This is a genomic window from Roseibium sp. AWQ4_254 (assembly GCF_056161025.1).
Genome location: NZ_JBSWYH010000004.1, coordinates 1 through 113,787, shown reverse-complemented (window position 1 = coordinate 113,787; position 113,787 = coordinate 1). Strand labels below are relative to the sequence as shown.

The following is a 113,787-nucleotide window of genomic DNA, read 5'->3' as shown; positions in this document are numbered from 1 at the left end:
CTGGACAGCTCCATCTTCCGCGATCAGGAGCTTGCCCGCAGGCTTGCAGACCGTTTTGGCCTGCAGGATGCGGCGGTCATTCCGTCCGCGCCGGGTAGCGCCGATCAGTCGCTGGACCGGGTCGCGCGCATGGTGGCCGATTGGTTGCCCAGCCTGCTGGCGCCGGGAGACCGGTTGGGGGTTGCCTGGGGCGAGACCGTCTACCGGGTTGCGGAGGCGGCCCCGCGTGTGGCGCTTGAGGACCTGACGGTGGTGCAACTGGTCGGCTCCCGGCCCGCTGCTCTCGGTTTTGCCGCCGAAACCTGTTCGGCAACGCTCGCCCGCCGCTATGGCGCCCATTGCATCAATCTTCATGTGCCTCTGGTTCTCTCCGACAGGGACCTGGCCGAACGGCTGAAACAGGAACCGGTGATCCGGGACCAGCTCCAGGCCGTGGCCGGTTGCAACAAGACCCTGTTTGCCTGCGGCACCTGCAGCGCGGACAGCCACGTGGTGCATACGGGGCTTCTGGAGCCCGGGGACATCGGCACCTATGCGCGAAAAGGCGCAACAGGAGTGATCTGCGGCCGCCTGATCGATCAGGACGGTAACGGCCTGGAACGGGAGATCGAAGACCGGATGATCGCGGTGACCCTGGATCAGATGCGCGGCAAGGACATGGGGTTTCTGGTGGGCTCAGGCCCAAACCGGGCCATGCCTATGCTGGCGGCCCTGCGCGGGGGCTATGCGACCCATGTGGCCACCTGTTCCGACACCGCCTCTCACATTCTCAAACTGGTTGACGGCAATGCTTAAGACCCCTTATGCGGATACGCGCGATCTGCGCCAGTCCATCATCGACACCTGCCTTGAAATGAACCGGCGCGGCATCAATCAGGGGACCTCGGGCAATGTCTCGGCCCGGGCCGGAGACAGGATGGTGATCACGCCGTCCGGCGTGCCCTATGACGCCATGACCCCGGATATGCTGGTCTCTCTGCCGCTTGCGGGGGACGGCCCGGCGGAAGGGCCGCTGCCGCCCTCAACAGAATGGCAGTTCCACTTGGCACTGCTGCGGGCAAAACCAGACATGCATGCGGTGGTTCATGCCCATCCGGTCCATTGCACCGCGCTGTCCATCAACCGCATGGAAATCCCCGCCTGCCACTATATGGTCGCGCTTTTTGGCGGCAATTCGGTGCCGCTTGCCGGCTATGCCCTGTTCGGCAGCGATACTCTGGCCGAATGTGTGACGTCGGCCATGCAGGACCGTCACGGCTGCCTGATGGCCAATCACGGCGCCGTTGTGGTCGGCGAGACGCTGGAAAAGGGGCTGTGGCGGCTGGAGGAGATGGAAGTGCTGGCAAAGGCCTATTGCATCAGCCGCACGGTCGGCCAGCCGCATATCCTGTCCGATGCGGAGATCGGCGAGGTGCTTGGGGCCGTGGCCAATTACGGCATAAAATCGGCCTGACCTTCGGCGCCCTCTTGGGTTTCAGTGCCTGCCGGACAGAGCAGGAGCAAAATGCCGCCGGGCGGCCAGGGATCCAAAGCCGGAGACGGCGATCAAGGTGAGGCCCATCAGGGCCAGCCCGTCCGGCCAGTCGCCGAAAACAAAGATGCCGAGCAGCGTGGCGGCGAGCAGCTGGCTGTAAACCAGCGGTGCGACCAGACTGGCATCGGCCATTTTGTTGGCCAGGACCAGCAAATAGTTTCCGGCTGCCGAGCCAAGGGCGCTCACCACCACCAGCGCCCAGAACACACCATCTTGTTCAGGGAGATCAAGGCTGAGGCCAATGGGTGCCAGCAGAAGCGCGCCCAGAAAAAGCTGGGACATGAGCAACAGGCTTGGCCGCATGGTTCCGGCCAGAATTTTGGTCATGAACAGAAAGCAGCCGTAGCAAAGGCCCGCCAGAACCGCGTAGAAAATGCCCGCTGACGAGTCAAATCCAGGCTTGACCACCAATAGGACCCCGGCAAAGCCGAGCGCGAGCAGGCCGGATTGGACCCGGGTGGGCCGTTCGCCCAGAAAGACCGCCGCCAGCAGATAGGAAATGATCGGACCGACAAAAAAAGCTCCGAAGACATTGGCAATCGGCTCCGTCTTCAGGGCGGTCAGGATCGAACAGATCCCGCATATGATAAAGAGCGCCCGCAGGACCACCCGCCAGTCCTGATAGGCGGCCAGTTCATGCCATTTGATCCGGGCCAGGGGCCACAGCACCAGGGCGCCGATCAGAAATCTTGAAAACGCGACAAAAAGAGGCGGCACACCGCTGGAGGTGAGCAGTTTCCCGCAGGTGTCGCCAATGACAATCAGCGTCACGGCAAGAAAAACGGTGCCGGCAATCCGGCAGAGCAACAGGGCAGGCATTGGCGGAAAATTCGTCCGGTCAGGCAGGAAGACCCTGACCGGTAGATCCGAGCGGGCGCGGGTGTGCAAGTCCGGTTTGCGCGCTTTCGGTTCTGAAGGAAGGCGATCTAAGGGCTGGGGGTGTGTGCTACGACCGCGCCTCATAGGCTGAGGGGAGTGGCTGCCGGAATGACGCTATGTATCAGCGGGTTTTGCGGTTCTTTTGAGTATGGGAGATGCCCATAGGATTTCCTGAAGGCTGTTTGGGAGAAGGGTTTTTAACGGCCGGGCGGAATGCAATCGATGCGAAGCGAACCGCGAGAAAAATTAGAAAAGGAAAAAACAACTAGAAAGAGTATAAATTACATATACGTCAAGTGCAGATATATCACCTTCTAGTGCTCCTTTCAGGGAGGCTGTGAAGTGACAAAGGAAGAGCTTGATAGGAAGCGCGGAGACAGGCTGAAGCAGGCAATGCAAGTCCGCGGATACCTTAAGTCAATGGCATTGGCGGTTGAGTTGGACATTTCTCCAGCTGCTATCTCAAAATGGAAACAAGGCCATGCAATGTCGATAGACAATGCATGCAATATCTCAAAAATTCTCGATATTTCAATGGATTGGTTGCTTCTTGGGCGCAATGGACCGGACTGGCTCGAGCCTGGCCACCTGAATGCTCAAGAGCTTGAACTCCTGCAGAGCGTCAGACAGAGACCGGCGCGTGTCACGCGCCTGTTGCTGAACATCCTGGCGGAGATCCCGCAGAAGTAGCGGGCCGAACATTCAGCAAATCAACCATAGGTAAAAACTGGAAAAGAATCAACCAGAACTAAACTGCTTTTATTGGAAATTATATGAAGAATTAGTCAAAATAAAAATGCAATCAGATTAATTGATTTGATGAAAAAATCAATAATATTCTGATTGATGGGAGGTAATAGAGTTGGAGGATATGTAAAATGTCTACGTTACTTACGATAAATGTAAAGAACTTGGAAAGTGCTACTCAGGGCTTCTATTTTTTTCAACAACCTGCAGTTTATACGGGTGGAGGGCAGGTCTACAGCAATAGTCTCTTTTCGCAGAGCCTGGGCAACTACGGCGAAACCGGGTCGATTCTGACCTTCCAGGTGAACATGCAGTATTACGCGGGTATCCAGGAAGCGCACAGCACGCCCCAGGTTGGCCAGTCTTCGGGCTTTTCTTCGGCAAGCCGTGCAATCGATCTCGCACCGGCGGCTGGAACGGCCAACGACTGGACGACTGCGAGTGTGAACCCGTTGGGTCTGACACAGCCAACCTCGGGCACGGGTGTTCAGCCGGGGGCATTCCGTATCACGACACCGACATATTCGCCGCCGGCGATCTACAACGTTGGCTCGGCAGTCCAGGTCAACGGAGGAATTACTCTGTCGAACTTCGTTGTGGCGAATCCAAGCAACAACACGGACTGCCAGCCTATCCTGAAATACTACGTTCAGACCGGCGACTACACGCCTGGAACTGTCATGAACTTCACGGCTTCAAGTGTGAATGCAGCATTGTGTGATTTCACGGGCGGGCACTCGATCATCGACGTCACGCTGAATGCCAACGGCACTTGGTCGACCGTTGTAGTCGCCTAGCCAAGATGGTGCGCCATGAGCGGGCGATGGCTCAAAGAGGCCTGCTCATGGCCGGGCTGCAATAGGTGCTCGCCAATCTCATGCCATCGATTGAAGAGGGGACGGATAGCACAGCACCTCTAACGGCATGACGGGTAAGGGGGAGGTGGTGTCACATGGCCTCGCAATACAAGATCATCATTGAAAACCAGTGGTCCCAGGACACAGACTTTTACGCCTTTCAACAACAAGCGGGATTCCAGAATTCCGGAGGTGGCCTCACGATCTTGTCCAGCTGTGTCGCCTGCGGTCCCTTAGCCCCGCATGCGAGCTCTGGGGCGCAGCTGGTCTTTGAATTTGACCAGCAGACCTATGCCGGCGCGAAAAGCACGATGTTCTCCGTCAATGAGGCAGCTTTCAATGTTCTGATCTCGTTGGCAGACAGCGTTGAGACGGCAATGCAAACCTCGGCAGCTCAGCCGATAGATCTGACCCCCGCCACGGGTCAGAGCAACAACAGCACAACGATGACGGTGAGCCCACTCGGTCTGTCGTCGCCCGCCTTTCAGAGCGGATTGGACACAGGAAGTTTCGGTATCGAAGTTCCTCCCTATACGTCCATGCCGACGCCCGAACTGTATTGCGGTTGCGCTGCGATCAACCAGGACGGCAGCATTATGTTGTCCAGTTTTATCGCTCCAAGACCCAACAGCGTGGTGATGTGCGCTCCTGAGCCGGTCTTCTTCGTAAAGGTGGGAGATTTCGGTGTCGGTCAAAGCATCACATATGACACGTCGAATGCGGCCAGATGCGACTTCACGCAAGGCTTCACCGTCATCAGTGTCACCTACACCCAGAACGGGAGCTTCACGACAGCAGGCAGCTGATCTTGGGAGGGGTGAAGAGCCGAAAGGCACAAACTTCAACACTGCAAAGGAAGGGAAGACGATGAAACATGCACTTTCTAAGGGTTGCATCCGCAAGATGCGCAGAGGCGCTCAGGTCGGTCTTGCTGGCACACTGTTTTCAGGCGCGTTGCTGATGACAGCATATTCGGCCTCGGCACAGTTGGCCTTTTCACCAGATTGCCGGAACTTTCAACAGATTCAGGTGGCTCCGCCCAGCAATGCAATCCTGTTTTCCAAGCACCCGGTTCCGCATCCTAACGGCACTGCAACGGTGTTTGCGATCAATGGACTGCAGAATTATGTGATCCCGAACGGGAACAATTCCTGCATTGTCGCCGCGCCTGCAGCAAATGACAGTTATTGTTTCCAGGCCAGAAACGACAACACGATCGATCAGGTCGGAGCTCAGGCGATCAACAATCCTGGTGGCTTGCCCGCCTGCCAGTGACAAGGTTGCTGCAACAAGAGGAGGACGCAGGGTGCCATATGTGCTGAAGACCTTTGAGAAAGGAACAGTTCTTTCTCAGACCGATGCAGCGCCTCAAGCGACCGGAGGGTTTGAGGAATACGCTCAAGCAGGTTGGGCTCCGGTGGTGCCCAATCTCAATCTGGTCAAGGGAGGCGTGTATCGCCTGGATGATCCGATGCCTGGAGGCGTGAAGCGGAAGATCAAGGTTGTCTCCGTTGGTGTTGGTTTGAATGCCTTCACCTACCAGCGCCAAGGCGTTGCTTGACGCAAGAAATAAAGCATTCCGAGAATGCAAAAAAGCCCGGCATCGCTGCCGGGCTTTTCAAGGTTAGGCGGGTGCCTTGACCGCTTAGTCTTCGGACTGCTGCTTCAGAGCCGCACCCAGAATGTCACCGAGGGAGGCGCCGCTGTCGGAAGAGCCGTACTGTGCGACAGCTTCCTTCTCTTCGGCGATTTCCAGGGCCTTGATCGACACGGTAACCCGGCGGGTCTTCTTGTCGAACTGGGTGATGCGTGCGTCGAACTTGTCGCCAACGGAGTACTTTTCCGGGCGCTGTTCTTCGCGGTCGCGGCTGAGGTCCACACGGCGGATGAAGGCGGTCAGGTCGCTGTCGGCGATCTTCACGTCCAGGCCGCTGTCCTTGACCTCGGTCACTTCACAGGTCACGACGGAGTTCTTGCGCAGCTCGCCGGCTGCACCGCTTTCCATCGGGTCACCGGTGAGCTGTTTGATGCCGAGGGAGATACGCTCCTTGTCGACATCCACATCCAGAACGACGGCCTGAACCATGTCGCCCTTCTTGTACTCCTCGATGACCTGCTCGCCCGGACGGTTCCAGTCGAGATCGGACAGGTGCACCATGCCGTCGACATCGCCGTCGAGGCCGATGAACAGCCCGAATTCGGTCTTGTTCTTGACTTCGCCTTCGACATTGGTGCCGATCGGGAACTGCTCGGCAAATGCATCCCACGGGTTCTGCAGGGTCTGCTTGAGGCCCAGGGAAATGCGGCGCTTGACCGGGTCGACTTCCAGGATCATCACTTCGACTTCCTGAGAAGTGGACACGATCTTGCCCGGATGGACGTTTTTCTTGGTCCAGGACATTTCCGAAACGTGGATCAGGCCTTCGATGCCCGGCTCCAGCTCGACGAATGCACCATAGTCGGTGATGTTGGTCACGCGGCCGTTGAACTTGGCTTCGATCGGGTATTTGGCTTCGATTCCATCCCACGGATCGGTTTCAAGCTGCTTCATGCCGAGGCTGATGCGGTGCGTTTCCTGGTTGACGCGGATGATCTGCACCTTGACGGTCTGGCCGATGGTGAGGACTTCCGACGGATGGTTGATGCGGCGCCACGCAATGTCGGTGACGTGCAGCAGGCCATCGATGCCGCCCAGGTCGACGAACGCACCGTAGTCGGTGATGTTCTTGACCACGCCTTCCACGGTATGACCTTCTTCCAGGCTCTGGACCAGTTCGGAGCGCTGTTCGGCGCGGGTCTCTTCCAGAACAACACGGCGGGACACGACGATGTTGCCGCGGCGCTTGTCCATTTTCAGGATCTGGAACGGCTGCGGCGTGTGCATCAGCGGGGTCACGTCGCGCACCGGGCGGATGTCCACCTGGGAGCGCGGCAGGAAGGCCACGGCACCGTCCAGATCGACGGTGAACCCACCCTTGACCTGGTTGAAGATCTGGCCGTTGACTTTTTCGTTGGCTTCGAAAGCAACTTCCAGGCGGACCCAGCTTTCTTCGCGGCGGGCTTTTTCGCGCGACAGAACGGCTTCGCCAAGCGCGTTTTCAACACGCTCCAGATACACTTCCACTTCGGTGCCAACGCCCATTTCGCCGTCGCGGCCCTTGGCGCCGAATTCCTTCAGCGGCACGCGGCCTTCGACCTTCAGGCCGACGTCGATGACGGCGAGGTCTTTTTCGATGGCAACGACGGTGCCTTTGACGACGGCACCTTCATAAAGGTCGTTCTGGACGAAGGACTCTTCGAGAAGAGCTGCAAAATCCTCGGTAGAGGGATTAAAATCGGTCATTTAGTCTCCTGAGCGCCTGTTGGCGCACCGCCGGCGGGTTGGTGTTGCACTCCGGATTGTCCGTCTCCCGGGATCGCGGTATCCGCTGATCCTGCCGCGTGTCAAAGCGGGCCGGCGGAGGCGGAAGACAGAAAATCCAGTCTCGTCACAGGACGCTGTTTTGGCCGCGCCCTGCCGAAATTTCTTTATCGTTCAAAGAACTGTGCCGTTTACAAGAACCGGCCGTTCATCAGAACCTGCGGCTTTGAGGAGCCGGGCCTGTTCCAGATCAGCGCTGTCAGGATGCACGAAAAGGGGCGCACCTTTTGGTGAACCCCGGCGGTCCGTCACACTTTGGCAGCGCGGGAAATGATATCCACAGCCGCCTGGAACGCGGTCTCTATATCCATTTCCGTCGTATCAAGCAAGACCGCATCGTCGGCTTGTTTCATGGGAGCCACGGTTCTTTGGCTGTCCCGCTCGTCCCGGCGCTTCAGATCGTCCAGAACCGAGGCGTAGGTTGCCTCGGCGCCCTTGGACAGCATCTCGTCCGTGCGCCGGCGTGCCCGCGCCTCTGCCGAGGCGGTGACGAACAGCTTCACGGTGGCATCCGGACAGACCACCGTGCCGATGTCGCGCCCGTCCAGAATGGCTCCAGGCGGGGTGGCCGCAAACCGGCGCTGCAGGGCCACAAGCTCTTCCCGCAAGCCGCCAAGCACGGCAATGCGCGAGGCGGCTTCGCCGATTTCATGGGCGGACAGCACGCCTTTGTCCATATGGGCCAGATCGAGATTTTGCGCAATCTCGATGGCGACCGCCTCATCGCCAAGCGGCAGGCCCTTGGCCAGAAGTGCGGCCGCCACTGCCCGGAAGGTGAGCCCAGTGTCCAGATGGTTCAGGCCGAAATGCCCTGCCAGCCTGCGGGCAAGGGTGCCTTTTCCTGAAGCGGCGGGCCCGTCTATCGCGATGATCATGCAGCCGCACTCGCCTTTGTGCGCAAAGAGGCGCCAAGGCCCTCAAACAGTGGCGTGAAAGTGGGGAAGCTGGTGGCGATCACCGCACCGTCATCTACGGTCACCGGCTTGTGGGCGGCCATGCCCAGCACCAGGAAGGCCATGGCAATGCGGTGATCGAGATGGGTTGTCACCGTGCCGCCGCCAATGGCGTTCGCGCCGCCCGTCACCGTCAGCGTGTCTTCGGTTTCAACGCACGGAATGCCGTTGGCCTCCAGCCCGCGGGCCACGGCGGCAAGTCGGTCGGATTCCTTCACCCGCAATTCCTCAAGGCCGGGCATGAACGTGTCGCCCTCGGCAAAGGCGGCTGCCACTGCCAGAACCGGGTATTCATCGATCATGGAGGGTGCCCGCCCGGCCGGAACGGTGATGCCTTTCAGGCGGCTTGCTTTCACCTTCAGGTCACCGACCTCCTCTCCGCCGGTTTCCCGCCGGTTGACGACTTCAATGTCCCCGCCCATCTCGATCAGTGTGGTGATCAGGCCGGTGCGGTGCTCGTTGAGCAACACATTCTCGATCGTCAGATCCGAGCCTGGCACGATCAGCGCGGCCACAAGCGGGAACCCCGCCGAGGACGGGTCGCCGGGAACATCAATGTCCTGCGGGGTCAGCTCGGGCTGGCCCTGAAGCTTGATCTCCCGTTCACCATCCGCATTGAGGCTCACCGAAATGTCGGCCCCAAAGCCCTTCAGCATCTTTTCCGTGTGATCGCGGGTCGGCACCGGCTCGATCACGGTGGTCTCGCCCGGCGCGTTCAGTCCGGCCAAAAGCACGGCGGATTTCACCTGGGCCGAGGGCATCGGCACCCGGTAGGTGATCGGCAGGGCAGTTTCTGCACCCCGGATGGAGGCAGGCAGCCGGTCGCCATCGCGGGCAATCACCTGGGTGCCCATGTCCCGCAGCGGGTTCAGAACCCGGCCCATCGGCCGTTTGGACAGCGAGGCGTCACCGACAAAGGTGGCAGCGATGTTGTGGCTGCCGAAAATGCCCATGGTCAGGCGGACGCCCGTGCCTGCATTGCCAAAATCAATCACATGCTCGGGCTCCAGCAGGCTGCCCAGGCCGATGCCGTCCACTGTATAGGTGCCGTCCGCATGTTTCTCGATGGTTGCGCCAACGGCGCGCATGGCCTCGGCGGTCGCCAGAACGTCTTCGCTTTCCAAAAGGCCCTGAACGGTCGTGCGGCCAACGGCCAGGGTGCCGAACATCAAGGACCGGTGGGAAATGGATTTGTCCCCCGGCACGCGGATCGTGCCGGTCAGCGGGCCCCCGGCGCTGGCGGTGAGAGGGGAGGGCGCAGAATCGTGTGACATTTTCAATGTCCGCAACTACGGGCCTTTCAGGTCAGGCCCATCAGGGTTTCAAAAGGTGCCACGTCCTATCACGCCGATACGCGCTCGTCATCTCCCCAGTTCGCGCGTCAACGTCTCCGAGGTCCTTAGCGCCTCCGGGCCCCTCAGCGCCGCCCCGGCCACCGTGCCGGTGCCTTTGGGCCGCTCTCGTCGAAGCGATGCCTGATAGGAGGGCTTGTTGACTGAGCATGTATGAGGGCGCGTGCGGTCAGGACCAAGGCGCTCTCCTCTCTCTCGTCTCTTTCCTACGCGCAGGAAACCCGGGAAACGCCGCCGCGCTGCGCATGAACAGGCACTTCGGTAGACTTGGTCCCGATTCTGCGCTCAACTTTGTCCAGAGGGCAATAAAGGGGCGGCCCGGCAGGACCATCCTGCCCCGGCGGCCGATTCGGGGCTTTCCCCTGAGGACAAGAGGGGATTAGGGGCCGTGAGGCTGTTCCCGTGCTTGATCTTTTATCCGCAACGTGCAGAAGAATGGATCAATCGCATGATTTGAATTGAATAGTCTTTGACAGCGGCGGAGCTTGACGCTATGGGGCGCTCCACCTATCAAGTCAGCCAGAAAACAATCAAAGGGTGAGCACAGTGGCAAAACCTGAACTTGGCACAAAGCGGCTGTGCCCCAGCTGCGGCGCAAAATATTACGATCTGAACCGGGATCCGATCACCTGCCCGAAATGCGGCACGGTCTTTGAAACCGTCATGACCTCCCGTGCGGCCAAGGCGGCCAAGGTGGAGGAAACCAAGGATGACGAGGAAGAAGAAGAGGACCTGGCAGCGCCGGAAATCGTGACCCTGGAAGAAGCGGACGCGGAAGCTGAGGGCGGCGATGATGTGCCGGATCTGGAAGGCGACGATGTCGAGATCGACAGCGACGAAAGCGAAGATGACGTCTTCCTCGACGATGAGGACGAAGACGAGGAATCCGTTCCGGGCATCCGCGTGGAAATCGAAGACGACAGCGACCAGTAAGCGCTTGTCCGGAAAGAGGGTTTTCTCTTTTCGGTGTTTTCCACACCAAGCAGACACAATCTTTGAAAAATCTGCTTGATCTTGGGAGGCGGTGTGACTATGTTCCGCCTCCATCAGCCGCCGGACACACGGTCCGGCCGCTCCCAAGAAGATGGGGCCATAGCTCAGCTGGGAGAGCGCTTCGCTGGCAGCGAAGAGGTCAGGGGTTCGATTCCCCTTGGCTCCACCATTCTTCTTCTCCTCTTAAAATCATAATTTTTTCTCTGACCAAAGCAAAGTGTTGGCAGGTCTGGAAGCGGGTTTGTGTTGGATGCAGCACCAGCGGCGGCATTGCGGACAAGACTGCCGTAATACCAGGCGCAGTTGCTCATGACCTCTTTGATGCCCCATGTCCGTTCAACGGCCAGGCGCTTCGTGTGACCCGGTCTTGTCGATCGGGTTAACGAGTCAACGGTGCAACGATGTCCGATGGGCGGAATTGGGTCACCGGAGGCCGCGCTTGGAGGGTCTTCGGACTTTGTCGCACGTCTGCCCGATGACCCGTTTCGACCTGTGACGCGCTCCTGGCCGAAGCCCCTCCAAGCGCGGTCAAATGGATCATGATCAACTGCGCTTGGTGTGAGTTCTGTTTGGAGGAACGCCTGCCAATGCTCGGTATATATGCAGCATTTCTATCCTGTTGACTGATGAACGACACCATTCACCAAGGATCATGGACCGGTTTGCCGATCAAAAGACGATGATCCAGCACGTGGGTGCGCCAAGAGCACTCTCACTTTTGCTCGAAAGATGTTGGATTTGGTATTGGGCATAGCCTCCGGACGCAACGAAGCGCCGGCGAAAGGCGCGGGCGCCGCGCCCATCTAGACAGCCAGCCATACCTAGTTTGCTGATTGCAAGACCGAGGACGAGAAAAACCCGGCAAGGTGGGCTTCCCTTTTGGGTGGAAATGCCGCTATCTGCCGGTCCAGAACGCGCACAGCCTTGTCGGAGCTTCTCCATACCAATGTCCAATCGAACCACGAAATTACAAGATACGTGTGGCTGGACGGCGCTTGCGCCGGGGCTGGCCCCGTACCCATCCCTGGGAGCGGATCTGTCAGCAGATTGTGTTGTCGTCGGTGCCGGGTTTACCGGTCTGGCAGCGGCACGCCGTTTTGCGGAACTGCGGCCTGAGGCACGGATCGTGCTGGTGGACGCAAAGCGTGTTGCCGGCGGTGCCAGTTCGCGCAATTCCGGCTTTGCGGTTGCCAATGAAGGTCCCGGGCACGCCCAGCTTCATACCGAGCATGGGCGCGCCAGCTATTTCACCATGAACCGGATCGACCGGAATGGGGTTGAGGAGCTGCGACGGCTGATTGCAGAGCACGGTATCGAGGCGCAGTGGGAGGATACGCCGTCGATTCATGCAGCGCATGATCCTCGGCATTTCGGGCGTTTGCGCCGCCATGTCGAAGCGTTTCACCAGTTGGGGATCAACGCGCGCCTGTTGGAAGCACCGGAGCTGAAAACGCGATTGGGCACCGGATTTTATGGTCTTGGGGTTGAGACGAGTGGTGGCGCCCTGCTGCAGCCGGCGATGCTGGCGCAAGGGCTTGCTGCTCATCTGCCAGAAACTGTTGAAGTTTATGAAAACACGCAAATATCGTCACTCCGGTATGTGAATGGCGGCTGGGTGTTGGACGCAAACGGGCACAGCTTGCGCACGCCAAAGGTAATTGTCGCGGTGAACGCGTTTTTTCCCAGGTTAGGCTTGAAGCGGTTGCGGGTTTTTCCGCTGGCGCTGACCGCCAGCCTGACCCGGCGGCTGAGCCCGGACGAAGAGAGCGAAATCGGCAGCCCTGCCAGTTGGGGTATCCTCTCGCCGCGATCCCTGGGAGCGACAATGCGGCTGACCCGCGACCGCCGCATTCTGATCCGCAACACGGCAGAATATCTGCCGGGTGGGATCAATGCGTGCCAGTTGGCCACAAGGCGCGGAATACACGGAGTCGGACTGTCCAAACGCTTCGCTTTCCTTGATGAAAGCGCCATTGACTATACATGGAGCGGGGCGATTTGCATAAGCCGCAACGCCAAGCCGGTCTTTGAGGAAACCCGGCCGGGGCTTTACCTGTGCGGCGGCTACAACGCCTCTGGTGTTTCCCGTGGCACGGCCATGGGACGCCTGATTGCGGACTTCGCGCTAGAGCAACAATCGGATCTGCTGAGCGACGCGTTGAAGCTGATCAAGCCCACTTTCATCCCTCCCAGGCCGTTTCTGGATATGGGGGTGAGGCTGCGGGTCTGGGCCGAACGGCGGGCTGCGGCGAGTGAGCGGTGAGGTTGTCTCTTTGGCCAGGCCGGTTTCACGACCGGCCCGGCATATCCGCGCGCCAATGCCCACCTGCTCAAAAACGTGGTCAGGATTTCGAAGCTTCGGGCAATCGCATCAATTCGGCCGTGCAGGCACAGCGCTCCGGGAAACCGTTTGTTCGCTCAACGCAACAATCTTGCGCATGGCGTCGATGAGTGTGGCATCGGGCAGCGTCAGGGCCACAAAAACAGCAAAGAGCGTTGTCTGGGGGCTGGGGAAGCAGAGGATGTTCCCGCCGGTGATGTCCGGTGCCTTGCTGCAACAGGTCTTCACGAGCGCGTCGACAAGACCCGGTTCGCCGCGCCCGTTTGAATACCGGGCGCGGCCGCTGCGCAGAGCTTCAACGCAGGCTTCGGGCAAGTCTGGATCGGTGGCGATGTCCGGCTCACCAAGGTCAGTTCAATAACGGTTTCTCCAGCCGCAGCCTGGGCACGTGCAGCATTGTGGATTGGCCATTTGTCCCCCTCAAAAAAAAGATTTTTCAGGCGTTCAGTGATCGCGGCGTCGTGCATGGATCAACTCCTCTTGTCCGGCAGAGCCAGATGGTGTGTGAGAGTGCTTTGGGGAAGGCCCAGCATCCGCTCGGAGGCTTCCAAGGCAATTTGAGGCAATTGTTCGGTGTTGTAGAGACCGTGCGCCAGTGAGCCCTCTAGCCAAAGCCCATCAATCAGACCATTCAAGGCTATCGATAACTTGCGGCAGTCCTGCGGGCTCGCAGGTCGTTCGTGTTCAACAAGGACCGGGTGGATCAGGGACTGAAGCAAGTCAAGGAAGTCCCGATAACTTTCCCGATGAATGTCCGAATAACCGGGCTCGTTCCGCACCCGCCCAATAAAGGTCGCCCACAAGGAGACTTTTTGCTCCGACAGATTGGGCGGTGAAACATTGGCTTGTATGAACCGGCTCAATGTCATTGCAGGCACCGCCGATGCACGTTCTGCCGCCGCTGCTGCGGTTTGAGCCGCGTCACTGGTCAGTTGCCCGGTCAAATATGTGTAGGCAGCGTGAACCAGATCATCCTTGGACGTATAATAGTGCCGGATCAATCCTGGAGTTATTCCGGCCTTAGCGGCGATTCTGCGTACGGTCGCGCCGCTCAATCCATGTTCTGAGATTACGTTTAGTGTTGCCTCGATCAACGCCTTTCGGCGTGTGTCTTCTGATAGACGTTGAAAACTTTTACGGCTCATTCAAGAGACACTCCGAAAATTGCCCACCGATACTCTGTTCTACAAATGTAGAAATATTAAGCAGTCGCGCCTCATTTAGCGTCAACGCGCAAATGAGAATATGATCGAATGTTGATTCACCTAGATATTTGTTATTCAGTTGTATAACAATGATCAAGAGATCAGTTTGGAACCTATGAAGCGCTGACCAAGTGCTTTGGGGCCTGCAAGACAACGGACAGAGTATGAAAGACAGCCCGGCAATCGAAATTCGGGATTTGCACAAGAGTTTCGGTGATACCGAAGTTCTGAAGGGCGTGTCGCTCAAGGCCTATCCCGGTGATGTCGTTGCGATCATCGGCGGGTCGGGATCCGGCAAGTCGACCATGTTGCGCTGTATCAACATGCTCGAGACGCCGACCTCCGGTGAAATTCTGATCCAGGGTGAAGCTTATAGTATGCGCAGGACACGTCAGAGGGGGCTGGAAACTGCGGACCCCAAACAGGTGCAACGAATCCGGGCCCATCTCGGAATGGTGTTTCAGAATTTCAATCTGTGGCCGCATCGTACGGTTCTGGAAAATGTCATCGAAGTGCCGGTGCATGTTCTCAAGATTCCCCGCAAACAGGCCATTGCCAAGGCAGAAGACTTGCTGGCGCGGGTCGGCTTGGCGGAGAAGCGGGACACCTTTCCGGGGTTCCTGTCCGGCGGACAGCAGCAACGGGCCGCAATTGCCAGAGTGCTCGCGGTCGAACCGCACGCCATGCTGTTTGACGAACCGACGTCAGCCCTGGATCCGGAACTTGTCGGTGAAGTCCTTTCCGTCATCCGGAAACTGGCAGAAGAGAGCCGGACAATGATCCTTGTGACCCATGAAATGGCCTTCGCCCGCGATGTGGCTTCGCATGTCATCTACCTCAAGGATGGCGTGATCGAAGAACAAGGCCCGCCGGAGGAGATCTTTGGCAATCCAAAATCGTCTCATCTTAAACAGTTCATCAGTGTTTTTGCCTGATCAGGCACGTTCCAGAAAAAGCGCCGTGAGGCGTGTGCTTTTTCCGTTCAACCATAGGAGACCCCATGTTCAAGAAACTAGTGCTTGCAGCAATTGCTGCAGTCAGCTTTGTGCTGCCGGCTGCCGCGGACACTTATAAAGTTGGAATTTCCGCGGAACCATATCCGCCTTTCTACAAGCCGGATGCAGATGGCAACTGGACTGGTTGGGAAATCGACTTCATGAAGGAACTCTGCTCACGGCTTGAAGCAGAGTGTGTTGTTACGCCGATTGCATGGGACGGCATTATTCCGGCGCTAAAAACCGGCAAAATCGACATGATCATTGGTTCCATGTCAATCACGCCGGCACGGGCCAAGCAGATCAACTTCTCCGACAAATACTATCAGTCTCCGACCGGCCTGATGACCACCAAAGGCGCCAAGTTTGAGCCGAGCCCGGAAGGTCTGTCGGGCGCAATTATTGGCGCTCAATCTGGCTCTATTCAAGAGGCCTATGTCGAGAAACATTATGCCGAGACCGCAGGTGATGTTCGCATTTATCAGACCTTGGACGAGGAGTTGCAGGACCTTGTCGCGGGACGACTTGATGCGGTTGTCGGGGATTCGCTTGCAATGGAACCCTTTATGCTGTCTGAAGAAGGCAAGGCCTGCTGCGAATACAAGGGAGCCGTGGCTGCGGATACGGCGATCCTTGGAGCGGGAGCCGGCGTTGGCTTGCGCAAGGAAGACACGGCACTTCTTGACCGCGTGAACAAGGCCATTGCGGAGATCCGCAGCGATGGCACCTATGCACGCATCTCCAAACCGTATTTCGCCATTGATATCTACGGCAACTAAAACCGATTGCGGACCGTTTCTCATCAAGCGGTCCGTACTTCATTGAACTTTTCACAGGCCACGGGACGATAAGGCGCAGCGTTTACAATCATGGATATGATCGATTTCAGCCTGTTGGCCTATAATTCGCCCGGGTGGGGCGGCGCATTGCTGGCCGGTTTCTTCACGTCGGTCCAGCTTGCCGCCGGCGGCTATGCGCTCGGCCTCGTCATCGGCACGATTGGGGCTGCCTGCAAGCTTTACGGCGGTCCTGCCTTGAAGGATCTGGCAGAAGTCTACACGACCGTGATCAGGGCGGTTCCCGAACTCGTGCTGATGTTGGTGTTTTACTATGCCGGAACTGATCTCTTGAACCGGCTGGCGCAGTCTTTGGGCTATGAGGGGTTCGATATAAATGGCCTGATGGCCGGGATTTTGGTGATCGGCCTGGTAATGGGCGGCTATGCCACCGAGGTTTTGCGTGGTGCCATCAAAGCCGTGCCGCAGGGGCAAATCGAGGCAGCACACGCCTTCGGTATGCCGCCCTTTCTCGTCTTCCGACGGGTAACGCTGCCGGCCATGACCCCGCATGCCCTTCCCGGACTTGCCAATTTGTGGATGATTGCGACCAAAGACACTGCACTGCTTGCTGTGATCGGCTTTACCGAGCTGACATTGGTCACCCGGCAGGCCGCCGGTGCCACGCGCGCTTACTTCCTGTTCTTTCTGGCGGCGGGCGCGCTCTATCTGATCCTGACCCTGGCCTCGAATGTGGTGTTGCGGTTGGTTGAAAAAAGGGCCCGTCGAGGCCTTGTTCCGGCAGCCTGAGAAACTGGGATGGCACAGATCGAAACGACCGAAAAACTGGTAGTCCCGAGCCTTCCGCTACGCGGTTTTCTTCGTGCTCTGGCCCAGCCTCACCGTATGATCCTGCTGGCTTTCGCGCTGGCCGGGCTCGCTGCCATTGTCTTCCTTATGGACTGGTCCTGGTTGCCGCAGTATCTGCCGAAATTGTGGCAGGGACTTCAGATGACCCTCATAATGCTGACTGCCAGTGTCGTCGTAGGCTTTGTCTTTGCCCTGCCGCTCGGTCTGGCTCAAGTTGCAGGACCTGCGCCTTTGCGTTGGGCGGCCGCCGGATTTTGCACGATTGTCCGCGGTACGCCGCTCCTTCTTCAGATGTGGCTGATCTATTTCGGACTTGGGTCTCTTTTTGCGCAGTTCCCGGAGATCCGTGAGTCCTGGGCGTGGCCGTACCTTCGCCAGGCCTGGCCTTACGGGTTCTTCTCACTGGTGGTGTCCTTCGCCGCCTATGAGGGGGAGGTGATGCGGGGCGCATTCGCAGGTGTTCCCAGAGGTGAGCTGGAGGCGGCGAGAGCCTTTGGAATGTCGCGCTGGCTTGTCTTCCGCCGGGTCTGGTTTCCCCGAGCCGTACACAGGGCACTGCCTACCCTGACAGGTGAGATCATCTTGCAACTGAAATCCACTCCGCTGGTGGCCACCATCACCGTCATGGATCTCTATGCGGTGGTGACGAAAATCCGCCAGGCCACCTATCTCACTTATGAGCCGCTGCTGCTTCTGGTGGCAATCTATCTCTGTTTGAGCGGTGTCCTTGTGGTCTGCATGCGGATGCTCGAAAACAGTGTGCCATCCACGACCCGTTAAGCGGCTTCACACTGGTAGTCTGTCTCCGGTCTGTGAATGCTCCCCCGGAGACAGCCGTGTCTAGTCCTTGTAGTCTGGATGAACGTCTTCCAGCAGGCGGAGATGGGCCGCCCACTCCAGGGCAACATCGTCATCCTCTCCCATGCTGTTGGCATATTGCTGGACGACCTTATCCGCAATCTCATCTGGCACAGCCCTGAGCGGCTGGCCCATGGACAAGGTGGCCACCTGGATCTCACACGCCCGTTCCAGATAGAACATGTTGTTGAACATTTGCGCCGCCGTGCGGCCGGTGGTCAGCAGACCGTGGTTGCGCAAGACCAGCGCCGGTTTGTCGCCCAAACTGGCGACGATTCGCGACCGTTCATCCAGATCCAGCGCAATTCCCTCATAGTCGTGATAGGCGACATTGCCGAAAAATTGAAGAGCGATCTGGTTTAGGGGCAACAGACCGTCTTCCAGGCTTGAAACGGCGACACCAGCGCGCGAATGGGTGTGCATCACCCAAGCTGCCTCATGACTGGCATGGTGTATGGCCGAGTGAATGGTGAAACCGGCCGGATTGACGTTGTGGGGGCTGTTGCAGACCTTGTTGCCGTCCACATCGATTTTGACCAGCGAAGATGCAGTGATTTCCTCCCAGCGGAAGCCATAGGGATTGATCAGGAAATGCCCGTCTTCACCTGGAACCCGCGCCGTGATGTGGGTGTAGATCAGATCCGTGAACTTGAAATGGGCTGCGAGACGGTAACAGGCAGCCAAGTCGCACCGGGTCTGCCATTCGGCCTCAGATATGGAAACAGGAGGGGGTTGAACGGTCATAGTGTCTTCCTTTTTGATGGAACTGTCTTAAAAGCGCGCGCAGTTGATGCTGAGCCCTCGGACCAGGTCCTCCCACAGGGCGCAGGACGTTTCGATAACCTGGGCGGCAACGAAGTCAGGCCTGGTATCGCTGGCAACATGCGGCGTGATCCGCAGCGCCGGTGCTGCCCGGAACGGGAGGTCTTGCGGCGACGGCTCCTCACGGAAGACGGCAAGAGTTGCTCCCGATAAGGCGCTGCGATCAAGTCACCTTCGACCAGATGTTCGCCCCAGCCAATCTGGACGGGCCTGGCGCCGGGGGGCTGGCAGGCGAAAAGATCTTTGTTCAAGATGGTTTCGGTCGACGGAGTAAGAGGCAGGACGTTGATCAGATGATACGCCCCGCCTGCCGCATCGCGCGGGGTGGTCGCCGCAGAAAAAAGGCCGTCTGCAAGTCCAGGGTGGGCAGGATGCGCATCGATCCCCGCGCCGACGGACATGGCCAGTTCGAGATTGGGAGAGCCGGCGAAGGGGTCATCACCGGAAACCCAGCAAATGGCGAAACGCATCGCTTCAAGCCGCTCGATCTCCTCCGTATGTTTCAAGATCACCCCGGCGGAGGCGGCACACAGTACGGCGCCAAAAAGCTCGTCGTGGCCGAGCATACCGCTCAAGTAGACACTGCGGATTGTTTTTGAGTAACTCATCTGAAAAACGCCTCCGGAAGTGATGGTGTTCGCCTGCGGTGAATACTTGTTGCACAATCGTATAATAAATGCCAAATCCCCTGCAGCGGATATGCGATGGTCCTAGGGGGAAACCGCCGTTCAAACCGGTGAGGCCGCCCGCAATGGTCTGTCAGCTGCTGCAGCCAATCGCCAGATACCATCCACTTGAGACATCAGCTATGGAAAAGCCGAACGATATAGGACCCGTCATTGACGCAATCGTTTCAGAAAACGAAGAACGTTTGGTGGCCATCCGGCGTGACATTCACGCCCACCCTGAAATCGGCTTTGACACTGTGCGCACGGCGGGCATTGTCGCCGGTGAGCTGACGGCACTCGGATTGAACGTCAAGACCGGCGTGGGCCGGACCGGCGTTGTGGCGGAGATAGAGGGCGGGCTGCCCGGCCCCTGCCTCATTCTGCGCGCAGATATGGATGCCCTGCCGATCCAAGAGCAGACGGGCTTGCCATTTTCTTCCACCGTCCCCGGGACGATGCATGCCTGTGGCCATGACATTCACACCGCGTCCTTGCTGGGGGCCGCCTCTGTTCTGGTGCAGCTTGCGCCCAAATTGAGCGGCCGGGTGCGGCTGGTCTTCCAGCCAGCGGAAGAAACGCTCGACAGCGGTGCCCGGGCGATGATCGGGGACGGGGCCGCCGATGGGGCGGATATGGCCGTTACATTCCATAATATGCCGAACCTGCCTGCGGGCCACCTCCGGCTGATCCGGGGGGCAAGCACCGCCTCTTGCGACGACTTTAAGGTCACGATCACAGGCAAGTCAGGTCACGCAGCAAAGCCCAACATGGCCCGGGACCCGATCGTATGTGCCGCCTCGGTGATCCTGCAGCTGCAGACAATTGTCTCGCGCTTCGCCGACCCATCCGACTCGCTGGTGTTGACCATCGGCAGCATTCACTCCGGTTCCACCCAGAATATCATTCCAGACAGCTGCGTCTTTGAAGGCACAGTGCGCTGCCGCTCGGTGGCGGCTCGGGACATGGCCGAGGAAGCCCTGACCAAAATTTGTCAGCAGGGCGCTGCGGCCATGGGCCTGTTTGCCGATGTTGAGTATTTCCGAGGCGTTCCGGCGCTGCAAAACGATGACCGGATTGTCGATTCCGCCTTCGCCTCCCTGAGTGAGCATTTCGACGAGCCGCCGCAGGTGGAAATCGGAAAGGATTTTGGGGCAGAAGATTTTGCCCTTTTTTCCGAAAGGCTGCCGTCCCTGCAGCTGCATGTTGGCTCGGGTCAGCCAGGCCGGGACGACAAACTGCACAATTCCGACTATCAGCCGGATGAGCGGGTGATTGCCCAAAGCGCCAAGGCTTTGTCGCGGATCGCGATCGGCTTGTTGAAATAGCAATCCGGCCGCCGGGGAGGCGGTGGATCACGTTTGATGAACAACGAGAAAACAATGAAAACTGTGACTTTGCTCGACGGCGGCATGAGCCGGGAGTTGGAGCGCTGCGGCGCTGTGTTGCGTCAGCCGGAATGGTCGGCGCTTGCCTTGATCGACCGGCCGGAGACCGTAAGGACCGCTCATGAGGCCTTCTTGAAGGCCGGGTCGGACGTGATCACCACCAATACCTACGCGGTGGTGCCCTTCCATCTGGGTGAAGACCGCTTCAAGACCGAAGGGCCGGCGCTTGCCCGTCTGGCGGGCCGATTGGCCCGTGAGGCGGCAGCCAGCAAACCCGGAGCCCGGGTGGCTGGGTCCCTGCCGCCGGCCTGCGGGTCTTATACGCCGGAGAGCTTCGACGCGGCTGCGGCCAAAACCATTTTGGCAACACTGGTCGAGGCGCTGGAGCCGAGTGTGGATTTCTGGCTGGCAGAAACCATGAGCAGCCTGGAAGAAGCGCAGGTGACAGCCTCTGCCGCCGCAAGTTCCAAGCGTCCACTGTGGATCTCCTACACGCTGCGCGACGATGTCACGCCGGAAGAGATGGGCGAGCCGATGCTGCGTTCGCACGAGAGCGTGCGCGATGCCGTCAAGCTTGCCATCGATCTCGGGGCGGAGGCTGTCCTCTTCAATTGCTCCATGCCGGAGGTGATGCTGCAGGCGGTCGAGACGGCTGCCCGGACCATAGCGGATGCGGGCAAGACACTGGCCATCGGCGTCTATGCCAATGCACTGCATTCGCAGGATGAAGACGGGGCAGCGAACGAGGTGATTTCCGTGGTTCGTGACGATCTGCAGCCGGACACATATGGTGCTTGGACCGACCTTTGGGTTGCTGCCGGGGCTTCTCTCATCGGAGGCTGTTGCGGCATAAACTCTGAGCACATCAAAGCTCTAAGCGCCCGCTATGACCGGGAACTGACCCATGTTTAAACCTATCCCCTGCGGGAGTCCCGCAGGAGATTAAGGCGTGATACACATGGCGCAGTTGAGCGTTGTCAGACGCTGGCATTTCGTGATCAGCTTTCGATCTGGGAGGTTTCCCGGTGCGCCGGTATCTCCCGATACTGTTCGAAAGTCTCTGCGCACCGATACCGATACTGATGCACCCACATAACGGTCCAGCAAGCTCGACGCCTTTGCCCACACGGGTTTTTGACAGCTAAGCAAATCGAGAAGCTGCGCGAAGAGCCAGAGCTGTCCCGGTCCAATAGGGTCTTGTTTGGTGAGGTTGCTATTCGCTGTAGGGAGTTCAACCATCTGCAACGCGCCGAACCGGTATCATAGGCTCAGGAGAGTGGCGGCCGGAATTACGCTATGTATTACCCTCCAATCATCTCCTCCAACCGGGCCATCAGCGACAGAACCTTGCCGTCCGCGCCGCGGGCGCCGATGGCCTGGAGGGCAACGGGAAGCCCGGTAGATGTTGTGCCGCAGGGCACCACCCCGGCGGGCTGCTGGGTCAGGTTGATGGGGAAGCTGAAACTGGCCCATTCGGTCCAGCGGCTCAGGCCGGAGCCGGCCGGAACTTCCAGGCCCGCCTCAAAGGCCGGGACCGTGACCGCAGGCGACAGGATGAAGTCATACTCCGCTAGGGCCTCGTCCATGCGCGCGCCAAACTCGGCCCGCGCCACCTGGGCGGCCACAAGGCTTCTGGCGTCGAGTGCCAAGCCTTGCTGCTCGATTTCCGCAAGGCCCGGATCTATCCCGGCCCGGTCTTCGTCCGGATAGGCGGCCAGCCGGGTGGCCGCGCCGGAAAACCAGTGGGCATGGAAAGTTTCAAGAAGGTTGCCGCCCGGCAACTCAAACGGCTCGATCTGCGCGCCCGCAGTTTCCAGGCGTTTCATTTGCTTGTCCACCAGGCCGGCGATCTCCGGGGCCAGCGTGCCGGCCGGAGGGGTGGTCCAGTAGCCGATGCGCAGGTCTTTCAGTGCGGGCGGGCCGAACGCCAGCTCAGGCAGGGCGCCTTCGCCCTGAAACCAGTCGCGCCGGTCCCGCCCGGACATGGCTGAGAGCATTGCAAAGGCATCGGCCGCGCTGCGGCCCATGGGGCCGATATGGGCAACTGTGCCGAAGGCGCTTGCCGGATAGGCGGGCACCCGGCCAAAGGTCGGTTTCAGGCCGGTAATGCCGCAAAAGGCGGCTGGCACCCGGATCGAGCCGCCGCCATCCGTGCCCAGATGAAAGACACCGGCGCCAAGGGCGGCGGCCACCGCGGCCCCGCCGGACGAGCCGCCAGAGGTCATGGCCGGATTGTGCGGGTTGCGGGTGATCCCGAAGGCTCTGCTGTCGGTCAGCGCCTTCCAGCCGAATTCCGGTGTCGTGGTCTGGCCCAGAAAAACCGCGCCCGCAGCCCGCAGCAGCCGGACGCTCGGGGCATCGTCTTCCAGCGGGGTCTCTCGGGTTAACGTGCTGCCATAGCGCACCGTCCATCCGCGCACCCAGACAATGTCCTTAAGGGTCGTCGGGACCCCATCAACCGGCGACAGGGGGGCTCCGGCTGCCCAGCGGGCCTCGGAGGCTTTGGCTGCTTTCAGCGCGCCGTCATGATCAAGAAAGGTGAAGGCGTTCAAGGCCGGGTTGATGGCCTCCGCCCGGGCAAGACAGGCCCGGGTCACTTCGACGGGGGAGAGGGTGCGGTTTCGAAAAGCTTCGGCAAGATCTTGCGCGCTCATGCGGCACAGGGCGTCCGCATCATCAAGGGTCATACGATCAGAGGTCATTGGCAATCGCCCTAGGGGAAGGAGGGATACAGATGGTAGCCAATTTTACCGCTGCGAAAACCCCTAAATCTGTCAAATAGCCGCCGGGACCGACCAAACCGCTGCTCAGGCTGGTCTGACTTGTCAGGCCGGGTCTCGGGACAGGGGCAAGCGCACCCGGATCAAGGACGGCCGGGCGGGATCAGGGCAGACCGAAGCGCTGCCCCCATGGGCTTCGGCGATCTTGCGCACAAGCGGCAGACCAAGGCCATAGCCGTCGGATTTGTGGGTCTCCGGGGAGCGGTAGAAGGGCTGAAAGACATTTTCCCGTTCGCTTGCAGCAATGCCCTCGCCGCTGTCGCTGACCTCAATCTCGATATGATCTGCGGTCTGGCCCAGATGAATGGAGACCGGGGCCTTGCCGTGTTTGAAGGCGTTTTCCAGAAGGTTTCCGATCATGCGGTGCAGCAGGCGCGGGTCACCGGTGAAGTCCGGGGCGCTGCCCGAGAGGCTGCAGCCGTCGAACCGGGCGCATTCTTCGGCGGCCAGTGCCAGCAGATCGACGGTCTCGGTGCGCTCCATGGGCGTCGCTGCATCCAGCCGGCTCATGACCAGGATTTCCTCAATCAGGGCATTCAGCTCCGCAATGTCCTGTTTCAAGGCGGCCCGGCGGGCGTCGGATTGTTCGGCCTGCTCCATTTCCAGCCCCAGCTTTATGCGGGCCAGCGGCGTGCGCAGCTCGTGGGACGCATTGGCCAGCAGCAGCCGGTGGGCGGTGACCAGATTTTCGATCCTGTCGGCCGAGGCATTGAAGGTGCGCGCAAGCTGGGCGACTTCATCCTGGCCTTCCACCTCTACCCGGGCCTTCAGGTCCCCGGCGCCGATGCGTTCCACCCCTTCGCTCAAGGTTTCCAGCCGCCGGGTGAGGCGCCGGGCAATCGGATAAACGCCGACACCGACACAGATCCCGACCAGCGCCAGCGGCACCAGCAGGTTGAGGATCGGAGAGACCGGTGGCTTTTCGAGTGGATCGGCCACCAGCCAGCGGCCATCGGGCAGGGACAGCGCCAGCACCGGGCCGCCCGCTCCGGGAAACCAGCCTGTCTGGCCCGTGCGGTTGTCCGGCGGCATATGCGGGTCGCCATGGACCGCAATCCGTTGGCCGGTTTCGTCGAAAAGCGCCATTGCAATATTCAGTTCACTGCCGAGGGCTACCACCGTCTCGCGCTGCTGTGCCTCAGGGGCTGAGGCCGGGGGCAGGGTGAGGGCGACAAAGCGGCTGACCGTGTCCAGAATGGTCCGGTCCTGCCGCTCCCGGCCGACATATTCCCACAAGAACCCGGAAAGGATCACCACCAGAACCAGGCTGGCGACCAGGGTTGCGTAGATCTGCAGATACAGCCGGCGGGCCACGGTGGAGGCAAAGAGCCGGTGTCTGGAGCCGCTCATGGTCTACTCCTGCGAACGGGCAAAGACATAGCCCGCCCCGCGCACGGTGATCAGCCGGCGCGGCTTGTTGGGATCATCCTCGATCTCGGCGCGTATGCGCGAGACATGCACGTCGATTGATCGGTCGAAAGCGGCCAGTTCCTCGCCTTTCAGGGCGGTCATGATCGTGTCGCGGGACAGTACCCGCCCGGCCCGGCTGGCCATCACTTCCAGCAGCTGGAACTGATGGGCGGTCAGATTGCACACCTTTCCGTCCACCCGTGCCTCCATGGCCGAAACGTCAATTTCCAGCCGTCCGAAGCGCAGGACGGGACTGCCGTTCTGGCTGGGCCCGCGCCGCAGCACTGCTTTCAGGCGCGCAAGCAGTTCACGGGGCTCAAAGGGTTTGGGCAGATAGTCGTCAGCGCCCAGTTCCAGGCCGATGATCCGGTCCATGGGCTCGCCCTTGGCGGTCAGCATCAGGATCGGGGTCCGGTCATCGGCGCGCAAGGTCCGGCAAACCTCCAGCCCGTCCATATCTGGCAGCATCAGGTCCAGCAAGATAGCGTCAAAGGACTGGCGCTTCTGCAAGGCAAGGCCTTCCGCACCACTGGCGGCAATCGTCACGGCAAAGCCGGAGGTGCCCAGATAATCCTGCACCATGGCGGCAAGCCGGACGTCGTCCTCAATCAGAAGAATGTGCTGGGTCATGGTCTTTGATACGTGAACAGAGCCCCCCGGCCGGGGCCGGAGGGCTTTTCTTATGGCGGTTTCCGGGCTTCAGATCAACGGATCTTCCGCCGGGCGCCGGGTGAGGGTCAGCGGCGGGGCATCATCCCGGGGCCTTTGGCGTGAAAGGCCATCAGGCGGGCATCCAGCTGCTTGCGCTGTTCCGGCGTAAGGATCTTGGCGACCGCGACAAGGGCCTTGGTCACCTTTTTGCTGATGTCATCGGCCAGCGCCATTTTTTCCGCCCGCAGGGCCTCAATGGCAAATCCGTCCACCTCATCAGCCAGCAGCAGGGCCTTCAGATCCTTGCCGACCGTGTCAAACTGGCCACGGGTGTCTTTCAGCTCCAGGGCAAGCGGGGTGACGATTGCCAGGATCTGCTTCACCTGTTCAGGCGTCGCGTCGATTTCGATGGCCGCATGACGGACCATCCGGCTCAGCTCGGCGGCAAGATCGGCATCGCTCAGCATGAACAGCATGCCTGGATCACGCGGTCCGCCCGGTCCGGCATGTCCACCGGGGCCTCCAGGAGCTCCAGGGGCGCCGGGTCCACCATGGTCTCCCGGGCCACCGGGGCGCCAGCCAGCCTTGATAAGGCCCGGCAGCACGGTGGTGGCGGCATCAGCCGACATCTGCGACGTCAGATCCTTCAAGCCGGAGGTTTGCGGTGCGCTGCTGGCGCCCATGGCAGAGGTGGCCAGAATACCGGCACTGAGCAGGCCGGCCGCAATCACGCGGCTTGTCCGGACGGTGGGGGTCTTGAAACGGGAATTCTCAAGTTTGTTCAGCATGGGGGGACTCCTGTCTTGAACAAGATGCGAGGCGGGCAGCACCGATGCGCGGCAGATGGCCGGGTTCTCTTTGGCGGGATAGGGCTCAAGAGATCCGGCCGGCAGGGAGCCGCACGGCAGCGCCCGGAGAGCTGACGGTGGAAGGCCGGAAGAGTGGCGCCGCCAGGAAACACCAGGGTGGGGGCGGTCGGTGTTTCCTGGCGGCTCTTCGGGGCACAGTCAGCGCTCCGTTGCCGCAAACAGAAATAGGCCGGGCCAGTTTCTGGTGTTCGTCCGCTCTGTAAAGAAATGTAAAGCTCACCCGGGTTTGGGTCTGAGACCGCGCCTGAGGTGGAATCTGGTGCGGGGTCTTGCGCTGGCCTGGGTCTTGGGGCGCAAAGGGCGGCGATCTATCGGTCACCTAAGCCAATCTTAATCTGTCCCTGTCACAATTGCCCTGTTCCAATCATGTCTTGGGTGCTGGAGTGATGCAAAACGTGCCGGGGGCGGCAGATACCAAACACGCAGACCGCGCCGGTGGGGGCGCCGTGCACCGCGGAGGAGCTGCGGCCCCGGCCTTTGCGTTTCCGGGTGCGGCGTCCGGTCAGGCCCATTTCCAGCTGGCTGTTGTCTGCGTCGCAGTCTTTTGCCTGGCAGCCATTGGCATCCTTTGCGTGCCGCTGGTACTGCCGGTCGGGCCGCTCTATTGGGACACGTTTATCTATTATGACGCGATCGGGCGGATCGAGACCGGCCAGTTGCCCGGGATTGATTTTCTCGCCCCTGCCGGGCCCCTGGAATATTTTCTGGCCTGGCTGGGCTACCGGGTGTTTCCGTCCGCGCATCCGGTCCTGCTGACCCAGTTTCAATGGCTGCCGCTGACGGCTCCGCTGTTGATCGTGATCCTGCGGGATGCGCGCCGCCATGGGCCGGTGGCCGTCTGGGGACTGGTGATCCCCTGGCTGGTCATGAGCGCGCTTCCCTTCAATCCCGGCGGGCCGCACAGTCCGGGGGTGGATGGCTATGGCATCTACAACCGCAATGCGGCGCATCTGATGTTTCTGGCTTCGGCCGCCATCCTGTTTCTGCAGCGCGCCTGGGTGCAGGTGGCGGTGTTCAGCCTGGTTCTGCTGGCCCTTGCCTTTTGCAAGATTACGGCCTTCGTGGCCGTGGGGCCGCTGTTTCTTCTGGGGTTTGCAGCCGGGCGCCTGTCCTGGCGCACAGCGCTGGCCACCACCGTGATCTGCCTGTGGACCACGCTTTGTGTGGAATGGGCCACCGGGCTGGTGAGCGCCTATCTTGGCGATCTTCAGACCCTGCTGTCGCTGAACAGCGAAGGTGAGGGCAAGCGGCTGTTGCGGGCGGTTGAAAACCGGTTCGACGTGGTGTTGGCAACACTCATCCTGTGCTCGCTGCCGCTGGCCCCGCTTGTCAGCCCCCCTAAAGAGGAGGCTGCGTGGATCCGGGCGCCCTTCGACCGGCCCTGGATCTGGATCTCGGTGTCGCTGTTCTGCGGCGTCCTGTTTGAGACGCAAAACACCGGCAGCCATCCCTATGCGGTCATGCTGCCTGCGCTTTTGCTGCTGGCGCTGCTGCCGTTGCGCCCTGAGGCGGGCTGGCGCTGGGCTGCGCTTGTGGCGGTGGCCTTCATTGTGGTGCCGATGACGGCCGACATGATCAGCCGGGCCGCCGGAACGCTTGTGCGGTTGCCAAGTTATGAACGGGTGGATGCGGCCAATCTGGGTGGGCTTGGCCGGGTCTCTGCCAAGCCCCGTTGGCTGGAGCGGGCCGCGCATATGCGCGCGGCCTATAGCGGCCATCCAGGCACTTTTGAGGAACTGGCGGCAGAGGGGGAGCTTCCGGCCCCCGCTCTCTTTGCCGATCCGGACTTCCAGACGCTCTATCTTCAGGAATTGAGCGCTGCCGTGGCTGCGCTTGTCCGGTTGGAGACCGTGGTCGGGCGTCATGCCAAGACGGTCTATCTGCTCGATTTCACCAGTCCTCTGGCCTTCCTCATGGGGCGTGAAGCACCGCGGCATGTCAGCATCGGCGCCGCGCCGGGGCGGACCGTGCCGCCCTTGACGCCCGAAACCGCAGCGGCCCTGGACGCGACCGAGCTGATTCTGGAGCCCAAATGCCCTGCTGAAGCCCAGCAGCTTGCTTTGGCTGAGCATTTCAAACCGGCGCTTACGGGCCGCTCGCGCTATCGTCTGACCCCGTGCTACGATGTGTTGTTGCAGCAGGACAGCGCCTGGGCCCGGTATTTCGACGGGCTGGCGCCGCAGGAGGGCCCGGCGTCTGATAGCAGGACGCCCGCAAAGCCCTGAAAGGCTGCTCCAGCCTTCTTGCGGATCACCATGTCCGCCTGAAAGGCCCGGGTGAAAGAACCTGCACTGGTCTGTTCCGGAAAAATCACAGGACATGCAAATTCAGTTCAATCGGACTTGCCTGCTGCGCTTCCCCTCAGGGATTTCAGCGCAAAAGACATAATGGCTTGAATCTGAAGGAACGCGACACGCACACAGCGGACAGGCACAGCCCGTATGTCCGTGAACTGGCCCTCGTCTTTTCCTGCAAATGCCCGACTGTCATATCAGCGTAATGACACGTCAGTATTTGTCCACCTGCACACGTGTGCAAAAAGACGATACGGCGCTAGTTTTTCCCCTCCCGGAAACGGCGCATGACCAAGACAGGTGAGACTGATGACCACTCTTGTTTCCAAATTGCGCCAGTCCGCTGCGGCGGCCGTTCTGGCGCTCACGGCAGCAGCGGCTGCCGGTGAAGTCCAGGCGAAGGATCTGACCATCACCGTGTGGGCCGGCGGTTCCAATGACAGTGATGTCTACCGTCTGGACGCCATTTCCATGGCGGCCGATCTGCTGGAGCGTGAATACAATATTGCCGGCAAGGACCTTCACATCACGGTCGAAAAGAAACGCGACTTTGCCGATTGGGCGGCCTTCAAACAGGCTGTCACCCTGGCGGCGGAAGCCGGTGACGCGCCGAACATCGTTGTGACCAGCCACCTGGACATTGCCCCCTGGAGCCAGGCCGGCCTGATTGTTCCGGTCGAAGACTATGTCGACATGGATGCCTGGCCGATCAATGATATCTACGACAACCTGATCGAGATCACGTCTTACAATGACGTTGTCTATGGCCTGCCGCAAGATTCCGAAAGCCGCCCGTTCTTCTTCTGGAAAGACACGATGCGCAAGATCGGTTACACCGACGCGGAAATCGACGCGCTGCCGGGCCGGGTCGAATCCGGCGATTACACGCTCCAGAACGTTCTGGAAGATGCCAAGAAAGCCGTCGACATGGAAATTGTCGAAAAGGGCTACGGCTTTTATCCACGCGTGTCCAACGGTCCGGACTACGCCCAGTTCTACCAGTCCTTCGGCGGAGAATTGCAGGACAAGGAAACCGGCAAGCTGCTTCTGGACAAGAAGGCGATGACCGAATTCTACCAGTTCTTCGTGGACGCGGTAGAAGCTGGGGTCACCCGCAAAAACCATCTGGGCACGGAATGGGACCAGTGGTATGCGGAAGTGGCGTCCGGCAAGGCGGCCCTGTGGCATGGCGGCACCTGGCACTATGCCCGCTACACCGGCAAGGAAGGCCTGAAGGACTTCTTCGGCAACATCCAGTTCACCCTGATCCCGGCGGGCAAAAAAGGCGAAGGCCGTGCCAACACGATCACCCATCCGCTTGCCTATCTGCTGACGAAACAGGACGACGAAGAAGCAGTCGAGATCGCTGCCCAGCTGATCAAGATCGCTTCGGAACCGCGCATCAACACCCTGCATGCGATCAAATCCGCGCATCTGGGCATTGCCCATCAGCAGTCCAATATCGAACTTTATGCGAATGACCGATGGGCGGCTGAAGCCACCGAGCGCCTGCTGGTTCATGCCAACGCCCAGCCGAATCACACCGGGTACGGCCAGTTCTCCCAGATCATGTTCAAGGGTCTGGAAACAGCCTGGACCGGCACCAAAACCCCTGAAGAAGCTGTGGCCGAAGTTGAAGCGGAAATGAAAGCCACCCTCGGCGATGAGCTGATTGTCCGCTAAGCGCTGATCCGCTGCGCCGGCTTTTGAACCGGTCTGGCGCAGCGGCCTCAAGGCCTGGCCGTGAAGGTTCCTCAGCGACGGGGAGCGGACACTAAGCCGGGCTTTGGGCTGCACTCCGGGTGGCGGTTTTCTCCCTTTCCCGCCGCCCGGGCCTTTTTCCTGGGCCTCTTAGGTTATTTCCGGAGTTGTTTGATGCGGCGCACATATTTGCTGGGCCTCGGCTTTCTGACGCCTGCCTTTCTGATCATCCTGTTCCTGTTTCTGGCTCCTGTCCTGCTGACCGTGTTGTTTGCCTTCACCAACATGAGCACCGCAACGGGCATCATGGGCGGGGCCTATGAGATCAACGCAGCCTCCTTACGCCGCCTGACCGATGCGGGCGCGCACAAAGCCTTTGTCGAGGCGCTCGGCACACAATCCTACACGGTCGATAGCACCGGGATCTCCGAGGTCGCCGCTGTCTATGGCGAAGACTTTGCCAGCGAGATCGGCGCGCGGCTGCAGGGAGAGCACTTTCAAAGCCGCCGGGACCTGGAACGGGCCCTGCGCAAGCTGAAAACCCGGCCGCGCTCGACACGGGATCTCAAGAAAGCCGCTGATCTTTTCAAACGCTCCGTGATCAACACCCGTTATGAGACCGCTGACGGGCTGTTGTCTGCCGCCCGGCAGAATGGCGTGCAGATGACGGCGGAGGAGGCACAGCTGCTCACCCGCACTGTCTATACCGGCTGGACCTGGACTTCCGGCAATTTCAAGCTGATGGCACAGATCCCCTATATCTGGCGGGTGGCGGGCAACACGCTGCTTTACGTGGTGCTGACCCTGGCGGTCGCGGTCGGCCTGGGGCTGTTTCTGGCCATCACCACCTTCTACCTGCCCTCAGCCTCTGCCACCACGTTCCGGGCGATCTGGTTCCTGCCGCGCATTCTGCCCAATGTCATCTTTGTTCTGATGTGGAAATGGCTGGCCTGGGACACCGGGTTCCTGTCGTCGTTCCTGGCGAATTTCGGGGTGCCGCCGCGCAACTGGATGCTGGATACGGGGGTGAATGCCTGGGTGTTCATCGTCTTGATCAACGGGTTTGTCGGCGCCTCGCTGGGCATGATCCTGTTCGGCAGCGCCATCAAGGCCATCCCGCAGTCCATGCTCCATGCCAGCGAAGTGGACGGCGCCTCGCGCTGGCAGCAGGTGCGTTATATCATCCTGCCGCAACTGCGCTGGCCGGTCATGTTCATCTGCGCCTACACCACGCTCTCGCTTCTGACCAGTTTCGAATACATCCTCCTGGCCACCGATGGCGGGCCGGGCGGGGCAACGGAAGTCTGGGCGCTGATGGCGTTCCACACCGCACTCGACAACTATGCAGGCAATCTCCAATACGGGCTCGGCTCGGCCATGGCCCTCGTGCTGGTGGCTGTCGGGGTGCTGGCATCGCTAGCCTATCTGCGGGTGTTCAATTTCAACGATCTCGTGGCCAAACCACGGATCGAACAGTGAGGGAGAGCGCCATGTCGTCTGTAAATTTCCGCTCCTGGCCCCTGTTTCTGCTGCTGGCCGTGCTGTCGATGCCGCTGGTGACCATGTATGTCTATCTCTTCGTCGACACGGTGACCGACAGCACGGCCGGGTCGCTCATTCCGGACCGGTTCACGCTCCGGCACTGGCGCTTCCTGTGGGAAGAGCCGGAGACAGGCCGCGTCAGCATCTGGGCGGTTACGCTCAACACGTTCATCTTTGCCACCAGCACCATGGTGGTGAATGTGACCGCCTCGGTGACCTGCGGCTATGCCCTGTCGCGGCTGAACCTGCCGTTCAAGCGGTTCTTTCTCGGCAGCATCCTGACCCTGCATGCCTTCCCGACCATCACCCTGATCATCTCGATCTTTCTGATCTTGCAGATGATCGGCCTCTACAACACGCTGATCGGGGTCATTCTGGTCAAGACCGCCCTGGAACTGCCGCTCGGCATCTGGATCATGAAAGGGTTCTTTGACACGGTGCCCTGGGAGATCGAGATGGCCGGCCTTCAGGATGGGGCGAGCCGGTTCACCGTTTTCTGGAAACTGGTTCTGCCCCAGGTTCAGCCCGGGATTGCCGCGCTCGGCGTGTTCATCTTCCTGTCCGCGTGGAGTGAGTTCATCATTCCGCAGGTGCTGGCCCCCAGCGGCAGCGCACAGGTGCTGTCCACCTATCTCTCCAACCTGATCTTTGATGACGTGAAGCCGGACTTCAACATGTTCAAGTCCGTGGGTGTGTTCTACGCCCTGCCGGTCATCGTCATCTATCTGATCTTCAACAAGCAACTCATGAACATCTATGGCGGAGGCACGAAGGGCTGATGCGGATCTCAATCGAAAACTTCACCAAGACCTTTGGTGAGACGACCGTGATCGAGAACATGTCCCTGGACATTGCCAGCGGTGAAATGCTGGCGCTTCTCGGCCCGTCCGGCTGCGGCAAGTCGACAACCCTGTTTGCGGTCTGCGGCATTCACCGCATGGATGGCGGACGTCTTCTGTTCGGCGGGGAGGATGTCACGGCGGTGTCCTCGCAGAACCGCAATGTCGGGGTCGTGTTCCAGAATTACGCGCTGTACCCGCACATGAATGTCTATCAGAACATCGCCTTCCCCTTGAAAGTGCGCAAGGAGAGCAAGGCAGAGATCGACCGAAAGGTGCAGGAGATTGCCGGTCTGGTCCATATCGGCGAGCTTCTGGAGCGCCGTCCGGTGCAGCTGTCGGGCGGCCAGCAGCAGCGGGTTGCCCTGGCACGGGCGCTGGTGCGCAAGCCCGACATTCTGCTTCTGGACGAGCCGCTGGCCAATCTGGATGCAAAACTGCGGCTGGAAATGCGCTCCGAAATCCGGCGCATTCAGCAGCAGACCGGTATCACTGCCATTCTGGTAACCCATGATCAGGTGGAAGCCATGTCCATGTGCGACCGGATCGCGATCATGGACAAGGGGCAGATCGTTCAATTGTCGGCCCCAAAAGAGATGTATGAAGACCCCAAGTCGGATTTTGTCGCCGGGTTCCTGGGCAATCCTCCCATTGCATTTCTGGAGGGCCTGGCCGGGGAGGGGGGCTTCCGGCTCGCCAAGTCCGACATCACTCTGCCCGTTCCCTCCGGCATTGCCGTTCCAGCGGCCGGTGCGGCCATGCGCCTTGGCATCCGGCCGGAATTTTTCCAGCCCGGCCATGCGCTGAAAGTTCCCGGCCGGATCAGTTTTGTCGAGACACAGGGCCGTGAGGAGCTTTACGACGTCACGCTGGAAAATGGCTCTGTACTGCGCTCCATCCAGCCGCAGGGTGGCGGGTTCCAGCTTGGGCAGGAGGTCAGCTGGGGCATCTCCCTGGACCGCATCCTCGCCTTCGGCCCGGATGGCAACCGGTTGTGACGGTGCGCTGATGGCTGCTTTCCTGCCGGACAAGAACTGGGTGCGCGCGCATACGGGCCTCCCCTTGGCCATCGCTCATCGCGGGGCCAGCGCCTATGCGTTCGATAACACCTTGCGGGCATTTCAAGTTGCCCATGAGCTGGGCGCTGACATGTGGGAGGTGGATATCCGCCTGACCCGCGACGGTGTGCCAGTGGCTTTTCACGATGCGAATCTGAACATGGGCGCTGGGAACATTCACCCGCTTTCAGAGATCTCTTCACAAGAACTGTTTGCCGTCACCGCAGCCGCAGGCCGTCCGGCACCCGCCTTTGAAGAGGTGGCGCGGCTGGCCGCAGCACTTGGAACCGGCATCTATCTGGATGCCAAGGAGGGGGACGCGGCAGCGCTTGCAATCGAGATCCTGAAGGCACAGCGGATCGGCAAAGTGATTGCCGGTGCCAACACGCCGGAGGATTGCAAAAGCCTCAAGGCGGCTGGGTGCCCCTATCCGGTATCCCTGCTGGCGGGATGCGGCCAGGATCCGTTTCCACTGGCGCAGGCCTGCGGAGCCGAGATTGTTCACCCGTGCTGGGAAAAGGCCTCAGCGCGCCCGGACCGCCTGCTGGACGCGGCTTTTTTCCGCCAAGCTGAGGTCTTGGGCCTGCCGGTGGTGACCTGGCATGAGGAACGGGCAGAGGTGCTGAGCGAACTGGTGCGGATGCCTTTGCTTGGCATTTGCTCTGACCAGCCGGAAATGATTGCTCGATACCGGTATGAGGACGCAGCCCTGCCGGAGATGGTCTGCCATCGCGGCGCCTGCCGGATCGCACCGGAAAACACGCTGGCCAGCGCACGGGCCGCCTGGGACGCGGGCTTTGCCTATGTGGAAATCGACGTGCGCGAGACCGCTGACGGGCATCTGGTGGTTCATCATGATGCGCAGCTGGAGCGCACGACCTCAGGTGGGGGGGCGCTTGGCAAGCAGACGCTGGCCGCCCTCAAACATCTGGACGCCGGACACAGCTTTGACGCGTTTTTTGCCGGCGAAGGCCTGCCTGAGCTGGGTGAGGTTCTCGCCCTGGCCGTTGAAAAAAGCGGCAAGCTTTATGTGGAGCTGAAACAGGCGGACCCGGTCAGGACGGCACACACAGTGCTGAACCGGCTGCCAAGCGACAGTGTTTTCTTCTGGTCGTTCGATCAAACTCTTTTACGGGACATCCGGGCGGCCATTCCAGAGGCGCGGCTGATGGTCCGGCCTGAGGACTATGGCTCTTTGGAGGCCTGCCTGATGGCGTTTGACGCAGATATTGTGGAATTCAATGCATCGAACGCGGGGGAGGAGGCTATTGCGGCTGTGCGGGCGGCGGGCCGTCAGGTTATGATCGCCTATATGGGGGACGCGCCAGACGTGATTTTGAAACTTGCCGGGCTGCAGCCGGATCTATTCAACGTGAATGCGCCGTTTCTTGTCCGCAGGCTGAGCGCGCAAGCGTCAGAACGGCCGTCCAGCCATGCCTGATCAAGGACCGTCGAAAAAGCAGGTCAATTCCTTTGATGTCGCCCGGCTTGCGGGGGTCTCCCGCTCCGCCGTGTCGCGCACCTTTACCGATGGCGCCAGCGTGTCGGCGGAAACCCGGGAGAAGGTGATAAAGGCCGCCCGGCAACTGGGCTACCGGGTGAACGTGCTGGCCCGCTCCCTGCACAAGCAGAAATCGGATCTTGTCGGTCTTGTGGCTGCTGATCTCGACAATCCGTTCCGGGCCGAGCAGGTGGACCTTCTCTCCCACGGGCTTCTGGAGCTTGGGTTCCGGCCCATTCTGCTAAGGGGCGATCCGGAGGCCGATGTGGCTGATCTGATCGGCTCGCTGCTGCAATACAGCGTCGCGGGGGTGATCGTCACCTCAGACACACCACCGGAGGAGATATGCCGGGAATGCCTTGAAAACGGGGTGCCTCTGGTGGTGGTCAACAAGCGCGACCCGGGCGCGCCGGTTGACCGGGTGGTCACTGACTTTGAGGCCGGTGGGCGCCTCGCGTTTGAGCATCTTGTCTCTCGGGGCTGCCGCAAACTGGCGGTCGTGACCCCGGAGCGTTCGTCCTATTCCATCAAGGGCCGGGCGCGGGCATTTGAACGGGCGGCCCTGGATGAAGGCATTCCTGTCCGCTACATCGCCCGAGGCACCCAGTCCTATGACGGCGGGCTGGAGGCAGCCGCTTTTGTCGGCGCACTGAAAGATGAGATCGACGGGCTTTTCTGCACCGCCGACTATCTGGGCCTAGGGGTCCTGGACGGCCTGCGCTACGAGTTCGGCATCAAGGTTCCTGACGACATGCAGGTCATGGGCTATGACGATATCGTGCAGGCTTCCTGGAAATCCTATGACCTGACCACGATCCTGCAAAGCCGCCAAGATCTGTGCGACATCACCCTGGCCCTTCTGATGCACCGCCTGCAAAATCCGGATCTGCCGCAACAGGTGGAAACCTGCGATGTATCCCTGATCCAGCGTGGCACGACCCGGGCAGCGCCAGAGCCGGTGTGACGCCAGCCGGAACGCGATGGGCTCGGGCCAGAGGCCTTCGCAAGCTACCGCTTCGGGGCGATCAGATGGCGAACTTTTTGGGGGCCCTCCCCGGTGTGGAAAGTGTGCAGGTTGCCCTGCAAATCCGCATCTGTCCGGGTGACCCGGTCATGCTGGCGCAAATGGTCGAGCCAGCTGGAGACGATGAAACATTCCGTCCAGAGGTCTTCTTCTTCGCCGTCTTGAAAGATGTGCCAGTCCACGGCGCCGTCCCGCCGCCTCTGTCCGGAAAAGGCCCTGAGTGCAGCCAGAAAACTCCTGGTGTCTTCGGGCTTGACCCGGTACTCGATCAGGATCATGACCGGTCCCCGGTCCGGTTCCAGTTCCCCGCTGATCTGGGGGGCTGGCCAATGGGCGGACGGGGCAAGGTCAAGGGTGCCCACGGAGGTTAAGGGAACTTGCCGCACCAGGGCAAGGAAACCGAGAAGCAGGGCGGCGGCGGCAATCAGAGCGGTGGGGATGGAGGCGAAAGACGCAACTTGCCCCCAGATCACACTTCCCAGGCTCATGGAGCCGAAAAAGACAGTCAGATAGATCGACAATCCCCGGGCGCGCACCCATTCGGGCAGCGAGGCCTGGGCCGAGACATTCAGGCTCGACAGCACCGCGATCCAGGAAAATCCGGCCAGCAGGGACACAGCGTAAGCGGCAAGCTCTGACGGAACCAGCGCGAAGACCAGAAGCGCCAGAGCGGTTCCCGATGTTCCGGCGGCCACCGTGTTGTTTGCCCCTAGCTGCTTTCGAAGCTTTGGCAGAAGCAGGGCGCCCAGAACCGCACCGGCCCCGACAAAGCCAAGCAGCAGTCCGTAAAGGCCGGGGCCGCCTTGAAGCAGGTTCTTGGCCATCAGTGGCAGCATCGCCCAATAGGCGCTGGCAAAGAGAAAAAAGGCAACGGCCCGCACAAGCGTTGCCTTCAGGGCAGGACTGTGAAGAGCGTAACGCAGCCCGGTCTGAATAGCGCTGAAAACAGGTTCCGGCGGCAGGTGCCGGGTGGTCTCCCGATCCTGTTTCCAGAAGATGAGCGCTGCCAGAATACCGATGAAACTGATCGCATTCAGCGCAAAGGGGGCAGCAAGCCCGACGGCGGTGATCAGCACTCCGGCCAGGGCCGGGCCGATGGCGCGGCTGATATTGATGCCCATGGAATTGAGGGCCACGGCTGCTGCAAGGTCCTTTTTCGGAACCAGGCTCGGCACGATCGCCTGCCATGCGGGCGCGGCAAAGGCTGCTCCGGTACCGAGCAGAAAGGTAAAGATCAAAAGCAGTTCGATGCTTTCCTGCCCGCTGGCCACAAGAATGGCGAACAGACCCGCCAGGACACCCATGAGAAGATTGACAATGAGCAGCAGTTTCCGCCGGTCAACACTGTCGGCCACCGCGCCCGCAAGGAGCGCAAACAGAAACACAGGCAGGGTTGTTGCCGCCTGAACCAGCGACACCATCACCGGGCTGGGAGACAGGGTTGTCATCAGCCAGCCCGCTCCGACATCATGCATCCAGGTGCCGACGTTGGAGACGACTGTGGCGGTCCAGAGCAGGGCAAAGGGAAGGGACTGGAACGGTGCCCAGGCGCCGCCACCCTGCGTCCCGGACTTTGAGGCCTTCGTATCCTGGGTGGGCTCGTCAGAGGGTGCCGTCGTCATGGGGTCTGGTCCTTTCAGGAAGCCGTTAATCAACGCGATCTGAAGTTCGTCTCATTTTCCAGCATGTTCAGAACGAATTTCAGTTTCATGAGGATGACTAGCAAGCCTATGTTTCTAATGTGATTTCCGGAACGGAAACACGCTACGGCGTGCGCTGCGCGAATGAGGCGGATTTCAATTCCACCACACTAGGCGTTTGTGATGTCTTGGGCCGGTCTGTCCTCCCGCCGGGGCGTTTTTGTTACGGCAAAGCTTTTGCCGTGAAGGCACTGGGCGGCGGCTTCCCGGCTGGTCATCCTGTCCTTGATCCAGGTAACGGCCGTCTCGCCCGCCAGCATGCCAAGAAGACCCAAAAGAGCGATCACCGGCGGGGCCGGGGAGCGGGTGCCAAGCAGCGCATAGAGAACGCCGACACCAAGGCCGATCCCCAGAGACACGAGATAGGGAGTTGCAGTCATGTTGTTCTCCTGAAAGGACCGGTTGTGTTCTAGCGGAAGCGACCCTGCTCGCCCGGTGCGCCGGGTGCGCCGAAAAACGGCAAGGGCGACCAGTCGGGCAACTCGGCAAGCGGTGCGGGGGCAAGTTCGGCAAAGCTGCCCTTGGCATGAACGATTGCGCCACCGGACAGGGTCAAATCGGATGAAATATCGGCAATCTCATGCTCTTGGACCGTGAAATAATCCCGGTCCAGCACCGCGAGATCAGCGAATTGGCCAGGGGTGATCTGGCCCTTGAGGCCTTCTTCCCGGCTGAACCAGGCGCCGTTGGCTGTCCAGTGCCGCAAGGCCTCTTCCCGGCTCAGCCTGTTCTCAGCGGCCCAGATGACATCGCCGCCCCGCCCCCTGCCGGAGACGGCCCAGTGGATTGCCAGCCAGGGATTATAGCACGACACACGGGTCGCATCGGTTCCGGCGGCAAGAGGAACCCCGGAGGCCATCATTTTGCGCACCGGCATCACCTGCCTGAGGGCTGCTTCGCCATAACGGTTCTTGTAGGCAGTCGCCTGAAAGGCGATGCGGTTCTGATACGAAATGCCCCCGCCGAGCCGGGCGACCCATTCCATTGTCTTTTCCGAAATCGTTTCGCCGTGGTCGAAAATCCAGTTGAGCGCGTCGAGCCCCTTGTCGCGGCCAACCTCCTCCAGAACCGTCAACAGGCGGTGTGCGCTTTCTTCATAGGTGCAGTGAAAACGGATCGGCCAGCGGTTCTCCAGGAGGAATTCCAGCACCGGTCTGAGGTCGCCTTCCATGCGTTTGGGCAGTTCGGGCCTTGGATAGGAGAAATCCTCAAAATCATAGGCGGAGGCCACGAGCATTTCCCCGGCGCCGACGCATTTCAGATAGGCGTTGCCCTGATCAGGTTTCACCATGTCGTGCCAGCGCTTGAAGTCATCAAGTTCCAGGGTTGGCCGTTGTGCGAAGAGCTGATAGCCGATGCGCACGGTCTGTTCGCCGCGCCGGTTCAATTCGGAAATCACGCCGTAATCATCCGGGTAGTTCAGAAAACCACCGGCACAATCCAGCGCTGAGGTCAGTCCGAGCGCGTTGAGGGCCCGGAAGTAGTGTTTTGTGGACAGGATCTGCTGCTCAAACTCAAGTTTCGGAGCCATGTCGAGCAAGGCGTAAAGCGGCTGTGCATTCGGGCGGGCCAGGGCAAGGCCTGTGGGCACGCCATTGCTGTCCCGTTCCAGGCGCCCGGAAACGAAAGGCTCATAATAGTGGCTGTCGATTCCAAGGGCCCGCAGGGCGGCCTTGTTCAGCCAGGCCCGGTCATAAAGATGCAGAACATAAACCGGAACGTCCGGTGCGGCCGCATTGATCTCTTCAAGGGTCGGCAGCCGTCTCTCCGCGAACTGGTCAGCGGACCAGCCGCCGACGACCCGGATCCACTGGCCCGCCGGTGTGCGCTGAGCCTGGGCCCTCAGCATGGCCAGACCATCTGCAAGCGAGGGGACACTGTCCCAACGCAGCTCCATGGCGAAATTGTTTCCCTGCCGGATGATATGCGTGTGGCTGTCGATCAGGCCCGGGATCACCCGCTTGCCCTGCAGGTCGATCATCCTGGTGCCGGGGCCCTGAAACCGCAGCAGGTCTGCGGCCGCGCCAACATCCAGGATCCTGCCGTCCCTGATGGCAATGGCATCCGCTTCCGGGCGGGCCGGGTCAAAGGTTGTGACCTTTCCGTTGGTCAGGATCATGTCTGCATGGGTCACGTCAGCGAAAGTCATGGGAAAGGCTCTCCGGAGTTGCGCCGAAAGGGGGGACCCGGTCCAGGTGACCGGGTCGTTTCAAGGGGTCAGCTGTTGCGGGTGTCGCCGAAGGTGATCACCGGGGACCAGTCGGGACTGACCGGAGGCACGTGGCGCAGGTCATGATGGGCCAGTTCTCCACGGGCAAAGACGACCTTGCCGTCCACCGCAGTCAGGGCGGAGGTAATGCGGGCGATTTCCGCGTCGGTGACGGCGAAATAGTCCCGGTCCAGAATGGCGAAATCCGCCAGCTGGCCTTCGGCGATCGCACCCTTGCGGCCTCTGTCGCCGGTGAACCAGGCCGATCCGGTTGTCCAAGTGCGCAAAGCCTCTTCACGGGTGAGCAGATTGGCATCGTCATACATGCGCATGCCGCCGCGTGAGAGCCCGGTGGCCATCCACTGGATCGAGTACCAGGGATTATAGGAGGTCACACGTGTGGCATCGGTGCCGCCGCCCATGGGCACGCCGAGATCCATGATGAAACGGAAATCCGGTGTTGTCTTGAGCTTCTCCGCTCCATAATTGCGCACGAAGTCTTCCGCCTGGAACTGAAGGCGGTTTTGCAGGGCGATGCCGCCGCCAAGCTCCGCAATGCGTTCCAGATTGCGCTTGGAAAACGTTTCGACATGGTCGACGAACCAGCCATCGACGAGCCCGGCGCCCTTGGCGACATCCTCGTAGACTTTCAAGAGCCGGTCGCCGGTCTCGTCATAGGTGATGTGCTGGCGGAAGGCCCAGCCCTTTTCGCCCAGAAGGGTCATGATCTTGTGCTGGATCTCTTCCGCATCCCGGTCAATCTCTGGACGGGGGTCACCGAAAATCTCATAATCATAGGACGCCCAGGTCAGGTTCTCGCCTGCTCCGACAAGTTTCAGCATGTCGTCGCCGGTTCCAGGCGTGAACGTGTCTGTCCATGCGGTGTAATCGTCGAGTTCGCGTCCCTTCACCTGTGGGAAGGTGTGATAGCCGATCCGGGTGGTCAGCAGGCCCTCGCGGTGCATGTGATTGATGACCTTGTAAGGGTCGGCCTCGGGAAACTCCATACCGCCACCGCCCGCGTCCGACACGGACGTGATGCCGAGCGAATTCAGTTCGTCCATATACTGCATGGAGGAGTTGATCTGGTCCCTGATCGACAGTTTTGGCGCCTGGCTAAGGGTCTTGTACATCAATAGGCCGGACGGAGCAGCCAGCAGGCGGCCGGTTGGCACGCCACCGGCGTCCTTCTCGATCAGGCCGCCCGGATAGGTTGGGTGGTCCGCCTTGTCATAGTTGAAATACGAGACCGCCCGGCTATTGAGCAGCGTCATCTTGTAGAGATAGTGGATCAGCACAGGGTGATTGGGGGCGACGCTGTCAAGTTCGGCCCGGGTCGGCAGACGCTTTTCCTTGAACTGGAATTCGGAAAACCCTCCGGCCACACGGATGAACTGCCCTTCGGGGGTGCGGCCGGCCTGAAGGCGCAGAAGGTGCAGCGCCTCTTCAAGACTGTCGGCTGCATCCCAGCGGACTTCCAGATTGTAGTTTACCCCGCCCCGGATCGAATGGGCGTGGCTGTCGATCAGACCTGGAATGACCCGCTTGCCGTTCGCCCGGATGACCTGGGTAAAGGGACCGATCAGCGGGGTCACGTCCGCCTCGCTTCCAATGGCGATGAAACGGCCGCCGCGGGCGGCAAGTGCGCTGGCCTCCGGCCGGGCCGGATCCATGGTTGTGATGCGGCCGTTCAGAACCACCAGATCCGCATGGGCCGCAGAGGCCTGCGCCAGAGCCGGGGACACGGAACTTGAAGCCAGAAGCGCCGAGGCGCCCTGAAGAAACTGTCGGCGGTGAAGAGGCATGAGAGATCTCCTGCCGCACAAGGCGGCGGTGTGTGTTCAGCCGTTGCTGGAAAAGGAAAAGGCCCGGTCACCTGCGCGTTCGGATCAGGCGCAGGTGACGGTAAGCGGACAGGGCTTTAGGCGGCAGCACTTGTCTGCGCTGCCGGAACCGGGTCAAGCCGTTCGCCATGGGCAACCCGCTCGGGCGCCTTGTGAACCATGGTGTAGGCATAATCGACGCCCATGCCATAGGCGCCCGAATGCTCGCGGACAATGTCCATCACTGCGTCATAGGTCTCCTTGTGCGCCCAGTCACGCTGGAGCTCCAGAAGCACCTGCTGCCATGTGACGGGCACGACACCAGCCTGGATCATGCGCTGCATGGCCATGTCGTGGGCGCTTTGGGAAGTGCCGCCGGACGCGTCTTCGACCATGAAGATTTCGTATCCGCCTTCGCGCATGGCATCGAGCGAGAACATCAGATTGCAGACTTCGGTCCAAAGGCCGGACACGATCACCTTCTTGCGGCCGTTCTTGGCCAATGCATCGCGGACTTTCTGGTCGTCCCAGGAGTTCATTGAGGTGCGCTCCAGAAGCGGGGCCTCCGGGAAAACAGACAGCAGTTCCGGATAGGTGTGGCCGGAAAAGCCTTCGGTCTCCACGGTCGTGAGGGTGACTGGCAGGCCGAATACCTTGGCGGACTTGGCCAGAGCCACCGCATTGTTTTTCAACGCCTGCCGGTCGATGGACTGAACGCCGAAGGCCATTTGCGGCTGGTGGTCGATAAAGATCACTTGTGCGTTTTGCGGGGTCAGCAGCTCAAGTTTGGTCGACATAAATTCTCTCCATACTGTCTTTCAGGAACAGGTCTTGCGGTTCGGACAGGACAGGAGATGGGGACCGTTGAACTGGATTTATTTCATCATTCGTGCATATGTTTTATACGAACTTGCGGAGTGCTGAAACGCTGAGAAACGCAGCGTTAGAAGAGACGAAACAATGGGCCGACACGCCTTTCAAACTGAACCGGAACATTGCCTGGTCTACAGAAGGATCCGGAGCGACGACGCGGTTCCGCAAATCTTCGGGATCGAGCAGCGCTGGAATATGCCAGCGGTCCGGCACAGGGGCAGCCTGGGGGCTGGCACCCGCTTTGACGGTGTGAACCACTATATTCTGACCTATCACATCGGCGGGGCGAAGGCGCGCCGTCTTGACATGAATGCAGGTGCCGAGATTGCCAGCGAAGGCGCCCTGTCCCTGCAAAAGCCGAACAGTGCGGGTGTTTTTGCATCTGCCGGGGTGATCGACTATGCCCACTTCTATTTTACCCAGGGTCTCCTGTGCGAGATTTCGGAGGAATTGGGAGAGGATCAGCTTGCGGAGCCGGAGGATTTCTTCGCACTGTTTGATGCGGCCGCAGGCAGTGACGCCGCCGCCTATATTCAGCGTGCGGCCGACCGCAGAGATCCGCCAAGCTCAATCGAAATGGATAGCAGAGCCTATCTTCTCGGGCTCGGCATCTTGCGCGCCGTCCGCGCAAAATCGGGTCATGTCGCGCATCTGAGCCGGGTCAAACCAGGCTGTACGATGAAACCGGTTCTGGAGCTTATCGAAGACCGAATAAGTGCGCCCCTGAGACTGACGGACCTGGCCGAGACCCTTGACATGAGCCCGTTTCATTTCACCCGGGTGTTCAAGGCAGAACTAGGTCTTTCGCCATCTAAATATCTTGTGAAGCGGCGGGTCGAGCGCGCCCGTGACCTGATCCGTCAAACCTCCCTGGCACTTGCTGAAGTGGCCTTCCGCACAGGCTTTTCCAGCCAGGCCCATATGACCAGCCGCATGAAAGCGGAACTCGGTGTCACTCCAGGCGAAGTGCGCAAGGCGGATTAGAGCATCGTGCAGACTTATCGCACGATGCTCTCAGAACGGCCAGCCGCTCGTGTGGTGGAATGGAAATGCGCCTCATGTGTGCAGCCTGCGCCTTGGCGGATTTCAATCCCGAGAACCACACCAGAAACAGAGGCTTGCTAGTCGGCCGTTTGGCCGTTGAAGAGGATATGGACCTTCATCGCATTGCCCTTGTCGCTGGCAAAGTCGAAGGCTTCCACCGCCTGTTCCAGGGGAAAGGCGGGGCTGATGATCGGGGCAACGGAGAGGCTGCGCGTGTCGATGGCGTCAACGGCGGCTGCGAACTCCTCGTGGAAGCGGTGGGTGCCGCGCAGGTTGATTTCCTTGCTGACGATGAGGTTGAGCGGCACGGGAATGTCTCCGGCAACCCCCACGGCCACCATGGTGCCACGTGGCCGCAGGCACAAAAGCGCGTCACGGATGGCGGCCGGGGCGGCCGAACATTCAAACACCACGTCAAACTGGCCCTTATCCGCCTTGTCGCGTTCCAGTCCTTCCGGGTCCGTGCTGAGGTTCACGGTCTCGTCCGCCCCCATCTGGCGGGCAACTGCAAGGGGCTTGTCTTTCAGGTCGGTCGCAACAATCCGGCCCGCCTCCGCTTGCCTGGCCACAGCCACACACAGAGCGCCGATGGGACCAGCGCCGGTGACGAGCACACGCAGGCCCTTCAGGTTCGGGGCCTGATTCCGGGCGTGCAGGCAGACGGCAAGCGGTTCTGAACAGGCCGCCTCGCGCACTGAAACCTTGTTGTGAAACGCAAAGACCTGCGTTTCCGGCACCACCAGCCGTTCCCGGAAGAGGCCCTGCTCATGGGGCAGGCGGTAGGCAGAGCCCATGAAGCGCATGGACTGGCAATGCACCTCTTCCCCGCGTTGGCAGAAGCTGCAGGTGCCACAGGGCTGGCTGGGATTGACGGCGACCAGCGCGCCTTCCTGCACCCTGGTGACCCCGTCGCCAACGGCCACCACCCGTCCGGCGGCCTCATGGCCCATGGCGATTGGCTCGCGCACCCGGATCGGTCCGAAGCCGCCATCATGATAATAGTGCAAATCCGATCCGCAGATCCCGCCGGCCAGGATTTCGATCTTGACCTCGCCCGGGCCGGTACCCGGCTCGTCACGGGTTTCCAGGCGCAGGTCATGGGCGGCGTGCAGCACGCAGGCGCGAACAGTCATGTCAGGTCCTATTGAAAGAGGAGACCCGGCAACCAGGTGGCCAGTCCCGGAATGAAGGACACCAGCAGAAGGACAATCAGGTTGCTGAGAAGGAAGGGGAAAATGGCCCGCACCACCGGCGTCAGCGGCAGGCCGGCAATGCCGGAACAGACGAACAGGCAAACGCCGACCGGTGGGGTCGTCAGGCCGATCATCAGGTTCAAGACAGCAAAGGTGGCAAAATGCAGGGGCTCAATGCCAACCGCCTGGGCCAGTGACAGCAGCGGCACGAACAGGATGATCAGGGCGGCGATGGTTTCCATGAACATGCCGACAAAGAGCAGCAGCACATTGATGATCAGGATGACTAGAATACGGTTGTCTGTTATGGACAGAACCGCATCGGCAATCGCCTGGGGGATACGTTCGGAGACCAGAATCCAGCCGAACACGTTGGCCAGACCAACCAGGGTCAGGATGGAGGCGGCGGAAATGGCGCTGTCGACGATGATTTTCGGCACCTGTTTCAGCGGCAGCTCGCGATAGACAAAGGCGCCGACCACAAAGGCGTAGACACTGGCGACAACAGCGGTTTCCGTTGGCGTGGCAATGCCGCTGAGCAGGCCGTAAATGATCAGGCCGGTCATAGCCAGGGCCCAGAAAGCGCTGGTGAAGGCGCGCATGAGTTCGCCCGTTCCCCGCCAGGGCTCCCGGGGGAAATTGCGGCGGCGGGCAATCACATAGCAGGTGATCATCATGGCAAGGCCCATCAGAAGGCCCGGAATGGCCCCGGCCATGAACATCTGGCCGACGGAAATGCCGCTCAGCGCTCCGACAATGATCATGGGCACGCTGGGTGGGATGATGGGGCCAACCGTGGAGGAGGCCGCTGTGACGGCAGCGGAAAAGTCCGCCGGATACCCGGCCTTTTTCATGCCGGGGATCATCACGCCGCCAATGGAGGCCGCATCGGCCACTGCAGTTCCGGTGATGCCGCCAAACAGCATGGAGGCGCCGATATTGGTCAGGCCCAGCCCGCCGCGGATCCAGCCGACCAGCGCATTGGCAAAGCGGATGATGCGCTCCGTGATGCCGCCATTGTTCATCAGGTTCCCGGCCAGGATGAAGCCTGGAATGCTCAACAGCACGAAGACGTCAATTCCGGCATAGACTTTCTGGGGGATGACCACCAGTGGAATCCCGGACAGAAGAAGATAGCTGAGTGAGGACAGGCCAAGGGCAATTGCAACGGGAACGCCCAGAATAAGCGCGCCAATGAAGACGGCAAACAGTACCAAGACGTCCATGGTCAGCCCTTTGTATCGTCGGAGTGGGAAAGGCCGGAGCCCAGGGGGGCGGGGCTGAACGCCGCAAGCGCTGCCCGCAAGAGGGCAAAGACCAGAAGCAGGGCGAACAGCAGAAACACGCTGAAATGCACAAAGTCCATTTGAACGGCCATGGCCGGGGATTTCTGCAACTGGCCGATCGCGACAAATTTCCAGGCACCGGGGAGGAGCAGCGCGGCCAGTCCAGCGGTTGCCAGAGACGCGATGACTGTCAGGACGCGTGGCCAGGGGGCGGGCAGGCGGTCGCAGACAATGTCCACGTTCACCAGATCCCCCGTCATCAGGGCAAGGCCTGCCCCAAGCGCGGTCATGTAGATCAGGGCAAAGCGGGTCAGTTCTTCAGTCCAGACCGGGGAATTGCCGAAGGTGCGTCCCAGAACCTGGGTCAGAACCGCAGCGATCAGGATGAGGAAGGCGAGAAAGACACCTGCGCGGCACAGTCTGTCGAGACCATGGCTAAGTTTCTGGGCGGCATTCATGTGAGTGTCCGGAAAAAAGGCCTGCCACACGGACTGTGCCGGCGGCAGGCCAGGGGAGGATCTTATTTCTGGCTGTCGAAGAGTTGTTCCACGATGGGCTTGATCTCGTCATTCACATTGGCCAGAACCGCATCCTTGGCAGCTGCGGCATAGGCTGCACCGTCAACCTCCACGAATGTCATGCCCTTTCCTTCCAGATACGCCCGGTCTTCGGCCAGGCTGGCCTCCAGTAGACCGCGCTCATAGGCTTGGGCCCGCTTGGCGGCTTCCAGAACGCTGGCCTGATCGTCTTCGCTCAGCGACTGCCAGGTGGCTTCGGCAATCGTCAGATAGATCCAGGACCGCACATGCTGGGTCAGGTTCACATGGGACTGCACCTCGTTGAAATTCGCGGAGCGGATCAGCGCCAGCGGATTTTCCTGGGCATCAATGGTGCCGTTCTGCAGGCTGGTGAACACTTCCGAAAAGGCCATCGGGGTCGGGGCCGCGCCAAGCGACTTCCACACATCCACAAAGAGCGGCACATTCGGCACCCGCAGCTTCAGCCCTTCCAGCTGATCCGGCGCGGTGATCGCCCGGTTGGAAGTCAGGTTGCGGGGCCCGCGGGCAAAATAGGCAATCGGGCGGATCCGGGCCTTTTCGATGATCTGGGCTTCGATCTGGTCGCCGATCTCACCGCCGGCCACTTCGTCCATGTGTTCGGTGGAGGAATAGGCGTAAGGGACGGCGAGCAGGGCGGCCATCGGCGCCCAGTTCTGCAGGCTTTCCCCTGTGATTGTCATGTCGACGGTGCCAAGCTGCATGCCGTTGATCAGATCGATTTCCTTGCCGAGGGATTCGTTCGGATAGATCTCGACCGCGATGCGCCCATCGGTCAGGGCCGACAGCTCCTCACCGAATTTGACGGCGGCCTTGTGCCAGGCATTCTGTTCATTGGCCAGGTGGCCCAGCTTCAGGGTTGTCTCCTGCGCGGCTGCCGCGCCCATCGCAAAATGCGTGGCGAAACAGGCGGCCAGAAGTGTCTTCAATCCATATGCCATAGTTGTCACTCCCTAGGGTTTTGATGAGGCTTCCGCCGACAGATCCTCGCTGCGGTCGAAATACCCCCGGTTCTTCTGAATAATCTGCGGCAGAGTCTTGAGGATCTCGTTCAGGTGTCCGCGCATGGCCCCGGACGCCTTGTCCGGGTTTGCCGCTTCGATCTGGTCGATGATCGCGATGTGCTGCTCGATCAGCGTGTCAATCGGGAACAGCTCGAAGCTCAGGAACCGGACGCGGTCCATCTGGCTTTTCAGCCCTTCCACAAACTGAAACGCAACCTCCTTGCCCGCCGCCTCCGCAAGGGTGCGGTGGAAACGTTCATCCTCGTTGATGAACTCGGGAGGCGAGGCCTTGATCCTGATCTGGTTCTGCAATTGCTGGCGCAATTCGCGCACCAGGGCCGGATCCGGATCTACTGCAAGCAGCCGGACGATATCCGCCTCGACCGCTTCGCGCACGAATCGCGATTGCAGAACGGTCGGATAGTCGATCCGGGTGACCAGCGTGCTGCGCTGGGGCCGGATGAGTATCAGGCCTTCCTCCGCAAGTTTGATGAAGGCTTCGCGAACTGGTTGCCGGCTGATGCCGTAGCTCTTGGCGATCTCTGCCTCGGACAGCTTGCTGCCCGGTGGGAGGTTGTTCTTGACAATACGGTCGCGCAGCAAACGCCGCAGTTGCGGTGCGATTGCGGCCGTTTCATCAAGACCGGTTTCAGTTACGACATCGTTTTGCACGAGCTGTCCTCCCAGGATCGTTATCTGCGCAACTGCCATACTAGTCAACAAAAATTTGACAAGCGCTCTGCAACCCTTCAAAGACTGTTCGAAAGACCGGTGCAACAGGTAGACACCGGACGGCAGACTTGGAGGAACGTCAGGTGCATGAGACTTGGAGGTGGTTCGGCCCGTCGGACCTTGTGGGACTAAGCGATGTGGCCCAGGCCGGGGCAAAGGGCGTTGTGACAGCCCTGCACCACGTGGCCCCTGGTGACGTCTGGATGCCTGAGGAGATCGCGGCCCGTCAGGAGCTTATACGCGCCGGCTCCGGGCATTTGCTGACGCCTCTGACTTGGGATGTGGCGGAAAGCCTGCCTGTCTCGGAAGACATCAAGCGCCAGACCGGGGCCTGGAAGGACCACGTTGCGGCTTATAGGGCCAGCCTGTCCAATCTGGCGGCGGCCGGGATCAAGGTCATCTGCTACAATTTCATGCCGCTGCTCGACTGGACCCGCACCGATCTTGCCTATCAGGTGCCGACCGGGGCCACCTGCATGCGCTTCGATCTGATCGATTTTGCCATGTTCGATCTCTTCATCCTGAAGCGGTCCGGCGCGGAAGCAGACTTTCCCGAAGACGTGGTTGAGGCGGCCCGCAGGCGTTTCGCCGAGACGGATGACGCGTTCAAGAGGGCGCTGGTCGACAATATCATCTGCGGTCTGCCGGGCGGCAATGACCGGCTGACCCTGGACGATATCCGCCGGCACCTGGACGCCTATCAGCCCTTTGGCGAGGAAGCCTTACGCCGCCATCAGGCCGATTTTCTGGAACAGGTGGCCCCCCATGCGCAGTCTTTGGGCCTGCGCTTGTGCTGCCATCCGGATGATCCGCCCTACCGCCTGCTGGGGTTGCCGCGCATCATGTCGACAGAGGCGGACTACGCCCGTCTGGTGAAGGCCGTCGATCTTTCAGCCAATGGCATCACGCTCTGCTCCGGGTCTCTTGGCGCGCGGGCCGACAATGATCTGCCCGGCATGATGCGCCGGTTAGGCTCTCACGTGCATTTCCTGCATTTGCGCAATGTGGCGCGGGAGCATGATCAGCTCTTCGGTTCGTTCCATGAATCGGAACATCTGGACGGTGGCGTCGATATGGCTGCACTGATTGCAGCGGTGCTGGACGAGGAACAGGACCGCAAGGCGGCCGGGCGCGCGGACTGGTCCATTCCGTTCCGTCCGGATCATGGTCAAGACATTCTGGATGATCTGAAGCGCAAGGCGCAGCCGGGCTATCCGGCCATTGGCCGCCTGAAAGGGCTTGCGGAATTGCGCGGGGTGATCGCCGGACTGACCCATTCCAGACAGGTTGCCGGCGCTTGACCGGGGCATGGCCGCCGGGTCTTTTCCGGCCGGTGGGGCCTGTCTTTCTGTGCCGGACACAGCGTGAAAATAGGGCAGTCAGTTACCGCGATCAAATGGCTTGATAAACTTGAGAAAATAATTCAGGTTGCGCGCACACCAAAAGATTGTATCTATCTTGATCATCGACATCTGGAGCTGCGTATGTATCTGGCAATGAACCGGTTTTCCATATTGAAAGGCCATGAGGAAGAGTTTGAGGCAGTCTGGCGCGAGCGGGAGACCCGCCTTGCCGAAATGCCGGGCTTTCAGACCTTCCATCTGTTGAAGGGCCCGGTTGACGAGGAAACCGGCACCACCCTTTACGCCACCCACACCGTTTGGAGCGGTCAGGGTGATTTCGTCAACTGGACCAATTCTGAACAGTTTCACGATGCCCATAAGAATGCGGGCAATAACGGCCATATGTATGCCGGTCATCCCCGCTTTGAAGGGTTTCAATCCGTCCTGACGGCGTGAGGCAAATCCGGACCGGATTTGCAAAGGCAGCGCGTTACTGCGCTGCCTTTTTGGTCAGGGCTTTCAAGGCACCGGTCATTTTGGCAATGCTCGGATGGTCGGCCGCCAGCCCATGGACTGCCGCCAGATCCGCCGGATCATGATAGACGAGCACTGTGCCGTCCACCGTCTCGATGACCGCCACGCGGATCGGCAAATCAAGCCCTGCCTCGGGCGCATCGCGGATGACCGGTGTTCCTAGGTTCGGATTTCCGAACATGATCAGCTCATTGGCCGGGATCTCCATGCCGATGCTCTTGCCGCCGCCCGCATGGTCGACCCGGGCAAACACTTTGGCCCCGGCCGCCTCAACGGCGGCGACAAGATTGTCGGCGGTCTCGGACACCGAATGCGGACTGGATACCCGCACGGGGTCGGCCTGTGTGGCCGTAACGGCGGTGAGAGACAGGACGAGGGGGGCTGCCAAGGCAGTTAGCGGGACAAGACGCAACATAAGATCCTCCAGGCAATTAAGAAAGAAGGACCGCAGTCTCCTGTGCGGCAGCCAGCAATGCCAATCACAGTTTGCGGAGCGGCTGGATTTGGACAAAGTCCGGCAGATGGTGGTCACCCGATTGCTCCGGCAATGTTGCGACTGCCTTGCATCTAAATGCTAGTGCGGGATGCGTCTGCTGCGGTCCCTTCGTCTTGGTGAAGGCCGGGCCCATATCCTGCCTGCCGCGACGATCAGGCTTGCCCCGAGGGCCAGCAGGCAAAGCAGCACTTTGGTGACCGGCTCCATTGTTCCCTCGATCAACAAGGCGTGGGCCACGGTTCCGGCCACACAAACAAGCGCCAGCCCCAGATGCGCCCTGCGCCACAGGCGAGGGGACAGTTTTAGCTTCCGCCGGACTGCGGCCAGAAGCGCAGCGCCAAACACCGCCCACATGGCGACAACACCCCACGCGGAAAAAGGGGTTGGGGAGCGGAACAAAAGCGCGTCGAGCACGTCCGGCGGGCTGGTGATCCAAAGCCCGGCCACATGCAGGACAACCGCCACAATCAGCAGCATACCGCCCCAGCGGTGCAGCCGCCGCCCGCGTGTACCAGCCAGGCCTGGCAAGGCGCCGGTGGCCAGAAGCGGCTGCATAAAGAGCAGTGCGAGGGCGGCAATCCCGGCAAATCCTGCGGCGATATAGACCGGTTCGCGCCAGGCCAAGAGCGGACTGAGCCCGGCCGCCAGCGTTGGCATGGCCAAGGCCGCTGCAACCAGAACCCAGATGAGGACAGCTCGTATTGGCAGCACTTTGAAGGTCAGGCGGGCAGCAAGACAAAGTGGGCTTCCAGGCGCTTGTCCCTGGCGCTTGACATGACCGGCCTCAGGAACACGGTTTCAAAGTCGCCACTGTCATAGGCCAGATGTCCGTGAGGCTGGCCGAAGGCAGGCACGATCTGCGGCATCTCGAGACGGAACACCCCGTTTTCGTCGGTCAGAGTTGCCCCATGGCTGTGCGGATCCCGCTCGTGCCCTTCTGTTGTATGGGCCCAGATCTGGATGCGCTGGCCAGCCAGTGGCGCGCCGTCTCCAGCCCGGCGGACCGTGCCGGACATCCAGAAGCCCCCGCCTCCGATCCGGTCCACAAGCGGGGCACCGGGCCGGTAATTGTTGGAGCCGCCCCGCATGGAGCGGGTCGGGGCCAGGCCCTGTGCGCTTGCAGGTACAAGCAGCCCCGAAGAACCGGCTGCGAGAGCTGCCCCACAGGCCGCAAGAAGGGTTCGCCGGGTGAAAGGGGCACGCGTCATATCGCTGTCTCCTGTCCTGCAATCGGAGCCGGGTCAAGGAGCCGGGGGATCTTGAGGGCGGATCGCCCAGCTTTCAGATGCAGAGTATAGGGCACTTGGTGGCAATTCCGAGAGGGTGCTGCATGTGATTGACAAGACATGGCTCACGCTTGCGTGAGAAAAAGGGGAGAGGCATGAGAGGTGTCAGCCTGCATCCAGATGCGGCTTGGAGGTGTGCTTCGCTTCGTCGAAAAAATTGAAAAACAGATTGTAGAAAGAAATGTGAGAACTCGTTGCATGCCATTTTTTTGGAATAATGCACATCGATCTTGGTTTGTTTTGATTTTGTTGCAAGCTGATGCCATGTCCGTTGGGTGGAAATAGGTCTCCGGAGGCCGCACTTGGTGGGGCTTCGGACATTGCCGCACGTTTGCACCAAGATTCCCGTCATAAGTGCGATCCAGCGATGTCAGCGGGCAAAGCAGATCCGGTCAAATCGTGCAGACTTATCGCCCGATGTTCTAGCGTATGGCCGAGACCCGAGGAGCTGTCGAGGGGTCCGTAACGGTCATTGCTGAAGCCGCTCCGCATGGATCGGGTTGGGTTTCTTTAGGGCATGTTGCCCTTCGCAGCTGGAGTGCGGGATTTGGTTTCAAGGGTTGAAAAGCTTAAAAAGATGAATTTACGCAAGTGAAAATCGCTGATCCACCGAAAGGAATAGAAAAACCTATCAACTTTATGTTGTTGTAAACATTGTAAAAATTACTATATAAGTAGAAATGCGATTTTTTTATTTTTTGAATTAAATATTTTGTAATTGGAATCTGTTGTCATAGGGTCAAAATTAGCGATGAGGATCACGAAATATGTCTTTCGCGCGTTGGCCTTTGGCTTGGAAAATCTGCACCCCTGTTTTCGTCATTACTGTCTTCACAATCGCGTTGGCAGGCCTTTCTCTAAGCTCGCTCAAAAGTGCGATGTTGAAAGAACGTCTGGTGAAAATCGAAGACATTTCAAACACGGCAAAGATGATTGCCGTGAGCTATTATGAAATGGAACAGGCCGGTACGCTGACCCGCCAGGAAGCGCAAAGCCGCGCGGTCAAGGCCATTTCCGCCATGCGCTATGAGAATGGCGAAAACTATGTCTTCGTCTTCAACAACGAGTCCATCACCGTGTCCCACGCCAAGGCGAGCCTGATCGGGAAGGACCTGTCCGGTCTGAAGGATGCAAATGGTGTTCAGATCATTCCCGAGCTGGTTAAACTTGCCAAAGCCGGCGGCGGCAATCTGCAGTATTTGTGGCCACGCCCGGGAGACGACACTCCGATCCAAAAATGGGGCTATGCGACCGGCTTTGCACCTTGGCAATGGATGATCGGCACAGGCGTTTATATCGATGATCTTGAGGCAGCCTATTGGAGCCAGGCGGTCATGATCATTGCCCTGACCGTGATCGGGGCTCTTGTGGCCGGGTCGATCGCGTTTTTGGCAATCTCTAGCCTGGTTAAACCTCTCAAAGCCCTGACCTTGAATATGAGCCGTCTGGCGGATGGCGAGGCCGATATCCGGATTGACGATGCCGACCGGGGAGATGAGATCGGCCAGATGGCGGCAGCGATGGAGGTCTTTGTCAAGAATGAGCACAAGCGCCGCGCTTTGGAAGAGCGGCAGGCGGAGAGTCAGGAAGAGGCCGCCCGCAAAGGTGCCGAAATCCAGCAACTCAGCAGCGAGTTCGACCGCCAGATTATGGACATGATGGGCATCATTGATGCGTCGGTGCAGAACCTGCAGGCCTCTTCTGCGGACATGACCGGGGTGGCAGCGCAGACCACGGAGCAGAGCGGTCTGGTCTCCAGCGCCTCATCCCAGGCGGCCAGCAATGTGGAGATGGTCGCAGCGGCTGCTGAAGAATTGTCGGCCTCTGTCAGCGAGATCCGCCGTCAGGTTCAGAGCTCCAGCGACATTGCGGCCAAGGCCTCAGGCGAGGCGGAAGCCACCAATGAGCGCATGAACGGATTGTCCGAAGCCGCAACCCGCATCGGTGAAGTGGTGACGCTGATCCAGGCAATTGCCGAACAGACCAACCTGCTGGCTCTCAATGCCACAATCGAGGCTGCCAGGGCAGGTGAGGCCGGCAAGGGCTTCGCGGTTGTGGCGGCTGAAGTCAAGGACCTGGCGACCCAGACCTCCAAGGCAACGGAAGAGATCTCAAGCCAGATCAGCGCAATTCAGGAAGAGACCAGCCACGCGGCCAGTGCAATTTCCTCGGTGACGGAAATCATCAACAACATGAACGAGATTGCGTCGTCCATTGCTTCATCGGTGGAAGAGCAGGGCGCGGCAACTCAGGAGATCGCGGCCAATGCAACGGAAGCTTCGCGCAGCACGGTGGACGTGACCACCAATATTGAAAGCGTGGCAACAGCTGCTGAAAACACCCGTGATACGGCGGAAAAGGTTGATGCTTCCGCGCGCCAGCTGGAAGATAACGCCGCCATGCTGCGCGATCAGGTTGGCGCGTTCCTCGGCGAAGTCCGCGCCCGGTCTGCCGCCTGACCAAGGCACAGCAAACCAGGACAATTTGAAGAGACCCGCCCGGACTTGGGCGGGTCTTTCCGTTTCATAGGCTGTTTTTTCTGCGCGGACGGAGGGGCTTTTTTCTCCGCGAATTCTGAGTAGGGGGTGTCCCAAAATTGGGTAGACACACTCATGGCCTTAGAAAGGAGCCGTGCCTAGTCTGACTGACAGTCCGTTTTGGATGGGAGTGGCCTGTCAGCAACGGGGTTTGAGACCGGAAAGTACCGGTTCTGACGGCTGGGCTCCGTTGCCGCTGTTTCAAACTCTGTGACACGCCCGCGCTGCCCTGGTTCAGGAGCGTGGCCAAGTTTCTGGCCACAGAGCCCCTTGAACACAGGCCGAATGTGTTTGGGAGCTATTTATGACGAAATTTCTGTTTTCAGCCCTCGCCGTTTTTACCTTGGGCGCTCCGTCCCTTGCCCAGGCTGCTCCTGTGGATGCGGTCAGCTTTCTTCAGATGGATTACAGGTTTGTTTCGGTTGCCACGGACCCGGTGCCGGGGCCTCTGGTGGTTGGCGCCTCTCCGGCAGGGATGTCCGTTAGCACCGGCGGGCCGGCCTTCAACATCTCCATCGGCAGCCAGATTGAGGACCCGGGCGCGGTCACCGCGATCGATCAGAACACGGTTCAGGTCGGCTGTGCCTCCTGCGAGCCGCTGGTCCCCTTTGTCAGCACCCGCCGTTTGCGGGTCAACCGTGCTGATCCAACCGAATTTGCAGATGCCCAGGCCAACATTGAAAACACCATTTCGCAGGATCAGGGTGCCGACGTGACCAGTTTTGCCATTGGACAGCAGCAGACGGACCGCGACGGGCTGGCCCAGCTGCGGATCACGTCCTCCCCGGCGGCTGCAGAGGCCGGGTCGACTTACGGTATCTCGCGTGTGACAACGTATGAAAACACCAGTGATGCGCAACTGGCGCTTCAGTTTGTGACCGAGATCGACGTGGACCTTCTGGCCCGGTATTCCGGGGAGGACGGGTTTGCCCGGGCCAGCACAACGCAAAGCGTCCTTTTTTCCGGCGTGTCCGATGGCAATCTGACAACCGTCGTCACCGAAGATACCTCCCAGGTGACGGAGATCGGCGACGGGGCCTCCGTGACAGCGGATACGTTTCATTCCGGTTCCGGCATCATGGGACTGCTGTTCTCCGCCAGTGCCACTGCCCTTGGGGATGGTGGTTTCACCGAGGCCAGCTTCAGCCTCTTCCACCGGGTTGTTTTCCTGCTGTTCATCGACCCCGGTCAGGCCGTTCAAATGGAAACCGCGTTTTCCCAGGCCAATTTTGTCGAATATGCGCCGGGTCCGGTGTCCGAGATTCCCTTGCCCGCCGGTGCGCTGCTGCTGTGCAGCGGCCTGGCCCTGCTCACAGGCCGCCGTGCCTTTCAGGTGTTGCTGATCCATACCAAGCACGGTTGATCATGCGCTATCTGACCGCACTCGGAGGGACTTCGGACGTTGTCGCACGCCTGGCCCGATACCCCGCATTGGCCTGCGATGCGCTCCTGGCCGAAGCCCCTCAAAGCGCGGTTAGTTAGGTCAGGATCAATTGCGCTTGATATTAGAGCGAAGAGGCGGGGCGCAAGGTCCATAGGGTATCTCCTTAATGAAAGTCACGGCTTGGAAACAGCCGCTTGGCCTGCTCGCGCGGGTGCATGGCCCTTGGCCGGGGGGCAGAAGATTTCAGGTGGTGCGGCACTTCGTCGGCCTTGGGGGACATCTGGCCCAGAACCTCATCATTGGGGTGGCCCAAAAGGGCAAGGTCCCGGGAGCGGTCCTCGATATGGTCGGCGATGAGATGAACGACCATGCCCTCGCGCTCCAGGCGCCCGGTGACTTTCAACAGCCGCCCGCCAATCACGGCCGCGCGGTAGCGTTCATAAAGCTTCGGCCAGACAACCACATTGCTGACCCCGGTCTCGTCTTCAAGGGTCAGGAAGATGACCCCTGAGGCGGTGCCCGGGCGCTGGCGGGTGATGACGAGCCCGGCCACGCTGACGCGCCGTGCCTGGGCGGGCGTCAGCCGGGACAGCCGGTCATGGGGGGTGAGGCCGGGAAGGTGCGGGCGCAGCAGTTCCATCGGATGGGCGCGCAGGGTCAGGCGGGTGGCAAGATAATCCTCCACCACTTCCTGGCCCAGATGCATGGCGGGCAAAAGCACATCCGGCTCAAAGATGGCTTCACCGTCAATCGGGTCGTTGAAGAGCGGCAGCGGTTTTGGGCTGCGGATCGTCTTGACCTGCCACAGGGCGTCCCGGCGGCTGAGACCCATGCCGGCAAAGGCATCTGCCTCGGCCAGCCGTTCCAGGGTCGCAGGCGCCACGCCGGTTCTGAGCCACAGGGTTTCCGGGTCCGGATAGCCGTTGCCGCGGGCGGCCACGAGCCAGTCGGCATCCTCCTCCTTCAGGCCCTTGATCTGGCGGAACCCGAGCCGCAGGGCCAGTGCGCCGTCGCTGCGCCGCTCCAAGGTGCAATCCCACTGACTGGTGTTGACGCAGACCGGGCGGACCTCCACCTGGTGCTCGCGGGCATCGCGCACGATCTGGGCCGGGGCGTAAAAGCCCATCGGCTGGGCATTGAGCAGGGCGCAGGCAAACTCGGCCGGGAAGTGGCATTTCAGATAGGCCGAGACATAGGCCAGCATGGCAAAGGCTGCCGCATGGCTTTCCGGAAAGCCGTATTCGCCAAAGCCCTCGATCTGGCTGAAACAGCTTTCGGCAAAGCTCTGTTCATAGCCGCGCGCAGTCATGCCGGAGATGAATTTCTCGCGCAGCTGGCCGATGGTGCCCATGCGCCGGAAGGTGGCCATGGAGCGGCGCAGCTTGTCTGCCTCCGACGGGGTGAACCCGGCGGCGACAACGGCGATCTGCATGGCCTGTTCCTGAAACAGCGGCACGCCGAGGGTCTTGCCAAGTACGTCCTCCAGATCCTTTGAGGGAAAGGAGACCGGCTCCTTGCCCTGGCGGCGGTTGATATAGGGATGGACCATGCCGCCCTGGATCGGGCCGGGGCGCACGATGGCAACTTCAATGACGAGATCGTAAAATTCACGCGGGCGCATGCGCGGCAGAAAGTTCATCTGCGCCCGGCTTTCCACCTGAAAGACGCCGATGGCATCGGCCCGGCACAGCATGTCATAGGTGGGCGTGTCCTGCTGGGGCACGCTGGCAAGGGTCAGTTGCTTGCCGTGGTGGGTTTCGATCAGGCCGAAACATTTGCGCAGGCAGGTCAGCATGCCGAGACTGAGCATGTCGACCTTCAAGATGCCGAGCGCGTCGATATCATCCTTGTCCCATTCGATCACCGTGCGGTTTTCCATGGCCGCATTCTCGATCGGGCACAGGGCATCCAGCCGGCCTTGCGTGATCACGAAGCCGCCCACATGCTGGCTGAGATGGCGCGGGAAGCCGATGATCTCCCGGATCAGCTCGATGGTCTGGGCGACCCTCGGATGGGCAAGGTCCAGCCCCAGTTCCTTCATCCGGGCCTCTTCCGGCCCGCTGTTGGAACTGCCCCAGATCTGGCCGGACAAGGCGGCGGTCATATCCCCGCTCAGCCCCATCACCTTGCCGACCTCGCGGATGGCGGCGCGGCTGCGGAAATGGATCACCGTGGCGCAGAGCCCGGCCCGGTGGCGGCCGTATTTGCCATAGACATACTGGATCACCTCTTCGCGCCGTTCATGTTCGAAATCCACATCGATATCGGGCGGCTCGCCCCGGTGCTCGGAAATGAAGCGCTCGGACACCATAGTGATGGTTTCAGGCCCCACATCGGTGATGCCGAGTGCATAGCAGATGATGGAATTGGCGGCCGAGCCGCGCCCCTGGCACAGGATGTTGCGGCTGCGGGCAAAGCGGATGATGTCGTGAACGGTCAGGAAATAGGCGGCGAAGGCGAGTTTGCGGATTAGCGTCAGCTCTTTCTGGGCCAGCTGCTGGGCGTGAACAGGCACCCCGGCCGGATAGCGCCGTTCAAGACCCTCGAAGGTCAACCGCTCCAGACGCTCCTGGGGCGGTTCCCCGCTGGTGATTTCGTCCGGATATTCATAGGACAGTTCAGACAGGTCGAAACTGCAACGGGTTGCAATCTCGGCCGTACGCCGGAGGGCGGCCGGATGGTCGCGGTAGAGGCGGGCCATGTCGTTGGCCGGTTTCAGCCGCCGTTCGCCATTGGGCAGGGCGCGGGTGCCGATCCCGTCAATGGTGCAGCCTTCCCGCAGGCAGGTCAAAACATCGGCCAGCCGCCGCCGTCCGCCCTGGTGCATCAGCACATCGCCGACCGCGACCATGGGGGTGGCCAGTATATGGGCGGTTCTGGCGCAGGTCCGGAACCAGGCCTGGTCGGTGCCGTCATAACGCGGCGCAGCCCCTAGAAAGACATGGCCGGGGGCCTCCTGGCGGAGGGTGTGGATATGATATTTAGCCGTCTTACAAATTCCGTCCCGGGTGGAGGAGACCTGGGGCAGGGCGATGAAGATCAGGCCGTTGCAGAAATTCAAAAGGTCTTCGAAGGCCAGATCGCAGCCGCCCTTTTCCGCCCGCCGCTTGCCAAGGGTCAGCAGCTGGCTGAGGCGCTCATAGGCGGGTCTGTCCGTCGGCAGGGCGATGAAGTCAACCGGACTGTCGGTCAGCACCAGCCGGGTGCCGGTGATCAGCCGGGGCAGCTTCAGGGCAGGTGGCGCGGGCAGGGGCTGTGCTGGGCCGTCCGGTTGCCGGGAGGACGGATCGATCCGCATGTGAGAGCGTACGCACACGCCGCCGTCCCGGGCGGCCCGCTTGAGTTCCTTCAGGGCGGAATAGGCCCTGACAACCCCGGCAAGGGAATTCCAGTCGGTGATCGCAATGGCCGCCAGTCCAAGCGTGGCGGCCCGGGTTACCAGTTCTTCGGGATGGGAGGCGCCGCGCAGAAAGGTGAAATTGGAGGTCACGCACAGTTCCGCATAGGGCGGGCTGTCCCAATGCTGCCCGTCCGGAAACACATGGGAGGTCATTGGCGCGTCTCCCGTGTCCCTTCAGAGTGTGTACTGATCAAGGCCGGGCGAGTTGTCGAAAGATGTCCCTCCTCCGCCGCCCCGGCCTTGCGCAGGTGCCTGATCCTGAGCAGGCGGCATGGCGGTCCCGGCTCAAGGCCGGGACGGCGCAGAGGGAGAGGCAAGCCAAGGCGGCACATGGGGAAAGAGGAGCCGGGATGGCGAAAGGGGAGTGCGGGGCCGGGACGGCGCAGAGCGGCGGCGGTAAGGAATGGAGGGAGCCGCATCAGCCGAACTCCCCTTGCACGTACCAGCCCGGGGTCTGGGGGGTGTGGAACAGCCACAGGCGCGGGCCCTGGCCCGTGGCGATACGCCAATAGTCGCGCAGACCCCGGGCCCAGCTGCCGTCCTGGTCCCACCAGGACGGGCTGATCCGTTCGGGGCCTTCGGCGGTCTGTGTGGTCAGGGTGCGGCCGCGCCAGCGGAACCGGCCGGGCGGGGTCGCGCCGTGGCCGGTGATCGGCTCGGGCGGGAACAGGCGCAAGGGGCGCGGGCGGCGGACGGGCCAGGCGGCCACCGGCGGGCAACTGGCCGCCGGGGCCAGCTTGAAGCTGCGTTCGGGAATATGGCTGTCCACGGGCACGAAGCGCTGAATGTTCTCCAGCCCGATCCGGCTGCCCAGCTGGGTGATGAGATCGGACAGGCTGTCCTTTTCAAGCGCCTGGGAGGGAGTGAGCTGCCGGGGGGCAAGCGGTTCCACATGGGTGGCTTCCAGGCGGATCAGGTCAATGCCATAACCGGCATCGACATTGCTCACCCCGCGCTCGAACAGGGCCAGGATCCGGGCTGGATCGCGCATCGGTCCGGCCAGGCGCAAGTCCACCGCCAGGGTTTCCTGATCTACCCGGCGGAAGGCGAGTTTCAGGTTACGGGCGCCTTTCTGGGCCGTGTCCAGCCGGGTGCACAGATGAGTCACCAGCCGCTGTGTCCCGGCCATGACATCCTCCAGAAGGCCGACCGGCTCGGGCAGGGTCATGCGCACGGCAAAAGGCCGGTCTTCCTGGAGCGGGGAAATCTGTTCGGGCAAGGTGCCGAGTGCCTGATCCAGGCGGCGCAGCACCTCGCCGTCATAGCGGCGGGCAATGGTGGCCCGGGGCAGGTTGTAAAGCGCGGAAATGGTGGCAATGCCGAGACGCTCCAGGCTGGTCGTGGTCTGGTCAGGCAGGCGCAGGGCTGTCAGCGGCAGCGGGCCTATCCGCTCCAGAATCCCGCCGGGCGGGGCAATGCCTTCAGCAAACCGGGCCAGCGCCCAGGCTGCGCCCGGGGTCGAGGCCAGACCGGTGCGGGCGGTGAGCCCGGCCCGGGCCAGACGGGCGCGCATGTCGTCCAGAAGAGGGGCTTCGCCGCCCAGAAGGTGAGCCGAGCCGGTGATGTCCAGAAAGAGGCCGTCCTGACGGTCGAGGCCGACCCAGGGGCAGTAGCGCAGGGCCCACCGGGCCAGCAGGCGCATAAAGCGCTGGTCGGCGGCCGGGTCGGCAGGGCGGGTCACCAGAGCGGGGCAGAAACTGCGTGCATGCACCAGGCTCATGCCCCGGCTGAGACCGGACGCCGCCGCCCGCGGGCAGAGATCGTGAATCCGGTCCGAATTGCGGTCATGAAGGGTCAGGGCAAAGGGTGCGTCAACGGGCGCAGCGCGCAGGGACCGCTCAGCCGCCAGCCTCGGAAACCACAATGACACGACGCGCCGCTGCATCCCAACGGACCACCCATTCCGATAATGTTCCTATTTTGTTCTTTATAAGCGACCAGCGCCAATGAGTCGAGTCATGGTCATTTTGCTGAGGCAGTCCCGGCTGTTGCCTTAAGGGGCTGTGCGGGGAGAGGCGCGCGCCCGGCGCTGAGTTTGGCCCCGGCACATTGGTGCAGAGCCACCGGGTTTCGGCGGCGTTGCTGCCCGCGCCCTCCGGGATCAGCAGCAGGGCGGTGGTGCCGCCAGCCTCTGCGGCCAGTTGAAGGCGCCGCCCTTCGGTCAGGCCGATGGGGGCGGTCAGCTCACCGGCCACGAGCCCGGCAGCGCCGGAGCGCAGGGCCGTTTCCATGCTGGCCAGCACCGCCTGCTGGCTGCCGGTCCGGGTGATCAGCAATTTGCCCGGGTCGCAATAGGCGGAAAGCCCTTCCGGGTTGAGCACGGGCAGCCTGGCCTCGCACACCCAGACCACCGGGCCGTCCGCCTGGCCGGCGGCCATGGCGGCAAAGGCCAGCCCGCCATCGCCGCACACTTCATGGGCACGGGCCGGTTTCAACGGATAGACGGTGGCAAAAGGCAGGGACATGAATTGGGGAAACGCAGTTTATCAAATGTCATCATTGTTGGGCGGGCGAAGCGCCCGGAGGCAGCATAGCGGCAACGGCCGTAAGGTCAAAGGCTGGGATGACGCAGAGGGTTCAAGACCTTGAGAGAATTGGGGGGAGGTGACGGAACCTGAATAAAGTCATCGGGTTAGCGGTGGGGCTTGCGGCGGGCGAGCGAAGTGTCACTGAATTTTCATATGAACGACGCCGAAGCTACATGTGAGCCACCTAATGTTACCCGGCTTGTGGGGCGGCCCGGGAAGCGATCTCTGGCGCAGCGCACAGGAATGCAGGGGCCTCAAGAAGGGCCTTTTTGCCGGAAAAGCGCAGAAATCTGCGCCGGTTCGCCGCAATCCGGCCGTCAGAGGTAAAATAAATTCTTTCCCGTTTGCGGGCGTGGCTGAGGCGTGTTTAAATGTTCATATGAGCGTCATATAACGTTCATATGAAAACAATACGAAATGCAGGCGTTATCGTTTCGGGTGCCGGGCAAGCCATTTCGGCGCCAGAAAAAACCAACTGCTGACCTGGGCATCAGCCCTTCGAGATGGGAGCAAATTGAATATGGCTTATCGTAAGACTGTTGCCGGCCTTGTTGCTGCGGCCGCCCTGCTGGGCACTTCCTCCGCTTCTTATGCGGCCACCGACATCACCTGGTGGCACGCCATGGGCGGCAAGCTCGGCGAAGTCGTCAACCAGATCTCCACTGACTACAACGCTTCTCAGGATACTTGTAACCTGACCCCGGTCTACAAAGGCGGCTACGAAGACACGCTGACTGCTGGCATCGCCGCTTTCCGTGCTGGCGAACAGCCGAACATCATCCAGGTTTTTGACGCAGGCGCTGCCACCATCATCGGCGCGAAAGGCGCTGTTGTGCCGGTTCAGGACCTTTTGAAAGACAATGGCGTTGACTTCAACATCGAAGACTACATCGCCGGTGTCCGCTACTTCTACGCCGATAGCGACGGCAAGATGATCGGCATGCCGTTCAACTCGTCTGCCCCGATCCTCTACATCAACGAAGATGCGATGAAGAAGGCCGGCGTCGAAGCTCCGAAGACCTATGAAGACTTCGAAGCCATCGCTCCGAAGCTGAAAGAAGCCGGCTATGTGCCGCTCGTTCAGTCGCACCTGCCGTGGGAATTCGTGGAGAACTTCAAGTCCCGCCACGACCTGCAATTCGCCACCAACAACAACGGCTATGACGGCGCCAAGGGCACCGAGCTGGTCTTCGGCGATCCGATCAAAAACCATTTCACAGCCGTCAAGAAATGGCTCGACGAAGGCTATTTCGGCTATTATGGCACCGGCTGGTCCGACAACCAGCAGCCTTTCAACGAAGGCAAGGTGGCTCTGTGGATCGGTTCTTCCGGGTCCTTCGGCGGCATTGCTGCAACGGTCGACTTCCCGTTCTCCGCAACCTTCCTGCCTTACTGGGATTCCGTTGAAGGTGCCGGCACGGCCAGCTTCATCGGTGGTGCGGCCCTGTTCGCCATGTCCGGCAAGCCGGCTGAAGAAAACGCCTGCGTGGCCTCTTTCTTCAAGTATCTGACCTCTCCGGAAGTCCAGTACACCTGGCACAAGGAAACCGGCTATGTGCCGATCACGAAGGCAGCTTATGAACTGGCCAAGAAGGACGGCCACTACGAGCGCACTCCGGCTGCCGAAGTCGGCATCAAACAGCTGATGCTGCCGGGTGGTGAGTGGACCAAAGGCTACCGCATGGGCTTCTACGTCCAGATCCGCGACGTCATGAACCGTGAACTGGGCAAGGTCCTGGCCGGTGAAGAATCCGTCGACGACGCGTTTGCGACCATCAAGTCCGATGGTGACAAGCTGCTTGAGCGGTTCGCGAAAACCGTCGGAAACTGATTTTCCGAAACCATGAAAATGATGAGGGCGTCCCCGGGCGCCCTCATGTCCTGCGAGGCGGCGGACGTTCGGGCAACCGGGCCGGGCCGCGAAGTCCGTTTGCGGTGGCGCAATGAAAAAAGTTCAATTCAATACACCGGCGATCCCCTACCTGCTGCTGTTCCCGCAGCTGGCCATTGTCGCCGTGTTCTTTCTCTGGCCTGCCGCCGAAGCGGTGCGGTCCTCCTTTTATCTGGAAGACCCGTTCGGATTCGGGGCGACTTTTGTCGGGTTCGACAATTTCGTCGATACGGTCACATCGACCGATTACAGCCGGGTGGTCGGATTCACCGCCGTCTTCACGTCTCTGGTCACCTTCTTCTCCCTGGCCATCGCCCTCCTGCTGGCAGTGAAGGCGGACAAGGTCCTGCACGGGGCTTCCACCTACAAGACCCTGCTGATGTGGGTCTATGCGGTGGCCCCGCCGGTGGCCGGCCTGATCGGCATTTTGCTGTTCGACCAGCATGTGGGCCCGATCGTCCAATTCGTCGCCATGTTCGGTTGGGACATGAAGATCGGGGTGAACTATTTTGACACCTCCTTTGCCATGGTCACCACGGCGGTCTGGAAGCAGATCCCGGTGAACTTCATCTTCTTCCTGTCCGGCCTTCAGGGCATTTCCAAATCCGTTCAGGAAGCGGCCAGCATCGACTGCCGCTCCGGCTTCCGCCGCTTCTGGACGGTCACTTTCCCGCTGCTGGCGCCGACCGGTTTCTTCCTGCTGATCATCAACATCACCTACGCCTTCTTCGACACGTTCGGCATCATTGACGTGATCCTGAAGACCGAGCCCGGCAACAATCCGGTGACCCTGGTCTACAAGGTTTATCTGGACGGCTTCCGGGGCAACGACCTTGGCGGGTCCTCGGCCCAGTCGGTCCTGCTGATGATCTTCGTCTTCATCCTCACAATCATCCAGTTCCGCTTGATCGAGCGGCGCGTTCACTACACCTAGGAGACGGGATATGAAACGATTGCAGATCGGCGATCATCTGATCCTGCTGGCCGGTGTCTTCTTCATGGTCTTTCCCGTGGTTCTGGCCTTCCTGACCTCCACCCACGATGCGATCACCATCTACAAGGAAGGCCTGCAATTCACCTTTGGGGACGAGGGCCTGAAGGCTTATGAGACGGTGCTGACCAGCGCCGGAGGCTTCACCAAGGAAGTCAACGGCTTTGTCATGCTCAAGAACTCGCTGATCCTGGGCCTTGGCTTTGCCATCGGCAAGATCGTGATTTCCATGCTGGCGGCCTATGCCATTGTGTATTTCCGCTTTCCCATGGCTTCGCTCTGCTTCTGGGTGATCTTCTGCACCCTGCTGCTGCCGCTGGAGGTGCGCATCCTGCCGTCCTATGAAATCGTGCAGGAACTGGGTCTGGTGAATACCTATACCGGGCTGATCCTGCCGCTGATTGCCTCTGCCACGGGCACGTTCTTCTTCCGCCAGTTCTTCCTGTCCGTGCCGGACGAATTGCTGGAAGCCGCCCGGATCGACGGGGCAGGGCCCTGGAAGTTCTTCAAGGACATTCTGGTGCCCCTGTCGCAGACCATGATCGCGGCCATCTTCATCATCATGTTCGTCTATGGCTGGAATCAGTATCTCTGGCCGACGCTGATCACCACGGACGAAACCTTCTTCACGCTGGTGCGCGGTATCAAGCAGATCCTCCAGGTCTGGGTGGGCGCGCAGATCCCGGACTACGATCAGGCCATGGCCCTTGCCATTCTGGCAATGCTGCCGCCGGTTCTGGTGGTCGTGGTCTTCCAGAGCTGGTTCATCAAAGGGCTCGTCGAGAGCGATAAATGAGGTTTTAAATGGCAACGATTACTCTCGACACCGTCCGCAAGGTGTATGCGGGCAATGTGGAGGCGGTCAAAGGCGTCTCCATTGACATTGCCGACGGCGAATTCATCGTTCTGGTGGGCCCGTCCGGCTGCGGCAAGTCGACCCTGCTGCGCATGGTCGCCGGGCTGGAAGACATTACCACCGGCGAAGTCCGCATTGGCGAGCGTCTGGTGAACAACGTCGACCCGGCGGACCGGGACATTGCCATGGTGTTCCAGAACTATGCGCTTTATCCGCACATGTCGGTCTATAACAACCTGGCCTATGGCCTGAAAAACCGGGGCATGGCCAAGGACGAGATCGACCGCAGGGTGAAGGAAGCCGCCCGCATTCTGGAAATCGGTGACTATCTGGACCGCAAGCCCCGGGCGCTGTCCGGTGGCCAGCGCCAGCGCGTGGCCATGGGCCGGGCGATTGTGCGCGAACCGGCTGCCTTCCTGTTTGACGAGCCCTTGTCCAATCTGGACGCCAAGCTGCGGGTGCAGATGCGGGTGGAGATCAAGCGTTTGCAAAGAGCGCTCGGCACCACAAGCGTCTATGTGACCCATGACCAGCTGGAAGCGATGACCCTGGCCGACCGGCTGGTGGTCCTCAATGGCGGCAATATCGAGCAGATCGGTGCTCCGATCGATGTCTATGACAAACCGGCCTCCACCTTTGTCGCCAGCTTCATCGGCTCTCCGGCCATGAACCTGATGAATGTGAAAGCAAATGGTGACCGTCTGGAACTGGCCGAAGGCAGCGGGCTTTCCGGCCCCAATGCCAAGGCGAAAAACGCCTATACGCTTGGCATCCGCCCGGAACATCTGGAAGTCACGAGCGCCCCGGCCTCCGGGGACGATGTGGCACTGGAAGCGGTGGTCAATGTGCTAGAGCCGGTCGGTGCGGAAAGCTTCGTCTATGCCAGCTTTGAAAGCGGCGGGCCGGAAATCGTTGTGCGGGTGTCCAGCCATGCCAAGCACGCGCCGGGGGAAAAGATCCATCTGAAAGCCGCTCTGGGCAACGTTCATTTCTTCGATGCGGAGACCGGCAAGCGGATCGATTGAGCGGATTTTCGGGAAGGCCAGTCGGGTTTCATGGGCTCTGCCTTTCGCGGCCTGACATCACAGATTTCAGCTTAGAAAGACAAGCCGGTTTGAAGCCATTGGAACGTGCCACGCTCTGAGGGAAAAGGCGCGGACCACTCAGGTGGCCCGCGCCTTTTCAATGCCTTGTCGCGCCGCTGGGCAAAGCGCCTGCCTCAGCCGGGCCAAGCGATCAGATGCGGGGTTTCGGGGCAGGCGGCTGGTCCGAATCGCCGGAATTGGGTTCGCCCTTTGGCTCGATCAAAAGGACCTTGACCTCTGCGGCCGCGCGTGGGCGGTGCACTACCCCCTTGGGCACGATGAAAAGCTCGCCCGCCTTGACTGTTTCGGACGGCAGGCCTTCCAGATCCATGATCATCTCGCCTTCCAGCACGAAGAAAAAATCAGCCGTCGTGTCGTGCTTGTGAAAGGGGAATTCCCCCTTGAATTTGACGACCATGACGTCGTTGTCATTATAGTCGGCGACCACATGCGGGTCCCAATGGGATGCAAAGCGGGACAGCTTTTCAGCCAGATTGACGGGTTTCATGGAAAAAATCCTTGTTGGAGGTGCACGGACCCTATCGGGCTCCGGCAGGCCGGGCAACACCCGGCTAAAGGGCGCCAAACACCTGCCCGGCCCGCCGGGGGACGGTCATTGCTCACCTGCGCCTGCTGCACAACGGGCCGCAGAATGAGGGAGAGTGGATGAAGCGGGTTTGTGCAAAGAAAGCGTTGCCAATCTTCAGAAGGTCATCCCCGGTCGAGCCGGGGACGCATGCAAGGAGGCCGTGGTTTCCGCCATGCGGGATCTCCTGACACCCCCTGTCAGGAGACCCAGTGCCCACCGCTTTTCCTGGCTGCAGGTGTCTGGCACATCAGGGCAAACGAACATGCTGGAACGCCTATGGAACCCTTCAAGAACAACATTTCGCCCGAGCTTGTGCGCTGTCTGGCCGGTCACCTCTCCCGGCATCTTGAGGGCTTTGATCAACCGGCTTTTGAAGCCGCAGTCGTGCCCCGGCTGCCGGATCTGGAGCTGAAACAGCGGGCGCGGCTGATTGCCGAGGAGACCGGCAAGGTGCTGCCCGCGCCTCTTTCTGAAAAATTCCGGATCTTGAAGGCTCTGCTTCATCCGGAAGACGGAGAGGGGAGTGAGCGCAAAAGCGATGCCAAGGGCATGCGCGGCTGGGCCATGATGGCGCTTGGCATGGTGGTCACGGATCATGGCCTGAACGATTTTGAAAGCGCGTTCGCGCTGCTCAAGGAGATGACCAAGCGGGCGACGGCGGAATTCGACGTCCGGCCGTTTCTGGCCAGGGACCAGGCCCGGGCCCTTGGCCTGATGGCCCCTTGGGTGAACGATCCGAATGTTCATGTTCGCCGTCTGGTGTCGGAAGGAACCCGCCCGCGTCTTCCCTGGGGCCTGCAGCTGAAAAGCCTGATCGCCGATCCTTCCCCCACTCTGCCGCTGCTCGAAGCGCTGAAGGATGATCCGCAGGACTATGTCCGCCGCTCGGTTGCCAATCATCTCAACGACATTGCCAAGGATCATCCGGATCTCGTGGCACAGATTGCCGCGCGCTGGCTGAAAGATGCGGACAAGGCGCGGGAAAAACTGGTGCGCCACGCCTGCCGGACCCTGATCAAGCAGGGACATCCGGCCACGCTGAAGGCCTTTGGTCTCAACCCGCCGCAAATCGAGCTGGCCGGGCCGTATATCAACACACCGCAGGTGATCTATGGGGAGGCTCTGTCCTTCGAAATGGAGCTGACGTCAACCGGATCTGCGCCTCAGGATCTGGTGATCGACTATCTGGTGCACTTCAAGAAGGCAAATGGCGCACTGGTGCCCAAGGTTTTCAAATGGACCAAACTCAGCCTTGCCCCCGGCGGGACGGTTGCTCTGGCGCGCAGCCATGCCATCAAGCCAATCACGACTCGGGTCTATTACGGTGGCGCCCAGGCCCTCAGCGTCAGGATCAATGGCCAGGATTTTGGCTGGGTAGAGTTTGAGCTGGTGATGCCAGAGACGTAATACATAGCGTAATGCCGCTATGCATCAGCCGGTCCGCTTCAAGCGCAGCATCCCCCAGATCCCGAAGGCGGGACCGATTGCCAGCACGGCAAAGACACCCGGCCAGCCGATCACCCCGGCGCAAAGCGGGGTCAGCTGGACGGTGAAGAAGGTCAGCGCAAAGCCGAGGGCCGTTTGGAAAGTCATCAGGCTGCCGGCCTGATCCGCCGGAGCGTAGTCGGCGACCAGAGCTGAAAATTGAGCCGAATCCGGCAGGATCGCCGCGCCCCACACAAGAGCGCAAAGGACCACCAGCCAGACCGGACCGCCAAAGACGAGCGCCGAGGCGAGGGCGGCGAGGCCGCTGACCACCATGGCAAGAATGGCGATATTGGCCTTGCCCACCCGGTCGGCGACAAGACCGGCCAGAACGCAGGCCACTCCGCCGGACGCGATGGTCAAAAAGGTGGTCAACCGGGCGAGCGTCAGGGCTTCGTCTTCCGGCAGCCGCAGGGCAAAGGAGGCAGCCAGCGCGACGCCGATCCAGGCCCACATGGCATAAAGTTCCCACATATGGCCGAGATAGCCAAAATAGGCATAACGGATCCTGGGATTGGTCCAGGCGCTCAGCACGGCCCGCATCTGCATGCGCGGAGCCTTGGCGTGAAAGGGTCCCAAACGGGTGAAGAGGCACAGTCCCCCGCCAAGAGCTGCGGCCGTCGAGGCGATGGCAAGGCTCCAGCGCCAGTCCGTCCCGCCAAAGAGCGCTAGCAGATGAGGCGCTGCAGAGCCAAAGGTGAGCGCGCCGACCAGGGTGCCCACCAGAAAGCCCCGGTCCCGTTTGCCCCAGCCAACGGCGATCTTCATGCCGACCGGATAGACCCCGGCCAGCAGCGCACCGGTTGCGAACCGGGCCAGAATGGAGACGGCGCCGCCGGGCTCGACCGCCAGAAGGCTGGCATTGAAAACGGCCGCAAGAATGGCGCAGGCGGCAAAGAACCGGCGCGGATCGATCCGGTCTGCCAGTCCGAAGAGGGCGGAGGCGACAGCTCCGGCGACAAAGCCGATCTGAACAGCACTGGAAAGCGCAGCCTGGCGGGCGGCGGAAATTTCGAAGTCGCGGGTCAGGTCCGGCAGGATGGCGGCGGTCAGGAACCAGAGGCTCATGGCTGCAATCTCGGCCAGCATCAATAGGCTCAAGGAGCGCCACTTGCCGGGAAGGCGAAGATGGTCAGGCCCGTCAATCTGCAAGGCCAAGCTCTTTGCGGCGTTTTTGGGTGAGTTTTCCGGCAATGATTTTATGGGCGGCTCTGATATAGGCTCTCAGATCGTCCCCGCTCATGACATCATCCCCTTGCAGTTGCACCCATTTGGCCCGGGCCAGATAGGGGGCTGGCACAATGCCGTCCTGCTGAATCAGCAGCACATAGGACATGTCTGAGCACTTGAAGCCGATGCGCTCGCCCTCGCCCTCGCCCCAGCGCGAGCAAATGGCAAAGATCTTGCCGCCGACCTTCCACACGGAGGCATTGCCCCACTGGATCACATGGGTCGTGGCCGGAAGGGCCCGGCAAAAGGCATCAAAGTCGTTTCGGGTCATCAGGGCGGTGCTGCGGGTCCAAAGGAGGATCAATCAAAGAGCCCGGCCAAACTGGCTGTTTCAAAAAGCGGATGCAAGCCACAAACCATTGAAACCGGATGAAAGCGCGCAGCCAGGCCCGTTGTTTGTGCCGCCGCAGCCTGAGGGCTGTCTGGCGGTGAAGCACATGTTCCGGCAGGTCTTGAGGCCAGAATTCTAGATGGTGTGGATAGAGCATCCGGCGGGGATCGTTCCAGGTGACGCGTTGCGGGTCATCCAAGATTCGACGGTCATACTCGGATTGGTGGGCGCGCTGGCAGGAGCGTCGGCCAAGGCTGAGGGGAAAGATCATGGCACATTCCTTCAAATTTGATTTTCAAGAGGGATTGATGCCAAAATGTCTCATGAAATAGAGTTATCTCTATGTTTTTAAAATGAAAAAGAAATTTCAAAAATGAAACAAAATACGAATTGGGAAGACTTGAGGCTGTTTCTCGCCGTCGCCCGGGCCGGTGGACTGGCGGGCGCAGCACAGGCGGTCGGTGTGAGCGCGGCTACACTCGGGCGGCGGGTGACCGCGCTGGAGCGCTCTTTGGAGACCCGTCTGGTGGAGCGGGAGGCGCGGGGTTACCGTCTGACAGCAGCCGGGCGGGATCTTCTGGACCAGCTTGAAGAGATGGATCAGGCTGCCCGCGCAATTGATCAATGGCGCACCAGTGGCCGCACCCGCCGCAAGACCCGGATTTCGGCCGGGGATTGGACCATGCGGCTCCTGGCCGGCCATGTGGAAGCGTTCTGGTCTCCGGAGGCTGCCTGGCAGCCGGAATTCCTGGCGGATCTGCGAGACCGGAACGTGGCCCGCCGCCAGATCGAGATCGGTGTCCGCAACCGGCGCCCGGCGCAGGAGTGGCTGGCCGGGCAAAAGGTTGGCACGGTCACCTTCGCCGCCTATCAGGCCGCGCATATTCCCGCCTCCGCAGATCTTGGCTGGGCCGGACTGGTGGAAGAAGAGGCCCATGTGCCGAGCGCCCTTTGGCTGAAGGAGCAGCAGGACCAGGAGATAACGGTGAGTGTCAACAAGACGGCCCTGGCTTTGCCCCTGGTGCGCAAGGGGCTGGTGCGCATGGTGCTGCCCTGTTTTGTGGGAGACGCCTTTGAGGACCTGAAGGCAATCAGCGCGCCAATCGCAGCGCTTCAGTCCGAGCGCTGGCTGGTCACCCATCATGATCAGCGCCACGATCCGGAGATCCGCAAGGTGGTCTCAAGCCTGGCAAAATTCCTGAGGCAGGATCCGGCGCTGAATCCGGACCTGTGAGCAAGGTCTGGATAACTATGGGCATGACCCCCATTTTCCGGGGGCGTGTTCACGGGAAATGTGCCCTGTGGAGAGGCGCCTTGAATCAATTTTAACAAGTCGCCATATTTAATGGTGAAGGGAGCCCCTGAAGGGGTCCTGCCCGGACGCCTTTGAAAGGGTCCGGGTGCAAGGTCGCTTCGACAAGGACTTTGAGGATGTCACGCATGTCAGCGTTTTCCAGCCCGTTCATGCTCGGGTTCGACGATATCGAGCGGGTGCTCGACCGGGTCTCCAAGGCCGCCAATGACGGCTATCCGCCCTACAATATCGAGCGGTTGCCAAAGGCCGAAGGCCGCGGCGATGTGATCCGGATCACTCTGGCCGTTGCCGGGTTCACCCGGGAACAGCTTGACGTTTCGGTGGAGGAAAGCCAGCTGGTGATCCGTGGCAGACAGGTGGACGACAAGTCCAGGGAATATCTGCACCGCGGCATTGCCGCCCGGCAGTTTCAGCGGGCCTTTGTCCTGGCCGAAGGCATCGAGATCCTCGGTGCGGACCTGAAAGATGGGCTTTTGTCCATCGACCTCACGCGCCCGGAACCGGAGCGCGTGATCAGAAAGATAGAAATCTCCAGCGGTGAATAAATCCTCGCCGGCCAAACAGAATGGAGAAGACTGATGCACGATCCCAACAGCCCGCAATGGGCAGACCAGACCCGCTTGTCAGAATTCATGTCGGCAGATGAGCTGACCGACCTTGGCACGGGCGACATTGCCTATATCAAACCGATCAAGGCGCGCGACCTGAAAACCATGTTTCCGGATGTGCCGCCTCTGCATGACAATGTAACGCTTTATGCCCTGCAGAATGCGGACGGCACGCCGATCCTCTTGGCCGACAGCCGGGAAGCGGCCGTGGCCAATGCGTTTGAAGCAGAACTGGAAATGGCCTCGCTTCACTAAAGCGATGAGGGGATGAGTGGGCCGTGGCTGCTCAGATCGCTTCTTGCGGCCAAGCCCGCCTGACCAAAACAAGCCCGCTGGCCCTGATCCTCCCGATCCGGGGCGCGGGCTTTTGTGTTTGAGGATTTAGTCCAGCTTCGCCTGCTGGTCTGTCCCCTGGAGACGGGCGGCGCGCAGGGTGGCGATGAGCTGCTCTAATTCCCTGCGGGTGGTGAACCGGTCCTCAATGCAATAGGAGCTTTGGCGCTGGTCTGGTGCGCGGCAAGCCCGGATCAGGGCTTCCAGAGATGTCTCCCCCGTTTGCTGCCCCGTACCGCCTGATATCCTTGGCAGGAATTTTTTGAGGAACGCCGTTGTGTCTGACTGCACCACAATAACGGTATCCCATGCGGGGATCACGAACAGAGCCTGATTGCCCAGTCCCCAGCCCCAATAGGTGCCCGGGGGCAAGCCTTCCTTGGGTCCGGGCAACCACCAAAGGTCCGAGTGGCCCCATCTGAGATCGGTCCTGCCAGTTTTGCTATAGATACGCCCAATCCGCGCGATCCAGGCGGCTGGCACGATCTGATGGCCATTTCTCTTGCCCTTGTTCAGATAAATTTGGCCAAATGTTGCCAGATCCCGGGCGGACATTTTGAAGGCTGCGGCGCGATGTTCCGAGCGGTGCGGTTCGCTGATATAGGCAACATTTGCAAGGGAAAAATCCTGCATTCCAGCCGGTTTGGCAATGCCCTGCAGAAAGGCTTGCGCGATGGTCAGACCGGTGCATTTTTCAAAAATGGTCGTCAGGGCATTATAGTCCCAATTGTTATAGGCCCAAACTGTGCCCGGGCGCTGCGCCTCCTTGCCCAAGCGGCGCTCTTTCTGGGCCGTCAAACCGGCTTCTGCTGCTGCGGGATGGTTGATACCGGATCGGCTCTCGAGCAATTGTTCAACCTGTGCTGTTTGTTGCAGATCCGACAGCGGAGTCGGCGCATCATTGATCTTAAGCGCTCGTAAGCTGGCATGGAGCGGGATGCGCCCGTGTTCCGGGCAGGCGGCCTGATCCGGCTGCGCTTGCCTCTCCTGCTTCGGTTCATCACTGGCAAATTGACCGATCAGGGCGCTCAGGAAGACCTTCCGGATGGAATGGACATCATATTGGGCCGAAAGATCCCCAAAACTTCCCACCATCTGGCCACCGGTCACGATCAACAGACTGTCCGTGCTCAGGGTGGCCGCATAGCCAAAGACCGCATCAAGACCTTCGGGCTTCCAGCCCAGAGCCTGGCTTTGAGCCGCAGGCAGCCGGGATATAGTCAGCGTCCGGGCGGGCCATTGATAGCTGCTGCCAAGACTTCCAATGCCACGCTCTCCGGTCGCCAGTAAATAGGCGAGGATGCTCCCGGCACCTGTCAACAAGACACAAAGGGCCAGCAACAGAGGCTTCGTCATGAGCCGGCCTCAAGAGCATCTCCAGAACGGGTTCGGGACGGGCGCAAGATGCCCGGCTGCAACAGACGGTAATGCAGTCTGGCATAGCGGGCCAGATAGCCCAAAGTCCGCTGCAAGGCAGCCAGCAGCACCCAACCGCCACCGATGCTGAGCAACAAAAAACCCAAACTCCGCGCCAGCAGATAAAGCATTGTTCCCTCGGACGGATCAGCCCTGCCGGACAGGAGACCGAGCAATGTGCCAAGGCCGATCAGACCGAACAGGGACAGGAGGAAGAACAGGATCAACGCACCTGCACCAAGACCCAACAGGACAGGCAGAAGGATCACAATGTCGGCCGCAGCCAGACCGCACAAAGCCAGCGCTGCTTTCCAGAAATTGGCAGGGCTGTGATGCTGTTCCCAGCGGCGCAATCCCATCTCGGCGCGCAGTTCCTGTGCCAGCCGCTCCGGGTCGCCATGAGCGGCCAGCACGTCGTCTATTTCCCGCCCTTCCGCCAGGGCTTCGTTAAAATAGGCCTGATAATCAGCGAGGATCTCCTCGCGCTCGCCCGCAGACATATCCCCCAGACCGTGCCTCAAGGTCTCAAGAAAGACCTGTTGTGGCATGTGTTGTCGCATCGGGGCTTGTCGTGTCATGGCATATCTCCAAGAATCCCATTAACGCCGGTCATGAAGGCCTTCCAGCCCTGTTTCTGTCTTTCAAGCTCCTGATGCCCGGTGTCGGTCAGTCGATAATATTTGCGTGACGGACCAGTGCTGGTTTCCACCAGCCGGGAGGCTACATGCCCATCCTTTTGCAGCCTGCGCAGAAGCGGATAGATGGTGCTTTCACCAATCCCGACCCCCTCGGAAAGGCTGCTTGAAATCTCATAGCCATAGCTTTCCTTGCGCGCGAGCATCGCCAACACGCAAAGCTGGAGGGCCCCCTTTCTGAGCTGGATCTGGGAGCTGTCCCCGTGTCTGCCATGGGCCATCTCTGCCGCATTGTTTGTCATACATTACCATGTAATAAAAGGTACTATGTATTGCAAGGTTTTATGTTGCCAAAGCCTTAGAGGCGGATGCGCTCCACTCCGGTGTCGCCATCCGAGAAGCCGGTATCAGTCGTTTTGGCGGGGGGCATTGTTGCTGCATTTTGCGCGCGACCAGCTTCGCTTGGGCCTGGAACAGAAACTCAGGCCGAAGCTAACGGGAGGTGTGTGCTTTGCGAGCGCTAGGTTTCGCTTTTGTCTGGTAAGTGAGTTGTAACCAAGGCCTCGCAGCAGCGCTCAGCCCCGTGTGCCGGTATTGCCGCTCGTTGAAAACCGCTCGCGGTACTGTTTCGGCGTGAGCGAGAAGCGCCGGGTGAAGACCTTCCGCATCTGTTCGTCGGAGGCGAAACCGGCTTCAAACGCGATTGATTTCATCGGTAAAGACGTGTCCAGAAGCAGACTCACAGCCTTTTCGCACCGGGCGCTTTCGACAAATTGTGCCGGTGTCAGCCCTGTTTCCTTTTGAAACAGCCTGGAGAAATTGCGCACGCTCATGCCGCTGCGTTTCGCAAGCGCATCGGCTGTCAGAGGATGGTCAAGATTGCCGAAAACCCAGGTTTGAATGTCCCGGATGCCGGTTGAAGAGGTCATCTGGCTGGTCAGGGCGGCACTGAATTGCGACTGACCGCCGGGCCGCTTCAGGTAGATGACAAGATCCCGGGCCACACTGAGGGCAAGGTCATGCCCGAAGTCCTGTTCGACAAAGGCAAGGGTCAAATCAATCGCCGCGCTAACCCCTGCCGAGGTCCAAAGATTGCCGTCCTGGATGAAAATCGCATCCGGCTCGACCTGCACATCCGGAAAACGCCGGCGTAAAAGCGCGGCAACGCTCCAATGCGTTGTCGCGCGGCGGCCCGCCAGATGGCCGCTGGCTGCCAGAAAAAAGCTGCCGGAACAAAAAGCGGCGAACCGGCTGGCAGCGGGGGCGTGGTCCCGGCACCATCCGACGATCTCCGGGTGATTGCACAAGGCCGTTTCAATATCAGGCGCCCCGGTCACCATAACGGTTGCACATGGGGTGTCCGGCAGGGGCGCCGCCGCTTTAAGCGCAATCAGCGTGTCAGATGGGATCATGCCTTGCGTGGGGGCCGTGAGGGCAATGTCATAGCGGCGCGGGTCGCCCCGCTCTTCAAGATGGCGGTTGGCATAGGTGAGCACATTGATCGGCCCCACGGCTTCCATCGACTTGAAACCGGGATAGATGACAATCTGCACCGGCAGAACGTTTGAGGAGGGGGACAGTCTGCGCATGCTCGGATCCGTGGCCTTTGCCGGAAGACCGGTATTTTGGCCGGAATCGTCCGTATGGAAACATTCTTCAAGAGAGGGGATAGTTATAAGGTAACGCTCCAATCATCAAGCATTCGAAGAAGAAGGAGTGTTCCATGAAAACGCGTGCTGCTATCGCGTGGGAGCCGAACCGCCCCCTGGAAATCGAGGAAATTGACCTGGAAGGCCCGAAGGACGGTGAGGTTCTGGTCCGGATCGTCACGACAAGCCTGTGCCACACGGATGTCTTCACCCTGTCGGGCAAGGACCCGGAAGGCCTCTTTCCTGCGGTGCTGGGCCATGAGGGCTGCGGTGTGGTCGAGGAAGTTGGCAAAGGCGTGACGTCCGTCAAGCCTGGTGACCATGTCATTCCGCTTTATATTCCCGAAGACCCGAACTGTCCCTACATCAAGTCCGGCAAGACCAATTTGTGCCAGACGATCCGCGAGACGCAGGGCCGGGGCGTTATGCCCGACGGCACATCCCGCTTTTCCTACAAGGGCAAGATGATCCATCACTATATGGGCACCAGCACCTTCAGCGAATATACGGTCCTGCCGGAAATCTCCGTTGCCAAAATCTCCATGGATGCGCCTTTGGCCAAGGCGAGCGTTATGGGCTGTGCCATTCCCACCGGCATGGGCGCAGTGCGTAACACCGCGAAAGTGGAAGCAGGTGCCACGGTGGCCGTGTTCGGTCTCGGGGCGGTCGGTATGGCCGTCATCCAGGGCGCCAAAATGGCTGGAGCCGGGCGGATCATCGGCATCGATACCAACCCGAACAAATTCGTTCTCGCTCAAAGCCTGGGCGCAACCGAATGCGTCAACCCGGGGGATTTTTCCCAGCCGATGCAAGAGGTCATCGTTGAGATGACAAATGGCGGCGTGGATTATGCGTTCGAGTGTATCGGCAATGTCAATGTGATGCGCTCGGCGCTCGAGAGCTGCCATAAAGGCTGGGGCGAGTGTACGGTGATCGGTGTGGCCGGAGCCGGAGAGGAAATCGCCACACGCCCCTTCCAGCTGGTGACCGGCCGGGTCTGGAGAGGCTCCGCATTTGGCGGCGTTCTGGGCCGCAGCCAGCTACCGGGCATGGTGGATGAGTGGCTGCGCGGGGATTTCGACGTGGATCCCTATATTACCCACAACATGACCCACGACCAGATCAACACCGCCTTTGATCTGCTCAATGCCGGCAAGTCGATCCGCTCCGTCGTGCATTTCCAGCCCGACCAGACCATGCGCGTGAACAATTTGCCCGGCGTGATCGTTCCCACCTGACGCTCCGGCCGTTCGTGCTGCTGAAGCGAGCCTCTTCAGCAGCACCGCAACGGCGCTGGCAGCACTGGATGGTCAGGGGAACTGCTTATAGAAAACTGCCGGATTTGGTGTTGACCTTCCAGTGAGTGGAGCCCCTATTTGAGGGAGCATGCATGAACAAATCCTGGTCCCGTCAATGTCCTCGCAAAACACCCTGTCCCTTTCCCTTCAAGGTCTGTCCTGCGCCTCTTGCGCCGGGCGCGTTGAGCGGGGGCTCTCCGCGCTGGATGGGGTCGCGCAGGCGGCCGTCAATCTCGCGGCTGAGCGGGTTCACGTCACGTTTGCCAATGGGGACGGACAGGGAGCCGGGACCGGGGCGGTGATCGCCAAACTTGATGATCTCGGCTATCCGGCGCGCACAAAAACCGTCCTGTTGTCCCTTCAAGGCCTTTCCTGCGCCTCCTGTGCCGGCCGCGTGACCCGGGCCCTTGAAGCCGTGCCCGGAACGGTCTGGGTTTCCGTCAATCTTGCTGCAGATACGGCCAGCGTGACGTACGCCGAAGGGGCCGTGACGCCGGACGCGCTGTTGCAGGCCTCTGCCTTGGCCGGATATCCGGCAATGCTGGCCGATGCAGGCACAGCCCGTGACCAGGGCGCACGCAAGCAGGAGGAGGCGCAGATCCTGTTGCACAAGACGGTTCTTGCAGCGCTGCTGGCAGTGCCGGTTTTTGTCCTTGAAATGGGTGGTCACGCCGTTCCTGCCCTGCACCATTGGCTAGACGCGGCAGTGGGGCAGCAGAGCCTTTGGGGCCTGCAATTCATCCTGACCAGTCTTGTTCTGATTGGACCTGGGCGGCAGTTCTATACCAAGGGGCTCTCGGCGCTCGCAAAAGGCGCGCCGGACATGAATAGCCTGGTGGCTGTCGGCACGGGCGCTGCCTTCCTCTATTCCCTTGTGGCAACTTTCCTGCCCGCACTGATCCCCGCGGATGTGCGGGCGGTCTATTTTGAAGCGGCCGCAGTGATCGTGGTGCTGGTGCTGCTCGGGCGGTTTCTGGAAGCCCGGGCCAAAGGGCGCACCGGGGCGGCCATTCAAAGGCTGCTCGGCCTTCAGGTAAAGACGGCGCGGGTCCTGCGGGACGGCAAGACGGTTGAGGTGCCGGTCGAGATGCTGGCAACCGGCGACACCATCGTTGTGCGCCCGGGGGAGCGTATTGCCGTGGATGGGGATGTGGTGGACGGCGCCTCCCATGTTGATGAAAGCATGATCACCGGAGAGCCGGTGCCAGTGAAGAAGGCTGAGGGCGCGCAGGTCACCGGCGGCACGGTCAACGGACCGGGCAGCCTGGACATCAGGGCCACCCGCGTGGGGGCGGCGACAACGCTGTCGCAGATCATCCGCATGGTTGAGCAAGCCCAGGGGGCGAAGCTGCCGATCCAGGGGCTGGTTGACCGGATCACCTTGTGGTTCGTGCCTGCCGTCATGTCGGTGGCCGTGCTGACGGTGGCTGTCTGGCTGGCTGTTGGTCCGGAGCCTGCGGCAACGCTGGCACTTGTGGCGGGCGTCTCTGTGCTCATCATCGCCTGCCCCTGCGCCATGGGGCTGGCAACGCCCACCTCGATTATGGTGGGCACGGGGCGGGCGGCGGAAATGGGCGTGTTGTTCCGGAAGGGCGATGCGCTGCAGCAGCTGGCCCAGGTCGGCCTTGTTGCGCTCGACAAGACCGGGACGCTGACCGAAGGCCGCCCGGACTTGACTGACATGGTTCTGGCCGAGGGCTGTGACCGCAAGACCGTCCTGCAGCTGGCCGCTTCCGTTGAAAGCCGGTCGGAACATCCCATGGCCGAGGCGATCCTGCGCGCAGCTTCTGCGGACGCAGGCCCGCCTCTGACTGCCCAGAATTTTGATGCGGTGCCCGGACAGGGTGTCAAGGCCGAGGTGGCGGGACAGCAGGTTCTGGTCGGTTCCGGCCGGTTTATGGCTGAAAAGGACATTGCAACAGACAGCTTGCAAAGCCAGGAAGAGGCGCTTGCGCGGAAGGGCCGGACGGCGCTCTATGTGGCGGTGGACAGGCGGGCCGCCGCTGTTCTGGGCATTGCCGATCCGGTCAAACCGTCCAGCAAGGCGGCCATTTCCGCCCTCAAGGCCAAGGGGTTGAAGGTTGCCATGATCACCGGCGACAAGCAGGAGACGGCGGAGGTCATCGCGGCAGAAACGGGCATCGACACGGTCGTGGCCGGGGTGCTGCCCGAAGGCAAGGTCGCCGCTCTCAACACGTTGCGCGGTGCTGGCGGCAAGGTCGCCTTTGTTGGCGACGGTATCAATGATGCCCCCGCTCTGGCGAGCGCGGATGTCGGCATCGCAATCGGCACGGGAACGGATGTTGCAATTGACGCAGCCGATATTGTGCTGATGTCGGGGGACCTGCGCGGTGTCGTCAATGCCCATGAGGTGTCAAGGCGCACCATGCGCAACATCAGGGAAAACCTCTTCTGGGCCTTTGCCTATAACACTGCCCTGATCCCCGTGGCAGCTGGCGTCTTATTTCCTGCCCTTGGCGTGCTGCTGTCGCCGGTTCTGGCCGCCGGGGCCATGGCGCTGTCCTCTGTCTTTGTTCTGGCGAATGCCTTGCGCCTCCGCCGCCTTCAGCCGTCCATGGACGAGGAGGCGGCTGCAGTTCCACCCGCTCAGCTGCCGTTTCCAGCTGCTGCAGAATGATGCGGGAGGCCCGGGTCGTTGTCACGAGTGCAGAGGCTTTGCTCAAAAGGGACTGAAACTAAACGTCATCTGGAAGGATTATTTCCCATGGGGCCCACTGGAACTGCTCGGCAAAACCATCACTAGGCATGGGAACAGCAGTCGCCACCGCAGTTTCGCCTTACGCCTTCGCATTTTGGAGCAGTGTAGATGCCAGGGCTCCTTCTGCCATGACTTCGCGTGCCTGCGACGTGCCATCAACACCAGCAATGAGAATATTGTCCAATGGCTTTCCAGCACTCTTGAAAGCGTTGATTGCACCGATGGCCAGGTTTGGCCGTATGTTGTTGTATGTCCATAGCCTGCGTGTTGCGTGATCCTGGGCCTCATCGATCGTTTTGAAGATGTACAGCGCGAGCCTTTCATCGCGGACGGTTCGGTTGTCGCGTTCGATATTGTGCGTTCTGTTGCGGTTTACCAGGCAGGATGTCTTCCAAGCCGATCCAACGTTTTGAAGCCCATATTTGCAGGTCGGCACTGACGTTGTCCGGACCATTGTCTCCCCTGATGTTCAAGGGCTGTCCGCGCCATTCGATGATCCACTCGAGCGTGCGGATACCCGAAGGGCCGCAATGGAAATGGTCACTTCAATACCCTGGCCTTTCCTGATCGCTGCCCCCCCAAAAAAAAACCTGACCGAAAATTCACTTGAAGATCCTCTTCATACATGTCATTCAAATAATCAGTTGAATGTGAGAATGAGCTATGCCGAGCGAAGACGATCTCCCGGACTGTGGGCACAGCAGCCATGACACACACGCTGCCGCCGCTGTGCCTGAGCAAGCGACGGTGGAGCAGGCGGCGATGATGCTGCGGGCGGCAGGGGAGGCGGCGCGGCTGCGGATCCTGTTGCGGCTGGCTGATGGAGAGCGCTGCGTGACGGAACTGGCGGAAGAGGAAAACGAAAAGATCGCCAATGTCTCCGCCCGGCTGAAGCAGCTCCATGCGGCCCGGCTTGTGACGCGCCGCCGGGAGGCCAAACACATCTACTACGCCCTGGCAGATGAGCATGTGGTGCATCTCTTGCGCGACATTCTGGATCATGCGGCGGAAAGCACATCCTGAGTGAGACACGAGGAAAGAAGGAAAGACGCCATGTCCGGCAAGACACCGACCCATAAGGACCACCCCCATGTGCATGGCCCGGCCTGCGGCCACACGGCTGTGCGCCACGGCGACCATGTCGACTACCTCCATGACGGCCACCTGCATCATCAGTCAGGTGACACGGTGGAAGAGCATGTCATTGAAGTGTCCGACGCCAATCCAGAGGGCTGCGCGCCGGTGGCCTCTGACCATCTCGGCCATGAGCCGGGCCATGTCCACGGCCCGGGCTGCGGACATGAGGCTGTGCCCCATGGCGGGCATATCTGCTATCTGGTCAACGGCCGCTTGCACCACCCCCATGACGGGCATTGCGACGATCACGGTCCGCTGGACCTCGCCTGATCGCGCGGGGTCGCAAGGGCCTTTTGACAAAAACGGCGCCAGGCAAAGCGTTTTCCTGGCGCTGTTTTTTTTGGGGGGCGGCGAGCCTAGAGCATCGTGCGATAAGTCTGCACCATTTGACCGGATCTGCTTTGTCTGCTGAGGAGGCGGATCGCGCGCCGTGGTGTTTCCCACCACAAGTGCGATCCAACGATGTCAGCGGGCAAAGCAGACCGGCCCCTGGGGTGATGGAAAGCAGCCCGTCGGCAGCGTTGCGTCGCTTGCCCGATACACCGCATCGCGCTGCGCGAAGCGCCTTGCCGAAGGATCTGCTTTCCAGCATCAAATGGTGCAGACTTATCGCACGATGCTCTAGCCCAAAAGCCATTTCCAGAGCCTGCCGCGTTCATCCGGATGCAAGCTGTTGTGCCTTTTGCGTTGAAATCTTTGATTTCAGGCAGCGAAAGCGGCTTGGTCTAGGTGAGCACCTTGTCCCGGATGTCTTTCGGTGTTTCGTCCAAGATGCCGTGGGCCGGCGGAGGGCTGGCGTCAGGCGCAGGAGGAGGGTTTTTGTCCGGACTGGACACAGGCGCGGCGTCCTTGGGCGGCGCGGAGACCGCAGGTGGTTTGCGCCAGGGCTGGCCCTTGTACCAGGCGACCACATAGGCCACCGCAATCAGCGCCAGGAACCCGCCCACATTGGTCAGAAGCTGGGCGCCCCACTCGCCGCGCGCCCAGGCCATGTCGCGCAGAATGGCAGCGGCCTGGGCAATCACCAGGCTGGCCATGAAGACGGCGAGCGACTGCTGGCCCACCTTCTGCACGATGCGCACGAACTGGCCCCAGACAGCACCATGGCCAAGCAGGCGTTTGCCATGTTCTCCGGCAGCGACCCAGGCAACATAGGCCAGGGCGAGAAAGTGGACATAGCGCAGGAGGCCGAATTCTGTCTTGATCCAAAGCGGCTTGATGGCCTCCCGGATCTCGCGGGCCCACACCACATCATAGTAAAATTCGCCATAAACCCGGAAATAGGCAAAGGGCACGGTGACCAGCACAAGGGCCAGGGCAGCCAGAACCAGCGGCCAGCTGACAGGCGGGGCGGGGATCCAGCCGCGCATGAAGGCAAAGCCGGTGAAAAACAGCATCTGCCAGGCAAAGGGATTGAAGAACCATTTGCGATGCTCGCCACTGGAATTGAGCCAGGGCTCGGCCATCAGATCGAGCCAGCCGAACTGGGCGGCAAACCAGAGCCCGAAGGAGAGCACAAACGCGGCGGGAATAGAGGCCCGGGCCACCAGCATCAGCACCGGGATCAGGGCCAGGATCACCAGATACATGGGCAGGATGTCGAAATAATTCGGCACCCAGGTCAGCGTCAGAATGCCGGGCAGGGCGACGGCAGTGTTGTCATAAAGATGGCGCAGGTTGAGCGAATTGACATAGTCTTCGCTCAAGCCGCAACAGGAACTCAGAAAGCCGCTGTCGGTCACCAGCACCAGCCCGACCGCAATCACCAGAAACTGGCCGATATGGGCCCAGTAAACCTGCCAGATACGGTGCAGGATGCGGGCGGCCCCCATGCCCCAGCCATGCTGGTCGAACACCTTGCCAAAGGCGAGGGCCGAGGCCATGCCGGAGCAGAAGACAAAGATTTCCGTGGCATCTGAAAAGCCAAACCTGGCTGGGATCCACAGGGTCCACCAATTGGACGGCACATGGGCCACATAGATGATGAACATGCCGAGACCGCGAAAGAAATCGAGACGCGGGTCGCGCGGGCGCTTTGCTTGAGAGTGTATATTCACGGCTATTCCAGAAAATATGAGATCGGTCCGGTGTCGCCGAAAATTATGCTGAATTTGCGGCGCGCAGGTTCTCGTCCTCCATCACCTGCTCGGCCCGGCGCATCCGGGTGCAGAGCTCCAGCCGCTGCTCGGCGAACCGGTCCAGCGCCCCCCGCTTGCGGCTGCGGTCCTTGACCAGCCGCTCCGCGTCCTGGGACAGTCCGGCGCGCAGGGCCGCGTCAATGGTGATCCGCTCAAAGACATCGCGCTGGGCATGGGAGCCGCCCACGGTGTGCAGGGCTCCCCGCGCCGAGGCCAGCAGGGAAAAGGCCGAGGCGTAGTTGCCCTTCCGGTATTGTTCCAGGCCCAGGCCTGTGGGCAGGCCCGCTTCGGCGGACACCCGGCCGAGATCCGTTTCGTGCTGCGCCCGTGTTTTCAGCCCGCTCAGCAGCCGCTCCGTGCCCAGGCGGCGGCCGCCATTCAGCAGCGCCAGCAGATAGTGCAGATCGGCAAAAACATTGCTGCCATCTTCGGCCCGCTTGTCGGACAGAAGCGCGATTTCCTCCCAGCGGGCACCGACATCAACCCCTTCCAGCTCCAGGCGCACCAGAAGCGAGGCCGCGTTGGAAATGTCCCGGTAGTCATCCGTCTTGTCTTTGCGAATATCGGCATCATACAGCGCCAGCGCCTTGTCGGCCTGCCCCTGGTCCAGATACATGAGCGCCAGATGCCACCACACATGATAGCCGAAATTGTTGCAATGGGCCCAGCCCTCCGGCCGGGTTTCCAGCCAGCCGGCGCCTTCCTCCGAGCGGCCGGTCATGTCATGAACATGGGCCACCGCATGAAGGCCCCAGGCATCGTCTGCGGCAAACTCCAGTCCCTTGCGGCCCGAGGCTTCCGCCTGGCGGTAGTCGCCGGTCTCCTCCAGCGCAAAGGCGTGGCAGCCGAGCAGATAGCCATAGGCCGGGTGGCTTTCCCCGTAGGCAGGGGCGACGCGCTCGATGGACTGGCGCATCCCGGCCGCATCGCCGAGCACGAAGCGGATCGCATGCACCAGTTTCATGATCAGCGCATCCTGGGGCGAGCGGGCCAGTTCTGCATCCAGCAGGTCGGCGGCGCGGCTCGGGAACCCTTTGAGCCAGGCGGCCAGAGCCTCCAGCACCGCCTGCTCGCGGGCCGTGATTGGGGTGTGGCGCGCAGATTCCGTGGCAATCGCCAGACACTCGGAGGCGGTCGCAATCAGTTCCTTTCGGCCAAGGAGCAGGCAGAATAGGCCGCGCGCGCCATGGGCAAGGGCAAAGTCCGGGGCCCGGTCCAGGCAGGTTTCCAGATGTTGCGGCGTGGTTTTGCCGTGGGACAGGAATGCGCGCACTGTCAGGTTCCAGGCGGCCAGAGCCACATTGTCCACTAGGGTCACGTCATATCCGAACTGGTCACTAAGGCGCATGTTCTGCCTTTCAAATAAACGCAGCGGCAGATTGGCGGCGCCGCCTTTAAAAGATGCTGGCGGGCTCTGCGGCTAATAATAAGGTCTGTGGTAAAAATCCGCAGCCTTCTCATGAACTGCAAAACACAAAAAGGTGTTGGCAATGTGTAGAGGTCTGCCCCACCCTTGCCGTAACACTCATGTCGCTGCAGGTATTCGACTGTGAAGAGGGGCCCGTTTGCGGAGCAAGCCGGAAACGTCAACGCGGCCAGCAGCTTGGCGAAAGAATGCGAAAGAGTTGAGACCGATGGAAGCTCCCCGCTCCGGACCCCAGATCACCGTAACTGTGCTGGCCGCTGTCCTTCTGGGCCTGATCGCGCTCGGGGCCTACGGGCATGCGGGCCTGCGGCAGGTGGCGGCGGTCCTGATCGGGGCGGTGGCCGGGGTGTCGCTCTATCATGCCAGCTTTGGCTTCACCTCCGCCTGGCGCCGCATCGTCACAGAGCGGCGGGGGGCGGGGCTGCGGGCGCAGTTCGTGCTGATCCTGCTCACCAGCGTTGTCTCTTTTCCGCTGATTGCCTGGGGCAGCCAGCTGGGCTGGCCGGCGGGCGGCTTTGTCTTTCCTTTCGGCGTTGCGGCAGCCCTCGGGGCTTTCATGTTCGGCATCGGCATGCAACTGGGCGGCGGCTGTGGCTCCGGCACGCTGTTCACCGCTGGCGGCGGCTCAACCCGCATGATGGTCACCCTGGCCGCGTTCATTTTGGGCTCCGTTCTGGCAACCGCGCATTTTCACCTGTGGGCCCGCCTGCCCAAACTGCCACCCGTGTCCCTGATCCATGAATTCGGGCCCCATGGGGCGTTCCTGCTGACAGCCCTGGTGCTGGGAGGGCTGACCTATCTGACCATCCATCTGGAACGGACCGCCCATGGGACCCTGGCGGTGCCCCGGCCGACAGGGTCCATACTGACCGGGCCCTGGTCGCCTCTTCTGGGAGCGGTCATGCTGGCCTTTGTGGGCATCGCCACCTTTGTGGTCGTCGGCCACCCCTGGGGCATCACATCTGCCTTTGCCCTTTGGGGGGCAAAGGCCTTTGCGGCACTGGGCCTGCCGGTCGACACCTGGCCTTACTGGACCTGGCAGCGCAGCAGTCTGGAAAATTCCGTGCTGCGGGACACAACATCGGTGATGGATTTCGGTCTCATGCTGGGCGCCATGCTGGCCGCCGCGCTGGCGGGGCGCTTTACGCCGCGCTGGTGTCTAACCCGGCAGGACATGCTCACCGCCATTGCGGGCGGGCTGCTCATGGGCTATGGCGCCCGGCTCGCCTATGGCTGCAATATCGGCGCCTATCTCGGCGGTCTTGTGTCCGGCTCGCTTCACGGCTGGCTGTGGCTGGCCTTCGGTTTTCTTGGCAGCGTTTTCGGCACCCGTTTGCGCCAGCGGCTGCAAATCGGGGGATCAGCTTAAGTTCCGTAAGGTCAAGGACTTGAGGCGTCCCGCCCGGTACGATCTGTTGCATCCCGGACACAGATGGCACTTGCCGGAAGCTGAGGCGGCTCAGCGCGCAGAATTTTCTTGAGATGCCACATTTCAGTGGCCAGACTGAAACGGTCGTAAACAGCTGAAAGGAGGTGTGCCCATGTCTAGTGAGTATCGCAACGTGGCCCGGAAATCTGGGTGGAATGGAACGGTGCTGGAGCAGCCTCTGGAATCGAACGGTTTCACCGGGATCTGATCCGGACCTTCCGGGTCACGTCGATCTCATGGGAGGGCCGCTTAGCGGCCCTCTTTCTTTTTGGGATTTGGCAAGACCCGCTGGCCGGTCCTCAGATCAGTCCGACCGCCTTGCGCACCGCTTCATCGCGCAAGGAGCAATCAATGCCCCTGTAGGCGTCTCCGGCCGGGGTCGACAGCCAGCAGATCGCCTCGGCGACCCACTCGGCGGGAATATGGACGGACGGGTCAAGCTGGCTCACCGGATTGATGCCGGACGCCTTGATATCCACCTGCATCTGGGTCGCAACGGTTCCAGGGCTGAGCCCGACCACGCGGATGCCCTTGCCGCCGAATTCCTTGTCGCCGCAGCGGGTCAGGGAAAGCGCTGCCGCCTTGGATGCGCAATACTGGCTCCAGCCTTCCAGCGCGCCGGTGGCAGCTCCGGAAATGATATTGATAATCGTGCCCGCGCCCTGGGCCAGCATGTGGGGCGCCGCGGCCCGCATGCCGTGATAGACGCCCTTTACGTTGATATCGATGACCTGGCCCCAGGCCTCCGGGTCCGAGGACTCGATCCGGGAGATCGGCTCAATCACCCCGGCATTGTTGACCAGAATATCGAGGCTGCCAAAGGTCCCGATAGCCGTTTGTACCGCAGCTTCCACAGCGCTGTAGGTGGCCACATCACAGGCCAGCGCGACAGCTTCGCCGCCGCTGTCCCGGATCTCTGCGGCAATGCGCTCAATCGCCCCGCTGGAGCGGGCCGCCAGAACAACCTTGGCACCATATTTGGCAAAACTGCGCGCCGCTGCTGCGCCAATCCCGCGGCTGGCGCCGGTGATCAGAGCGGTTTTTCCGGACACATCAAACATTCATTCTCTCCAATCCAAAGGGGATGTTCGCATCCCGCTGTACTGAGCTTGGTATTCACCCATCTGCCTTGGTCGTAACCGGTGCGGCGCTGCGAATAAAGAGGCCCCTTGCTGCTGGGTCATGCAGGACGTACACGGAAGGGAGCGGCAGGCAACGTGAGGGGCTGCCGGAAAGCAGCGGGAGTGGTCTTCCGCAAGACGTACAGTATGTGAGTTGAGGAGGGAACAGCAATGGCGGGGCAGATCTGATGGCGGCGGAACGGTCAGCGCTGCGCAGCTTCCTGCGACAAGTGTATTTCGGTCATTCGGTGGGCGCACGTGTTTTCCGCTTCGGTCTTCTGGCGTTCGATCTCATCACCATCGGGTACTTCATCGCGTCTTCGGTTCTCGATCCAGACAGGCATTTTCACACGCTGGATTATGTGATTGCAGGGGTGCTGACGCTGGATTATGTCGCCCGGCTGATCGCCGCAGCCCGTCCCAGCCGATATCTGTTCAGCTTCACTTCCCTGGCCGATCTGGTGGTGATCGCCTCGCTGGTGGCCCCGGCCTTCCTGGAGAATTTTGCGTTTCTGCGCGTGGTCAGAATGCTGCGCCTGATGCGGTCCTATCACCTGCTCAAGGAATTGCGTGAGGCGTCGGAATGGTTCCGCCGCAACGAGGACATCCTGCAATCGGCGGTCAATCTGGTGGTGTTCATTTTCGTGGTGACCGCCATTGTCTTTGTGGTCGAGGATGACCGGAACCCCAACATCAACACCTATCTGGATGCGCTCTATTTCACGGTGACCACCCTGACCACCACCGGCTTTGGCGATATCACCATGACTGACAGTGTCGGGCGGCTGATGACGGTGCTGATCATGATTTTTGGCGTGGCCCTGTTCCTGCGGCTGGTCCAGACGATCTTCCGGCCCGCCAAGGCCCATGTGGTGTGCCCGGATTGCGGCCTGCGCCGTCATGATACGGATGCGGTCCATTGCAAACATTGCGGGCGGGTGCTGAACATTCCCACTGAAGGGGCCTGGGAATAGGACCTGGGTCCGTTGAGGCTCTCTTCTTCGCTGTGCCACTCGCCGAGTTGTGATCGCCCCGGTCTGGACAAACGGTGGCAAAGCCCGTTCTGTCGGGCGGCCCGCCCGGTTGTTCGGCGGGCCTGATCAGGCAAAGGAGCAGGACATGCGTTTGAAGACATGGTCACTGGCCGCAGCAGTGGCGCTTCTGGTCCTTGGGCTGGTCACGGGACCTTTGCAGGCGATGGAGGCGGCCGGTTGCGGCGAGGACACAGCCTGCAGTCTCAGCGGCGGTGACTACTACATCCACCTGCCGGAAACCTGGGCCGCATCTTCTGCGCGCGGTGCGATCTTCTTCCTGCATGGCCACCGGGGCAAGGCGGTCAATGCCATCCGCAACCAGAGCTTCCGCAAGATGGCCGATGAGCTCGGTGTTGCGCTCGTCGCGGTGCAAGGGGTACAGGGCACCTGGTCCTTTCCCACTGCACCGGAGCATTTGCGCAACGAGCCGCAATTTTTTGACGCGGTCCTTGCAGATCTGGAGAAGCGCTTCGGGATCGGCCGGACCCGCACACTCCTGTCAGGGTTTTCCTCCGGCGCATTCATGACCTGGTATCTGGCCTGTGACGACTCCCGCCGGTTTGCGGGATTTGCGCCGATTTCGGGAGCCTTTTGGGAACCGCTGCCGGAGAGCTGCCCGACCGGTGCGCCCTATCTGTTTCATGTGCATGGCACCAGCGATAAGGTGGTGCCGCTGGCCGGGCGCTGGCTGGGCGGACACAGGTGGAAACAGGGCGATGTTTACAAGAGTTTCGACGTCTGGCGCCGCCAGACCGGCCTGATCGCCACGCCACCGGAGACCTATCAGGACGGCGGTTTGAGCTGTGAACGATGGGTGCCGGAAAACGGTATGCTGGAGCTATGCCTGCATCAGGGTGGCCACAGCGTGGACGCCAAATGGATCCGGCGGGCCTGGACCAAACTCGGTGCGCTGAAGGGCTGGGTCCCGAAAAGCTGACAATCTGCCAATCCGTCCGTCGCCTGAAAGGGCCCCGGGCCATCATCTGAAAGGGTTTGTGTGTCACATTCCTCTGCCGCGCCTGGAGCGCTTTCCGGGCTTGTCGTACTGGACCTGTCGCGCATTCTGGCCGGTCCGACCTGTTCCCAGGTCCTTGGAGACCTTGGAGCGGAGGTCCTCAAGATCGAACGTCCGGGCCGGGGGGATGATACGCGCGGCTGGGGACCGCCCTTCCTCAAGGATGGCACCGGCGCGGAGACCGGCGAAAGCGCCTATTATCTTTCTTCAAACCGCAATAAGGCATCCGTTGCCATTGATCTTGCCAGTCAAGAGGGCCAGGCGCTGATCTCGGATCTGGCTGCACGGGCCGATATCCTTCTGGAGAATTTCAAGGTCGGCGACCTGAAGCGCCGGGGGCTAGATTATGTCACGCTGAAGAACCGCAATCCGGGACTGATCTATTGTTCCATTTCCGGTTTTGGTCAGACGGGCCCCTATGCCCACCGGCCCGGATATGACTTTCTGATCCAGGGCATGGGAGGGATCATGTCGCTGACCGGCTTTGCCGATGAGGCGGGTGGAACGGAAACCAAATGCGGGGTCGGCATCGCCGATGTCATGTGCGGCATGTATGCGGCGGTCTCCATTCTGGCAGCACTCACGCACCGCCACAAAACAGGTGAAGGCCAGCATGTCGACATCTCTCTTCTGGACGCCCAGGTCTCCTGGCTGATCAATCAGGGTGTGGGCTATCTTGTCTCCGGGGAGGTGCCTGGCCGTCTCGGCAATGGCCATCCAACCATCGTTCCTTATGAAACTTTTCCGGCCTCCGACCGGTCCTTCATTCTGGCGGTGGGCAATGACGGTCAGTTCCGCGCCTTCTGCGCAGTTGCCGGGGCGCCCGGCCTTGCAGACGATCCGCTTTTTGCCAAAAACGCTGACCGGGTGCGCAACCGGCAGAAGCTCGTGCCGCTGATCCGGCGCCTGACCATTGAGCGCAGTGCGGCAGACTGGATCAAAAGACTGGAACAGGCCGGTGTGCCCTGCGGTCCGGTGAATGATCTTGGCCAGGTGTTTGCCGATCCGCAGGTGCGCGCCCGGGAGATGCAGATCACGCTGCCGCATCCACTCAGCGGTACCGTGGATCTGATCGGCTCGCCCATCAATCTGGAAAAAACGCCCGTGCGCTATGACAAGGCTCCGCCACTTCTCGGCGCTGATACTGCCGATGTCCTGACGCGCCATCTGGGCCTGACGGAGGCTGAGCTGACCGGCCTTGCCGAGCGCGGGATCGTGGATCTGGGAGCTTAAAATCCGCCCTCACATGCTGGAGACGGCTTTTCAGGACGTGAGGCGAAAGCACCGCGTGAAAACCGGGAGCCGCACGCATGTGGTGCTGGACCCGCGCAGTCCCTTGCGCCTATGTTGCACTCGCGAAAAGAAGAAATTGCCCCCGGCTGGAACCGGAGGGCAGGGAGGCTGCAAGATGATCATCTGCCGGACGAAGGCGGAGATGCGCAACACCGTGCAAAGCTGGCAAAGGGCGGGCGGGACGGTCGCCCTTGTGCCCACAATGGGCTATTTGCATGAGGGCCATTTAAGTCTTGTGCGCATGGCCCGCACCAGGGCGGACCGGGTGGTGGCCAGTATTTTCGTCAATCCGGCGCAGTTCGGTCCGAACGAGGATCTGAGCACCTATCCGCGCGACGAGGCGCGCGATTTAGAGCTGTTGAAGGCGGAGGGGGCAGATGCCGTGTTCCTGCCTCCCGTTGAGGAAATGTACCGGCCGGGCGGCGGCACGTTTGTTGAGGTGCCGGAGCTGTCCGGCATTCTTCAGGGGGCCCTGCGGCCCGGGCATTTCCGCGGGGTCGCGACGGTCGTAACCAAACTCTTCAACATTGTGACCCCGGATTGCGCGGTCTTCGGCGAGAAGGATTACCAGCAGCTGACACTGATCCGGCAGATGGTGCAGGATCTGGACATGCGGCTTGAGATTATCGGCCATCCGACCGTGCGTGAACCGGACGGGCTTGCCATGTCCTCCCGCAATGTGCGCCTGTCGGAGGCACATCGCAAGGAGGCAGCCGTTTTGAACCGGGCCCTGAACCGTGCGCGGTGCCTTGCGGAGACCGGGCAGACGGTTGCGGATCTGGCTGAGGCGGTGCGCGCGGACCTGAATACGGCGCCGTCCGCACGGGTGGAAAGCGTTGACATCTGCGATGCAAGGACACTTGAAGAGCTCTCCGGCCCCCTGGACCGCCCGGCTGTGGTGCTGCTGGCCGTCCGCTTTGGCGGTGTTCTGCTGATTGACCAGCGTGTCCTGGCCCCGCCCCCGGATCTGGCCCCAAACCTTCCCTTGGCGCCGGCCACGTGAACGGGCCGGTTTTTCCCTTCAGATAAGGAAGACGCATGAGCGCGCAAGCCCCCCTCCGCCGCATGACGGCCCCCCAGATTGCCAGGCGCAAAGGCGGGGAGCCGATTGTCTCCCTGACCTCCTACCACGCACATACGGCTGCCATTGTCGACAGCCACGCGGATTTCATTCTGGTGGGCGACAGCCTTGGCATGGTGATGCATGGCATGGATTCCACGGTCGGCGTGTCTCTGGAGCTGATGATCATGCATGGCAAGGCAGTGGTGCGCGGTACGAAGCGCGCGCTTGTTGTCGTTGACATGCCCTTCGGCACCTATGAGGAAAGCCCGTCCGCCGCCTTCCGAAACGCGGCGCGGGTGATGAAGGAGACCCAGTGCGGAGCGGTCAAGCTGGAGGGCGGCACGCGCATGGCGGAGACGATCCGGTTCTTGAGCGAGCGCGGCATACCGGTGATGGCGCATATCGGCCTGACCCCGCAATCGGTGCATGTCATGGGCGGTTTCAAGACCCAGGGACGCCAGGAAGGCGATTGGGACCAGCATGTTGAGGATGCGGTGGCCGTGAGCGAGGCCGGGGCCTTTGCGGTGGTTCTGGAAGGGATGGTGGAACCGCTGGCGGCCCGTATCACGAAAGAAATCCCGATCCCGACCATCGGTATCGGCGCCTCGGCGCAGTGCGACGGCCAGATCCTGGTGCTGGAGGACATGCTGGGCCTCAACCCCGCGCCGCCGAAATTCGTCAAGGTCTATGGTGATCTCGGCGGGCAGATCGAAGCGGCGGTCAAGGCCTATGCGCAAGAGGTGAAGGACCGGAGCTTCCCGGGCGCTGATCAGGTGTATCAGCTGGCCCGGAAAGACTAAGTACAAAGCTGGCGAAAACGGAGCCTTTATTTGAATGTAAATAAACGCCCGATTTGCGGCTGCACATCCGTGTGTCAGGGCTTATCTTAGCGGCCATGCTGATGACCAGACCCAGTTTCGACACGCTTTACGACGCCCTGCTCAACCGGGACCCCTCCTATGACGGGCGCATGTTTGTCTGTGTGGCGACCACGGGTATCTTCTGTCGGCTCACTTGTCCGGCACGCAAACCGAAACCGGAAAACTGCACCTTTCAGGAGACGGTGGCTGCCTGTCTGGAGGCAGGCTTCCGCCCTTGCAAGCGCTGCAAGCCGACGACACCGGAAGCGAGCGCCGATCCTGTGATTGCCTCGCTGGTACAAGCTTTGGAGGCGCGGCCCGGATACCGCTGGGGCGAGCCGGATCTGGTGCGCAGGGGGCTGGACCCGTCCACCGTGCGGCGGGCGTTCAAGCGCCAGTTCGGCATGACCTTTCTGGAAATGGCCCGCCAGCGCCGCCTGCAGGATGGTTTTTCCGCGCTGGCCGATGGCGGCAAGGTGATCGATGCGCAGATCACGGCCGGGTTCAATTCGCCAAGCGCCTTCCGTGCAGCGTTTTCCAAAGCCCTTGGGCAGGCTCCGGGCACGTTTTCCCAGGATCCGCTTTTGGTTGCGGATTGGGTGCCGTCCCCCCTCGGGCCTCTGGTTGCCGTCACCGACGCCTCCCGGCTGCACCTGCTGGAGTTTCTTGACCGCAAGGCGCTTCCGGCGGAGGTCCGGAAACTGAACGGCTTTGCGAAAGGCCGGATCGGGTTTGGCCGGACAGCTGTCACCGACCAGATCCAGGAGGAACTGGACCGGTTTTTCAAAGGGCAGTCTGCGGGGTTTCAGACCAAACTTGCGCTGCATGGCACCGCCTTTACCCGGGATGTCTGGCGGGCTCTGATGGACATTCCTGCGGGGCAAACAAAAAGCTATTCCGACCTCGCCCGGACGCTCGGCAGACCGGAGGCCGTGCGGGCGGTTGCGCGGGCCAATGGCGCCAACCAGATCGCCATTGTCGTACCCTGTCACAGGATCCTCGGGGCTGATGGTTCTCTGACCGGCTATGGCGGCGGGCTCTGGCGCAAGCAGCGCCTGATCGAGGTCGAACAGGGCTACCGAACCTGATCCAAACCGGTTTGCTGTTGTGGGTCGCAGGAGCTGTTTTATTGATTTTTATGGCTTTTTTACTTCAAGGTTGAAATGTTCGTGCTGGTCTTGAAGCAAAAAATCCCAAAGGTCTTGCACCGGATGATTGAAATTTTAACTTTCCTCCCCTAATTTCCTTTCATTGAAAGACCATCATTCCGGTCAAGGACCGGGCGTCGGGAGGTCGATATGACCCGTGATGATTTTGTTCGTGAATTCCGGAACCGCAGTGGCACCTGGCAGGCTCTTGCCGGGGTGTATGCGCTTCTTGTCGGATTAATGGCTCTGACCGGCTACATGATTACGGGTTGAGCCCTATAACCTTTGATGTGAAACGTGCCGCTGGCCTGGAAAGGTGCCTTTCGGGGCGCTTTGACGTGTTTTGGCCAGGGGCTGATTGCACTTTTTTAAAACGTATTCGGAGCGGAAATATATGCAGAAAAAAGCACCCAACCTGTTTGTGAGAACACTGGGGCTAGGCATCTTGGGCACCGGCGGGGTTGCCTTTGCGTCTGCCCTTGCAGCCTCAGATATTGCCGGGGCTGTGTCCGACGAGGTGATTGCCGGGCAGCGGACAGCCCTCGCAGCCGCGACAGCAGGGCAGGGCTTCGGCCCCCAGGCGCCGCGGGATCTGGCGTCTTCTCAAGGCAACAATCTGCGCTCCTTTGGCCGGGCGCCTGCCAGCGCAGAGATGAACCTTTGCAATATCCATTTTCATGAAAACGCTGAGCACAGGGGCGGCCAGTTCACGACCTTCGCCGGCAATGGCGATGGCAAAGGCTACGGTACCGGCTTCAAATATGACGGCAGCCTGAGCGATGCGGAACTGGCGCCGCTGGCCCAGCCGGTCGGATCAAGCGATCATGGTGATCTTGAGCCGGGCGATACGATCGAAATCCACTTCGTCTTCTCCTCCGCGCAGATCACGCCGGGCCCGTCTCTGGGGGCCTGTATCAGCAAGTCGATTGCCAATCCGCAGCTGCGGGTGGAGGCCGTTGTCGCGGTTCTGGTGAACGATCCGCAGGCGGCCGATTTCCAGGACATGGCCAAGGTGGAAAAGATTGGCGATCTGTATCAGGCCGTGAACATTCCTGCAGATCTGGGCACGCCAGTCAGTTATTCCGGCTCGACCACGGGTCCCAGCTACAACGAGAAAGGCTCGCCGTTCCAGGTCTCCTGGAATGTACGGCCGAATGTGGTGAAGCTCGACATCAACTCGGTCGGTGCCTGGCTCTCCGACAATCAGTTTGACGAAAAATACGCCCATGGGGTGCGCAATCTGGTCGTCAATCCGGATCTGCTGTCGCCAATCACCAACTAAAGCGCTTCCCATTCATGGCGGGCAACCTGATGTAACGCGATTTGCACCAGGCATCTTCAAGAAAGAGGAAAAACCCCCTTCGGCGCCTGTGCCGGAGGGGGTTTTTGCAGGGAAAAGGGGGCGCGCCTATTGCGGCCCGCCCGGGGTGTCCGTGCCCCGCTCTTCCAGAAGAGTTGTCAGCCAGTTCGGGTCCATTTCGGGTACTGATGACAGAAGAAGGTCCGTGTAGGGATGATGGGGCGGGGTGAACATCTTGTCCTTCGGCCCTTGTTCCACCACCTTGCCCTTTTGCATCACCACCACTTCATCGGCAATCGAGCGCACGGTGGCGAGATCGTGGGTGATGAACATATAGGCCAGATCAAGGTCCTGCTGCAGCCGGTCGAGCAGTTTCAGGATACCTTCCGCCACCAGCTGGTCTAGCGCGCTGGTGACTTCATCGCAGATGATGAAGGCCGGATCGGCCGCCAGGGCCCGGGCAATGCCGACCCGCTGTTTCTGGCCGCCGGACAGTTCCGGCGGATAGCGGTTGTAGAACTTCGCCGGATCCAGCTCGATCAGGTCCAGCAGTTCATCCACCCGGTTCTTCAGCGCCGTGCCCTGAAGTCCCCCATAGAACTGGGCCGGTCGGCCGATAATGTCGCTGATACGGATCTTCGGATTCAGCGCCGTGTCGGCCATCTGATAGATCATCTGCACCTGGCGCAGCTGGTCCTTGGTCCGATCCTGATAGCGGGGCGGCAACGCTTCTCCGTTGAAGAGGATCTGCCCGGTGGTGGGCGGCAGCAGGCCGGTGATGCAGCGGGCGGTGGTCGATTTGCCGGAACCGGACTCGCCCACAACAGCCACTGTCATGCCGGGGTGAATGTCAAAGGAGACATTTTCCAGCACCTTGGTCTTGCCATAGGCCGCATCGATAGCCTGGACGGAGACGATCGGCACGGCGGCCGGATCGGCCGGGCGCTGTTTCTGGGGCCGTTTGAAGCTGCGCACCGCCCACAGGCTCTTGGTGTAGTCTTCGCTCGGCGAGTCCAGCATCTGTTCGGTCGGTGCTTCCTCCACCTCCTCGCCCTTGAGCAGCACCTTGATCGTGTCGGCCATCTGGGCCACCACCGCCAGATCGTGGGTGATGTAGATGGCAGCTGTGTTGAACTGGTCGACAATGTCGCGGATGGCGGCCAGAACCTCGATCTGCGTGGTCACATCAAGAGCGGTGGTCGGCTCATCAAAGATGATCAGATCCGGCCGGCAGGCCATGGCCATGGCCGTCATGGCCCGCTGCAGCTGACCGCCGGATACCTGGTGGGGATAGCGGAAGCCGATTTCCTCCGGATGGGGCAGCCGCAGGCGGCGGTAAAGCTCCATCGCATCTTCCTGCGCTTCCACGCGCTTCTGGATGCGGTACTGGATCGGGGCTTCGGTGTGCTGGTCGATGATCCGGTGAGCCGGATTGAACGAGGCGGCCGCCGATTGGGCCACATAGGCAATGCGCGAGCCGCGCAGGGCCCTTAAATCGCTTTGCGGGGTGGTGGTCAGCTCCATGCCGTCAAATTCAATGGAGCCGCCGGAAATCCGGCATCCGTCGCGGGCAAAGCCCATGGAGGCAAGGCCAATGGTCGATTTGCCAGCGCCCGATTCTCCAATCAGGCCCAGGACTTCACCCTTGTGGAGGGTCAGGTCCACCCCATGCACGATCTCGACCCAGCGGTCGTCGGAATAGCCCTCAATGCGAAGGTCCTTGATATCGAGCAGAATGTCTTTTTTCGGCACCATGCTCACACCTCCTTCAGGCCAGAGGACCGGAACAGCATCCAGTCGACCACAAAATTCACCGCAACGGTCAGCAACGCGATGGCTGCCGCCGGAATGAGTGGGGTTAATTCGCCAAAGGAAATCAGCGTCGCGTTTTCCCGCACCATGGAGCCCCAGTCCGCCGTGGGCGGCTGGATGCCGAGCCCCAGGAAGGAGAGCCCGGCGATCAAAAGGAACACGAAACAGAATTCCAGGCCGAATTCTGCCACCAGCGGTGCGGTGGAATTGGGCAGGATTTCCTTGCGGATCAGATACCAGGTGCCTTCTCCGCGCAGTTTGGCTGCTTCAATATAATCCATCACCACCACATTTCCGGCCACCGCCCGGGTGAGGCGGAAGACGCGCGGTGAATAGATCAGAGCCACGATCAGCACGATCACCGGCAAGCTGGTGCCAAATATGCTGAGCATCAGAAGGGCAAAGATCAGCGACGGTACGGACATGATCACATCCGCGGCCCGGCCCATGAGCTGGTCGAACCAGCCCCCCTTTGTGGCCGCAAGCAAGCCTGCAAGCGCGCCGATAAAAAAGGCGAGCCCGGTTGCCGTCAGTGCCAGGCCGACCGAGTTTCGCGCCCCGAAGATGATGCGGCTGAACATGTCGCGCCCAAGCTGGTCGGCGCCGAGAAGCATGGTGGCATCGGCCGGGGCGAAGGCAGAGGAAATCACTTCCGCTTCCCCGAAAGGGGCAATGACGGGCGCGAAAAGTCCGGCAATCGCATAGGTGAAAATCACGAACATGCCAAAGGCGGCGGTCAAGGGTGCGGTCTTCAGTTCCTTGGAGATGCCGTCCGGGGTGACAAGGATCAGGAATTCGCGGAAAGCATAGGAGACCCCGGCGGCCAGGGCCAACAGGCCGGCGGCGGTGGTGATGAAGCGCAGGGCCTCGACCCCGCCGACAATGCCCGCCACGAAGGAGATCAGGGTGAGGGAGAAGATCAGCAGGAAAATCTGCTTCTGCTTGAAATAGGCTGCCAGGCAGGAGGCCCCGATCAGCAGCGCGTAATAGGCAATAACGAAGGTGCTCATGGCGCGATCCTCACTTCGGGTGCCGCAAACGCGGATTGGTCAGGATAGCGCCCACATCCGCTGCCAGATTGAGCAGGATGAAGGTCGCGGCGAAGATCAGGCAGCAGGCCTGCACAACGGGGAAGTCGCGCTTCGACACTGCGTCCACCAGAAGCTGGCCGACGCCGGGATAGACGAACACCACTTCCACCAGCACCACACCGGTGATCAGATAGGCCAGGTTCAGCGCGACCACATTGATGATCGGCGCCCAGGCATTGGGCAGGGCATGCCGGACGATTACCTTCCAGGGGGGGACGCCCTTCAGGCGGGCCATTTCGATATAGGGGGAAGCCAGCAGATTGATGATCGCGGCGCGGGTCATGCGCATCATGTGGGCGGTCACCACCAGAACCAGTGTCAGCGCCGGCAGGAAGGTCCGGTGCAGCAATTCGCCGAAGCTCATGTCGGAGCTGAGGCTGGCAATCGCAGGGAAATAGTTGGTCTTGACCGCCAGATAAAGGATCAGGATGTAGCCGAGAAAGAACTCCGGGGAGCTGATGGAGGTAAGCGTCACCACATTGACAACACGGTCGAACAGGGTGTTGCGCAGCAACGCGACGATGATCCCCAGCAGGATCGAGATGGGAACCGCGATCACCGCCGCATAGGCGGCCAGGAACAGGGTGTGGACGAACCGGCCGCCAATCGCTTCGCTGACCCGCTCACCGGAGATGAGCGAGACACCGAAATCCCCGGTCAGCGCTCCGCCGAGCCAGTGCAGATAGCGTAGTGGGGCCGGCTGATCCAGCCCGAGCTTTTCCCGCAAGGCGGCAACGGTTTCAGGTGTGGCTGACTGTCCCAGCACCGCCTGGGCGATGTCTCCAGGGAGAAGTTCGACGGCAAAGAAAATCAGGATCGAGATCACGAAAAGCGTGATCAGCCCCAAGCCAAGCCTTTTCAGGATCAGCTGCAGGATATCCCCCATATGTTCCTCCAGTTTTAGAGCGTGCCGCGTTTTTTAAGGGTTCGTCCGGTTTGGCCTTTTAGGTGAAATCTTTCGATTTCAGGCAGCGGAAGGCAAATCCTTGTCAACGCGGTGGGCTTCTGGACATCCGGCGCCCCTGTTGGCCGGAATTGTGCCGGGCCTGGACCTGTTTGCGGTCCTTGGTGTGTCTTTGTTTGAAAAGAAAGCCCGGCGGTCAGATCCGGGGCGGCCCCTGATTGGGAGGGCCGCGCCCGGCATGAAGACGGCGGCAGGTGCCGCCATGAGCCTTAGGCCTCGAACCACCAGCGGTGGGTGCCGCGGGCGCCATCCACTTCCCAGGAGGCGGAAACGCTCGGGCCGTGTTTGACATTGCTGCGCCGTGCATAGACGAAATTGACGAACATCGGCAGCACGGTCCCGCCATCGTCGCGGGCCAGCAGGCACATCTCGTGATACATTTCCGCGCGCCGGGTCTCGTTCAGCTCGGCCTTGGCCTGCAGCAACAGTTCGTTGAACCGGGCATTCTTCCAGTGGGACTCGTTCCAGGCCGCATCGTCCTTGTAGGCCAGCGTGAAGATGTTGTCCGGCGTCGAACGGGCGCCCCATTTGACGAAGACGAACGGTTTTTTCAGCCACACATCCGACCAGTAGCCATCGGACGGCTCACGGACAGGCGTCAGGTCGATCCCGGCCTTTTTGGCCTGCTGGGAGTACAGCACCGCCATGTCGACGGCGCCTGGCAGCACGCTGTCCGTGGCCGACAGGCTGACCGAAAGATTTTCCATGCCAGCCTGCTTCAGATGCCATTTGGCCTTTTCCGGGTCGTAGGTCCGCTGCGGGATATCCTCTGGAAAATAAGGCATGTTCGGTGACACATGGAAGTCATTGCCCGGAATGCCGGTGCCGAAGGCAATCTTTTCAACGATCTCCTCCCGGTCGATGGCCAGTTTCAGCGCCATGCGCACATCCACATTGTCAAACGGGGCGGTATCGCAGAACATGGGCAGGGTGATCGCCGAGCCGGAGGGGATGTTGTCGAGCTCAACATCCGGGCGGCGCTGCAGCAGTGCCATGGTCTTCAGGTCGACGGACGAGATCGCATCCACATCGCCGGTCACCAGTGCGGTCTGGCGGGCATTGGGATCGTTCAGCACGGTCATGTCGATCCGGTCGAACCAGGCGCCTTCCCGGTGCCAGCCGTCATGGCGCACCAGGGAGGTGCCGATGCCGAATTCGTTGCGCTCGATCTTGTAGGGGCCCGCGCCGATCCCGCTTTCCCAGTCCACGGACCCGTCCCCGGTGGCGGGCAGCATGACCAGGTGATAGTCGGTCATGATCCAGGGCAGATCGGCAAAGCCCTGGTCCAGCTCGATGACGATATGGCTGTCGCCATCGGCCTTGATGTCGACCACGCTGTCCAGCAGCGCCTTGGCGGCCGAGGTGGACTTTTCCCCCCGGTGGAAGTTCAATGAGGCAACCGCGTCCTTCGCGGTGAATTTGCGCCCGTCATGGAACGTCGCGTTCGTGTCAAGCTCAAACGTCCAGACCTTGGCATCGGGGCTGGCTTCCCAGCCGACCGCCATATCCGGGCCCAGGGTGTTTTCCTCGGTGATCTCGGTCAGATAGCTGCGGTGCGTATGCGCCAGCTGGATGGAATAGACACTTTGATAAGTGCCGGGATCGTGGCTGTCGCTGGTGTTGCCATCATGCACGCCCAGCCGGAATGTGCCGCCGCGCTTGGGCTGCGCCTTGGCCTCTGACGTCCAAAGTCCCGTTGCGGTGGAAGCGGTGACCCCTGCCAGCATGGAATAGTGCAGGAACTCGCGCTTGGAGATGCCGCCTTTGCGAGCGGCTTTTTCCAGATTGCCGAGCAAGTCAGGATTCTTGGATTGTGTCATGGTAACTCCCCTTGGTAAGTCTTGATTGCGTGGGGCTGGCCCGGCGCTTGCCGCAGACTGTCCCAAATGTAGTTCGTGCGGGTTTCCGGTATTGGTAAAGCTCATAGATGCTGTTGCACCAGCAAAACATGAACCGTACCCGCGAGGCTACCCTTTCATTAAAAATCTTGAGAGCCCATTTGGTGCATGGCGTAACATTATTTTTTTCGCGGCGCAGCCCGAAAGTCACCCATTTTCTTTATTTTTTTGTCATGCATCGGGGTTCCGATGCTAGTGAGAGGTTAAATATTGAGAGAGATTTGAAGTTGAGCTTTCTCCGGGCCTGGAAATATTGAGTTTTACTTTCAAGTCAGGCCGATGAGAAGTTGAGCCCAGTCTTTTTCCGACCGGCAGGATACGCAAGTAGCTGGAAATAAGTCAAAAATATGCGGTGGTTTGGCGTTTTGCGCGGCCTGGGATACTTGGGAAGACTTTGGCAGGCTGCGTGGAGAGCGGAAGGGCAGGTCCCCTTTCTGCGTCAAAGAAGCGGGTCAGAGGCGCTCCGCGCCAAGTGCATTCCGGCAAAAGGCGGAAACCGCCTTTGTCAGCCCTGCCTCATCCACGGGCTGATCGCGGCTGAGCGTGTCCTCGACTGCGCCGTGAAAGGCGCTGAACAGCATGACCGCGCTCAGATGCGGGTCCGGCACATGCCAGGCCCCGGCCGCCATGCCGTCTTTCAGCACCCCGGCGAGCAGGGCGGTCACGGGATTGTCCGACTTCAGGGACCGGTTTGCAGGCCGGTACTCATGAAAGACCAGATCGTGCAGAGGGACATTTTGCAGATAGGCCGCCACGCAGGAGGACATGCAGGTGTCGAGCCTGTCCGGCCAGCTGCCAGCGCATTGGTCGAGCGCAGCCACAACGGTCTGGTGAAAGTCAGAAATATAGCGCACCCGCAAGGCGGCCAGAATCTGGTCCTTGGTGTTGAAATAGGTGTAAAACGTTCCCTTGGCCACCTCCGCACCGGCAACGATCTCGCTGACGTTGGTGGCTGCAAAGCCCTTTAGCAGAAACAGCGTCTGGGCGGCATCCATCAGGTCTTCGCGCCGCTCTTCTGCCGGTTTCTTGCGTGGTTTTTTGACCGTTGTATCCGTCATGCCCGTGTCTCTGCCCTCGTCCTTGTGCTGAAACGGCCCTTTTGAGAGGGACCTTTAGCAGATTCGCCGCCCAGTTTTGGTGTGAGCCCCTTCTTTTACAGGGCCATCTCGGCCGTCCATTACATGATCCTTTCCGGAGCGCAGGCCAAGGACGAGGGCAGCCGCCAGCAGCGCGATCAGGCTCTGCAGGGGCAGGGCCCAGCCTCCGCTCCAGTCATGCAACAGCCCTGTCAGGACGGGACCGGCGGCCGCAATCAGATAGCTGGCGGTCTGAACCATGCCCGAGAGCTGGATCATCTGCCGGTGCCCGCTGGTGCGTTTGATGAAAAGGACCCCCGGCAGCCCCAACCCGGCGCCCAGCCCGAGACCCAGGAGCGTGCAAGCGGCCGGAGCTGCAGGAACTGGTGCGAGCCAGACCCCCAGCAGACCCAAAATGCACAGCAGGCAGGCGCCGGTGATATGCAGATGCTGGCCCGGATGGCGCGCGGCGTGGGCAGGGGCGAAAAACGCGCCAAGCGCAACGGCAACAAAGCACAGGGCCAGATAAATCCCGGCGAGGGAGGCTGTCGTGCCCCGGGCGATGAGAAGGGCCGGCAGCCAGGCCAGCACCGCATAGAAGACCAGGGACATGAGGCCGAAAAAGCTGATCAGGCTCCAAGCGGTCGGGTGAGTCAGGAGCCAGCGCCAGGACGGTGCCGGATGGTCTGTCTGCTTCGGTTGCGGTCGCGTGCGCAGAAAGGGCGTAAGCGCGGCCAGCGCGAGCAAGGCAGGGACGGCGGCGGTCCCCAGCGAAAGGGAAAAGGAGCCCCCGGTAGCATGATAGACCGGAACCGCAAGGGCTGCCATGGCCGCGCCGCCAAGGCCCATCATCATGGCAAAGATCCCCATCATCAGGCCCATCTTTTCCGCTGCGAAATGCTGGCGGACAAAGACCGGTGTCAGCACGTTGAGCAGCGCAACGCCGATGCCCGCCACCACCATGCCCGACAAGAGGCCAGGCGTGCCAAAGGACCGGAGCCCGATCCCCAGTGTCAGGATCAGCATGCCCAGAAACAGGGCCCGCTCTTGCCCGAACCGTTGTCCGGCAAAGGCGGCAAAGGGTGAGAACAGGCCCATGCTCAAGGCGGGCAGGCTGGTCACGAGCCCGGCGGTTAACGGGCTCAGATCCATGTAGGGCACCAGCGGGCCGACTCCGCCGAAGACAATGCGCAGATTCAGGCAGACCAGTAGAAACGCGGTGAGGACAAGGGCGCCATTGGGCGGGCGGAGGCCCGTTTCGAGAGGGCATGTGCGGGGCATGAGACCATCCTGAGATCACAAAGGGGGGAGGCAGGCAGGATGCCTTTCAGAGCGGCCCGGCTCGGGGAAGGGGCGCCCTCTGGGTTTCCGGCAGCATGAGAGATATAAATATTGACTGACCGTCGGTCAATACAAATCGTACCGCGAAACTCTGTTGCCTTTTGGAGCTGTTGAGACCGCCAGCGGTGTCATACCAACCTCAATAGATAGAAACCCATCTGATGGCGCTGGTCCGGATTGGCCGGCAAGGCGCGTTGCGCCGGACGGCCTGGTTGGCCGTTCAAGCGGCGCAACGCAGTCCGGCGGGCCGGAGCAGGCCACCGAGGCCGTGTTTGCGGACTGTTCAGCTACGTCCCAGGTTTTGAACGATAAACCATATCGCCCTGCAACCTGCTCCTTGCCGAACAGTCCCCAAACACTGTCAGATCGGTTCCTATCTAGTGAGGTTGGTATCAGGCCCGGAATACCGGCCGTCAGAGCCACGGTGCTGGCGCTGGCATGGGCAATGCGATATAGGGGGGAGCCAAGATTAAATGCACGCCATGTCACTTCCGACATCTCTCTGAGATCCCACATAAGTCTCCGAAAAGACTGGAGAACAGCAGGTCATGTCCGCTGCTGATACGGAACTTGCGCCCGAAGGGCTGGAAGGCACCCAACGAAAACTGGCCGCGCTGGCCGTCTTCGTGACCCTTGTGCTCGTCGTGCTCGACGGGGCGATTGCCAATGTGGCGCTGCCCAGCATCGCGGCGGCCCTGAACGCACCGCCGTCCGAGACAGTCTGGGTGGTGACCGCCTATCAATTGGCGCTTGTTATGGGCATCCTGCCAAGCGCGGCGCTGGGGGAAAGCTTGGGCCATGCCAGGGTCTACCGGGCCGGGCTTGTGCTGTTCCTGACAGCTTCCCTCTTCAGCGCCCTGGCACCCTCGCTGCCCTGGCTGGTCGTGGGGCGGTTTCTGCAAGGGGCGGGCGCCTCGCCACTCATGGGCCTGGGACTGGCCTTGCTCCGCTTTATCTTTCCGCCTGCGCATATGGGGCGGGCCATTGGCTGGATTTCCACGATCATCGGGCTGACAGCTGCCTGCGCGCCAACGGTGGGGGCGGGCATTCTGTCTCTTGTCAGCTGGCCCTGGCTGTTTGCCGTCCATTTGCCCATTGGCCTGGCCGCGTTGCTGGCCGGGTTCAATCTGCCAAAATCGGGAGGCAGCGGCCGGGCGCTCGACAAGGGGAGTGTTGTGCTGAACGGAACAGCCTTTGCAGCCTTTGTTCTGGGGGCAGGCCAGATGGTGTCCCGGCCCCTTCTCGGCGGAGGACTTCTGCTTCTCAGTGTGGCCTGTTTTGCGATTCTGATCCGCCGGGAAGCCCCCAAGGAGGCGCCGCTCATTCCGCTCGACCTTCTAAGAAACCCGTCGATCCGGATTTCCGTGCTGACTTCCGTGTGCAGTTTCTCCGCGCAAATGGCGGCGCTGGTGTCTTTGCCCTTTCTCTACCAGCACGAATTCGGCATGAGCGTACTGGCGACCGGGCTGGCCCTGACACCCTGGCCGCTGACGATTGCCTTTGTTGGACCGCAGGCGGGCCGTCTTGTGGATGCGGGTGTACCGGGCGGGGTTTTGTGCGCGGCCGGGGGCACCCTTCTGGCCACTGGCATCGGCCTGATCGCGCTCTGGCCCGAAACCGGCAGCATGATCCCGGTTGTTTGTTTCACCATATTATGCGGGGCCGGGTTCGGCCTGATCCAGGTGCCCAACAACCGCAACATTCTGGTCGCGGCCCCAAAGGCGCGCAGCGGTGCGGCCGGCGGTATGCAGGGCACGGCCCGCCTGAGCGGCCAGACCTTGGGTGGCCTGTTGATGTCCCTCCTCTTCAGCCTGCCGATCGCCTCCGTCCTCGCCTTGCGCACTTGCCTTGCCTGCGCTGCCGGACTGGCCCTGCTGGGCGGCCTGATCAGCCTGTTGCGGATCGGTCTGGACAAGACGCGGGAAGAGGCGGGGGGCTGATCCCACTTTATGTTTCTAAGTGTGGTTTTCGAATTTGAAATACGCTCCGGCGGTGACGGCTAAAATGAGGCGTATTTTCAAATTCACCAAACGAGCACCAAACGAGCAGGTGGCCGCCGGAATGACGCTATGTATAAGGTCCCGCCAGCCGTCATTTTGACTTGGTGCCGAACTGTGCGCGCAAGCTGTCCGTCAGCCTGTCACAGCCGCCATATTGTTCGACAGTGCTCTTGAGCACCTTGCGGGCATCCGCATCGGAAAACGAAGGATCGTCTTTTCCTTCCAGCACAAATTCCGAAAGCGTTGCAGCGCGGAACCAGCTCTCCATCTCCATGACATCGGCATAGATGGGTGTTGCGGGGCCGCAGCCATTGTCCTGCATCAGGCTTTCCAGGCCTGGGCGCAGGTCCGGAAGATCGTTGCCACAGTATTTTTGAGCCAGAAAATGCGCCGCCATCAGCATGTCGAGACCGAAAAAAGGACCCGGCATTTCGCCTTTTTTGATTTCCAGCTTGCTGTCGCACCGGTCCGTTGCCCCTGCCACCTCCGCGGAACCTGCCATGAGACAAAAGGCCAGGGGGACAAGCGCGAAATGGGAAAGAGATCTGAAGAATGTCAAAAGCTTAGCCTTGAAAGGAGGTGGCCCTGAAAGAAGGTGACGCGCAACCAGGCGATGCGAAACGTGCTGTGCAATCCTACAACTTAAGCTGAACCTTATGAAGCGTATGTGTCAAAAAAATGCCGACCTTGATGAAGCCGTAGTCGCGGCGGACGGAGCCGCCTCCGGTGCGAGCTAGCGAATCCGGGATTGTCTTGGTGGCGGAAGGTGTGCCGGTGAACCAGAAGTCCAATCGGCTATTGCCTTTTCAATGGCAGAAAATCCTTTGGAGCCTTTTTCCAGAGTAAAAATGCCGCGCTTTCCGTTCTCGAACACGACAGGAAGATCGATCCAGCCTCGTCCTTTCAGCAGATTTATATTTTCCGCACGCTCCTGCGGCAAGTTCGAAAGAGCAATCCAGTATAGGTCAGGCTTGACACTCACGGATGCGCCTATCAGTGCGTCTCCCGGGGCTTCTTCCGTATCTTTCATCACTAGTCCTGGAACATTTACAATTGCGCCGAACGGATATGTGTGAGGAAGGTCAAATTTTATTTCCACTAGATGGCTGGCTTGAAGCTTGGCGTCGTCGTTTGGTTTAAAACGAATTCTGAATGAAATACTTTTTTCCGGGACGTCGACATCAGCAATCAAGACACTTTGTTTTTTGCCCGACAGGTCATCCTCTTCGGCCAAGGACCAAGTGACATCGCCTTTGGCAACGGTGCCTGCACTGCCGGGGTTGCTGCCTTCTTCATAGAAAATTGCCAGTTGTCTGCCCTGAGACGTTTCCCGAGCACTTTTATTTGGCACTTTGCGGGGCAATTGAGTTTCTGAATGGCGATGCGTCCTCGATGAGGGGGGCTCAGGAACGGCGGCAGTGTCGTAATCAAGCCGGTCGCCTTTATTCCTGTGAATTAAATTAAAGTCCTGCATTTCTCGACCAGACAAATAACGCATGTCATTTGCATCAGTCTTTAGCAAAAGCTCTAGCAGATCGGGTTTGACACCCATTTCGATCATGTACGTTACAATATCAGCAGTTACGTTCTGAACGGTCGAAACAGCTTCGCTGGTCTCCAGGCGATCTTCTTCCGTTAAGGAAATTTTATGAACGCCGATAGCGCCTGGCTCTGCATATCTGTTCACACCCCCCATAAATGCCAGCGCGCAAGCCGATGAACATTCCAGCGCCCGAGGCTGTAGTGTTGAGAGCCCCAACCGTCTAATTGCACGCCCCAATTCAACTGCCTTGAAAGGGCTTCCACCAGTGCTGTCAAAAATGACGAACTCTGCGCCTGAGTTGCGTACAAGCTTTTGAAATTCGGCTATTGAGTCGTCTAATGTAAAATCGCCTTCAATCAAAATAAATGTATCGTCGCCATTTGATGTCATGGCCTGAAAAGATAGTTTTGCCGTACTTGGTGCTACCCCGAAAAAAGAAAATATAAGTGCAAGTATCAATTTTCGGCTCAAATTGATCAGAGCCAAATTCTCGGTTTGCAACATCAAACTCTCATCTTCGAATAGCGTCGAAATATGATCAAGTGCAAAGGATATCTGAAGACACTATACTATAGCAAATCGCGTTTAAACGGCTTCAGATTTCGCTGTGTCTCAGCTGCGCTTCGAACGCGACATCTGAAACAGTCTGAATTCAATGAAACGCGACGCGCACCTAAAACTTAAGCTGAACCCTATGAAGTGCATGTGTCAAAAAAAGCGCCGGGCGCAGAGAAAGGAGGGGGCTTTGGGGGGAGAGCCAGGTGTGATCAGCCAGGCGGCAGTCAACCCAATGCAGTCCCGGGCGGTGGCGCATCACGCTTTTGAACAGGTCCGGCCCGCATTCCAGTGCGCAAGGCCCTTGAGAATGGGAATCAGCGCAACACCGTCGCGCGTCAGGGAATAGGCGGGCACGGCCAGAGCGGACCGTGTGACCAATCCGTCCTTTTCAAGCGCGCGCAAGGCCCGCACGAGCACTCGGCGGCTCGCCAGGGCAAGGCAGCGCTGGAGGGGTGGCAGACTGCTGTGGCCTTCAAAAAGGGCGATCAGGATTGAGGCCTTCCAGGCCCCGCTCACCGTGGTGAGGCCCGCCGCAAGATCGCACCAGGTGTGCAGATTCTCCCGATTGCGTTCTTGAATGGTCGACCATGACCGCTCTGCTGTGTCAAAATTGTCAGACTGGTCCATGGCTCTTCCGGCTCCGATAAGTGTCGCCCACTTTATGGAGATGGTCATATGTCAGAACAAGTCTTTACCGGTTTTCACCACTACGCGGTGCGGTGCCCTGACCTGCAGCGATCTATCGCGTTTTTCGAAGAACTCGGGTTTCACCAAGTGCACGGTTGGGCCCTTCCTGCCTATGACATCGCGCACGCAGTCATGATGCAGGCCCCCGACGGCAAGAGCTGGATCGAACTTTTCGATCTGGAGGCTGCGATCCCGATGCAGGGCGAGGGTGCGCGGCCTGGGCAGCACGTCACCACAGGGGCCCTTGCCCATATCTGCCTGCGTGTGAGCGATCTTGAGCGCGCCTGCGTGCAAATCGCCGCTGCGGGCGCGAGACATTTGTACGGCCCGGAAACGCTGGCGCTCGGCCACCCGGAAGTAAACGTGCACAACGCGATTTTTGAAGGTCCGGCCGGCGAGATTATCGAACTCCTGCACACCGTCCGCTTCCCTGGCGACCGGCCGGAACAGGCGCAGCCAAGGCCCCCCATGCCCGCAGGTCCGGCATAAATGGACACCCGCAAAACCCCATTCTTGAAATCGGCTTTGCTTGTCGACGGTCGTTTGATCCTTGTTTGTTCACGGTATTAAACCAACGTGTTCGACAAATTTCTCGTGCTGAAAACCGTGCTCTGAGGTTTTTGCGGGTGCTCAGCTGCGGGGTCCCATGTCTATGCGAAGAACCGGGAGACCCGTATTGGGCGGGACCTGTGGCCCGCCTGATACCAACCTGAATAGATAGAAACCCATCTGATGGCGCTGGTCCGGATTGGCCGGCAAGGAGCGTTGCGCAGGACGGCCTGGTTGGCCGTTCAAGCGGCGCAACGCAGTCCGGCGGGCCGGAGCAGGCCACCGAGGCCGTGTTTGAGGACTGTTCAGCTGCGTCCCAGGTTTTGAACGATAAACCATATCGCCCTGCAACCTGCTCCTTGACGAACAGTCCCCAAACACGGTCAGATCGGTTCCTAGCTATTGAGGTTGGTATGATACGCTGGTCGCACCTTGTGCGAAGCATCGACGTGGGGAAAGCGAGGGGAACCCATATGGCGAACTGTGATCGGATTTTTCGGTTGATTAAAAGACACTGAATTTGTAATTTTTTACCATGTAGAGTGGAGGTTGAAAGCTGGAAATAGTATTGGGAGCGATAATAGACCTTATTTTAAAGGTCATGAAAAACTCACTCGCACGCAAAATACTTATTTCAACTATACTACTCGTCGGTGTGTTGTGGGCCGCAATTAGCTATAGGATTTAGTTTGAATTATGAGTTTTATAGCCCGCCTAGTCAAAATTAAAGATGTCGGTCGGAAAAATGGTGTTTCATCAATCGTTGTTGAATGATTACTGAGTATCGCGAAAGGTTAGAACTGTCGATGGATAGATATTTTATTCACAGGAATAAAATAAATATAATTGACTTAGCTTTTGCCTTTTTTGCTTATATTCTTACAGGTTTTTTATATTCGTATTTTCTCTATTTTATGAATAGAGTAAATTTAACCTATGATTGGAATATTTTACCGGTCGGAGAACTTCCGGTCCTAGTTTTTTCTGGAATTTTGTCGTACTTCTGGAGTTTTTTGGTATGTATAATTTCCTTAATTTTCTTTAAAATGCAAGATTTTCTGCCAAAAATCTTTAAGAGAAATGCTTTTGAAATATCTTTGTTGTGCTTCTGGTTTACAGTTTTGTTGTTCAAAAACTTTGATGACAACGGCAGCTTCAACTACGAAATTTTCCGCAGGCAATGTGACTTCATCAATAATGGTTCTCTAACGGAATGCGGGCGTCAAAACCTAATAATTGAGTATTGGGCGAACGTCTTATTTTCTGCGGTGGTTTGCATCTTTGTAGCACTGATAAGGAATGCGACATATGGACGGATGGCAAGATAACGGCGATGGGACGTCAAGCTTTGTTACCCGAAGCGGCGACGTTATCATGGTTGGAAACTCTCATTTGTCCAACGGTGGAGCACATGGTCTCACGGTGGGGGAGATCACCAGAAGTAACCCCGACTATCATGAATATCACACACTGACGAACCTAGGGTACAACGCTGGAAGTCCGGTTGTTCCCTCTGAAATTGTCAACGACGGACTTCCGGCAAACCCGACGCGCTATAGATGGTTGGGAAGCGGTTTTGAAGGGAGTGCCCGATTTCTGCTCTGGTGAACATTCAGACCATTCGACGGAGCGCAGGCCGAAGTTGTTTGGAACACTTCAGGGTTGACCTCCTGAAAGCTGACCATCCTTTTTGGGCGGGGATGAGCGAGGCTCGTCACCGCAGGAGCAGCCGTCCAAAGTCGGCGGGAAGGACGTCACCGAGCTGCGGGCCCCCATGTCTATGCGAAGAACCGGGAGACCCGACCCGTGATGGGCGGGACCCGTGGCCCGCATAACACGCTGGTCGCACCGAGTGAGAAGCATCGACGTGGGGAAAGCGAGGGGAACCGCGATATGCTCACCGCATTCCAATCGAGACAGCGGTATTTTTTTATTGGCCTCAATAAATTTGAGAGGACAAGCACTGGTGAAATTTCCAGTGTTAAATGCTAATAGGGTATCGAACTCGTACTCATTAACTCGGGAAAAGAATGATCACTGGTGGCAAACTTGTTGTTCTGGCTGCTGGCATTTTTGGCAGCGTTTTCGTGAATTTGGCGTATTCCGCTGAGCGAACAACGCAAGGTGATGCAATCCAAGAGTCGGTAGCTCTTCTGAGAACGGGAGATTGTCCTGCGGCTTGGAGAATACTTTGGCCACAAGCCAAAGGACAAAACGTGCAAGCCTTCACGCTATTGGCGGAAAGCTTAGTCGTGCTCGGGCTCAATCCTCCTGGGCTTCCCGAGGATGATCTGGGGTGGAAGCGAACATATCTTTTTTTTGCAGTAAATGGATACAGTACCGAAAGCAACTTAGCTGGTCTTGAATTGCTTAAACTGCTTAAGTCAGATTTATTGCTGCAACCAGCCGGAGAGAATGTTGCGCTGTGCTTGGAAAGTGGTGAAAAACGCTCTCGATGCGTGGATGAAGCGGTAAAAGCAAAGATAATCCCGAGCTTTGAAGAGTTTGTTTCAGAAGTAGAGAAAGAGCAAGTTTCTTCTGATCAACCAGAATGTAAATCCTTTAGAAATTAGTGGGGGTGATTGTGGACTATAGAAATTTGACACAAGGCGAAATAGATCTTGCGAGTACAGTGTATGGGTATACGATAAATTATGATAAAGTAAAAATTTATCATGAAAGGTACGTTGCTTTTCAGCCAGAGAATGTGACGATGGCGCCGAATGGAAACATATACTTCCACGAACAGTCCCCAAATTATAGTGCAGATTTTTCAAAAACTAATCTTAGATTACAAGCGCATTTCGTGCATGAGATGATGCATGTCCAGCAATATCAGAGTAGTAGTGCGTTTGGTCCTTTCAAAAATCTGTTCTTTGAAAGAAACCCTTTCATGGGTGGAGGCGGTGACTATTACGACTATGGTGACTTAGGTTCTGTTTCGGATTTCAATGCATTAAACATTGAGCAACAGGCACAAATCATGAGCCACTATTTCTTGGCTCAAAGATTAGGCGGGAGCTACAATGGTTACAACATCGAAGATTTTGAGAAATTAATACCTGAAGAGATTCTCCAGTCAGCAGCGGACTTCAATGATCACTTTGGAATTGAACGTTGTTTCCTCGCTGGCACTCCCATTTCCATGTGGGACGGCACGGAGAAGCCGATTGAGCATGTCAAACCGGGTGACGTTGTAACCTCATACGACAAAAACGGCAAACTGGTACCCGGTCGTGTTTCGAAGACCATGGAGAACCGGGTCAAGCACATTCTTGATGTCTTCGGACTAATGGTGACGCCCGGACACGTCACCCTTTGCGGTGATGGCGAGTTCGAAGGCCAACATGTACCGATGATCGACATCCTACGATCCGACGGAGCGCTGGTCTTGGAAGATGGGTCCATGAAACGTGCCGCGACGAATTTCGCCGTTGGGTCCGTCGAAGACCGCTTTGTCCATGCCATCGTCACGGAGGATGTTCCGGGAACCGATAATGTTCGCGTTATCGAAAGCGGACGGATCCGGCTTGGGACCCGCTTCATGCACCCTTCTGGCGCAGACATCACGGTTCTGGAGATCATCCGGCGCACGGGCGGTACTCTTACCGACGACGGGTATGTCGTGCTGTCGGACGGGTTTACCAAGACCCCGTTCATCTGGACCTTTACCAATCGCTTGCCGAAGCCGGAAGACTTCGTCCTGCAACGCAGTCAGGTGACATTGGCGGACATTTACGAGGCGGATGAATGGGAAGCCGTTGCACCTCAGGTTCCACCACCGTATCGGGGTGAGGCCGGGCCATCGTTCGCGAGTATCAACGGCGGCCTCCAAGCGCCCGGCCGCGAGGACAATCGACCACCGAATATTCCGGTATCCATGCGGGGGGCAGCCAACCAGCCAACCATGAGCCGGAAGCAGCGCCGCGCACATGAGGCCAAGCAAAGAAAGCAGGCCAAGCGCATGGCGAGAACAGCGCACTGACGCCCGCTCGAATGATCTTGGCGCTTCAATGCCTCCATCCTCAACGGCGGACTTTTAGCGGTAGAAGGTGTCTCGCGATAGTCCCATCACCTTGCACGCTTGGCTCACGTTGCCAAGCTCTTCGGCCAGGTTCAAAAGACCGACTTTGTGTTTAATGATCCGTTCGTTACTCTCGTACATCAGGGTTACCTTTTAGGGCTTGAGATGATTATTTGGTCACAACCATCAAAGCCGGTAACCCTCAGCTCGAAAACCGAGATGTCAGATCAAGTCTCAACTTCTACAGATAATGGTTCCGATGGCGATTCAGATCCGGAAAACGCCACACTCCCGTATCCGCCCTGATAGAGGTTTACGCTGGTATCGCTTGTTGCCAGAGACCATCGTAGATCGCGATTTTTGTCGGTGCTATGTGCGGCTGGAGAGGAACCAAATAGGTCGGTTTCTTGCCCGCATCCTTTATTGACCCTCCCACAATCCAACAGTCAGTGCTGTCGATAATGAGTGTCCGTCCGGTGAAGCCGGTCTTCATGGCGGCGGCGCGCTCTGTTACGCTGCTTTTGCAGCGTAACACCAAGGCATGAGTTCGTTGATGCGATTGATCTTGTGGTCGGCGATTTGTGCCAGAACCCAG

Annotated in this window: 101 protein-coding genes, 1 tRNA gene and 2 pseudogenes (1 of these 104 only partly in view); 53 read left to right on the top strand and 51 right to left on the bottom strand. The window is 60.1% G+C overall.

The features are described from left to right. Positions 1-795: the 3' portion of a sugar-binding transcriptional regulator gene (locus ACXAIC_RS04435; RefSeq protein ID WP_475174053.1), read on the top strand. 204 nt of this gene lie to the left of the window's left edge; 795 of the gene's 999 nt are visible here — the last part of the coding sequence; its start codon lies off the left edge, out of view; its stop codon occupies positions 793-795. After that, complete coding sequence (locus ACXAIC_RS04430; protein ID WP_475174050.1) at positions 788-1,453, top strand: class II aldolase/adducin family protein; 666 nt, start codon at positions 788-790, stop codon at positions 1,451-1,453. The genes ACXAIC_RS04435 and ACXAIC_RS04430 overlap by 8 nt, the downstream gene beginning before the upstream one ends. Positions 1,454-1,474: 21 nt before the next feature. Here ACXAIC_RS04430 and ACXAIC_RS04425 read toward each other — a convergent pair whose 3' ends face one another. Further along, positions 1,475-2,353 carry a DMT family transporter gene (locus ACXAIC_RS04425; RefSeq protein WP_475174047.1) on the bottom strand — a complete coding sequence of 293 codons (879 nt, stop codon included), beginning with the start codon at positions 2,351-2,353 and terminating at the stop codon, positions 1,475-1,477. A 402-nt stretch (positions 2,354-2,755) separates the two neighbouring features. Between ACXAIC_RS04425 and ACXAIC_RS04420 the strand changes: the two genes are divergently transcribed. From ACXAIC_RS04420 to ACXAIC_RS04400, 5 genes are all read left to right on the top strand, one after another. Beyond that, complete coding sequence (locus tag ACXAIC_RS04420) at positions 2,756-3,103, top strand: helix-turn-helix domain-containing protein (RefSeq protein WP_475174045.1); 348 nt, start codon at positions 2,756-2,758, stop codon at positions 3,101-3,103. A 188-nt stretch (positions 3,104-3,291) separates the two neighbouring features. Then, positions 3,292-3,957, top strand: a complete 666-nt coding sequence (locus ACXAIC_RS04415) for a hypothetical protein (protein WP_475174042.1) — start codon at positions 3,292-3,294, stop codon at positions 3,955-3,957. Positions 3,958-4,112: 155 nt separating this feature from the next. After that, on the top strand, positions 4,113-4,823 hold the full coding sequence (locus ACXAIC_RS04410) for a hypothetical protein (RefSeq protein ID WP_475174039.1): 711 nt from the start codon (positions 4,113-4,115) through the stop codon (positions 4,821-4,823). Then, positions 4,777-5,292: a hypothetical protein gene (locus tag ACXAIC_RS04405; RefSeq protein ID WP_475174037.1), complete on the top strand. Its 516-nt coding sequence runs from the start codon at positions 4,777-4,779 to the stop codon at positions 5,290-5,292. The genes ACXAIC_RS04410 and ACXAIC_RS04405 overlap by 47 nt, the downstream gene beginning before the upstream one ends. 31 nt (positions 5,293-5,323) lie before the next feature. Further along, on the top strand, positions 5,324-5,578 hold the full coding sequence (locus ACXAIC_RS04400) for a hypothetical protein (RefSeq protein WP_475174034.1): 255 nt from the start codon (positions 5,324-5,326) through the stop codon (positions 5,576-5,578). Positions 5,579-5,662: 84 nt separating this feature from the next. Here the strand turns inward: ACXAIC_RS04400 and rpsA are convergent, their stop codons facing one another. The 3 genes from rpsA to aroA all read right to left on the bottom strand — a co-directional run bounded on the left by rpsA (position 5,663) and on the right by aroA (position 9,665). Then, complete coding sequence (gene rpsA, locus ACXAIC_RS04395; protein WP_475174031.1) at positions 5,663-7,360, bottom strand: 30S ribosomal protein S1; 1,698 nt, start codon at positions 7,358-7,360, stop codon at positions 5,663-5,665. Positions 7,361-7,686: 326 nt separating this feature from the next. After that, entirely contained in the window at positions 7,687-8,313 is a 627-nt protein-coding gene (gene cmk, locus ACXAIC_RS04390) for a (d)CMP kinase (RefSeq protein WP_475174029.1), read from the bottom strand. Continuing rightward, positions 8,310-9,665 carry a 3-phosphoshikimate 1-carboxyvinyltransferase gene (gene aroA, locus ACXAIC_RS04385; RefSeq protein WP_475174028.1) on the bottom strand — a complete coding sequence of 452 codons (1,356 nt, stop codon included), beginning with the start codon at positions 9,663-9,665 and terminating at the stop codon, positions 8,310-8,312. The genes cmk and aroA overlap by 4 nt, the downstream gene beginning before the upstream one ends. A 624-nt stretch (positions 9,666-10,289) precedes the next feature. Between aroA and ACXAIC_RS04380 the strand changes: the two genes are divergently transcribed. From ACXAIC_RS04380 to ACXAIC_RS04370, 3 genes are all read left to right on the top strand, one after another. After that, on the top strand, positions 10,290-10,676 hold the full coding sequence (locus ACXAIC_RS04380) for a TIGR02300 family protein (RefSeq protein WP_475174026.1): 387 nt from the start codon (positions 10,290-10,292) through the stop codon (positions 10,674-10,676). Between the two features lie 153 nt (positions 10,677-10,829). Further along, a tRNA-Ala gene (locus tag ACXAIC_RS04375) sits at positions 10,830-10,905 on the top strand. A gap of 777 nt (positions 10,906-11,682) precedes the next feature. Beyond that, positions 11,683-12,999 (top strand): NAD(P)/FAD-dependent oxidoreductase, encoded by a 1,317-nt coding sequence (locus ACXAIC_RS04370; RefSeq protein WP_475174024.1) that lies wholly within the window; start codon positions 11,683-11,685, stop codon positions 12,997-12,999. Between the two features lie 302 nt (positions 13,000-13,301). Here ACXAIC_RS04370 and ACXAIC_RS04365 read toward each other — a convergent pair whose 3' ends face one another. After that, positions 13,302-13,544 carry a hypothetical protein gene (locus tag ACXAIC_RS04365; RefSeq protein WP_475174022.1) on the bottom strand — a complete coding sequence of 81 codons (243 nt, stop codon included), beginning with the start codon at positions 13,542-13,544 and terminating at the stop codon, positions 13,302-13,304. 3 nt (positions 13,545-13,547) lie between these two features. After that, a complete protein-coding gene (locus ACXAIC_RS04360; protein WP_475174019.1) occupies positions 13,548-14,222 on the bottom strand; it encodes a TetR family transcriptional regulator C-terminal domain-containing protein in 675 nt (224 codons plus the stop codon). 224 nt (positions 14,223-14,446) lie between these two features. Between ACXAIC_RS04360 and ACXAIC_RS04355 the strand changes: the two genes are divergently transcribed. The 4 genes from ACXAIC_RS04355 to ACXAIC_RS04340 all read left to right on the top strand — a co-directional run bounded on the left by ACXAIC_RS04355 (position 14,447) and on the right by ACXAIC_RS04340 (position 17,703). Beyond that, entirely contained in the window at positions 14,447-15,217 is a 771-nt protein-coding gene (locus ACXAIC_RS04355) for an ABC transporter ATP-binding protein (protein ID WP_475174016.1), read from the top strand. 65 nt (positions 15,218-15,282) lie between these two features. After that, entirely contained in the window at positions 15,283-16,056 is a 774-nt protein-coding gene (locus ACXAIC_RS04350; RefSeq protein WP_475174015.1) for a transporter substrate-binding domain-containing protein, read from the top strand. Positions 16,057-16,146: 90 nt separating this feature from the next. Continuing rightward, entirely contained in the window at positions 16,147-16,863 is a 717-nt protein-coding gene (locus tag ACXAIC_RS04345) for an ABC transporter permease (RefSeq protein ID WP_475174012.1), read from the top strand. 96 nt (positions 16,864-16,959) lie between these two features. Further along, positions 16,960-17,703: an ABC transporter permease gene (locus ACXAIC_RS04340; protein WP_475174222.1), complete on the top strand. Its 744-nt coding sequence runs from the start codon at positions 16,960-16,962 to the stop codon at positions 17,701-17,703. Positions 17,704-17,763: 60 nt separating this feature from the next. Here the strand turns inward: ACXAIC_RS04340 and ACXAIC_RS04335 are convergent, their stop codons facing one another. Beyond that, complete coding sequence (locus tag ACXAIC_RS04335; protein WP_475174011.1) at positions 17,764-18,525, bottom strand: class II aldolase/adducin family protein; 762 nt, start codon at positions 18,523-18,525, stop codon at positions 17,764-17,766. After that, positions 18,522-19,211 carry a Rossmann-fold NAD(P)-binding domain-containing protein gene (locus ACXAIC_RS04330; RefSeq protein ID WP_475174010.1) on the bottom strand — a complete coding sequence of 230 codons (690 nt, stop codon included), beginning with the start codon at positions 19,209-19,211 and terminating at the stop codon, positions 18,522-18,524. Before ACXAIC_RS04330 ends, ACXAIC_RS04335 begins: the two co-directional genes overlap by 4 nt. Before the next feature lie 200 nt (positions 19,212-19,411). On the opposite strand from ACXAIC_RS04330, the gene ACXAIC_RS04325 reads away from it, so the two are divergent. Both ACXAIC_RS04325 and ACXAIC_RS04320 read left to right on the top strand, forming a co-directional pair. Beyond that, positions 19,412-20,596 (top strand): M20 metallopeptidase family protein, encoded by a 1,185-nt coding sequence (locus ACXAIC_RS04325; RefSeq protein WP_475174006.1) that lies wholly within the window; start codon positions 19,412-19,414, stop codon positions 20,594-20,596. A gap of 54 nt (positions 20,597-20,650) precedes the next feature. After that, positions 20,651-21,568, top strand: a complete 918-nt coding sequence (locus ACXAIC_RS04320) for a homocysteine S-methyltransferase family protein (protein WP_475174005.1) — start codon at positions 20,651-20,653, stop codon at positions 21,566-21,568. 389 nt (positions 21,569-21,957) lie between these two features. Here ACXAIC_RS04320 and ACXAIC_RS04315 read toward each other — a convergent pair whose 3' ends face one another. The 4 genes from ACXAIC_RS04315 to ACXAIC_RS04300 form a co-directional block, all read right to left on the bottom strand. Next, entirely contained in the window at positions 21,958-23,358 is a 1,401-nt protein-coding gene (locus ACXAIC_RS04315; protein ID WP_475174004.1) for an amidase, read from the bottom strand. Positions 23,359-23,481: 123 nt separating this feature from the next. Then, the gene (locus ACXAIC_RS04310) at positions 23,482-24,786 is read right to left on the bottom strand and encodes a HAMP domain-containing sensor histidine kinase (RefSeq protein WP_475174001.1); all 1,305 of its coding nucleotides are present in this window, start codon (positions 24,784-24,786) and stop codon (positions 23,482-23,484) included. A gap of 3 nt (positions 24,787-24,789) precedes the next feature. After that, positions 24,790-25,476, bottom strand: a complete 687-nt coding sequence (locus tag ACXAIC_RS04305; protein ID WP_475174000.1) for a response regulator — start codon at positions 25,474-25,476, stop codon at positions 24,790-24,792. Between the two features lie 107 nt (positions 25,477-25,583). Continuing rightward, complete coding sequence (locus ACXAIC_RS04300; RefSeq protein WP_475173999.1) at positions 25,584-26,285, bottom strand: Spy/CpxP family protein refolding chaperone; 702 nt, start codon at positions 26,283-26,285, stop codon at positions 25,584-25,586. Positions 26,286-26,752: 467 nt separating this feature from the next. Here ACXAIC_RS04300 and ACXAIC_RS04295 point away from each other — a divergent pair, with 467 nt between their 5' ends. The 7 genes from ACXAIC_RS04295 to ACXAIC_RS04265 all read left to right on the top strand — a co-directional run bounded on the left by ACXAIC_RS04295 (position 26,753) and on the right by ACXAIC_RS04265 (position 36,265). Next, entirely contained in the window at positions 26,753-28,591 is a 1,839-nt protein-coding gene (locus ACXAIC_RS04295; protein ID WP_475173996.1) for a hypothetical protein, read from the top strand. Between the two features lie 378 nt (positions 28,592-28,969). After that, entirely contained in the window at positions 28,970-30,343 is a 1,374-nt protein-coding gene (locus ACXAIC_RS04290; RefSeq protein WP_475173995.1) for an ABC transporter substrate-binding protein, read from the top strand. A gap of 192 nt (positions 30,344-30,535) precedes the next feature. Continuing rightward, positions 30,536-31,840, top strand: a complete 1,305-nt coding sequence (locus ACXAIC_RS04285) for a carbohydrate ABC transporter permease (protein ID WP_475173994.1) — start codon at positions 30,536-30,538, stop codon at positions 31,838-31,840. After that, complete coding sequence (locus ACXAIC_RS04280) at positions 31,837-32,682, top strand: carbohydrate ABC transporter permease (protein ID WP_475173991.1); 846 nt, start codon at positions 31,837-31,839, stop codon at positions 32,680-32,682. The genes ACXAIC_RS04285 and ACXAIC_RS04280 overlap by 4 nt, the downstream gene beginning before the upstream one ends. After that, entirely contained in the window at positions 32,682-33,740 is a 1,059-nt protein-coding gene (locus tag ACXAIC_RS04275) for an ABC transporter ATP-binding protein (RefSeq protein WP_475173990.1), read from the top strand. The genes ACXAIC_RS04280 and ACXAIC_RS04275 overlap by 1 nt, the downstream gene beginning before the upstream one ends. Before the next feature lie 10 nt (positions 33,741-33,750). Next, positions 33,751-35,241, top strand: a complete 1,491-nt coding sequence (locus ACXAIC_RS04270) for a glycerophosphodiester phosphodiesterase (protein ID WP_475173989.1) — start codon at positions 33,751-33,753, stop codon at positions 35,239-35,241. Beyond that, on the top strand, positions 35,234-36,265 hold the full coding sequence (locus ACXAIC_RS04265; protein ID WP_475173988.1) for a LacI family DNA-binding transcriptional regulator: 1,032 nt from the start codon (positions 35,234-35,236) through the stop codon (positions 36,263-36,265). The genes ACXAIC_RS04270 and ACXAIC_RS04265 overlap by 8 nt, the downstream gene beginning before the upstream one ends. 44 nt (positions 36,266-36,309) lie before the next feature. Here the strand turns inward: ACXAIC_RS04265 and ACXAIC_RS04260 are convergent, their stop codons facing one another. From ACXAIC_RS04260 to ACXAIC_RS04240, 5 genes are all read right to left on the bottom strand, one after another. Continuing rightward, complete coding sequence (locus ACXAIC_RS04260) at positions 36,310-37,947, bottom strand: MFS transporter (protein WP_475173985.1); 1,638 nt, start codon at positions 37,945-37,947, stop codon at positions 36,310-36,312. Positions 37,948-38,135: 188 nt separating this feature from the next. Then, a complete protein-coding gene (locus ACXAIC_RS04255) occupies positions 38,136-38,405 on the bottom strand; it encodes a DUF1427 family protein (protein WP_475173984.1) in 270 nt (89 codons plus the stop codon). Positions 38,406-38,434: 29 nt separating this feature from the next. After that, the gene (locus ACXAIC_RS04250) at positions 38,435-40,174 is read right to left on the bottom strand and encodes an amidohydrolase (RefSeq protein WP_475173983.1); all 1,740 of its coding nucleotides are present in this window, start codon (positions 40,172-40,174) and stop codon (positions 38,435-38,437) included. 68 nt (positions 40,175-40,242) lie between these two features. Then, positions 40,243-42,039 (bottom strand): amidohydrolase, encoded by a 1,797-nt coding sequence (locus ACXAIC_RS04245; protein ID WP_475173981.1) that lies wholly within the window; start codon positions 42,037-42,039, stop codon positions 40,243-40,245. Positions 42,040-42,155: 116 nt separating this feature from the next. Continuing rightward, on the bottom strand, positions 42,156-42,854 hold the full coding sequence (locus ACXAIC_RS04240) for a hydrolase (protein WP_475173979.1): 699 nt from the start codon (positions 42,852-42,854) through the stop codon (positions 42,156-42,158). Positions 42,855-43,017: 163 nt separating this feature from the next. Here ACXAIC_RS04240 and ACXAIC_RS04235 point away from each other — a divergent pair, with 163 nt between their 5' ends. Then, on the top strand, positions 43,018-43,914 hold the full coding sequence (locus tag ACXAIC_RS04235) for a helix-turn-helix domain-containing protein (RefSeq protein ID WP_475173977.1): 897 nt from the start codon (positions 43,018-43,020) through the stop codon (positions 43,912-43,914). Between the two features lie 137 nt (positions 43,915-44,051). Here the strand turns inward: ACXAIC_RS04235 and ACXAIC_RS04230 are convergent, their stop codons facing one another. The 5 genes from ACXAIC_RS04230 to ACXAIC_RS04210 form a co-directional block, all read right to left on the bottom strand. Continuing rightward, a complete protein-coding gene (locus ACXAIC_RS04230) occupies positions 44,052-45,107 on the bottom strand; it encodes an L-idonate 5-dehydrogenase (protein WP_475173975.1) in 1,056 nt (351 codons plus the stop codon). A gap of 8 nt (positions 45,108-45,115) precedes the next feature. Further along, positions 45,116-46,393 carry a TRAP transporter large permease gene (locus ACXAIC_RS04225; protein WP_475173974.1) on the bottom strand — a complete coding sequence of 426 codons (1,278 nt, stop codon included), beginning with the start codon at positions 46,391-46,393 and terminating at the stop codon, positions 45,116-45,118. 2 nt (positions 46,394-46,395) lie between these two features. Beyond that, positions 46,396-46,911: a TRAP transporter small permease gene (locus tag ACXAIC_RS04220; RefSeq protein WP_475173972.1), complete on the bottom strand. Its 516-nt coding sequence runs from the start codon at positions 46,909-46,911 to the stop codon at positions 46,396-46,398. A 62-nt stretch (positions 46,912-46,973) separates the two neighbouring features. Further along, on the bottom strand, positions 46,974-47,951 hold the full coding sequence (locus ACXAIC_RS04215; protein ID WP_475173971.1) for a TRAP transporter substrate-binding protein: 978 nt from the start codon (positions 47,949-47,951) through the stop codon (positions 46,974-46,976). A gap of 12 nt (positions 47,952-47,963) precedes the next feature. After that, complete coding sequence (locus tag ACXAIC_RS04210; RefSeq protein WP_475173968.1) at positions 47,964-48,686, bottom strand: GntR family transcriptional regulator; 723 nt, start codon at positions 48,684-48,686, stop codon at positions 47,964-47,966. A 143-nt stretch (positions 48,687-48,829) separates the two neighbouring features. On the opposite strand from ACXAIC_RS04210, the gene uxuA reads away from it, so the two are divergent. Together uxuA and hmuQ are read left to right on the top strand one after the other, a co-directional pair. After that, positions 48,830-50,047: a mannonate dehydratase gene (gene uxuA / locus ACXAIC_RS04205; protein WP_475173965.1), complete on the top strand. Its 1,218-nt coding sequence runs from the start codon at positions 48,830-48,832 to the stop codon at positions 50,045-50,047. Positions 50,048-50,230: 183 nt separating this feature from the next. Continuing rightward, positions 50,231-50,545, top strand: a complete 315-nt coding sequence (hmuQ, locus tag ACXAIC_RS04200; RefSeq protein ID WP_475173964.1) for a heme-degrading protein HmuQ — start codon at positions 50,231-50,233, stop codon at positions 50,543-50,545. 34 nt (positions 50,546-50,579) lie between these two features. On the opposite strand, the gene ACXAIC_RS04195 is transcribed toward hmuQ, so the two are convergent. The 3 genes from ACXAIC_RS04195 to ACXAIC_RS04185 all read right to left on the bottom strand — a co-directional run bounded on the left by ACXAIC_RS04195 (position 50,580) and on the right by ACXAIC_RS04185 (position 52,327). Then, the gene (locus tag ACXAIC_RS04195) at positions 50,580-51,038 is read right to left on the bottom strand and encodes a DUF302 domain-containing protein (protein ID WP_475173962.1); all 459 of its coding nucleotides are present in this window, start codon (positions 51,036-51,038) and stop codon (positions 50,580-50,582) included. A 159-nt stretch (positions 51,039-51,197) separates the two neighbouring features. Continuing rightward, positions 51,198-51,830 carry a ferric reductase-like transmembrane domain-containing protein gene (locus ACXAIC_RS04190; RefSeq protein ID WP_475173960.1) on the bottom strand — a complete coding sequence of 211 codons (633 nt, stop codon included), beginning with the start codon at positions 51,828-51,830 and terminating at the stop codon, positions 51,198-51,200. Between the two features lie 8 nt (positions 51,831-51,838). Then, positions 51,839-52,327, bottom strand: coding sequence for a twin-arginine translocation pathway signal (locus ACXAIC_RS04185; protein WP_475173959.1), 489 nt, complete (start codon positions 52,325-52,327; stop codon positions 51,839-51,841). An 845-nt stretch (positions 52,328-53,172) separates the two neighbouring features. On the opposite strand from ACXAIC_RS04185, the gene ACXAIC_RS04180 reads away from it, so the two are divergent. Beyond that, complete coding sequence (locus ACXAIC_RS04180) at positions 53,173-54,864, top strand: methyl-accepting chemotaxis protein (protein ID WP_475173957.1); 1,692 nt, start codon at positions 53,173-53,175, stop codon at positions 54,862-54,864. A gap of 382 nt (positions 54,865-55,246) precedes the next feature. Further along, positions 55,247-56,305 carry a hypothetical protein gene (locus tag ACXAIC_RS04175; protein ID WP_475173955.1) on the top strand — a complete coding sequence of 353 codons (1,059 nt, stop codon included), beginning with the start codon at positions 55,247-55,249 and terminating at the stop codon, positions 56,303-56,305. Between the two features lie 184 nt (positions 56,306-56,489). Here the strand turns inward: ACXAIC_RS04175 and ACXAIC_RS04170 are convergent, their stop codons facing one another. The 3 genes from ACXAIC_RS04170 to ACXAIC_RS04160 all read right to left on the bottom strand — a co-directional run bounded on the left by ACXAIC_RS04170 (position 56,490) and on the right by ACXAIC_RS04160 (position 62,191). Next, complete coding sequence (locus tag ACXAIC_RS04170; RefSeq protein WP_475173954.1) at positions 56,490-59,879, bottom strand: error-prone DNA polymerase; 3,390 nt, start codon at positions 59,877-59,879, stop codon at positions 56,490-56,492. Between the two features lie 265 nt (positions 59,880-60,144). Beyond that, complete coding sequence (locus ACXAIC_RS04165; protein ID WP_475173951.1) at positions 60,145-61,596, bottom strand: Y-family DNA polymerase; 1,452 nt, start codon at positions 61,594-61,596, stop codon at positions 60,145-60,147. Then, entirely contained in the window at positions 61,565-62,191 is a 627-nt protein-coding gene (locus tag ACXAIC_RS04160) for an ImuA family protein (protein ID WP_475173950.1), read from the bottom strand. Before ACXAIC_RS04160 ends, ACXAIC_RS04165 begins: the two co-directional genes overlap by 32 nt. 583 nt (positions 62,192-62,774) lie before the next feature. On the opposite strand from ACXAIC_RS04160, the gene ACXAIC_RS04155 reads away from it, so the two are divergent. The 4 genes from ACXAIC_RS04155 (at position 62,775) to ACXAIC_RS04140 (ending at position 67,017) form a co-directional block, all read left to right on the top strand. Then, on the top strand, positions 62,775-64,085 hold the full coding sequence (locus tag ACXAIC_RS04155) for an extracellular solute-binding protein (protein ID WP_475173948.1): 1,311 nt from the start codon (positions 62,775-62,777) through the stop codon (positions 64,083-64,085). 112 nt (positions 64,086-64,197) lie between these two features. After that, a complete protein-coding gene (locus ACXAIC_RS04150; protein WP_475173947.1) occupies positions 64,198-65,079 on the top strand; it encodes an ABC transporter permease subunit in 882 nt (293 codons plus the stop codon). Between the two features lie 10 nt (positions 65,080-65,089). Continuing rightward, positions 65,090-65,932 carry a sn-glycerol-3-phosphate ABC transporter permease UgpE gene (ugpE, locus tag ACXAIC_RS04145; protein WP_475173944.1) on the top strand — a complete coding sequence of 281 codons (843 nt, stop codon included), beginning with the start codon at positions 65,090-65,092 and terminating at the stop codon, positions 65,930-65,932. Positions 65,933-65,940: 8 nt separating this feature from the next. Next, positions 65,941-67,017 carry a sn-glycerol-3-phosphate import ATP-binding protein UgpC gene (locus ACXAIC_RS04140; protein ID WP_475173943.1) on the top strand — a complete coding sequence of 359 codons (1,077 nt, stop codon included), beginning with the start codon at positions 65,941-65,943 and terminating at the stop codon, positions 67,015-67,017. Positions 67,018-67,228: 211 nt separating this feature from the next. On the opposite strand, the gene ACXAIC_RS04135 is transcribed toward ACXAIC_RS04140, so the two are convergent. After that, entirely contained in the window at positions 67,229-67,585 is a 357-nt protein-coding gene (locus tag ACXAIC_RS04135) for a cupin domain-containing protein (RefSeq protein WP_475173941.1), read from the bottom strand. Between the two features lie 357 nt (positions 67,586-67,942). Between ACXAIC_RS04135 and ACXAIC_RS04130 the strand changes: the two genes are divergently transcribed. Then, a complete protein-coding gene (locus tag ACXAIC_RS04130) occupies positions 67,943-69,073 on the top strand; it encodes a DNA alkylation repair protein (RefSeq protein WP_475173939.1) in 1,131 nt (376 codons plus the stop codon). A 24-nt stretch (positions 69,074-69,097) separates the two neighbouring features. Here ACXAIC_RS04130 and ACXAIC_RS04125 read toward each other — a convergent pair whose 3' ends face one another. Further along, complete coding sequence (locus tag ACXAIC_RS04125) at positions 69,098-70,303, bottom strand: MFS transporter (protein ID WP_475173938.1); 1,206 nt, start codon at positions 70,301-70,303, stop codon at positions 69,098-69,100. After that, positions 70,293-70,652: an MmcQ/YjbR family DNA-binding protein gene (locus tag ACXAIC_RS04120; protein ID WP_475173936.1), complete on the bottom strand. Its 360-nt coding sequence runs from the start codon at positions 70,650-70,652 to the stop codon at positions 70,293-70,295. The genes ACXAIC_RS04125 and ACXAIC_RS04120 overlap by 11 nt, the downstream gene beginning before the upstream one ends. A 433-nt stretch (positions 70,653-71,085) precedes the next feature. Here ACXAIC_RS04120 and ACXAIC_RS04115 point away from each other — a divergent pair, with 433 nt between their 5' ends. The 3 genes from ACXAIC_RS04115 (at position 71,086) to ACXAIC_RS04105 (ending at position 72,890) form a co-directional block, all read left to right on the top strand. Further along, on the top strand, positions 71,086-71,946 hold the full coding sequence (locus tag ACXAIC_RS04115) for a LysR family transcriptional regulator (protein ID WP_475173934.1): 861 nt from the start codon (positions 71,086-71,088) through the stop codon (positions 71,944-71,946). Between the two features lie 197 nt (positions 71,947-72,143). Next, on the top strand, positions 72,144-72,572 hold the full coding sequence (locus ACXAIC_RS04110; RefSeq protein ID WP_475173931.1) for an Hsp20 family protein: 429 nt from the start codon (positions 72,144-72,146) through the stop codon (positions 72,570-72,572). A gap of 33 nt (positions 72,573-72,605) precedes the next feature. After that, positions 72,606-72,890, top strand: coding sequence for a BQ00720 family protein (locus ACXAIC_RS04105; RefSeq protein ID WP_475173930.1), 285 nt, complete (start codon positions 72,606-72,608; stop codon positions 72,888-72,890). A 126-nt stretch (positions 72,891-73,016) separates the two neighbouring features. Here ACXAIC_RS04105 and ACXAIC_RS04100 read toward each other — a convergent pair whose 3' ends face one another. The 4 genes from ACXAIC_RS04100 to ACXAIC_RS04085 all read right to left on the bottom strand — a co-directional run bounded on the left by ACXAIC_RS04100 (position 73,017) and on the right by ACXAIC_RS04085 (position 76,608). After that, positions 73,017-74,324 carry a serine hydrolase domain-containing protein gene (locus tag ACXAIC_RS04100; protein WP_475173929.1) on the bottom strand — a complete coding sequence of 436 codons (1,308 nt, stop codon included), beginning with the start codon at positions 74,322-74,324 and terminating at the stop codon, positions 73,017-73,019. Further along, positions 74,321-74,962 carry a DUF1700 domain-containing protein gene (locus ACXAIC_RS04095; protein ID WP_475173928.1) on the bottom strand — a complete coding sequence of 214 codons (642 nt, stop codon included), beginning with the start codon at positions 74,960-74,962 and terminating at the stop codon, positions 74,321-74,323. The genes ACXAIC_RS04100 and ACXAIC_RS04095 overlap by 4 nt, the downstream gene beginning before the upstream one ends. Then, on the bottom strand, positions 74,959-75,321 hold the full coding sequence (locus tag ACXAIC_RS04090) for a PadR family transcriptional regulator (RefSeq protein ID WP_475173927.1): 363 nt from the start codon (positions 75,319-75,321) through the stop codon (positions 74,959-74,961). Before ACXAIC_RS04090 ends, ACXAIC_RS04095 begins: the two co-directional genes overlap by 4 nt. A gap of 273 nt (positions 75,322-75,594) precedes the next feature. Continuing rightward, on the bottom strand, positions 75,595-76,608 hold the full coding sequence (locus ACXAIC_RS04085) for a GlxA family transcriptional regulator (RefSeq protein WP_475173926.1): 1,014 nt from the start codon (positions 76,606-76,608) through the stop codon (positions 75,595-75,597). A 134-nt stretch (positions 76,609-76,742) separates the two neighbouring features. On the opposite strand from ACXAIC_RS04085, the gene ACXAIC_RS04080 reads away from it, so the two are divergent. Together ACXAIC_RS04080 and ACXAIC_RS04075 are read left to right on the top strand one after the other, a co-directional pair. Further along, positions 76,743-77,906 (top strand): S-(hydroxymethyl)glutathione dehydrogenase/class III alcohol dehydrogenase, encoded by a 1,164-nt coding sequence (locus tag ACXAIC_RS04080; RefSeq protein WP_475173925.1) that lies wholly within the window; start codon positions 76,743-76,745, stop codon positions 77,904-77,906. A gap of 175 nt (positions 77,907-78,081) precedes the next feature. Beyond that, positions 78,082-80,604, top strand: a complete 2,523-nt coding sequence (locus tag ACXAIC_RS04075; protein ID WP_475173924.1) for a heavy metal translocating P-type ATPase — start codon at positions 78,082-78,084, stop codon at positions 80,602-80,604. A gap of 292 nt (positions 80,605-80,896) precedes the next feature. Here ACXAIC_RS04075 and ACXAIC_RS04070 read toward each other — a convergent pair. Then, a pseudogene (locus ACXAIC_RS04070) lies at positions 80,897-81,250 on the bottom strand (integrase core domain-containing protein); the annotation flags it as partial. A gap of 98 nt (positions 81,251-81,348) precedes the next feature. Between ACXAIC_RS04070 and ACXAIC_RS04065 the strand changes: the two are divergent. Both ACXAIC_RS04065 and ACXAIC_RS04060 read left to right on the top strand, forming a co-directional pair. Then, positions 81,349-81,708: an ArsR/SmtB family transcription factor gene (locus ACXAIC_RS04065; protein ID WP_475173923.1), complete on the top strand. Its 360-nt coding sequence runs from the start codon at positions 81,349-81,351 to the stop codon at positions 81,706-81,708. A gap of 30 nt (positions 81,709-81,738) precedes the next feature. Further along, positions 81,739-82,092: a hypothetical protein gene (locus ACXAIC_RS04060; RefSeq protein WP_475173922.1), complete on the top strand. Its 354-nt coding sequence runs from the start codon at positions 81,739-81,741 to the stop codon at positions 82,090-82,092. A 455-nt stretch (positions 82,093-82,547) separates the two neighbouring features. Here ACXAIC_RS04060 and ACXAIC_RS04055 read toward each other — a convergent pair whose 3' ends face one another. Then, positions 82,548-83,873 (bottom strand): OpgC family protein, encoded by a 1,326-nt coding sequence (locus ACXAIC_RS04055; protein WP_475174220.1) that lies wholly within the window; start codon positions 83,871-83,873, stop codon positions 82,548-82,550. 49 nt (positions 83,874-83,922) lie between these two features. Beyond that, positions 83,923-85,308: a tetratricopeptide repeat protein gene (locus ACXAIC_RS04050; protein ID WP_475173919.1), complete on the bottom strand. Its 1,386-nt coding sequence runs from the start codon at positions 85,306-85,308 to the stop codon at positions 83,923-83,925. A gap of 286 nt (positions 85,309-85,594) precedes the next feature. On the opposite strand from ACXAIC_RS04050, the gene ACXAIC_RS04045 reads away from it, so the two are divergent. Beyond that, positions 85,595-86,755: a YeeE/YedE family protein gene (locus ACXAIC_RS04045; protein ID WP_475173916.1), complete on the top strand. Its 1,161-nt coding sequence runs from the start codon at positions 85,595-85,597 to the stop codon at positions 86,753-86,755. 359 nt (positions 86,756-87,114) lie between these two features. Here ACXAIC_RS04045 and ACXAIC_RS04040 read toward each other — a convergent pair whose 3' ends face one another. Then, on the bottom strand, positions 87,115-87,876 hold the full coding sequence (locus tag ACXAIC_RS04040) for an SDR family oxidoreductase (RefSeq protein WP_475173914.1): 762 nt from the start codon (positions 87,874-87,876) through the stop codon (positions 87,115-87,117). 248 nt (positions 87,877-88,124) lie between these two features. On the opposite strand from ACXAIC_RS04040, the gene ACXAIC_RS04035 reads away from it, so the two are divergent. From ACXAIC_RS04035 to ACXAIC_RS04000, 8 genes are all read left to right on the top strand, one after another. Next, positions 88,125-88,910, top strand: a complete 786-nt coding sequence (locus ACXAIC_RS04035) for an ion transporter (RefSeq protein WP_475173912.1) — start codon at positions 88,125-88,127, stop codon at positions 88,908-88,910. Positions 88,911-89,055: 145 nt separating this feature from the next. After that, positions 89,056-89,907 (top strand): CE1 family esterase, encoded by an 852-nt coding sequence (locus tag ACXAIC_RS04030; RefSeq protein WP_475173911.1) that lies wholly within the window; start codon positions 89,056-89,058, stop codon positions 89,905-89,907. 60 nt (positions 89,908-89,967) lie between these two features. After that, on the top strand, positions 89,968-91,218 hold the full coding sequence (locus ACXAIC_RS04025) for a CaiB/BaiF CoA transferase family protein (protein ID WP_475173909.1): 1,251 nt from the start codon (positions 89,968-89,970) through the stop codon (positions 91,216-91,218). 175 nt (positions 91,219-91,393) lie between these two features. After that, the gene (panC, locus tag ACXAIC_RS04020; protein WP_475173907.1) at positions 91,394-92,281 is read left to right on the top strand and encodes a pantoate--beta-alanine ligase; all 888 of its coding nucleotides are present in this window, start codon (positions 91,394-91,396) and stop codon (positions 92,279-92,281) included. A gap of 35 nt (positions 92,282-92,316) precedes the next feature. Next, a complete protein-coding gene (gene panB / locus ACXAIC_RS04015; RefSeq protein ID WP_475173906.1) occupies positions 92,317-93,141 on the top strand; it encodes a 3-methyl-2-oxobutanoate hydroxymethyltransferase in 825 nt (274 codons plus the stop codon). A gap of 95 nt (positions 93,142-93,236) precedes the next feature. Next, on the top strand, positions 93,237-94,289 hold the full coding sequence (locus ACXAIC_RS04010) for a bifunctional transcriptional activator/DNA repair enzyme AdaA (protein WP_475173904.1): 1,053 nt from the start codon (positions 93,237-93,239) through the stop codon (positions 94,287-94,289). Between the two features lie 210 nt (positions 94,290-94,499). After that, on the top strand, positions 94,500-94,622 hold the full coding sequence (locus tag ACXAIC_RS04005) for a hypothetical protein (RefSeq protein ID WP_475173902.1): 123 nt from the start codon (positions 94,500-94,502) through the stop codon (positions 94,620-94,622). A 121-nt stretch (positions 94,623-94,743) separates the two neighbouring features. Further along, a complete protein-coding gene (locus tag ACXAIC_RS04000; protein ID WP_475173897.1) occupies positions 94,744-95,631 on the top strand; it encodes a delta-class carbonic anhydrase in 888 nt (295 codons plus the stop codon). A gap of 126 nt (positions 95,632-95,757) precedes the next feature. On the opposite strand, the gene ACXAIC_RS03995 is transcribed toward ACXAIC_RS04000, so the two are convergent. The 6 genes from ACXAIC_RS03995 to ACXAIC_RS03970 form a co-directional block, all read right to left on the bottom strand. Next, positions 95,758-97,404: an ABC transporter ATP-binding protein gene (locus ACXAIC_RS03995; RefSeq protein WP_475173895.1), complete on the bottom strand. Its 1,647-nt coding sequence runs from the start codon at positions 97,402-97,404 to the stop codon at positions 95,758-95,760. 2 nt (positions 97,405-97,406) lie between these two features. Beyond that, on the bottom strand, positions 97,407-98,471 hold the full coding sequence (locus ACXAIC_RS03990) for an ABC transporter permease (protein WP_475173893.1): 1,065 nt from the start codon (positions 98,469-98,471) through the stop codon (positions 97,407-97,409). A 10-nt stretch (positions 98,472-98,481) separates the two neighbouring features. Next, a complete protein-coding gene (locus tag ACXAIC_RS03985) occupies positions 98,482-99,438 on the bottom strand; it encodes an ABC transporter permease (protein WP_475173892.1) in 957 nt (318 codons plus the stop codon). Between the two features lie 287 nt (positions 99,439-99,725). Then, a complete protein-coding gene (locus ACXAIC_RS03980; protein WP_475173890.1) occupies positions 99,726-101,336 on the bottom strand; it encodes an ABC transporter substrate-binding protein in 1,611 nt (536 codons plus the stop codon). Positions 101,337-101,866: 530 nt separating this feature from the next. Continuing rightward, entirely contained in the window at positions 101,867-102,472 is a 606-nt protein-coding gene (locus tag ACXAIC_RS03975; RefSeq protein WP_475173888.1) for a TetR/AcrR family transcriptional regulator, read from the bottom strand. A gap of 54 nt (positions 102,473-102,526) precedes the next feature. Then, positions 102,527-103,771 (bottom strand): MFS transporter, encoded by a 1,245-nt coding sequence (locus ACXAIC_RS03970; protein WP_475173887.1) that lies wholly within the window; start codon positions 103,769-103,771, stop codon positions 102,527-102,529. A 608-nt stretch (positions 103,772-104,379) separates the two neighbouring features. Here ACXAIC_RS03970 and ACXAIC_RS03965 point away from each other — a divergent pair. Then, entirely contained in the window at positions 104,380-105,771 is a 1,392-nt protein-coding gene (locus ACXAIC_RS03965; RefSeq protein WP_475173882.1) for an MFS transporter, read from the top strand. A gap of 151 nt (positions 105,772-105,922) precedes the next feature. On the opposite strand, the gene ACXAIC_RS03960 is transcribed toward ACXAIC_RS03965, so the two are convergent. The 3 genes from ACXAIC_RS03960 to ACXAIC_RS03950 form a co-directional block, all read right to left on the bottom strand. Beyond that, positions 105,923-106,333, bottom strand: coding sequence for a hypothetical protein (locus tag ACXAIC_RS03960; RefSeq protein WP_475173881.1), 411 nt, complete (start codon positions 106,331-106,333; stop codon positions 105,923-105,925). A 231-nt stretch (positions 106,334-106,564) separates the two neighbouring features. Then, the gene (locus ACXAIC_RS03955; RefSeq protein WP_475173880.1) at positions 106,565-107,878 is read right to left on the bottom strand and encodes a COG3904 family protein; all 1,314 of its coding nucleotides are present in this window, start codon (positions 107,876-107,878) and stop codon (positions 106,565-106,567) included. Positions 107,879-108,187: 309 nt separating this feature from the next. After that, the gene (locus tag ACXAIC_RS03950) at positions 108,188-108,559 is read right to left on the bottom strand and encodes a winged helix-turn-helix transcriptional regulator (RefSeq protein WP_475173877.1); all 372 of its coding nucleotides are present in this window, start codon (positions 108,557-108,559) and stop codon (positions 108,188-108,190) included. Positions 108,560-108,607: 48 nt separating this feature from the next. Here ACXAIC_RS03950 and ACXAIC_RS03945 point away from each other — a divergent pair, with 48 nt between their 5' ends. After that, positions 108,608-109,108 (top strand): VOC family protein, encoded by a 501-nt coding sequence (locus ACXAIC_RS03945; RefSeq protein WP_475173876.1) that lies wholly within the window; start codon positions 108,608-108,610, stop codon positions 109,106-109,108. A 1,091-nt stretch (positions 109,109-110,199) separates the two neighbouring features. On the opposite strand, the gene ACXAIC_RS03940 is transcribed toward ACXAIC_RS03945, so the two are convergent. Then, positions 110,200-110,349, bottom strand: a complete 150-nt coding sequence (locus ACXAIC_RS03940) for a hypothetical protein (RefSeq protein ID WP_475173875.1) — start codon at positions 110,347-110,349, stop codon at positions 110,200-110,202. Positions 110,350-111,198: 849 nt separating this feature from the next. Between ACXAIC_RS03940 and ACXAIC_RS03935 the strand changes: the two genes are divergently transcribed. Together ACXAIC_RS03935 and ACXAIC_RS03930 are read left to right on the top strand one after the other, a co-directional pair. Beyond that, on the top strand, positions 111,199-111,741 hold the full coding sequence (locus tag ACXAIC_RS03935; protein ID WP_475173872.1) for a hypothetical protein: 543 nt from the start codon (positions 111,199-111,201) through the stop codon (positions 111,739-111,741). 26 nt (positions 111,742-111,767) lie between these two features. After that, positions 111,768-113,153, top strand: a complete 1,386-nt coding sequence (locus ACXAIC_RS03930; RefSeq protein ID WP_475173871.1) for a Hint domain-containing protein — start codon at positions 111,768-111,770, stop codon at positions 113,151-113,153. Positions 113,154-113,210: 57 nt separating this feature from the next. Here ACXAIC_RS03930 and ACXAIC_RS03925 read toward each other — a convergent pair. Together ACXAIC_RS03925 and ACXAIC_RS03920 are read right to left on the bottom strand one after the other, a co-directional pair. Continuing rightward, positions 113,211-113,333: pseudogene (locus tag ACXAIC_RS03925) on the bottom strand (helix-turn-helix domain-containing protein); the annotation flags it as partial. 172 nt (positions 113,334-113,505) lie between these two features. Continuing rightward, positions 113,506-113,787: hypothetical protein (locus tag ACXAIC_RS03920; protein WP_475173869.1), on the bottom strand; the 282-nt coding region annotated here is incomplete at its 5' end.

Excerpts from the sequence above, each read along its gene's own strand:
- ACXAIC_RS04270 (WP_475173989.1), top strand. The coding sequence starts at position 33,751 with ATGGCTGCTTTCCTGCCGGACAAGAACTGGGTGCGCGCGCATACGGGC.
- ACXAIC_RS04265 (WP_475173988.1), top strand. The coding sequence starts at position 35,234 with ATGCCTGATCAAGGACCGTCGAAAAAGCAGGTCAATTCCTTTGATGTC.
- ACXAIC_RS04300 (WP_475173999.1), bottom strand. The coding sequence starts at position 26,285 with ATGCTGAACAAACTTGAGAATTCCCGTTTCAAGACCCCCACCGTCCGG.
- ACXAIC_RS04175 (WP_475173955.1), top strand. The coding sequence starts at position 55,247 with ATGACGAAATTTCTGTTTTCAGCCCTCGCCGTTTTTACCTTGGGCGCT.
- ACXAIC_RS04095 (WP_475173928.1), bottom strand. The coding sequence starts at position 74,962 with ATGACACGACAAGCCCCGATGCGACAACACATGCCACAACAGGTCTTT.
- ugpE (WP_475173944.1), top strand. The coding sequence starts at position 65,090 with ATGAAACGATTGCAGATCGGCGATCATCTGATCCTGCTGGCCGGTGTC.
- ACXAIC_RS04330 (WP_475174010.1), bottom strand. The coding sequence starts at position 19,211 with ATGAGTTACTCAAAAACAATCCGCAGTGTCTACTTGAGCGGTATGCTC.
- ACXAIC_RS04410 (WP_475174039.1), top strand. The coding sequence starts at position 4,113 with ATGGCCTCGCAATACAAGATCATCATTGAAAACCAGTGGTCCCAGGAC.
- ACXAIC_RS04360 (WP_475174019.1), bottom strand. The coding sequence starts at position 14,222 with ATGAGCCGTAAAAGTTTTCAACGTCTATCAGAAGACACACGCCGAAAG.
- ACXAIC_RS04110 (WP_475173931.1), top strand. The coding sequence starts at position 72,144 with ATGTCACGCATGTCAGCGTTTTCCAGCCCGTTCATGCTCGGGTTCGAC.
- ACXAIC_RS04120 (WP_475173936.1), bottom strand. The coding sequence starts at position 70,652 with ATGACCCGAAACGACTTTGATGCCTTTTGCCGGGCCCTTCCGGCCACG.
- ACXAIC_RS04275 (WP_475173990.1), top strand. The coding sequence starts at position 32,682 with ATGCGGATCTCAATCGAAAACTTCACCAAGACCTTTGGTGAGACGACC.
- ACXAIC_RS04365 (WP_475174022.1), bottom strand. The coding sequence starts at position 13,544 with ATGCACGACGCCGCGATCACTGAACGCCTGAAAAATCTTTTTTTTGAG.
- hmuQ (WP_475173964.1), top strand. The coding sequence starts at position 50,231 with ATGTATCTGGCAATGAACCGGTTTTCCATATTGAAAGGCCATGAGGAA.
- ACXAIC_RS03950 (WP_475173877.1), bottom strand. The coding sequence starts at position 108,559 with ATGGACCAGTCTGACAATTTTGACACAGCAGAGCGGTCATGGTCGACC.
- ACXAIC_RS03980 (WP_475173890.1), bottom strand. The coding sequence starts at position 101,336 with ATGACACAATCCAAGAATCCTGACTTGCTCGGCAATCTGGAAAAAGCC.
- ACXAIC_RS04230 (WP_475173975.1), bottom strand. The coding sequence starts at position 45,107 with ATGACTGTTCGCGCCTGCGTGCTGCACGCCGCCCATGACCTGCGCCTG.
- ACXAIC_RS03970 (WP_475173887.1), bottom strand. The coding sequence starts at position 103,771 with ATGCCCCGCACATGCCCTCTCGAAACGGGCCTCCGCCCGCCCAATGGC.
- ACXAIC_RS04030 (WP_475173911.1), top strand. The coding sequence starts at position 89,056 with ATGCGTTTGAAGACATGGTCACTGGCCGCAGCAGTGGCGCTTCTGGTC.
- ACXAIC_RS04370 (WP_475174024.1), top strand. The coding sequence starts at position 11,683 with ATGTCCAATCGAACCACGAAATTACAAGATACGTGTGGCTGGACGGCG.
- ACXAIC_RS03975 (WP_475173888.1), bottom strand. The coding sequence starts at position 102,472 with ATGACGGATACAACGGTCAAAAAACCACGCAAGAAACCGGCAGAAGAG.
- ACXAIC_RS04245 (WP_475173981.1), bottom strand. The coding sequence starts at position 42,039 with ATGCCTCTTCACCGCCGACAGTTTCTTCAGGGCGCCTCGGCGCTTCTG.
- ACXAIC_RS04040 (WP_475173914.1), bottom strand. The coding sequence starts at position 87,876 with ATGTTTGATGTGTCCGGAAAAACCGCTCTGATCACCGGCGCCAGCCGC.
- ACXAIC_RS04105 (WP_475173930.1), top strand. The coding sequence starts at position 72,606 with ATGCACGATCCCAACAGCCCGCAATGGGCAGACCAGACCCGCTTGTCA.
- ACXAIC_RS03985 (WP_475173892.1), bottom strand. The coding sequence starts at position 99,438 with ATGGGGGATATCCTGCAGCTGATCCTGAAAAGGCTTGGCTTGGGGCTG.
- ACXAIC_RS04415 (WP_475174042.1), top strand. The coding sequence starts at position 3,292 with ATGTCTACGTTACTTACGATAAATGTAAAGAACTTGGAAAGTGCTACT.
- ACXAIC_RS04100 (WP_475173929.1), bottom strand. The coding sequence starts at position 74,324 with ATGACGAAGCCTCTGTTGCTGGCCCTTTGTGTCTTGTTGACAGGTGCC.
- ACXAIC_RS04310 (WP_475174001.1), bottom strand. The coding sequence starts at position 24,786 with ATGAGCGGCTCCAGACACCGGCTCTTTGCCTCCACCGTGGCCCGCCGG.
- ACXAIC_RS04135 (WP_475173941.1), bottom strand. The coding sequence starts at position 67,585 with ATGAAACCCGTCAATCTGGCTGAAAAGCTGTCCCGCTTTGCATCCCAT.
- cmk (WP_475174029.1), bottom strand. The coding sequence starts at position 8,313 with ATGATCATCGCGATAGACGGGCCCGCCGCTTCAGGAAAAGGCACCCTT.
- ACXAIC_RS04085 (WP_475173926.1), bottom strand. The coding sequence starts at position 76,608 with ATGCGCAGACTGTCCCCCTCCTCAAACGTTCTGCCGGTGCAGATTGTC.
- ACXAIC_RS04425 (WP_475174047.1), bottom strand. The coding sequence starts at position 2,353 with ATGCCTGCCCTGTTGCTCTGCCGGATTGCCGGCACCGTTTTTCTTGCC.
- ACXAIC_RS04325 (WP_475174006.1), top strand. The coding sequence starts at position 19,412 with ATGGAAAAGCCGAACGATATAGGACCCGTCATTGACGCAATCGTTTCA.
- ACXAIC_RS04250 (WP_475173983.1), bottom strand. The coding sequence starts at position 40,174 with ATGACTTTCGCTGACGTGACCCATGCAGACATGATCCTGACCAACGGA.
- ACXAIC_RS04065 (WP_475173923.1), top strand. The coding sequence starts at position 81,349 with ATGCCGAGCGAAGACGATCTCCCGGACTGTGGGCACAGCAGCCATGAC.
- ACXAIC_RS03990 (WP_475173893.1), bottom strand. The coding sequence starts at position 98,471 with ATGAGCACCTTCGTTATTGCCTATTACGCGCTGCTGATCGGGGCCTCC.
- ACXAIC_RS04255 (WP_475173984.1), bottom strand. The coding sequence starts at position 38,405 with ATGACTGCAACTCCCTATCTCGTGTCTCTGGGGATCGGCCTTGGTGTC.
- ACXAIC_RS04115 (WP_475173934.1), top strand. The coding sequence starts at position 71,086 with ATGAAACAAAATACGAATTGGGAAGACTTGAGGCTGTTTCTCGCCGTC.
- ACXAIC_RS04335 (WP_475174011.1), bottom strand. The coding sequence starts at position 18,525 with ATGACCGTTCAACCCCCTCCTGTTTCCATATCTGAGGCCGAATGGCAG.
- ACXAIC_RS03960 (WP_475173881.1), bottom strand. The coding sequence starts at position 106,333 with ATGGCAGGTTCCGCGGAGGTGGCAGGGGCAACGGACCGGTGCGACAGC.
- ACXAIC_RS03995 (WP_475173895.1), bottom strand. The coding sequence starts at position 97,404 with ATGGTGCCGAAAAAAGACATTCTGCTCGATATCAAGGACCTTCGCATT.
- ACXAIC_RS04005 (WP_475173902.1), top strand. The coding sequence starts at position 94,500 with ATGACCCGTGATGATTTTGTTCGTGAATTCCGGAACCGCAGTGGCACC.
- ACXAIC_RS04240 (WP_475173979.1), bottom strand. The coding sequence starts at position 42,854 with ATGTCGACCAAACTTGAGCTGCTGACCCCGCAAAACGCACAAGTGATC.
- ACXAIC_RS04320 (WP_475174005.1), top strand. The coding sequence starts at position 20,651 with ATGAAAACTGTGACTTTGCTCGACGGCGGCATGAGCCGGGAGTTGGAG.
- ACXAIC_RS04195 (WP_475173962.1), bottom strand. The coding sequence starts at position 51,038 with ATGTTGCGTCTTGTCCCGCTAACTGCCTTGGCAGCCCCCCTCGTCCTG.
- ACXAIC_RS03935 (WP_475173872.1), top strand. The coding sequence starts at position 111,199 with ATGATCACTGGTGGCAAACTTGTTGTTCTGGCTGCTGGCATTTTTGGC.
- ACXAIC_RS04155 (WP_475173948.1), top strand. The coding sequence starts at position 62,775 with ATGGCTTATCGTAAGACTGTTGCCGGCCTTGTTGCTGCGGCCGCCCTG.
- ACXAIC_RS03965 (WP_475173882.1), top strand. The coding sequence starts at position 104,380 with ATGTCCGCTGCTGATACGGAACTTGCGCCCGAAGGGCTGGAAGGCACC.
- ACXAIC_RS04130 (WP_475173939.1), top strand. The coding sequence starts at position 67,943 with ATGGAACCCTTCAAGAACAACATTTCGCCCGAGCTTGTGCGCTGTCTG.
- ACXAIC_RS04315 (WP_475174004.1), bottom strand. The coding sequence starts at position 23,358 with ATGACCTCTGATCGTATGACCCTTGATGATGCGGACGCCCTGTGCCGC.
- ACXAIC_RS04225 (WP_475173974.1), bottom strand. The coding sequence starts at position 46,393 with ATGGACGTCTTGGTACTGTTTGCCGTCTTCATTGGCGCGCTTATTCTG.
- ACXAIC_RS04220 (WP_475173972.1), bottom strand. The coding sequence starts at position 46,911 with ATGAATGCCGCCCAGAAACTTAGCCATGGTCTCGACAGACTGTGCCGC.
- ACXAIC_RS04285 (WP_475173994.1), top strand. The coding sequence starts at position 30,536 with ATGCGGCGCACATATTTGCTGGGCCTCGGCTTTCTGACGCCTGCCTTT.
- ACXAIC_RS04260 (WP_475173985.1), bottom strand. The coding sequence starts at position 37,947 with ATGACGACGGCACCCTCTGACGAGCCCACCCAGGATACGAAGGCCTCA.
- panC (WP_475173907.1), top strand. The coding sequence starts at position 91,394 with ATGATCATCTGCCGGACGAAGGCGGAGATGCGCAACACCGTGCAAAGC.
- ACXAIC_RS04215 (WP_475173971.1), bottom strand. The coding sequence starts at position 47,951 with ATGGCATATGGATTGAAGACACTTCTGGCCGCCTGTTTCGCCACGCAT.
- ACXAIC_RS04340 (WP_475174222.1), top strand. The coding sequence starts at position 16,960 with ATGATCCTGCTGGCTTTCGCGCTGGCCGGGCTCGCTGCCATTGTCTTC.
- rpsA (WP_475174031.1), bottom strand. The coding sequence starts at position 7,360 with ATGACCGATTTTAATCCCTCTACCGAGGATTTTGCAGCTCTTCTCGAA.
- ACXAIC_RS04295 (WP_475173996.1), top strand. The coding sequence starts at position 26,753 with ATGCAAAACGTGCCGGGGGCGGCAGATACCAAACACGCAGACCGCGCC.
- ACXAIC_RS03945 (WP_475173876.1), top strand. The coding sequence starts at position 108,608 with ATGTCAGAACAAGTCTTTACCGGTTTTCACCACTACGCGGTGCGGTGC.
- ACXAIC_RS04305 (WP_475174000.1), bottom strand. The coding sequence starts at position 25,476 with ATGACCCAGCACATTCTTCTGATTGAGGACGACGTCCGGCTTGCCGCC.
- ACXAIC_RS04090 (WP_475173927.1), bottom strand. The coding sequence starts at position 75,321 with ATGACAAACAATGCGGCAGAGATGGCCCATGGCAGACACGGGGACAGC.
- ACXAIC_RS04355 (WP_475174016.1), top strand. The coding sequence starts at position 14,447 with ATGAAAGACAGCCCGGCAATCGAAATTCGGGATTTGCACAAGAGTTTC.
- ACXAIC_RS04150 (WP_475173947.1), top strand. The coding sequence starts at position 64,198 with ATGAAAAAAGTTCAATTCAATACACCGGCGATCCCCTACCTGCTGCTG.
- ACXAIC_RS04080 (WP_475173925.1), top strand. The coding sequence starts at position 76,743 with ATGAAAACGCGTGCTGCTATCGCGTGGGAGCCGAACCGCCCCCTGGAA.
- ACXAIC_RS04160 (WP_475173950.1), bottom strand. The coding sequence starts at position 62,191 with ATGTCCCTGCCTTTTGCCACCGTCTATCCGTTGAAACCGGCCCGTGCC.
- ACXAIC_RS04140 (WP_475173943.1), top strand. The coding sequence starts at position 65,941 with ATGGCAACGATTACTCTCGACACCGTCCGCAAGGTGTATGCGGGCAAT.
- ACXAIC_RS04180 (WP_475173957.1), top strand. The coding sequence starts at position 53,173 with ATGTCTTTCGCGCGTTGGCCTTTGGCTTGGAAAATCTGCACCCCTGTT.
- ACXAIC_RS04045 (WP_475173916.1), top strand. The coding sequence starts at position 85,595 with ATGGAAGCTCCCCGCTCCGGACCCCAGATCACCGTAACTGTGCTGGCC.
- ACXAIC_RS04290 (WP_475173995.1), top strand. The coding sequence starts at position 28,970 with ATGACCACTCTTGTTTCCAAATTGCGCCAGTCCGCTGCGGCGGCCGTT.
- ACXAIC_RS04000 (WP_475173897.1), top strand. The coding sequence starts at position 94,744 with ATGCAGAAAAAAGCACCCAACCTGTTTGTGAGAACACTGGGGCTAGGC.
- ACXAIC_RS04050 (WP_475173919.1), bottom strand. The coding sequence starts at position 85,308 with ATGCGCCTTAGTGACCAGTTCGGATATGACGTGACCCTAGTGGACAAT.
- aroA (WP_475174028.1), bottom strand. The coding sequence starts at position 9,665 with ATGTCACACGATTCTGCGCCCTCCCCTCTCACCGCCAGCGCCGGGGGC.
- ACXAIC_RS04350 (WP_475174015.1), top strand. The coding sequence starts at position 15,283 with ATGTTCAAGAAACTAGTGCTTGCAGCAATTGCTGCAGTCAGCTTTGTG.
- ACXAIC_RS03955 (WP_475173880.1), bottom strand. The coding sequence starts at position 107,878 with ATGTTGCAAACCGAGAATTTGGCTCTGATCAATTTGAGCCGAAAATTG.
- ACXAIC_RS04170 (WP_475173954.1), bottom strand. The coding sequence starts at position 59,879 with ATGACCTCCCATGTGTTTCCGGACGGGCAGCATTGGGACAGCCCGCCC.
- ACXAIC_RS04345 (WP_475174012.1), top strand. The coding sequence starts at position 16,147 with ATGGATATGATCGATTTCAGCCTGTTGGCCTATAATTCGCCCGGGTGG.
- ACXAIC_RS04010 (WP_475173904.1), top strand. The coding sequence starts at position 93,237 with ATGCTGATGACCAGACCCAGTTTCGACACGCTTTACGACGCCCTGCTC.
- panB (WP_475173906.1), top strand. The coding sequence starts at position 92,317 with ATGAGCGCGCAAGCCCCCCTCCGCCGCATGACGGCCCCCCAGATTGCC.
- ACXAIC_RS04035 (WP_475173912.1), top strand. The coding sequence starts at position 88,125 with ATGGCGGCGGAACGGTCAGCGCTGCGCAGCTTCCTGCGACAAGTGTAT.
- ACXAIC_RS04185 (WP_475173959.1), bottom strand. The coding sequence starts at position 52,327 with ATGACGCGTGCCCCTTTCACCCGGCGAACCCTTCTTGCGGCCTGTGGG.
- ACXAIC_RS04075 (WP_475173924.1), top strand. The coding sequence starts at position 78,082 with ATGTCCTCGCAAAACACCCTGTCCCTTTCCCTTCAAGGTCTGTCCTGC.
- ACXAIC_RS04060 (WP_475173922.1), top strand. The coding sequence starts at position 81,739 with ATGTCCGGCAAGACACCGACCCATAAGGACCACCCCCATGTGCATGGC.
- ACXAIC_RS04235 (WP_475173977.1), top strand. The coding sequence starts at position 43,018 with ATGGGCCGACACGCCTTTCAAACTGAACCGGAACATTGCCTGGTCTAC.
- ACXAIC_RS04430 (WP_475174050.1), top strand. The coding sequence starts at position 788 with ATGCTTAAGACCCCTTATGCGGATACGCGCGATCTGCGCCAGTCCATC.